94 protein-coding genes and 1 pseudogene (2 of these 95 cut by a window edge) are annotated in these 115,343 nt (G+C 34.3%); 43 read left to right on the top strand and 52 right to left on the bottom strand.

Annotated features, from left to right (window positions below; all coding sequences use genetic code 11):
* From ES674_RS08640 to ES674_RS08625, 4 genes are all read right to left on the bottom strand, one after another.
* Window positions 1-488 carry the 5' portion of a hypothetical protein gene (locus ES674_RS08640; protein ID WP_148403528.1) on the bottom strand. Its footprint begins 244 nt before the window's first position, so 488 of the gene's 732 nt are visible here — the first part of the coding sequence; the start codon lies at window positions 486-488; its stop codon lies beyond the left edge, outside the window.
* A gap of 343 nt (window positions 489-831) precedes the next feature.
* A complete protein-coding gene (locus ES674_RS08635) occupies window positions 832-1,587 on the bottom strand; it encodes an HNH endonuclease (protein ID WP_148403527.1) in 756 nt (251 codons plus the stop codon).
* 281 nt (window positions 1,588-1,868) lie between these two features.
* A complete protein-coding gene (acs, locus tag ES674_RS08630) occupies window positions 1,869-3,776 on the bottom strand; it encodes an acetate--CoA ligase (RefSeq protein WP_148403526.1) in 1,908 nt (635 codons plus the stop codon).
* An 86-nt stretch (window positions 3,777-3,862) separates the two neighbouring features.
* Window positions 3,863-5,236 carry an alanine/glycine:cation symporter family protein gene (locus ES674_RS08625; protein WP_148403525.1) on the bottom strand — a complete coding sequence of 458 codons (1,374 nt, stop codon included), beginning with the start codon at window positions 5,234-5,236 and terminating at the stop codon, window positions 3,863-3,865.
* A gap of 170 nt (window positions 5,237-5,406) precedes the next feature.
* Here ES674_RS08625 and ES674_RS08620 point away from each other — a divergent pair, with 170 nt between their 5' ends.
* A complete protein-coding gene (locus ES674_RS08620; protein ID WP_148403524.1) occupies window positions 5,407-6,231 on the top strand; it encodes a hypothetical protein in 825 nt (274 codons plus the stop codon).
* Window positions 6,232-6,542: 311 nt separating this feature from the next.
* Here ES674_RS08620 and ES674_RS08615 read toward each other — a convergent pair whose 3' ends face one another.
* From ES674_RS08615 to ES674_RS08605, 3 genes are all read right to left on the bottom strand, one after another.
* Complete coding sequence (locus ES674_RS08615) at window positions 6,543-7,490, bottom strand: phosphoribosylaminoimidazolesuccinocarboxamide synthase (protein WP_148403523.1); 948 nt, start codon at window positions 7,488-7,490, stop codon at window positions 6,543-6,545.
* Window positions 7,491-7,607: 117 nt separating this feature from the next.
* The gene (locus ES674_RS08610; RefSeq protein ID WP_148403522.1) at window positions 7,608-8,147 is read right to left on the bottom strand and encodes a porin family protein; all 540 of its coding nucleotides are present in this window, start codon (window positions 8,145-8,147) and stop codon (window positions 7,608-7,610) included.
* A gap of 208 nt (window positions 8,148-8,355) precedes the next feature.
* Complete coding sequence (locus ES674_RS08605) at window positions 8,356-9,309, bottom strand: PhoH family protein (protein WP_148403521.1); 954 nt, start codon at window positions 9,307-9,309, stop codon at window positions 8,356-8,358.
* Window positions 9,310-9,419: 110 nt separating this feature from the next.
* Between ES674_RS08605 and ES674_RS08600 the strand changes: the two genes are divergently transcribed.
* The 4 genes from ES674_RS08600 to dnaN all read left to right on the top strand — a co-directional run bounded on the left by ES674_RS08600 (window position 9,420) and on the right by dnaN (window position 14,348).
* Window positions 9,420-10,256: an SAM hydrolase/SAM-dependent halogenase family protein gene (locus ES674_RS08600; RefSeq protein WP_148403520.1), complete on the top strand. Its 837-nt coding sequence runs from the start codon at window positions 9,420-9,422 to the stop codon at window positions 10,254-10,256.
* 2 nt (window positions 10,257-10,258) lie between these two features.
* Window positions 10,259-10,555, top strand: a complete 297-nt coding sequence (locus ES674_RS08595) for a putative quinol monooxygenase (RefSeq protein ID WP_148403519.1) — start codon at window positions 10,259-10,261, stop codon at window positions 10,553-10,555.
* A 160-nt stretch (window positions 10,556-10,715) separates the two neighbouring features.
* Window positions 10,716-13,100, top strand: a complete 2,385-nt coding sequence (gldG, locus tag ES674_RS08590) for a gliding motility-associated ABC transporter substrate-binding protein GldG (RefSeq protein WP_148403518.1) — start codon at window positions 10,716-10,718, stop codon at window positions 13,098-13,100.
* A 129-nt stretch (window positions 13,101-13,229) separates the two neighbouring features.
* On the top strand, window positions 13,230-14,348 hold the full coding sequence (dnaN, locus tag ES674_RS08585; protein ID WP_148403517.1) for a DNA polymerase III subunit beta: 1,119 nt from the start codon (window positions 13,230-13,232) through the stop codon (window positions 14,346-14,348).
* 114 nt (window positions 14,349-14,462) lie between these two features.
* Here the strand turns inward: dnaN and ES674_RS08580 are convergent, their stop codons facing one another.
* Together ES674_RS08580 and ES674_RS08575 are read right to left on the bottom strand one after the other, a co-directional pair.
* A complete protein-coding gene (locus ES674_RS08580) occupies window positions 14,463-14,801 on the bottom strand; it encodes a DUF4870 domain-containing protein (RefSeq protein ID WP_148403516.1) in 339 nt (112 codons plus the stop codon).
* Between the two features lie 132 nt (window positions 14,802-14,933).
* Window positions 14,934-17,435, bottom strand: a complete 2,502-nt coding sequence (locus ES674_RS08575; RefSeq protein WP_148403515.1) for a heavy metal translocating P-type ATPase — start codon at window positions 17,433-17,435, stop codon at window positions 14,934-14,936.
* A 276-nt stretch (window positions 17,436-17,711) separates the two neighbouring features.
* Here ES674_RS08575 and ES674_RS08570 point away from each other — a divergent pair, with 276 nt between their 5' ends.
* From ES674_RS08570 to ES674_RS08500, 15 genes are all read left to right on the top strand, one after another.
* The gene (locus ES674_RS08570; protein ID WP_148403514.1) at window positions 17,712-19,970 is read left to right on the top strand and encodes an FUSC family protein; all 2,259 of its coding nucleotides are present in this window, start codon (window positions 17,712-17,714) and stop codon (window positions 19,968-19,970) included.
* Window positions 19,971-20,164: 194 nt separating this feature from the next.
* Window positions 20,165-22,192, top strand: coding sequence for a histidine kinase (locus ES674_RS08565; RefSeq protein WP_148403513.1), 2,028 nt, complete (start codon window positions 20,165-20,167; stop codon window positions 22,190-22,192).
* Window positions 22,193-22,195: 3 nt separating this feature from the next.
* On the top strand, window positions 22,196-22,954 hold the full coding sequence (locus ES674_RS08560) for a LytR/AlgR family response regulator transcription factor (protein WP_148403512.1): 759 nt from the start codon (window positions 22,196-22,198) through the stop codon (window positions 22,952-22,954).
* Window positions 22,955-23,131: 177 nt separating this feature from the next.
* Window positions 23,132-23,983, top strand: coding sequence for a hypothetical protein (locus tag ES674_RS08555; protein WP_148403511.1), 852 nt, complete (start codon window positions 23,132-23,134; stop codon window positions 23,981-23,983).
* 394 nt (window positions 23,984-24,377) lie between these two features.
* Window positions 24,378-25,613, top strand: a complete 1,236-nt coding sequence (locus tag ES674_RS08550; protein WP_246125996.1) for a hypothetical protein — start codon at window positions 24,378-24,380, stop codon at window positions 25,611-25,613.
* Between the two features lie 167 nt (window positions 25,614-25,780).
* Window positions 25,781-26,488: a fibronectin type III domain-containing protein gene (locus ES674_RS08545; protein ID WP_148403510.1), complete on the top strand. Its 708-nt coding sequence runs from the start codon at window positions 25,781-25,783 to the stop codon at window positions 26,486-26,488.
* Window positions 26,489-26,561: 73 nt separating this feature from the next.
* Window positions 26,562-27,719: a BspA family leucine-rich repeat surface protein gene (locus ES674_RS08540; RefSeq protein WP_246125995.1), complete on the top strand. Its 1,158-nt coding sequence runs from the start codon at window positions 26,562-26,564 to the stop codon at window positions 27,717-27,719.
* Between the two features lie 389 nt (window positions 27,720-28,108).
* Entirely contained in the window at window positions 28,109-28,603 is a 495-nt protein-coding gene (locus ES674_RS08535) for a BspA family leucine-rich repeat surface protein (RefSeq protein ID WP_148403508.1), read from the top strand.
* A 151-nt stretch (window positions 28,604-28,754) separates the two neighbouring features.
* Window positions 28,755-29,321: a hypothetical protein gene (locus ES674_RS15815; protein WP_246125994.1), complete on the top strand. Its 567-nt coding sequence runs from the start codon at window positions 28,755-28,757 to the stop codon at window positions 29,319-29,321.
* 372 nt (window positions 29,322-29,693) lie between these two features.
* Window positions 29,694-31,019: an IPT/TIG domain-containing protein gene (locus ES674_RS08525; protein WP_170233979.1), complete on the top strand. Its 1,326-nt coding sequence runs from the start codon at window positions 29,694-29,696 to the stop codon at window positions 31,017-31,019.
* A gap of 130 nt (window positions 31,020-31,149) precedes the next feature.
* Window positions 31,150-31,872, top strand: a complete 723-nt coding sequence (locus ES674_RS08520) for a lipocalin-like domain-containing protein (protein ID WP_148403507.1) — start codon at window positions 31,150-31,152, stop codon at window positions 31,870-31,872.
* A gap of 48 nt (window positions 31,873-31,920) precedes the next feature.
* Complete coding sequence (locus tag ES674_RS08515; protein WP_148403506.1) at window positions 31,921-32,484, top strand: hypothetical protein; 564 nt, start codon at window positions 31,921-31,923, stop codon at window positions 32,482-32,484.
* 375 nt (window positions 32,485-32,859) lie between these two features.
* Window positions 32,860-33,414, top strand: a complete 555-nt coding sequence (locus tag ES674_RS08510) for a ferritin (protein ID WP_148403505.1) — start codon at window positions 32,860-32,862, stop codon at window positions 33,412-33,414.
* Between the two features lie 212 nt (window positions 33,415-33,626).
* Entirely contained in the window at window positions 33,627-34,040 is a 414-nt protein-coding gene (locus tag ES674_RS08505) for a hypothetical protein (protein ID WP_148403504.1), read from the top strand.
* Window positions 34,041-34,046: 6 nt separating this feature from the next.
* Entirely contained in the window at window positions 34,047-35,303 is a 1,257-nt protein-coding gene (locus ES674_RS08500; protein ID WP_148403503.1) for an FAD-dependent oxidoreductase, read from the top strand.
* Window positions 35,304-35,322: 19 nt separating this feature from the next.
* Here the strand turns inward: ES674_RS08500 and ES674_RS08495 are convergent.
* Window positions 35,323-35,628, bottom strand: a pseudogene (locus tag ES674_RS08495) (DUF2237 family protein); the annotation flags it as partial.
* Window positions 35,629-36,019: 391 nt separating this feature from the next.
* Between ES674_RS08495 and ES674_RS08490 the strand changes: the two are divergent.
* On the top strand, window positions 36,020-37,228 hold the full coding sequence (locus ES674_RS08490; RefSeq protein ID WP_148403501.1) for a M24 family metallopeptidase: 1,209 nt from the start codon (window positions 36,020-36,022) through the stop codon (window positions 37,226-37,228).
* A gap of 107 nt (window positions 37,229-37,335) precedes the next feature.
* Here the strand turns inward: ES674_RS08490 and ES674_RS08485 are convergent, their stop codons facing one another.
* From ES674_RS08485 to ES674_RS08410, 16 genes are all read right to left on the bottom strand, one after another.
* Window positions 37,336-37,785, bottom strand: a complete 450-nt coding sequence (locus ES674_RS08485) for a heavy-metal-associated domain-containing protein (protein ID WP_148403500.1) — start codon at window positions 37,783-37,785, stop codon at window positions 37,336-37,338.
* A 51-nt stretch (window positions 37,786-37,836) separates the two neighbouring features.
* Entirely contained in the window at window positions 37,837-39,612 is a 1,776-nt protein-coding gene (locus ES674_RS08480; RefSeq protein WP_148403499.1) for an efflux RND transporter periplasmic adaptor subunit, read from the bottom strand.
* A complete protein-coding gene (locus tag ES674_RS08475; RefSeq protein WP_148403498.1) occupies window positions 39,612-39,962 on the bottom strand; it encodes a four helix bundle protein in 351 nt (116 codons plus the stop codon). The genes ES674_RS08480 and ES674_RS08475 overlap by 1 nt, the downstream gene beginning before the upstream one ends.
* Before the next feature lie 77 nt (window positions 39,963-40,039).
* A complete protein-coding gene (locus tag ES674_RS08470) occupies window positions 40,040-40,522 on the bottom strand; it encodes a DUF305 domain-containing protein (RefSeq protein WP_148403497.1) in 483 nt (160 codons plus the stop codon).
* 6 nt (window positions 40,523-40,528) lie between these two features.
* The gene (locus ES674_RS08465) at window positions 40,529-43,051 is read right to left on the bottom strand and encodes a heavy metal translocating P-type ATPase (RefSeq protein ID WP_148403496.1); all 2,523 of its coding nucleotides are present in this window, start codon (window positions 43,049-43,051) and stop codon (window positions 40,529-40,531) included.
* A gap of 10 nt (window positions 43,052-43,061) precedes the next feature.
* Window positions 43,062-43,520 (bottom strand): heme-binding domain-containing protein, encoded by a 459-nt coding sequence (locus tag ES674_RS08460; RefSeq protein WP_008637321.1) that lies wholly within the window; start codon window positions 43,518-43,520, stop codon window positions 43,062-43,064.
* Window positions 43,521-43,608: 88 nt separating this feature from the next.
* Complete coding sequence (locus tag ES674_RS08455; RefSeq protein ID WP_008637356.1) at window positions 43,609-44,229, bottom strand: DUF3347 domain-containing protein; 621 nt, start codon at window positions 44,227-44,229, stop codon at window positions 43,609-43,611.
* Window positions 44,230-44,274: 45 nt separating this feature from the next.
* Window positions 44,275-44,661, bottom strand: coding sequence for a DUF302 domain-containing protein (locus tag ES674_RS08450; protein ID WP_008637397.1), 387 nt, complete (start codon window positions 44,659-44,661; stop codon window positions 44,275-44,277).
* Window positions 44,662-44,667: 6 nt separating this feature from the next.
* Window positions 44,668-44,859: an SHOCT domain-containing protein gene (locus ES674_RS08445; protein WP_008637312.1), complete on the bottom strand. Its 192-nt coding sequence runs from the start codon at window positions 44,857-44,859 to the stop codon at window positions 44,668-44,670.
* A 71-nt stretch (window positions 44,860-44,930) separates the two neighbouring features.
* Window positions 44,931-45,476, bottom strand: a complete 546-nt coding sequence (locus tag ES674_RS08440) for a DUF4175 domain-containing protein (protein WP_237702583.1) — start codon at window positions 45,474-45,476, stop codon at window positions 44,931-44,933.
* 53 nt (window positions 45,477-45,529) lie between these two features.
* Window positions 45,530-46,828: an APC family permease gene (locus ES674_RS08435; protein WP_148403495.1), complete on the bottom strand. Its 1,299-nt coding sequence runs from the start codon at window positions 46,826-46,828 to the stop codon at window positions 45,530-45,532.
* A gap of 2 nt (window positions 46,829-46,830) precedes the next feature.
* On the bottom strand, window positions 46,831-49,104 hold the full coding sequence (locus ES674_RS08430; protein ID WP_148403494.1) for a multicopper oxidase domain-containing protein: 2,274 nt from the start codon (window positions 49,102-49,104) through the stop codon (window positions 46,831-46,833).
* A gap of 63 nt (window positions 49,105-49,167) precedes the next feature.
* Complete coding sequence (locus tag ES674_RS08425) at window positions 49,168-49,734, bottom strand: helix-turn-helix domain-containing protein (RefSeq protein WP_148403493.1); 567 nt, start codon at window positions 49,732-49,734, stop codon at window positions 49,168-49,170.
* Between the two features lie 2 nt (window positions 49,735-49,736).
* Window positions 49,737-50,966 carry a TolC family protein gene (locus tag ES674_RS08420; protein ID WP_148403492.1) on the bottom strand — a complete coding sequence of 410 codons (1,230 nt, stop codon included), beginning with the start codon at window positions 50,964-50,966 and terminating at the stop codon, window positions 49,737-49,739.
* The gene (locus ES674_RS08415; RefSeq protein ID WP_148403491.1) at window positions 50,963-54,670 is read right to left on the bottom strand and encodes an efflux RND transporter permease subunit; all 3,708 of its coding nucleotides are present in this window, start codon (window positions 54,668-54,670) and stop codon (window positions 50,963-50,965) included. The genes ES674_RS08420 and ES674_RS08415 overlap by 4 nt, the downstream gene beginning before the upstream one ends.
* Window positions 54,671-54,799: 129 nt before the next feature.
* On the bottom strand, window positions 54,800-55,213 hold the full coding sequence (locus tag ES674_RS08410) for an HYC_CC_PP family protein (RefSeq protein WP_148403490.1): 414 nt from the start codon (window positions 55,211-55,213) through the stop codon (window positions 54,800-54,802).
* Between the two features lie 627 nt (window positions 55,214-55,840).
* Here ES674_RS08410 and ES674_RS08405 point away from each other — a divergent pair.
* Window positions 55,841-57,214 carry a BspA family leucine-rich repeat surface protein gene (locus tag ES674_RS08405; protein WP_148403489.1) on the top strand — a complete coding sequence of 458 codons (1,374 nt, stop codon included), beginning with the start codon at window positions 55,841-55,843 and terminating at the stop codon, window positions 57,212-57,214.
* A 638-nt stretch (window positions 57,215-57,852) separates the two neighbouring features.
* The gene (locus tag ES674_RS08400; protein WP_148403488.1) at window positions 57,853-59,559 is read left to right on the top strand and encodes a potassium channel family protein; all 1,707 of its coding nucleotides are present in this window, start codon (window positions 57,853-57,855) and stop codon (window positions 59,557-59,559) included.
* A 116-nt stretch (window positions 59,560-59,675) separates the two neighbouring features.
* Here ES674_RS08400 and ES674_RS08395 read toward each other — a convergent pair whose 3' ends face one another.
* Complete coding sequence (locus ES674_RS08395; protein WP_148403487.1) at window positions 59,676-60,068, bottom strand: hypothetical protein; 393 nt, start codon at window positions 60,066-60,068, stop codon at window positions 59,676-59,678.
* A gap of 278 nt (window positions 60,069-60,346) precedes the next feature.
* On the opposite strand from ES674_RS08395, the gene cas1 reads away from it, so the two are divergent.
* Both cas1 and cas2 read left to right on the top strand, forming a co-directional pair.
* Window positions 60,347-61,231, top strand: coding sequence for a type II CRISPR-associated endonuclease Cas1 (cas1, locus tag ES674_RS08390; protein WP_148403486.1), 885 nt, complete (start codon window positions 60,347-60,349; stop codon window positions 61,229-61,231).
* Window positions 61,222-61,551, top strand: coding sequence for a CRISPR-associated endonuclease Cas2 (cas2, locus tag ES674_RS08385; protein ID WP_148403485.1), 330 nt, complete (start codon window positions 61,222-61,224; stop codon window positions 61,549-61,551). Before cas1 ends, cas2 begins: the two co-directional genes overlap by 10 nt.
* On the opposite strand, the gene ES674_RS08380 is transcribed toward cas2, so the two are convergent.
* The 5 genes from ES674_RS08380 to mnmE form a co-directional block, all read right to left on the bottom strand.
* On the bottom strand, window positions 61,548-62,090 hold the full coding sequence (locus ES674_RS08380; RefSeq protein WP_246125993.1) for a transposase: 543 nt from the start codon (window positions 62,088-62,090) through the stop codon (window positions 61,548-61,550). The genes cas2 and ES674_RS08380 overlap by 4 nt on opposite strands.
* 503 nt (window positions 62,091-62,593) lie before the next feature.
* Entirely contained in the window at window positions 62,594-66,226 is a 3,633-nt protein-coding gene (locus ES674_RS08375; RefSeq protein ID WP_148403484.1) for a YobI family P-loop NTPase, read from the bottom strand.
* 32 nt (window positions 66,227-66,258) lie between these two features.
* On the bottom strand, window positions 66,259-66,594 hold the full coding sequence (locus ES674_RS08370) for a hypothetical protein (protein ID WP_148403483.1): 336 nt from the start codon (window positions 66,592-66,594) through the stop codon (window positions 66,259-66,261).
* A 290-nt stretch (window positions 66,595-66,884) separates the two neighbouring features.
* On the bottom strand, window positions 66,885-67,637 hold the full coding sequence (locus ES674_RS08365) for a hypothetical protein (protein ID WP_148403482.1): 753 nt from the start codon (window positions 67,635-67,637) through the stop codon (window positions 66,885-66,887).
* 968 nt (window positions 67,638-68,605) lie between these two features.
* Window positions 68,606-69,997, bottom strand: a complete 1,392-nt coding sequence (mnmE, locus tag ES674_RS08360) for a tRNA uridine-5-carboxymethylaminomethyl(34) synthesis GTPase MnmE (protein WP_148403481.1) — start codon at window positions 69,995-69,997, stop codon at window positions 68,606-68,608.
* Between the two features lie 112 nt (window positions 69,998-70,109).
* On the opposite strand from mnmE, the gene ES674_RS08355 reads away from it, so the two are divergent.
* On the top strand, window positions 70,110-71,237 hold the full coding sequence (locus tag ES674_RS08355; protein ID WP_148403480.1) for a TlpA disulfide reductase family protein: 1,128 nt from the start codon (window positions 70,110-70,112) through the stop codon (window positions 71,235-71,237).
* Between the two features lie 187 nt (window positions 71,238-71,424).
* On the opposite strand, the gene ES674_RS08350 is transcribed toward ES674_RS08355, so the two are convergent.
* Window positions 71,425-72,075, bottom strand: coding sequence for a rhomboid family intramembrane serine protease (locus ES674_RS08350; protein WP_148403479.1), 651 nt, complete (start codon window positions 72,073-72,075; stop codon window positions 71,425-71,427).
* 62 nt (window positions 72,076-72,137) lie between these two features.
* Between ES674_RS08350 and ES674_RS08345 the strand changes: the two genes are divergently transcribed.
* Window positions 72,138-73,037 carry a lysophospholipid acyltransferase family protein gene (locus ES674_RS08345; protein WP_148403478.1) on the top strand — a complete coding sequence of 300 codons (900 nt, stop codon included), beginning with the start codon at window positions 72,138-72,140 and terminating at the stop codon, window positions 73,035-73,037.
* 4 nt (window positions 73,038-73,041) lie between these two features.
* Here the strand turns inward: ES674_RS08345 and ES674_RS08340 are convergent, their stop codons facing one another.
* Window positions 73,042-74,556, bottom strand: coding sequence for an aminotransferase class V-fold PLP-dependent enzyme (locus ES674_RS08340; protein ID WP_148403477.1), 1,515 nt, complete (start codon window positions 74,554-74,556; stop codon window positions 73,042-73,044).
* A 25-nt stretch (window positions 74,557-74,581) separates the two neighbouring features.
* Complete coding sequence (gene glmM, locus ES674_RS08335; RefSeq protein WP_148403476.1) at window positions 74,582-75,970, bottom strand: phosphoglucosamine mutase; 1,389 nt, start codon at window positions 75,968-75,970, stop codon at window positions 74,582-74,584.
* A gap of 73 nt (window positions 75,971-76,043) precedes the next feature.
* Here glmM and ES674_RS08330 point away from each other — a divergent pair, with 73 nt between their 5' ends.
* Genes ES674_RS08330 through ES674_RS08320 form a run of 3 tightly spaced genes read left to right on the top strand, consistent with a single transcriptional unit; the run spans window position 76,044 to window position 79,114 of the window.
* Window positions 76,044-76,643 (top strand): acyl carrier protein phosphodiesterase, encoded by a 600-nt coding sequence (locus ES674_RS08330; protein ID WP_148403475.1) that lies wholly within the window; start codon window positions 76,044-76,046, stop codon window positions 76,641-76,643.
* Between the two features lie 8 nt (window positions 76,644-76,651).
* On the top strand, window positions 76,652-78,349 hold the full coding sequence (ggt, locus tag ES674_RS08325) for a gamma-glutamyltransferase (RefSeq protein WP_148403672.1): 1,698 nt from the start codon (window positions 76,652-76,654) through the stop codon (window positions 78,347-78,349).
* 48 nt (window positions 78,350-78,397) lie between these two features.
* Window positions 78,398-79,114 (top strand): hypothetical protein, encoded by a 717-nt coding sequence (locus ES674_RS08320; RefSeq protein WP_148403474.1) that lies wholly within the window; start codon window positions 78,398-78,400, stop codon window positions 79,112-79,114.
* 121 nt (window positions 79,115-79,235) lie between these two features.
* On the opposite strand, the gene ES674_RS08315 is transcribed toward ES674_RS08320, so the two are convergent.
* Complete coding sequence (locus ES674_RS08315; protein ID WP_148403473.1) at window positions 79,236-79,760, bottom strand: hypothetical protein; 525 nt, start codon at window positions 79,758-79,760, stop codon at window positions 79,236-79,238.
* Between the two features lie 196 nt (window positions 79,761-79,956).
* Between ES674_RS08315 and ES674_RS08310 the strand changes: the two genes are divergently transcribed.
* The 8 genes from ES674_RS08310 (at window position 79,957) to ES674_RS08275 (ending at window position 93,383) form a co-directional block, all read left to right on the top strand.
* On the top strand, window positions 79,957-81,978 hold the full coding sequence (locus ES674_RS08310; protein ID WP_148403472.1) for a tetratricopeptide repeat-containing sensor histidine kinase: 2,022 nt from the start codon (window positions 79,957-79,959) through the stop codon (window positions 81,976-81,978).
* Between the two features lie 93 nt (window positions 81,979-82,071).
* Window positions 82,072-82,707, top strand: coding sequence for a response regulator transcription factor (locus ES674_RS08305; RefSeq protein ID WP_148403471.1), 636 nt, complete (start codon window positions 82,072-82,074; stop codon window positions 82,705-82,707).
* A gap of 116 nt (window positions 82,708-82,823) precedes the next feature.
* A complete protein-coding gene (gene uvrA, locus ES674_RS08300; RefSeq protein WP_148403470.1) occupies window positions 82,824-85,655 on the top strand; it encodes an excinuclease ABC subunit UvrA in 2,832 nt (943 codons plus the stop codon).
* 57 nt (window positions 85,656-85,712) lie between these two features.
* Window positions 85,713-85,883 (top strand): lmo0937 family membrane protein, encoded by a 171-nt coding sequence (locus ES674_RS08295; protein ID WP_148403469.1) that lies wholly within the window; start codon window positions 85,713-85,715, stop codon window positions 85,881-85,883.
* A 220-nt stretch (window positions 85,884-86,103) separates the two neighbouring features.
* Window positions 86,104-86,793 carry an LOG family protein gene (locus ES674_RS08290; RefSeq protein ID WP_148403468.1) on the top strand — a complete coding sequence of 230 codons (690 nt, stop codon included), beginning with the start codon at window positions 86,104-86,106 and terminating at the stop codon, window positions 86,791-86,793.
* Between the two features lie 498 nt (window positions 86,794-87,291).
* Window positions 87,292-90,060, top strand: coding sequence for a metalloprotease (locus tag ES674_RS08285; RefSeq protein ID WP_246125992.1), 2,769 nt, complete (start codon window positions 87,292-87,294; stop codon window positions 90,058-90,060).
* A gap of 186 nt (window positions 90,061-90,246) precedes the next feature.
* Entirely contained in the window at window positions 90,247-92,658 is a 2,412-nt protein-coding gene (locus ES674_RS08280) for an alpha-ketoacid dehydrogenase subunit alpha/beta (protein WP_148403467.1), read from the top strand.
* A gap of 248 nt (window positions 92,659-92,906) precedes the next feature.
* Window positions 92,907-93,383, top strand: coding sequence for a hypothetical protein (locus ES674_RS08275; protein ID WP_148403466.1), 477 nt, complete (start codon window positions 92,907-92,909; stop codon window positions 93,381-93,383).
* A gap of 53 nt (window positions 93,384-93,436) precedes the next feature.
* Here the strand turns inward: ES674_RS08275 and ES674_RS08270 are convergent, their stop codons facing one another.
* Window positions 93,437-93,997 carry a type 1 glutamine amidotransferase domain-containing protein gene (locus tag ES674_RS08270; RefSeq protein WP_148403465.1) on the bottom strand — a complete coding sequence of 187 codons (561 nt, stop codon included), beginning with the start codon at window positions 93,995-93,997 and terminating at the stop codon, window positions 93,437-93,439.
* A 143-nt stretch (window positions 93,998-94,140) separates the two neighbouring features.
* The gene (gene holA / locus ES674_RS08265; protein WP_148403464.1) at window positions 94,141-95,145 is read right to left on the bottom strand and encodes a DNA polymerase III subunit delta; all 1,005 of its coding nucleotides are present in this window, start codon (window positions 95,143-95,145) and stop codon (window positions 94,141-94,143) included.
* A 104-nt stretch (window positions 95,146-95,249) separates the two neighbouring features.
* Here holA and ES674_RS08260 point away from each other — a divergent pair, with 104 nt between their 5' ends.
* From ES674_RS08260 to ES674_RS08250, 3 genes are all read left to right on the top strand, one after another.
* On the top strand, window positions 95,250-95,696 hold the full coding sequence (locus ES674_RS08260; protein WP_148403463.1) for a type I restriction enzyme HsdR N-terminal domain-containing protein: 447 nt from the start codon (window positions 95,250-95,252) through the stop codon (window positions 95,694-95,696).
* A complete protein-coding gene (locus ES674_RS08255) occupies window positions 95,693-96,673 on the top strand; it encodes a glycosyltransferase family 2 protein (protein ID WP_148403462.1) in 981 nt (326 codons plus the stop codon). Before ES674_RS08260 ends, ES674_RS08255 begins: the two co-directional genes overlap by 4 nt.
* Before the next feature lie 191 nt (window positions 96,674-96,864).
* Window positions 96,865-97,701 (top strand): OmpA/MotB family protein, encoded by an 837-nt coding sequence (locus ES674_RS08250; protein ID WP_148403461.1) that lies wholly within the window; start codon window positions 96,865-96,867, stop codon window positions 97,699-97,701.
* Between the two features lie 475 nt (window positions 97,702-98,176).
* On the opposite strand, the gene ES674_RS08245 is transcribed toward ES674_RS08250, so the two are convergent.
* Window positions 98,177-98,797: an L-threonylcarbamoyladenylate synthase gene (locus ES674_RS08245; protein WP_148403460.1), complete on the bottom strand. Its 621-nt coding sequence runs from the start codon at window positions 98,795-98,797 to the stop codon at window positions 98,177-98,179.
* 42 nt (window positions 98,798-98,839) lie between these two features.
* Between ES674_RS08245 and ES674_RS08240 the strand changes: the two genes are divergently transcribed.
* Window positions 98,840-99,715 carry an alpha/beta hydrolase gene (locus ES674_RS08240; protein WP_317132046.1) on the top strand — a complete coding sequence of 292 codons (876 nt, stop codon included), beginning with the start codon at window positions 98,840-98,842 and terminating at the stop codon, window positions 99,713-99,715.
* A gap of 4 nt (window positions 99,716-99,719) precedes the next feature.
* Here the strand turns inward: ES674_RS08240 and ES674_RS08235 are convergent, their stop codons facing one another.
* Complete coding sequence (locus tag ES674_RS08235) at window positions 99,720-102,053, bottom strand: ATP-dependent helicase (protein ID WP_148403458.1); 2,334 nt, start codon at window positions 102,051-102,053, stop codon at window positions 99,720-99,722.
* Between the two features lie 99 nt (window positions 102,054-102,152).
* On the bottom strand, window positions 102,153-103,625 hold the full coding sequence (locus ES674_RS08230) for a hypothetical protein (protein WP_246125991.1): 1,473 nt from the start codon (window positions 103,623-103,625) through the stop codon (window positions 102,153-102,155).
* Window positions 103,626-103,774: 149 nt separating this feature from the next.
* Between ES674_RS08230 and ES674_RS08225 the strand changes: the two genes are divergently transcribed.
* Window positions 103,775-105,343: an FMN-binding glutamate synthase family protein gene (locus ES674_RS08225; RefSeq protein WP_148403456.1), complete on the top strand. Its 1,569-nt coding sequence runs from the start codon at window positions 103,775-103,777 to the stop codon at window positions 105,341-105,343.
* On the opposite strand, the gene ES674_RS08220 is transcribed toward ES674_RS08225, so the two are convergent.
* The 11 genes from ES674_RS08220 to ES674_RS08170 all read right to left on the bottom strand — a co-directional run.
* A complete protein-coding gene (locus ES674_RS08220) occupies window positions 105,314-106,066 on the bottom strand; it encodes a LytR/AlgR family response regulator transcription factor (protein ID WP_148403455.1) in 753 nt (250 codons plus the stop codon). The two genes, ES674_RS08225 and ES674_RS08220, sit on opposite strands and share 30 nt — an antisense overlap.
* Window positions 106,063-108,921, bottom strand: coding sequence for a sensor histidine kinase (locus ES674_RS08215; protein ID WP_148403454.1), 2,859 nt, complete (start codon window positions 108,919-108,921; stop codon window positions 106,063-106,065). Before ES674_RS08215 ends, ES674_RS08220 begins: the two co-directional genes overlap by 4 nt.
* Window positions 108,922-109,106: 185 nt before the next feature.
* Window positions 109,107-109,424: a hypothetical protein gene (locus ES674_RS08210; RefSeq protein WP_148403453.1), complete on the bottom strand. Its 318-nt coding sequence runs from the start codon at window positions 109,422-109,424 to the stop codon at window positions 109,107-109,109.
* Between the two features lie 10 nt (window positions 109,425-109,434).
* Window positions 109,435-109,881, bottom strand: a complete 447-nt coding sequence (locus tag ES674_RS08205) for a hypothetical protein (protein ID WP_148403452.1) — start codon at window positions 109,879-109,881, stop codon at window positions 109,435-109,437.
* A 1-nt stretch (window position 109,882) separates the two neighbouring features.
* The gene (locus ES674_RS08200) at window positions 109,883-111,325 is read right to left on the bottom strand and encodes a hypothetical protein (RefSeq protein ID WP_148403451.1); all 1,443 of its coding nucleotides are present in this window, start codon (window positions 111,323-111,325) and stop codon (window positions 109,883-109,885) included.
* A 13-nt stretch (window positions 111,326-111,338) separates the two neighbouring features.
* The gene (locus ES674_RS08195) at window positions 111,339-112,028 is read right to left on the bottom strand and encodes a hypothetical protein (protein ID WP_148403450.1); all 690 of its coding nucleotides are present in this window, start codon (window positions 112,026-112,028) and stop codon (window positions 111,339-111,341) included.
* An 8-nt stretch (window positions 112,029-112,036) separates the two neighbouring features.
* Window positions 112,037-112,477 (bottom strand): hypothetical protein, encoded by a 441-nt coding sequence (locus ES674_RS08190; protein WP_148403449.1) that lies wholly within the window; start codon window positions 112,475-112,477, stop codon window positions 112,037-112,039.
* A gap of 33 nt (window positions 112,478-112,510) precedes the next feature.
* Complete coding sequence (locus ES674_RS08185; protein ID WP_170233977.1) at window positions 112,511-113,560, bottom strand: LVIVD repeat-containing protein; 1,050 nt, start codon at window positions 113,558-113,560, stop codon at window positions 112,511-112,513.
* 245 nt (window positions 113,561-113,805) lie between these two features.
* Window positions 113,806-114,252 (bottom strand): hypothetical protein, encoded by a 447-nt coding sequence (locus ES674_RS08180; RefSeq protein ID WP_148403447.1) that lies wholly within the window; start codon window positions 114,250-114,252, stop codon window positions 113,806-113,808.
* A 109-nt stretch (window positions 114,253-114,361) separates the two neighbouring features.
* Window positions 114,362-115,057 (bottom strand): MopE-related protein, encoded by a 696-nt coding sequence (locus ES674_RS08175; protein WP_148403446.1) that lies wholly within the window; start codon window positions 115,055-115,057, stop codon window positions 114,362-114,364.
* Between the two features lie 4 nt (window positions 115,058-115,061).
* A protein-coding gene (locus ES674_RS08170) for a prolipoprotein diacylglyceryl transferase (RefSeq protein ID WP_148403445.1) crosses the window boundary here: on the bottom strand, window positions 115,062-115,343 show its 3' portion. 519 nt of this gene lie beyond the right edge of the window; the window shows 282 of its 801 coding nt (coding positions 520-801); the start codon falls outside the window, past its right edge — the gene reads right to left on this strand; it ends in the stop codon at window positions 115,062-115,064.

Below are 115,343 nucleotides of genomic sequence, written 5' to 3'. Positions count from 1 at the left end.
TCTGTTTCGTTGGGTGCGTAACTTGGTTCTGATTGTAAAACTGAAATGAGGCCTTCAAAATGCTGAATAAGCTGGTCATAGGATTGTTGGCTGGAGCTGATTGTTTTGGGTGCCGGTTGGTTTGGGTCTGTGGGTTGTTCTATTTTGGAGGCTCTTTTTCCTTGTAGTTTTCTGTTGAAACTTTTAGCGTCTTTAATTATCTCGTCTGTGGCATTGGTGGTTTCTAATGCACTTATTAATCGGGTGGAAAGGGAACGTAAATTTGCAAAGGCATCCAGGCGTTGATTAATGATGTTATTAAAGTCTGTGTTTTTAGTTAAAACGTTATTTAAACTGGTTTCTGAATTGGTATACAGTGTTTCCAGTTGTGGTAGTAGCAGACTGTTTTTTGTTGGGTTATAGGTTGGACCATAGCCGTTGACGAAGGCTATAAGGTCTTGAAAGTTTGCTACATTTTTTGCGTGTCCTACTTCTGATGTTGAAGCCATAGTGTTGATTTTTAGATGTTAATACAAATAAATGTAGTGAATTAACTTTTAAGAGTAGCTATGGGTAGGGAATTATGTATAACTAATAAGGGGACATTTTAATTAGCAATTTTCACTTTGGAAAGAAAGGAATCAAGTTCGATTTCTGAATTAAAGTGAAAGTTGCATTCAGCTTTATTTTGAAAGAAGTTGATTAAATCTAAATGGTTTTCAAACACTCTAAATGAATTTCCTTCATAATTATAGATGAAGAAAAGCTTCTTTAAATTTTCATTTGATACAAGGACAGTTTCTATTGACCTTGAAGATTTGATATAATCTGTATTTATATTTTGAAACGTATTCATTTGATAAATATATTTTGGAAATGATAATCTAAAAATTCTTTTTTAGGTAAAAATCTTTCAGGCTTTAAAATACTTTGTGTGTTATACTTTATAAAGAAATCATTTACAGATTTATCATTAGAATAATCATCAAAGTACTTTGAAACGTTTACTTTGAAATCAGGAGTTACAGTTATAAAGCCTTTATCGAACGCTTTATCATGTATTGAGTTCAAACATAATCCATTGTGAGGATTTGTTCGATTATCAATATCTTTTGACCAGGGTTTAATATGACTTGCAACTAAAAAATCTGGAATGGAAAGACCCGTAATGCAACACTTTAGATTATATGAGGATAAAATAGTACTTCTAAAAAAACTTTGATTAACCCTTGCCTTTATAGTAGTTTCTCTTTCTTTACCCTTTGGAAAATTTTCAAAACTAATTTCTTCAATTTCCTTATTTTGAAACTTGGCAATTAATTCTTCACTTTCATAAGCTAATCTTTCCCAATTTCCATTGAATTCATTCCAAACAACTTCTTCCAGTTTACTGCCGTTGATTAAACCTGTAATTCCTTTTTTCTTCAACTCTGGGTCAAGTCTTCCGAAATTACCGATTTTCATATTTAATGCCGAAGGCGATCTTCCAATAATATTGGCATATTTTATTACTGTTGGATTGGATTTACTGCTGCTTTTAAATGGGATTTTACAATACACATTAAAGGCTACAATAGTTTCTTCTCTTGTCCAGTTATTCTTTGCCATTATGCTACGTTTTGCTTTTTGGATTGAAGTGGTAATCCTTTTTGTGAGTTCCTAAAATAAAATTGAAAATCTGGTTTTTGCATAATATTTAATTCTTCGTAAAGTTCGGTTAAATTTTGGTTGCAGGTCGTTTGTAATAATGTGAAACACCATTTTTATGATTTTGATAATAGTGAGTCAAATTGTTGGTAGCTTTCTTTTCTACAACGTTTCCAAATTTATCCTCTATATCTGAATGTTTTTTAATCATATTTAATCTGTAAAGTAACTAAAATCTCACATTAAAGCGCCTCATCCATAATTTCCTTCACACATTCTGGGTTTAATAAGGTACTGATATCGCCTAAATTAGATGTATCTTTTTCGGCAATTTTCCGAAGAATTCGACGCATAATTTTACCAGATCGGGTTTTTGGTAGTCCGGCGGTGAATTGAATTTTGTCCAATTTCGCAATGGGCCCGATACGTTCTGTGATGAGTTGGTTGATTTCTTTGCGGAGGTTTTCATGAATTCGGCTTTCACCCGCATCTTTTAGCGTGACAAACGCATATAAAGCTGTTCCTTTTATATCATGTGGGAAACCTACTATGGCGGATTCTGCTACGGCTGGATGTTCGTTGATGGCATCTTCAATAGGTGCCGTTCCGAGATTGTGACCAGAAACGATGATTACATCGTCTACTCTACCCGTAATTCGGTAGTAACCAACTTCGTCCCGCAACGCACCATCACCTGTGAAATACATATTTTTATAAGTAGAAAAATAGGTTTCTTTATACCGTTTATGGTTTCGCCAAATAGTGCGCGCCATACTAGGCCATGGAAATTTAATACACAGCCTTCCTTCTACTTGATTGCCTTTTAACTCTTCACCTGCTTCATTAACAATAGCGGGTTGCACCCCAATGAATGGTAATGTGGCATAGGTGGGTTTTGTTGGCGTTACGAATGGAATAGGTGTAATCATGATAGCGCCCGTTTCTGTTTGCCACCAGGTATCAATAATAGGACTTTTCTTTTTCCCCACATTATCATTATACCAATGCCAAGCTTCCTCATTAATAGGTTCGCCAACGGAGCCTAAAACTTTAATTGACGATAAATCGAATTTCTCCACCATTTCGGAGCCCTGTTTTGCCAAAGCACGAATGGCCGTTGGAGCAGTATAAAACTGATTGACTTTATGTTTATCAATTATTTCCCAAAAACGACCAAAATCTGGATAGCTTGGTACACCTTCAAATAAAACGGTGGTGGCGCCATTTGCTAGCGGTCCGTAAATAATATAACTATGTCCCGTAATCCAGCCGATATCTGCTGTACACCAGTACACATCATTTTCACGGTACTGAAAGGCATTTTTAAAGGAATAAGCGGTGTACACCATATAACCGGCCGTAGTATGCACCATGCCTTTTGGTTGCCCCGTGGAACCGGAAGTGTAGAGAATAAACAACGGATCTTCGGCATCCATAATTTCGGCAGGACATTGTTTTGATGCCTCATCCAATAACGGTTGTAACCACATATCCCGACCTTCTTTCATGGTAATATTACCACCCGTTCGTTTTACCACTAGTACTTTTTCTATGCCTGGACAGGATTCCAAGGCTTCATCTACGATACCTTTAAGATCTATAGTTTTGGCACCACGATAAGAACCATCTGATGTAATGACCATTTTACAATCGGAATCATTGATTCGGGTTAATAAAGCCGTCGCAGAAAACCCAGCGAACACCACGGAATGAATGGCACCAATTCGCGCACAAGCTAAAATAGCAATGGCCAGTTCGGGAATCATAGGTACGTAAATACAAACCCGATCGCCTTTTTTTATGCCTTGACTTTTTAGCACATTCGCCATTTTATTAACGCGCTCAAATAATTGCTGATAGGTAATATGTTGAGCTGGCTCATCCGGATTATTGGGTTCGAAAAGGATAGCGGTTTTTTCACCGCGGGTTACCAAATGCCTGTCTATACAGTTTTCTGTGATATTTAGTTTAGCGCCTTCAAACCATTTAATTTCAGGTTTGGCAAAATCCCAACTCAATACTTTATCCCATTTTTTTCGCCATAAAAAATGTTCTTCAGCTACTTCTTCCCAAAAATTTTCGGGTTCACGAATGGACTTTCTATAAATTTGATAATATTCTTCTAGATGCTTGATGTGATAATTGCTCATGTTTACACGTTATTATACTTTTCAATTTAATACTTCTAAATGGTATTTAAAAAAAATAGGTTTAAAAAATCAAACTTGGGGCTATTTTAGTTTGGGAAGGTTCGTTTTTTATAGGCCTTAATTTCTTTGACTACCCGCGGCGCCAGCATTAGTGTGGTTAACATAGTTGGAAACGCCATTAGGGCAAAAAAGCCATCAATGAGATTAATCATTAAACTTAAAGAGGTTGTGGCTCCTAAAATAATACTGACAATATAGATATAATTATAGTAATGCTTTTTATCATCACCTATTAAAAATGATAAACATTTACTACCATAGTAAGAATATGAGAATAAGGATGAAATACTAAAAACGGCAATACAGAGTAATAATAAATACTTCCCAAAACCTGGCATAGCATTGCCAAAAGCGGATGCGGTTAAACTCACACCATTGGCATCTGACGATTGCCAAACACCTGTTACCAAAATAGCCAATGCTGTTAAGGTACAAACCACTAAAGTATCAATGGCTGGACCAAGCATGGCGACTAAACCTTCACGCACAGGTTCGGACGTTTTTGCGGCGCCATGAGCCATAGGAGCGGTACCAATTCCGGCTTCATTAGAGAATGCACCACGACGAATACCTAATAACATTAAACCACCTACAACGCCGCCTAAAAAGGTATCGCCTTTATAAAAACTAGCGCTAAAAGCATCGGTAAAAATGAGACTTAAATATTTGGGTACTTCTTGGTAATTCACCGCCAAAATAATCATAACCGAAACAAAATATAACAGCACCATGGCTGGCACCAATTTAGAAGCCGTTTTACTAATTCTATTTAAGCCGCCTAAAATGACGACAGAAGTGATGGCGACTAAAATAATTCCGATTATTAGATTTGATGAAAATCCGACTTCAACGCCGTTTGGTCTTAATAAAATATCATTAATGGCTTGTGTTAATTGATTCACATTAAAAACAGGTAACGCACCCACCAAGCCGGCTATACTGAAAAATACGGCTAATGGTTTCCATGATTTCCCAAGGCCTTCCGTTATGAAATACATAGGTCCACCTTGCAATTGGCCTGCACTATCTTTTCCGCGATACATAATAGCCAAAGTAGATGTGAAAAATTTGGTAGACATACCTATTACGGCACTCACCCACATCCAAAAAACAGCACCTGGACCTCCAATGGAAATGGCTACTGCCACGCCGGCAATATTGCCCATACCAATGGTGGAAGACAAAGCGGTTGTTAATGCTTGAAAGTGACTGATTTCTCCGGGATCATCGGGGTTATCATATTTCCCACGAAGTACTTGAATGGCATGTCTGAAAAAGCGAAAGGGTAAAAATCGTGATAATAGTAATAAGTAGAATCCGCCACCTATTAACAAAATAAGTAAGGGTAATCCCCAAGCTAGAGAGGCGAAATCGGCAATAAATTCGTTGAGTTTTTCCATACGTTGATTGTAGTCTTAAAAGTAATAAACTAATTACAACTTTAAAGTGAATGTTTAAAAGTTTAGATAACTACTAGTGTTTATCGATTACTTTCAAAATAATAAGTTTTAATTTTGGTATTCAATAGAGAACTAATTGTAATCAGAATTCATTAATCTTCTTTATTTAAATGAAAATTAAATACCTATTAATACTGCTGATAATTTTCAATAGTTGCTCAAATTTAAAACACCTAACTGCTTTCGAAGGTTATAATAACAATCCTAAAGAAGTAGAATTACAATATTTTTTAGTGACTTATAAAGACAGTATAGAAACCATTATGCCGTCCTCCAAAAGGATTTCGTATTACGATATAAAAGGAAGATTAACAAAAACACAATCGTTTAAGTCAGACGGATCAAAATCAATACACAGCAATTTTAATTTTGATATGTATGGGAATTTAGTAGTTGCTACCAACTTTAATTCTGAAAATATAATTTCTTCTAAAATTAATTATCATTATAACAAGTATGGCCAAATTATTAAAAAAGTACATGCAAGGGAAAATGAAACGACAATTACAAATCGTGTTTATGATCGTAAAAATAAAGTTTGCATCTCAAATATGATTAAAAACGATAGCATCTTCCGTGATAGTACTAAAATAAAATATGATACAAATTGGCGAGAAATTGAATTAACCACCTTTATTGCTTCAGGTGAACAAAAATCTAGAATTGAATTTTTCTATGATGAGAATAACCATCAAACTCATAGTAAATGGTATACCTCTGATAATAAACTAAAAACTTATTATGAATCAACTTATAATACTGAAGGTGATAAAATCCGTTTTCAAAAATTTAATGTAAAAGATGATGAAACCAAATTAGTTAGTGATAATAAGACAGAATTTTTATATGATGAACACGATAATTGTATTGAAAAAAGACATTATGATAATGATGAATTACAAATGATATTAAAATATAAATTTCAATATAATTAAATTCATTGCCTTATCAATAACTAATAAATGCTTGAAATTATTCGTCCTGAATAGCAATAAATTCATTGAGTTGTTCCATAAGATATTTTTGAAGTTTAAAAGAATTTACAACTATCAACTATTGTTAAAAAGTATATAGCTCAAAACAAATAAGACAGTTTAATTTTAATAATTTAATGCCGAACTTCGCTTATCATCAGATATAAAACATTTAAACGATTTCTTATCATTTCGATAAGCCAACCTCCAAAAATCCCGTAAAAAAACGACACTAAATTAGTGTCATTTTATATTTTTTAAAATATAAAATCCTATTTACTCAAATAGTTTTCCACATTAGTTTTGATCCGATTATAAATATCTGATAAATCTCCTTTCACAAAAGTTTCACCTGTTATGTTTTCGTATAATTCAATATAGCGCTCGCTTACAGATTGGATATAGTCATCACTCATTTCTGGAACCGTTTGACCTTCCAATCCTTGAAAATTATTAGCTATTAACCATTGACGCACAAACTCTTTAGATAATTGTTTTTGGTCTTCACCTTTATCTTGACGCTCTTGATAGCCGTCTGCATAAAAATAGCGTGATGAATCAGGTGTATGAATTTCATCAATTAACACAATTTTTCCATCTTGCGTTTTTCCAAATTCATATTTGGTATCTACTAAAATCAACCCTCTAGAAGCGGCAATTTCGGTTCCTCTTTTAAATAGTTTTCTTGTATAATCTTCTAAAACTAGATAATCAGCTTCTGAAACAATAGCTCTTGAAATAATATGTTCTCTTGAAATATCTTCATCATGATCACCCATTTCGGCTTTGGTAGCTGGCGTAATTATAGGATTAGGAAACTGGTCATTTTCTTTCATGCCTTCTGGCATTTCAACGCCGCAGATCAGTCGTTTACCCGCTTTATATTCTCGAGCTGCATGACCTGACAAATAGCCACGAATAACCATTTCAACCTTAAAAGGGACACATAGATGTCCAATAGCTACATTAGGATCTGGGGTGGCAATAAGCCAATTTGGAACTACATCTTCCGTAGCTTTCATCATTTTAGTAGCAATCTGATTCAGAATTTGACCTTTGTAGGGAATTCCTTTTGGCATAACCACATCAAATGCCGAAAGTCTATCAGTAGCAACCATCACCAATTGATCATTATTTAAAGTGTAAACCTCTCTAACTTTACCTTTGTAAAGACTTTTTTGACTAGGAAAATTAAAATTGGTATCGATAATCGTATTCATGAGTAGCGGCTAATTGTTTGTTTAGCAAATGTAATTTGTTTCGTAAAACCAAACAAGCGTAAATAAAAAAAGGAGAAATAAATATTTCTCCTTTCAATGTATATGTTTAATGCTTTATTAGTTGAAACGAATGTTATATGTAACACCAACACCTACGTTTGAAACGTTTAAATCGTTATCAGCAAACGTGTTTTGGTAATAAGCGTAGATATTCCAGTCTCTGTTATGGTAACCAATTTGCGGGTTAACATATAATCCACCATCATTACTTTCAACTTTACCAGTTGATGTATCGTAATAATCAACGTTAGTTAAAAATCCGTAACCTAAATCAACACCTAAAAATAAACCACTTGGTGTGAAATAATAACGAAAGAATCCAGCTAATGGCACGATACCGAAATCATCAACACCATCTTTTCCAAAGTAATTAGTGTAACCTGAAGCGATACCAACTCCTACATTTGGATTAAATAAGTATTGACCTCTAATGTCAGCACCTAATGCAAATGATGAAGCATCACTAGCATCCCCAACTGGAACCCCAGCTGTTAGACCTACTTTTAACCATGAATTATCTGGTGTAATTTCCGTATTCTCTTGTGCGAAAATTGGACTTAAACCTATTAAAGCTGCAACTAAAAATAATTTTTTCATTTTGTTTGTTATTTGATTACACCGCAAAGATGCGATACATTTTTCACATAATAGTTATACGATTTTGGGCAAAGTTTATAGAATTATAAAGGAATAAACTCTAGAAACAACCTAAAATATTGATAATCAATTAAAAAGCCTAAAATCCATAAATAACAAAGCCAGCTTTAATAAACTGGCTTTTGCTTAATACTATATAAATGTATGATTAATCTATATTCTCAATACTTCTGTAAGCTTCAATAACTTTTTTAACCAATTTATGACGTATAACATCTTTATCATCTAAAAATATCATGCCTACACCTTCCACGTTCTTTAAAATTAATAAGGCTTCTTTTAGTCCGGAGATAGTGCGTCTTGGTAAATCTATTTGACCTGGATCACCAGTCAATAAAAATTTAGCGTCCTTCCCCATACGTGTTAAAAACATCTTCATTTGAGCATGAGTAGTATTCTGACCTTCATCTAAAATAACAAAGGCATGATCTAAAGTTCGCCCTCGCATAAAAGCCAACGGTGCAATTTGAATGGTACCATTTTCAATATAATGCGCTAATTTTTCAGGCGCAATCATATCACGTAAGGCATCGTAGAGCGGTTGCATATAAGGATCTAACTTTTCCTTTAAATCGCCAGGAAGAAACCCTAAATTCTCTCCTGCTTCTACAGCAGGACGTGTTAAAATAATGCGTTTAACCTCTTTGTTTTTTAAAGCTTGTACAGCTAAAGCCACACCCATATAAGTTTTTCCTGTTCCGGCTGGACCAATAGCAAAAACCATATCGTTTTTACGCATAAGCTCTACAAGTTTACGTTGGTTAGCTGTTTGCGCTTTAATTAAACGTCCATTTACGCCGTGAACAAGCACGTCGCCACTACTTTTACTTGTGGAATAATCTTCCTTACTTTCACTGGTTAAAATACGTTCCACCACATTTTCGTCGAGCTTGTTGTATTTTGCAAAATGCTCCATAAGCATGTTAAGTCGTTTATCAAATTCTTCCAACAAATCCTCATCGCCGTAGGCCATTATTTTATTACCTCTGGCAACAATTTTTAGTTTGGGATAATACTTTTTTAGAAGTTCAATATTAGCATTTTGTGCGCCAAAAAATTCCTTTGGAGACACCTCTTCAAGTTCGATTATGATTTCGTTCAAAAGCTAGGAGATTTAATTAAATTTATCTGTTAAGTTTTATTAGTTTTGTGCTTAAACAAAAATACACAATTTTAATTCGTGTTCTGTTAAAAAAATATCAACAATTATACATGGCAATTATTACATTAACAACAGACTTTGGTGAGAGAGATCACTTTGCGGGCGCGACCAAAGGAGCAATTTATTGCGAATTGCCGGACGTGAAAATTGTTGATATCTCACATTCTATCTCGCCATTTAGTATTCCCGAAGCGGCTTATATCATTTTAAACGCTTATAGCAGTTTTCCCGAAGGCACCATCCATATTATTGGCGTGGATTCCGAGTTAAATGAGGAAAATAAGCATATAGCCGTTAAGTTAGATGGTCATTATTTTATATGTGCCAACAATGGCATTATGAGTATGATTTGTGCCGAAATTGCACCTGAAAAAATTGTCGAAATTAATATTCATGATAAGATACAAACCAGTTTCCCTGTTTTGGATGTTTTTGTGAAAGTTGCTTGCCATATTGCGCGCGGCGGAACTTTGGAAGTCGTGGGCAAAGTGATTGATTCTATAAAACCCATCCGAAATATTATTCCATTTGTTAATGATGATCAGACCCAAATTATTGGACATATCGTTTATATTGATAATTACGGTAATGTTATAACGAATATTAAACGGTCCTTTTTTGAGAAAATTCAGCGTGGTCGACCTTTTGAAATTTCAGCTCGAAATAAAACCTTTGATACCATTTATAATAAATATAGTGATATAGTCGATTTTAATATCCCTCCTGAAAAACGCAACATTGAAGGTCGCGGCATGGCCGTTTATAGCTCGGGCAGTTATATTGAAATTGCTGTTTATAAAAGTAACCCCAAAACGGTTGGCAGCGCCTCATCACTTTTAGGGTTGGATTTAATGGACACTGTAACTATTAACTTCAAAAAAGAATAAACATGCTTGTACGTATTGTAAAACTTGGTTTTGAAGACCAACACATTGAAACTTTTTTAGAGAATTTTCATAAAAACAAAAATGCCATTCGGAATTTTAAAGGTTGTGAATTTTTAGAATTATATCGTGATAAAAACAATACAAGCGTGTTTTTCACGTATAGTTATTGGCAAAGCGAAGCGGATTTAGAAAACTACAGACATTCGGAGCTCTTTAAAGGCGTATGGGCTTTTACGAAACCACTTTTTAATATGAAGCCGGAAGCCTGGAGTGTGGACAAATTAGAATCGCTTCAATAGAGAATAGAGAATAGAGAATAGAGAATAGAGAATAGAGAATAGAGAAATTTAATTTTTCCATATTAAGAATAAAAGAATCCCCTCTCTTTTCCAACTCAAACCTAATACCTAATACCTAATACCTAATACCTAATACCTAATACCTAATACCTAAAATTACATGTTTGCAATCCTGAAGAAAGAAATAAATGCCTTTTTTGCCTCATCCATTGGCTATTTGGTGATTGCCATATTCTTAATTTTAAACGGATTATTTCTCTGGTTGTTTCAAGGTGAATTCAATATTCTCGACAATGGATTTGCCGATTTATCCAGCTTCTTTTTATTAGCCCCTTGGATTTTGTTATTTCTAATTCCTGCCGTAACCATGCGCAGTTTTTCAGATGAAAAAAAACAAGGCACTTTAGAATTACTACTGACCAAACCCGTGAGTTTAATTAAAATTGTTTTAGGGAAATATTTGGGTGCTTTTATCTTAATTTTATTAGCCTTACTTCCTACCCTATTATACGTTTACACGGTTTATCAATTAGGAAATCCAATTGGCAATATCGATTTTGGAAGTACATTCGGTTCCTATTTAGGTTTGCTTTTTTTAGCGGCAGCTTACACCGCTATAGGCATTTTTGCTTCAAGTTTATCGGATAATCAGATAGTGGCTTTTATAATCGCCATTTTCTTATGTTTCTTTTTCTATATTGGTTTGGAAGGCATTGCCGATTTCACAAATAGTAATTTTATTGATCAATTAGGCATGAGTGCGCATTATAAAAGTATTAGCCGTGGTGTTTTGGATACGCGTGATGTACTTTATTTTATCAGTATTATTAGCTTTTTTCTATTTGTTACGGTTCGGTTTATCAGTACCAAAACTTTTCATAAAAAGGAATTAACTGCTTATTTAGCTCTGTCAATTGGCTTATTACTTTTAAATATTTATACCCACGGAATTTATGAGCGTTTTGATTTAACTCAAGACCAACGTTACACCTTAAGTCCCGCGTCTATTTCCATTGTGGAACCTGTAGAATCTCCAATTATCGTAGATGTTTTTTTAGACGGCACCAATTTACCTTCAGAATTCAGACGACTTCAAACGGAGACGCGTCAGTTGTTAGAAGAATTTAAGTCAGAAAATAATCAAATTCATTTCAACTTTATTAATCCTTTGGAGGATGCTGCCAAACGAGAACAAAATATCCAAAAATTAAATGATCGGGGTTTAAAACCTATGCAAGTCACGGTTCAGGAAGCCGGCAAATCCAGTCAAGAAGTTATTTTCCCTTGGGCTTTGGCCAGTTATAATGATGAAACGGTTAAAATTCCGCTGATAAAAAATAAAATTGGTGAAGATGTTCAAGCCATGGCTAGTAATTCCATTCAGCATTTGGAATATGCCTTTGCGGACGGCTTTAGCAAATTGGTAAATCCGAAGCGCAAGAAAATCGCCATTTTAAAAGGAAATAAACAGCTAAATGATGGTCAGATTTTCGATTTCGTAAAAACCATAAAAGATTATTATTTCATAGCCGCTTTCACTTTAGATAGCGTTCAAAAAAATCCACAAAAAACATTAGACGATTTAAAAACCTACGACTTAATTATTTCAGCCAAACCAACAGAAGCGTTTAATGAAGCCGAAAAATTGGTATTAGATCAATTTACCATGGCTGGCGGAAAAAGCTTATGGTTATTGGACCGCGTGGCTATTGAGCAAGACAGTTTGTTTAATGCCGAAGGGAAAAATATTGCCGTTGCGCGCGGTTTAAACCTAACGGATTTCTTCTTTAAATACGGTGTGCGTTTAAATCCCGTATTAATAAATGATTTGTACTCCGCTCCTATTACTTTGGCAACGGGTGATGGTAGCCAGTCGCAATTTCAGCAATTACCTTGGTATTATTCCCCTTTGGTAAATGCCACATCCAAGCATCCTATTGTTAATAATTTGAATTTAATAAAATTCGATTTTGCCAATCAAATTGATACCTTAAAAAACGACGTTCAAAAAATAGTTTTATTGCAAAGTTCCATGCTAACAAAAATTGATGGCACACCGCGTGAAGTCAGTTTGGACATGACCAATCAAGAACCAGATCCACAGCAATACAGTAATGGTCCACAGAATTTAGCAGTGTTGTTGGAAGGAAACTTTACATCAGCTTATAATAACCGCGTAAAACCTTTTGAAATTGCAAATTTCATAAACACGAGCAGTTCTACCAAAATGATTGTGATTGCTGATGGTGACGTCATTAAAAACGATATCGGCAGAAACGGTCCATTAGAACTCGGTTTTGATCGTTGGACAGGACAAAATTATGGGAATAAGGATTTCTTACTGAATGCCGTGAATTATCTTTTAGACGATAATGGACTTATAAACATTCGCTCCAAAGATATTTCTATTGCATTTTTAGACTACCAAAAAGTAGCCGACGAAAAAACCAAATGGCAGATTATTAATATTGTCTTACCATTAGTGTTCTTGGCTATCTTCGGGTTTTTATTCAACTTTTTTAGAAAGCGGAAATACGCGAAATAAGCACCTGTTAAGTTCAAAAGAATTCTTATTTTACTAGGAATTAATGTTAATAAGTTTGTTTCCTATTTTAAACGGTTTAGGATATATTTGTATGATTAACTTATTGAACTCATAAACGTATTTTCATAGATGAAATTTATAGTATCAAGTACCTATTTACTGAAACAACTACAAGTTCTTGGTGGTGTTATAAACAGTTCAAACACCTTACCGATTTTAGATAATTTCTTATTCGAATTAAACCAATCTGAACTTATTATATCTGCTAGTGATTTAGAAACAACTATGTCTTCTAAACTGCAGGTAGAAAGTGACAATAGTGGTAGCGTTGCAGTTCCTGCAAGACTATTATTAGATACTTTAAAGACATTTCCAGAACAACCCTTAACGTTTGTTGTTGAAGAAAATAACACGATTGAAATCAGTTCTAATCACGGTAAATATGCTTTGGCATATGCCGATGGTGCGGAATTTCCTAAACCAGTTACATTAGAAGATGCATCTGCAACGACTTTAAATGGTGATATTTTAGCAACAGCTATTAACAAAACTATTTTTGCTGCTGGAAATGACGATTTACGCCCAGTAATGAGTGGCGTATTCTTTCAGTTTTCTACAGAAGGTTTAACATTTGTAGCAACAGACGCTCATAAATTGGTAAAATATTCGCGTCAAGATGTGCAAGCATCAGAAGTTACAGAATTCATTATGCCTAAAAAACCTTTAAATTTATTGAAAGGTATTTTAGCTGCTAGTGTTGATGACGTAATTATTGAATACAACGATTCTAACGCCAAATTCACTTTTGAAAACGTGATCTTGATTTGTCGTTTAATTGATGGGAAATATCCTAACTATGAAGCGGTAATTCCAAAAGAGAATCCAAACAAATTAGTTATTAATCGTAACCAGTTTTTAAACTCGGTTCGTCGTGTGAGTATTTTTTCGAATAAAACGACGCACCAAATTCGTTTAAAAATTGCAGGTGCTGAATTAAATATTTCTGCCGAAGATATTGATTATTCAAACAAAGCAGAAGAGCGTTTAACTTGTGATTACCAAGGTGATGATATGCAAATTGGTTTCAATTCGCGTTTCTTAACAGAAATGTTAAACAATTTAACGAGTGATGATGTGCAATTAGAAATGAGTTTACCAAACCGCGCAGGGATTTTAACACCTGTTGATGGCTTGGATGAAGGCGAACAGGTAACCATGTTAGTAATGCCTGTTATGCTTAACAATTAATCCAAATTCCTTCGAATCCCGATAGCTATTGGGAGGGATCTCATTATATATAAAAAACCACAACTAAACGTTGTGGTTTTTAATTGAACTTATTTATTATTTTCTTCTAAATGTTTACTTCAAAAAAGTAATAGATAAGGGATAATTAGTCGGCTCTCCATTACTGGCTTTAATAGCATTCATAATAGGAAACACTAAAGCAATAATGGCAACAACAATTAATGCTATAAGTCCTAAACCGAAAAGAAAAATAGCTGGAACACATAAAAGGGCATAAATAAACAGACTAATTTGAAAGTTTATAATTTGCTTGCCGTGTTCATCCATTTTAAAAACCTTATCTTTTTGAGTAACCCAAATAATTAAGGGAACAATTAATCCGCCGAAACCTGTAATAGCGGTGAGCAGCTGACTTAAATGTGTTAAAACTAGGAGTTGATTATCTTCGCGCATCGTGATGGTTATTTTATTAGATTAATGTATTTATAAGACGGTTAATATCAAAATTTGTTACAATAGTAGAGCAACTAATTACATGTCCAAAAACTTAAGGTTTCTATAAACTGAATTCATTTCCCTTATAAATTATATTTTAGCACTACGTAAACGCAAGGCATTAGCAATAACTGAAACCGAACTAAAACTCATAGCCAAAGCAGCAATCATAGGAGATAATAACAATCCGAAAAACGGAAATAAAACACCTGCTGCAACGGGAACACCTAATGTGTTGTAAATTAGTGCAAAAAACAGGTTTTGTTTTATGTTTTTCATGACCGCTACACTTAAATGTCGTGCTTTTACAATGCCGTGCAAATCGCCTTTTACCAACGTAATCATGGCACTTTCAATGGCAACATCAGTTCCGGTGCCCATGGCAATACCCACATCACTTTTCGCTAAAGCTGGCGCATCATTAATTCCATCGCCAGCCATTGCCACTATTTTACCTTGCTTCTGCAAAGCTTCTACTTCTTTCAACTTATCTTCTGGTAACATACCCGCTTTAAAGTCGGCCAAATTCAATTCTTTGGCAACTGCTTGAGCTGTATCATGATTATCGCCCGTTAACATCATAACTTCAATTCCTTTGTCTTGGAGTTCTTTAATGGCTTTGGCGCTGGTTGCTTTTATTTTATCGCCAATAACGACATATCCAATAACCAGTTTATCAACAGATAAAAACGAAACTGTTTTACCTTGCTTTTGAAACGTTTGCGCTTCATCATGCATTTCAGAAGTGATTTCCGCATGAGCATGTTCCATCATTTTCGGATTACCTAAAGCTACTTGCTTATTTTCTAGTGTGGCTTCAACGCCTTTTCCGGTTACGGCATTAAATCCATCCACTTTTATAATTTCCGTTTTTTGCTCTTTACCATATTTAACAGTCGCTTCTGCTAAAGGGTGCTCACTATTAGAATTTATAGAAGCTATTAATTTTAAAACCGCTCTGTCATCATAATCGTTATTAAAACTGCCGACTTTTTCTACCGTTGGTTTTCCTTCGGTAATAGTTCCTGTTTTATCTATAATTAAAACATCTACTTTATCCATTTTCTCAAGTGCTTCGGCATTTTTTATCAAAACCCCATTTTGAGCACCACGACCAACTCCAACCATAATAGACATGGGTGTTGCCAGACCTAATGCGCAAGGACACGCAATAATTAAAACGGCAATGGCATTTACCAAGGCATACACATAAGCAGGTTCTGGACCCCATATAGACCAAGCTATAAAGGTTAGTACAGCAATAATTACGACTACTGGCACAAAATAACCAGAAACTGTATCTGCTAATTTCTGAATAGGTGCGCGACTTCGGCTGGCATTATTAACCAAATTAATGATTTGTGATAATAGGGTATCACTTCCTACCTTTTCAGCTTTCATCAAAAAGGATTGATTCCCGTTTATGGTTCCGCTGCTTACCGTATCTCCAACGGATTTACTTACAGGAATCGGTTCTCCGGTAATCATGGATTCATCTATTGTACTTTCGCCTTCGGTTATGGATCCATCAACTGGGATTTTATCGCCAGGTTTGACTTTCAAAATATCATTTACTTCAATTTTATCAATGCTCACTTCTATTTCTTCACCATCCACTACTTTAATGGCTTTATTTGGAGCCAATTTCAACAAAGATTTAATAGCTGAATTCGTCTTACTATGCGCGCGCGCTTCCAAAACTTGACCCATTAAAACCAAGGTTAAAATTACGGTTGCTGCTTCAAAATAGACATGTACAGCGCCCGCTTCGGTTTTAAATTGTGCCGGAAAAAAGTCCGGAAAAAGCAAGCCAAAAACGCTAAATAACCAAGCCACACCAGCACCAATGCCAACCAACGTAAACATATTCAAATTCCACGTTAGGATACTTTTATAGGCGCGCTCAAAAAACATCCAAGTAGCGTAAAATACCACAGGAATAGAAAGTCCAAACTGAACCCAATTCCAATATTTTTGATCCAACACATCGTATAAGGGGTTATTGGGAATCATTTCGCTCATGGCGATTATAAAAATAGGAATTGTAAATGCTAGTGCTATCCAGAATTTCTTAAGAAGTTTATTATAGGTTTTTTCTTCGGCAGATAAATCGGGTTCTAAGGGCACTAAATCCATTCCACAAATGGGGCAAGCGCCTGCCTCATCCTCCACAATTTCAGGATGCATGGGGCATGTCCACTGGTCTGATGCTAGAGCTGATAAATTTTGCTCTTCCACTAAATCCATACCACAAACAGGACAATCGCCAGGTTTATCATAGGTTTTATCGCCTTCACAATGCATAGGGCAATAAAAAGTTCCCGTGCCTTGTCCTGTTGGTTTCTTTTTCTTTTTCAATTCGGCTGGATCTGGCTCCTCTCCCGGTTTGTGAATGCTGTAACTGCCGCCATCATTTTTAAGTGCCGTTTGAAATTTTTCTATAGGAATATGAGAAGTCATTTCAATTGTAGCTTCAGACTTTTCCAGATTAACGTCTGCATGCGTTACGTTTTCAACTTTAGATAATATGTTTTCAACATGAGCGCAACAACCGCCGCAAGTCATGCCATGGATATGATAGGTATGTTTCATTTGTAGGGTATTGAAATATTACTTTATATGATAAGATTCGTATATGAACCTGAATCATAATATATGAAAATAATATGAGATTAATGGCTTACAAAGATAGACGTTTACGTTATAAAATGAGAGGTAGCATCTCAGTTATTTAGTTGAATTCTCATGAAGAAAACGAAGTTATTTTACGATAACACTTGCAACTTTACTTAAGTTTAAATTTAATTTTTCACATCTAAAAAGGATGACACTTGGATTATAGTATCTTTGCCAACTAGAATCCTTATTTTGAAAAAACAACTTAAAAATATGGAGCTCTTTTTAAAAGGCTCCAACTTTTATAAGGGCATTAAAATTACGTTCGCAGTTTTAATGCCCTTGGTCGTTTTATATTTTTTAGGCTTTACAGAGTTGGCACCACCCATTATTATGGGTGCTTTTTTAAATGCTACAGGTGATATTCCTGGAAGTTTAAAACGAAAAGTTAATGCCATTTTAATCAGCATTGGTTTAACCATGCTTATTACCACCATTATTCTCTTTTTAAAACCTTATACGCCACTTTTATTTGTTGCTATTGGTATTATAACTTTTGTGGTTTCCTTATTATCTATTTACGGTTTCCGCGCCTCACTAGTATCATTTTCTGGTTTGTTATCTATGGTTATTGCTTTTGCTATTGCTAAAGATACGGCTTCAGAAATCTTTACACATGTAGCTTTAATGGGAATTGGAGGACTTTGGTATTTATTAGTATCCTTTATATTTCAAAAAATAGCGCCTAATAAGGATGAGAACCAATTGCTTTCAGATACGCTTCAACTTATTGGCGACTATTTAAAACTTCGAGCCAGATTGCTTACCAAGAAAAATAAGCGCGAAGAACTTATTCAGCAAGCCTTTGTACTTCAAACTCAAATTAATGAGAAACATGAAACTTTAAGAGAAGTGCTGTTTACAGGTCGAAAACGCTCTGGACGTTCACATTATGATGAAAAGCATTTGCTTATTTTTATATCTACAGTCAACATTTTTGAGCTTGTTGAAGCTAAACATTTAGACTATAATGAAATAGACCGCTTGTTTTTAGGTAAAAAACGTTATTTAAAAGCAGCTAAAAAACTGAATAAAGTGATGGGCAATCACTTGATTACCTTATCAGAATTACTCATTCAAAAAGATAAATTAACCAGTAAAAACGCATTGCTCAAGGCTTTAACAAGAGCCAACAGCGCCATTACACAATATGTGGAAGATGTAAAACTTCCAAAGGCACGAGAAGGTGCGCTGGTTTTAAGAAACCTTTACGATTATCAAAAATTATTACTAGATGAAATAAGAGCCATTCGTCGTGTTATGGAGAATGTAACCGATGCATCTAAAGTATCCTTTAAACGTCAAGATGGAAGTCAGTTTTTAACGCTGCAAGAATATCGCATAAACGTTATTTTTCAAAATTTAAGTTTTAAATCCACGCTTTTCCGACATGCACTGCGCTTTACTGCGGCTATGATTTTCGGTTTTACCTTAGGAACTATTTTAGAAATTCATAATACCTACTGGATTCTTTTAAGTATTATCGTGATTATGAGGCCTAATTATGGGTTAACCAAAGAACGATCCAAAGACCGTGTTATTGGCACATTGATAGGCGCTGCAGTGGCATTTGGTATTGTTTTATTAACCCAGAATGTTATTATTTACAGTGTATTAGCGGTTATTTCTTTGACATTGGCTTTTGCCCTAATTCAGCAAAATTATAAATCAGGAGCTGCCTTAATTACACTTAACATCATTTTTGTCTATTCTATAATTAATCCAGATGCCTTTCAAGTTATTCAATACCGAATTATAGACACGGTAATTGGCGCCGCCATTGCTATTATTGCTAATTACACCTTATGGCCAAGTTGGGAAACCAACAATTTAAAGGATGTGCTTTTAAATGCGCTCAAGAAAAATAAAAATTACTTGTTGGCGACCAAGGAATTGTACCACGATAAAAATGAAAATCAGTTAAACTATAAAATTGCTAGAAAAGAAGTTTTCTTAGCTATTAGCAATTTAAACGCGGCTTTTCAACGACTTACCCAAGACCCAAAATCGAAACAGAAGGAATTTCAATTAATATATAATTTGGTCACGTTAAACCAAACCATGGTTTCGGCCATTGCTTCTATTGGTAGTTTTATTATGAATCATAATACCACGCCGGTTTCAAAAGAATTTGATGCCATGATTCTGAAAATTACTAATACCCTACAAATGTCTTGCGATTTGCTGGAAGGCCTACCTATTGAAAAGAAAACAGATCCAGAAACCATAGCAGACGCTCAAGAAAAACTCTTAAAAACCTATCATGATTTATCACTTTCTCGTGATGAAAACATTGAAAAAGGGCTCACTAAAATGAGTAAAAAAACATTACATCATTTACAAGAAGCCTATTTAATTTCAAATCAATTGGTTTGGTTAATTTCGCTTTCTGAAAATTTGAAGAAAGCAACTGGCCGTTACAGCAAGGTTTTTGTTGAAAGTAATCGCTAAATAAACATTCTTTGTTTCGTTTATAATCTTCTATATCGCATATCATTATCACATTTCAAGACATATCATAAGTTGATGCGTTTTGAAAGATGACACCAATTTTCAGGAAATTTCAAATGACCAAATACTAAATCAAAACAGCGGAATTCTAAAAACGATTAAATGTTTCGTTTAAGAATGGTATTTTAGCTATAATGATCAAAACCATCACTTTAGTTATTTGTTTTCTTTCTTTTGGGTTTACGCCACTCTTTGGGCAAGTTATGGCCGATTCTATTCCAATTAAACTGGAATTAATTAACAATAAACATGTAACGGCAATCCGCACTGACAAAAGCAGCACTTTTAAGGAAATACAAGAACAAACCATTTGGAAACCTTATGATGCAAGTTATACGGCATCTATAGAAAAATCTCTTTGGCTAAAATTTGAAATTGAAAATAGCTCCAAGGATACGATTTCAGTCTACCTGTTTAGTGACCATGCGTATACGCTTATTTATCAGCAAATAAACAAGGACTATAAAAATTTCAAAAATGGTTTGCATATACCCTTAACAGAACGTACCAATAAAAAAGAACGAGTTTTTACGGAGGTAATTGTTCCACCGTTTCAAAAATCTCAAATATATGTCCGAATGGATATTAAAAGAGTAAAAGCACATCAAACGCCGGCTATTTACTCGGAAATAGGATATTGGAAATCTGTTTCAAGTATGTATAACGACCAACAAAATTCCATTGGTTTTATTTACTTTTATATTATTGCTCTTGCCACCATCCTTGTTTTTTCTTTAGTGTTTTGGTTTCGTTTAAATAAAAAACTCTACCTGTACTATATAGGTTATTTGTTCTTTCAAATTATCTATGGTTTTTTAGTGCTTAATTATACTCTAGCACCGTTCCCTAATTTTTTTAAGTACACACCAAATCTAGCATACAACTTATTTGAACCCGTTCAGTTCATATTTATTGGCTTTTATATACTATTTATAATGCAACTTTTACAAGTAAAAAGATATGATCATTTACTGGCAAAAACCCTGCATTATCTCGGCATCATTTGTTTAGTATACGCCGTTACTAATCTAGCTTTTAGTTATTTTATACTGGGTGGTAAATACTATGTAATAATCTTTACCATTGTCAGATTCATTATACTTCCTATAAATTTCATTCTTATTTTCTGGGTAATTTATAAAGTTAAACATCCCTTGCTTAATTATTTTATAATAGGTCAAACCTGCTTTTTTGTGGGTGCGCTATTGAGCACTTACATAGCCTACAACAACTTACATTTTGTTACTGGTCATTTCTTTAACTTTAAGGAATCACCAAATATTATATTTCAAATCGGCTTGTTAGCCGAAGTATTTTGCTTCTCCTTGGCTTTAGTCAAAAATGTGCTTATACTTCAGAAAGAAAAAGCGGAAACTAACGATGCATTGATAAAACAGTTGCAAGAAAATCAAATGCTACAGCGAGCCATGAATTTAGAATTAGATGGAAAAGTTCAAAAAAAGACGGATGAGCTTATTCAATTGTATTCAGAAATAGAACGAGAACGGGAGCAAAAAATAAAGGATGATTTCACCCAAAAAATTCGGGAAACAGAAATGATAGCATTACGCTCCCAGATGAATCCGCATTTCATCTTTAATAGTATGAGCGCTATTAAAAGCTTAATAATGACCCAACGAAATGATGATGCGATTTCCTATCTCGACGATTTTTCAAGCCTGCTGCGTGGAATTTTACAAAACAGTAATCGACAAAAAATTACAGTTGAAGAAGAATTAGAAATTTTAGATTTATACCTCTCCATAGAAAAAAGTAGAATAGGCCCTAATTTTAATTACACCATTCAGGTAGAATCAAAAGAAACACTTTCACAATATGAGATTCCCCCACTTTTATTACAACCAATAGTTGAAAATGCTATTTGGCATGGTCTTCAGCCCAGCTTAAAAGCCCATAAAAAATTGGATATTATATTTGATACAACCCGAAATTTAAAAATAATTATTGAGGATAATGGCATAGGTAGAAAGGAAAGTGCTAAAAAGAAAAAGCTGCATGAATCTATGGGTACAACAATTGTACAAGACCGGTTAACATTATATAATCATTTAAATGAACATAATATCCGATTCAAAATAACAGACTTGGCAGAGGGTGACACTTCATTAGGAACACGAATTACTTTAACTTATAATAATTAAGCCATGACAAAAATTATAATCATTGACGACGAAAATCATTGCATAAATGTGCTGGAGAATTTAATACAGAAAGTTCATGCTGATTATACAATTATTGGGGTTTTCACAAATCCTTTAGAAGGTTTAGAGTTTATTAAAAGGAATCCACCAGATTTATTATTTCTGGATATTGAAATGCCCAACCTCAACGGTTTTTCTTTGTTGGACAATTTACTACCAATAGATTTTGATGTAATTTTTACAACGGCTTATGATCAATATGCTATAAAAGCATTTCAATATAGCGCCATTAATTATCTATTAAAACCGATATCCGAAAAAAACATTGTTAAAACACTATCTAACTGGGAAAAACGCCGGAATAAAACAAGTACTAAACAATGGCAGCTATTGCAAGATCATTTAAAAGATTCCAGTAAAGACTGTTTTCAAATAGCCTTACCTACGGGAGTTGGATACCAAATTGTGGAAATTCAAAATATTATGCGTTGCCAATCAGACAGCAATTACACGTATATTTTCTGTAAGGATAACAATAAGGTTTTAATCAGTCGAACCTTAAAAGAAATTGAAGAATTACTAACAAATCACGGTTTTATTCGGGTACATCAATCTCATTTAATAAATCCAAAATTTGTAAACGGTATTTTAAAACAAGATGGCGGAAGCTTAATAATGCATGACGAGGCCGAGATTCCTGTTTCCAGACAAAAATCTAAACAGATAAACGAAATACTTAAAACCATGCTACGCTTTAAATAGTTCATAATCAATTACTTCTTCAAATTCAAGTTCAAATTCAAATTCAAACTTAATTACTCCAAAAGTTTACCTAATTCTAACCCATAGCTGTCAAATACTAAATGACCATTGGATTCTTTGTGCCTGATGGCTAGGTTTGTAAATACCTAGTAATTAACGCCTTAAAACTTAAAGAGCATGAGAAAAATTTATTTATTATCAATAATAACATTCCTAATTTTCGCCTTTATGGCGCCGTTACAAGCACAACGTGGCTTTATAAAACGGAAAATAAAGAAGGATATGAAGGAGAAATATGCCGAACCACAAAAAGAGAAAGGTCGAGAAGCTTTGGAAGATATTACTTATGAAAACGATTCCCGCTACCCCATTCCAGAAAATCCAGTGCAAGCTACTATGGTTATGGAAACTCGTAATTATAAGAATAATGGTAAACTAAAGGAAACCATGACTGTTAAATTAGTTTTTGGTGAAACTGGCGAATGTATGATCATGAACGAAGGCGAAAAAAATGAAACGCGCATGCTTTTCGATTATAAAGGTGCGGCTACTTATATGATTAACACGAAGCAAAAAACAGCGACCAAAATGCCCATGATAAACTTTCAAAAAATGGCTGAAAGAATGGCAAGACATAATACAGATTTGGATGATGATGCGGGTAAATGGCAACGCACTGACGAAAAACAGGAAATACATGGGCATAAGTGTATTAAATATATATACACAAATGATAAGGAAAAAACTAAAATGCATGCCTGGGTTACACAAGATATTAGTATCGATTTAAGTGGTAATCATCTTTTTGGCGGACAGATTAGAGATTTTTCTAATCTGTCATCTGAAAAGTCCACTAAAAAGATTGATGAAAACTTCCCAAGAGGCATGATGGTAAGAGGCATTTATTTTGATAAAAATGGTGATACACCAAGCATGCAAATGGATATTACAACCTTTAAAAAATCATCAGATCCAATTTATTTTGACTTAAGTGATTATAAAGTAAGCGATATTTTAGGGCAATTGTAAAATTTTAAATCTTAGAATCTTTCAATTTAAAATGCTGATTAGATTACAGAATTCTTTGAGTCTTGAATACGCGTTGCTAGAATATTGAAAACACAATTCATCCTGTTTTTATTAACGTTGATTTCCATTTTTAAAAAATTGTTTTAATTTATGTTAACCATTCTTATTTAAAAACATAAATCTATTGGAGAATGCATTCCCACTAAAAAAACATTATTCGAAAAACTCGAATTTTGAAATAAACAGCTTAATTGAAATAGATATCAAGCTGAATTCTAATTCAAATGAATCAAATACTCTTTGATACGCTCCAAATACGGTCTATGTATTGTGTAGGAAATTACAGATGCTATTTTTGTTAAGCTATTATTAATTAAATAAATATATAATAAACATGAAAACCCTAAAGATTACATTTAAACCAGTGCTGTTACTATTATTAATGGGCTTCGCCTTTTCTAGTTGTAGTAGTGACGATGACCCCTTAACTGAAGAGCCGCCTCAAGCTAATAATCCCGCCATAGTTTTGGACTGTGATTATTTCAGTTCAGGTAATATTCATTTAGAAAACGTTCCTGGTGCTCCCATAGACTACATTATAAGTTGTGACCCAAAAATTAAAGGCGATATACTTATAGATGCTGGCGTTGTTATTGCATTCGAAAAAAATGCAGGTTTACAATTTATTGATGATGCCAATTACAAAATAGAAATGAAAGGTACATCTCAAAACCCAATTATTCTAACAGGAACAGAAAAAATTAAAGGTCATTGGAGAGGCTTATTATTATCTACTGATAATGCTTCAAATGTTATGAATCATGTAACGGTTGAATATGCCGGTCAAATACGTCCTGGTGGCTGGAATTATAAAGGCGCCGTAATTGGTGCTTGGGGAGGCGTTATGGATTTTAATAATGTTTCCATTCGAGATTGCCAAGAAATAGGCTTGCATTGGGAAGCTCGTGCTGGTAATTTAACGTTAGCAAACTCAACCTTTACTAGAAACGATGTGCCAATTGTAACCAATGCAAATCACATCAATTCTATTGATGAAAGTAGTACTTATTCGGGTAATGTAAACGATTATATTCGATTGGAACATACTGGCGCGGATAAAGACATTACATTCCATAATATTGACATACCTTTTTTCTCCAACGGTTTAAATCCTAATAATTCAGCTAAACGCACATTTACATTTAAACCAGGTGTTACAATACTAATGGATGCAGGAAGCGAAATGTATTTTCAAGGTGCATTCAGGTATCAACACGAAACGATAATGGTTGGTACCCCGAATGACAGAATTACCATTAAAGGAAAAGAAGATGTTGCTGGTTACTGGAAAGGGTTAAGTATTTTATCTGACAGCCCGCTTAATGAAGTCAGATTTTTAGATATTTCCAACGCTGGTGAAACTATTGGGGATCCAAATGGCGCTATAAAATTAGGGAAAAGCGTTTTTTTAAAGTTGCACGATGTTAATTTTATTAATTGCTTTGAATATGGTGTTAGCCTTAATTATGGCCATGGTTATAATTTTAGTTTAGATTATAGCAACTTAAGTTTGGACAATACGCCAAAACTATTTTCTGATCATAATGGAGTTGAAGTGACAAACCCTTAATGATCATCATTATAAATAAAATGGTTTATTTCTCACCTCGTGGTTAATCTAATAGAGTTTATAAACCGTTCCTAAATAAAAGCACCTTATGTACTTTCGCGAAACACACGTGTTAATAAAACACAAAGGTGCTTTTTTTTAGGATTAACAAACAAAATATTATAAAAATGAAAATATTTAAAAACAAATTTAATTTTTTACTTTTCTCATTGCTTCTAGGCTTTGTACTTAATAGTTGTAGTTCTGATGATGACGGTTCAATAGCAAACCAAGCACCAAATAACTTTAATGTCGTGGATGTGGCTAATGATGCCGATTTACAACTTCAATTATCTTGGGAAACAGCAACAGACCCAGAAGGCGATGCAATTAGCTACCAAGTTTATTTGGATACTCAAAATCCACCCCAAATGGCAATTGCTAATAACTTGAATGCAACTACTTATAGCATACAAACGGATTTACAACCAGAAACCACATATTACTGGATGGTTATAGCAAAAGATGCAAATGGAAATACAACCCAAAGTAATATCGATACGTTTACAACCAGAGAGCTCACTACTGGAGAGACCTTAATAGGAAAATGGTATTTTGAAAGTCAGGCTGGATCACCGCCGTTGTCAGAATGTAAAAAAAATGCCTTTATCAATTTCACAGAGGACCTATTCTTTCAAATAACTAACTATGACGAAGATACTGATGGAAACTGTGTGCTAATGAATAGTGCAAATGGTACCTACCAAGTAATTGATAGATTTCAGTTTGAGGTGACAGGGAATGGCACTACTGAAATTTGGAATATTCAGTCTATTTCATCAACCGAACTGGTAGTGAATTATGTTGGAACAATAATAACATTTATTAAAGCATAATTAAAAATGAGGCCGTTTCAATTATAAATTTAGGATGGCCTATTTTAATTCAACAATGAGTAATAAAATAAATATGAAACGTTTACAAAATAATTTTAAGCCTTTGCTGTTTTTAGTATTAGCTGGATTCGCTTTTACAAGTTGTAACAGCGATGATGATAATTCGCCTACAAGCCCTGAACCAACATCCTATCAGGTTTCCATAAACGCGTCCCCAAGTAATGGCGGAACCGTATCCCCACAAAGCGGTGAATTTGAAAAAGATCAAGTAATAAACATAACCGCAACACCAGTGCAAGGCTGGGAATTTAAAGAATGGCAAGGAGATGTTACAGGTATCGATAACCCTATTCAATTTGCGGTAAATGCAACTAAAAATATAACAGCCGTCTTTGAAAGAGACTTATTTTATTTAGCAGATAACGGGGTAACCATCATGGCACCAAACGCAGCTGTGGGAGGTACTGGGGTAATAAATGGCATTACATACACAAAACGCACTGTGGACCAAATAACACCCGAAAATGCTGAAACAACCTGCACCAGTGGCATCACAGATATGAGTAACTTATTTAATGCCGCCAATACCTTTAATGGAGATATCAGTCATTGGGATGTGAGTACCGTAACTAATATGAATAATATGTTTCAAAGCACCGATGTCTTCAATGCAGACTTGAGCAATTGGGATGTAAGCAGCGTAACGAATATGGGCACTTTATTTAATAATGCACTGGTTTTTAATTCCGACCTCAGTAATTGGGACGTCTCTAGCGTAACGGTCATGAATGGTGTATTTGGTGCAGCTACATCCTTTAACGCAGACTTAAGTAATTGGGACGTAAGTAATGTTACAACAATGAGATCTATGTTTAATGGAGCCAGCTCATTTAATTCAGACCTGCATAGTTGGGATATGAGCAGCGTAACAAATACCGGATGGATGTTTTTTAATGCTAGTTCCTTTAATGGCGATATTACTGATTGGAATGTGAGCAACGTCACAGCTATGGATTTTATGTTTAATGAGGCTAGTAACTTCAATAGAGATATTAGTAATTGGAATGTAGGTAATGTTACGAATATGTTACGCATGTTTGCTGATGCGACTTCCTTTAACCAAAATATCAGCGGTTGGTGTGTGACAAATCTAACATCAGAACCCAACGATTTTGCCTCGGGCAGCCCTTTAAGCAGTAGCAATAAACCAATATGGGGCACCTGTCCATAAAACGTGCATGAGCTATCAATAAGAAATTGCTAAACTAGACACTGTTTGGACTATCATAAAAAACCGATCTTATATAATTAAACAATAAGGATGAAAAAACGTCAAATCAGTTTCAAATCCCTACTTTTTTTTAATAACTCTAGGTTTCGCTTTAACCATCCATAAAAGTTATATCCATGGTTTTACTGTAAACCAAACACCTAGCAATTTTAATTTACTTGAAATAGCAAACGGCTCGCAAAATGTAGATTTAAAACCTATTTTTTAATGGAGTGCCGCTTAAACTCCAAGTGGCAATGTTGTAAGCTATGATCTATCTGTGGGCACTAACAATCCACCAACAACAAAATTTACTTCAGTTATCAATAACACAATTGTTGATGTAACAAATGTTTTATGAGGCCAGTTCATTTAATCAAAATCTCAATAACTGGAATGTAAGCCATGTAACCAATATGAGTTTTATGTTTTGGGGTACTAACCAATTTAACGGAGATCTCAATAACTGGGATGTTAGTAATGTAACTGATATGAATCATATGTTTCACCAAGCAACCATTTTTAACGGCAATATTAGCAGTTGGGATGTAAGCAACGTAACAAACATGGAGGCTTTGTTTATGGATGCCAATGCCCTTAATCAAAGTCTCAACAGTTGGAATGTTAGCAACGTAACTAATATGGATGCTATGTTTTTTAATGCGAAAATCTTTAATGGCGATATTAGCAACTGGGATGTTGGTAATGTAACTATTATGAATAGTATGTTTAGTGGTGCTCGCGCGTTTAATTCAGACATAAGTGGTTGGAATGTCAGCAATGCAATAGATATGGACTATATGTTTCAAATTGCCTACACATTTAATCAAAATCTCAACAGCTAGTGCGTTTTGAATATTCCTACTGAACCTGATGATTTTGCTTCCGGTAGCGCTTTGAGTAATGATAATAAACCAGACTGGGGCAACTGCCCATAAAAATAATAATTTCACCAGCACTAACTCTAAATATTAAACCATTATAAATATTTTAAATATGAAAATGATAACATTTAAATTCAAACCCTTACTATTTTTAATACTAATAAGCTGCGCTTTTCTAAATTGCAGTAGCGATGATGACAATCCGTCAGCTACACCACCTAATAATTCTGGAACAAATCACACCTATGATATTACCGTCAATGGTCAGCGGTATAATGGTGAAGTAGACAATGTGTTTGGAACCGAGGGCGAAAATGGTGCTATTACAGCTGTTTCCACATATGGTCATGATAATGGTAAAACCATAATCGGTATTAGTTTATACAATAACGATATATGGATAGCTGGTACTTTTGAATACCCAGACGGACAAGACAACAATATCTCTTTAGATTCCAATTCAGATTCCACATTAGAATTTGCCCCAAACAGAGATATAGGATATGCTTCCCAATCAGGAACCGCTAAAGTAATTGTCGGTCAACAACTTGGAATGCCTCCAATGTCTGAACTTGACATGGAATTTGACGGTATATTCAGTTATACTGATGACAATGGTGACCTTAAAACAACCAACGCTTCAGGAACCATATCTATTAATTTGCCACCTGGATATTAAATACTATCTTTTTAGTAATCCTATGATTCTATAAAGTAGTCATACAAGAGTTAACCTTCATCACTCTTAAAAACAAAAAAAAACACTTCCCCCAACAGAGGTCTTTTTAACTAATTTTGTTAGCCATTCTGTTTTTAAAAACATGAAAGTACCATAATACAAACTTTTATGATGATAAAAACATACATGTTTTTAAGGTATACCGTAAAAATAGTTTTTTAAACTATAATTAAAATAACAGTAATGCTGAATACTAATTAAAACGTTACAAATACTAATTAATTCGTAACAAATATTGTCTACATATTGTGCAGAAAAACAATTAAAATTAGTTTTAAAAAGCTATTGTTAATTTCTTAAATAAAAATAAACATGAAAAGTTTACAATTTAATTTCAAATCTTTATTTGTTGTGCTAGCAATAGGCTTCATCTTTAGTGCCTGTAGTAGTGATGATGATGCTGATGATGCAAAACCAACGCCTACTCCAACAGCAACCTTAAATAATATGGTGCCAGATAGCGGACCCAAAGGAACCGTTGTTACTATTAACGGAAGCCATTTTGGAACAGACATTAATAATATTACCGTATATTTTAACGATGTTGAAGCTACTGTCCAAGCAGTAACCAACACAGAAATTACTGCAGCCGTACCAGCAAGAGCTTATACTGGCTTGTTAAAAGTTATGGTTAATAGCACGGAATTAATAGGTCCAGAATTTAAGTATATTATTTCAGAATTTCAAGTAAGTACGTTTGCAGGAAGTACTAATGGTTTTGCAGATGGAACAGGTATTGATGCACAATTTGATTCTCCAAGGGGAATAACCATCGATAATGCAGGAAACTTTTATATTGCAGACACCGAAAATCATAAAATCAGGAAAATAAATCCTAATGGAACAGTAAGTACCATAGCAGGAAGTATCGAAGGTGATGCTGATGGAACAGGTACTAATGCACAATTTAATGCTCCAGAAGGAATAGCTATTGATAGTCAAGGTAACCTCTATATCGCTGATAGAGACAATAATAAAATACGAAAAATTACACCAAATGGTGCAGTCACGACTTTAGCAGGAAATACAGCTGGCTACGCTGATGGGACCGGTGCAGATGCGCAATTTTACGGCCCGACAGGAATAACTGTTGATAATCAAGACAATCTCTATGTAGCGGATAATCGTAACAATAAAATTCGCAAAGTCACCCAAAATGGGATGGTTAGTACAGTAGCAGGTAGTAATCCTGGTGATACGGATGGAACAGGAACTAACGCACAATTTTATGGTCCACAAGAAATAACCGCAGATAGCCAAGGAAATCTTTACATAGCTGATTCTGGTAATCATAAAATACGAAAAATCAACTCAAGTGGTGAAGTTACGACTATAGCTGGAAGTATCGAAGGTAATGCAGATGGAACGGGAATTGATGCACAATTTTATATTCCAATTGGAATAACTTTGGATAGTCAAGGCAACCTTTATATAGCAGACAGCTATAATCACAGAATTCGAAAAATCACGCCTAGTGGTCTTGTTAGTACCATAGCTGGTAGCTCCCCAGGTTATACAGACGGAATAGGAGCAAGTGCTCAATTTTATTTCCCTCTTAAAATAATAATAGATAACCAAGACAATCTTTATGTTTCGGATAGAAATAATAACAAAATTCGCAAAATTACCCCAGAGTAAATAGTAACTTTTATCAAAACCAATAATCTGCTTTATTAATAAAAGTAGAAATGTGACTAGTAAATTGGTTCAAGTCGGAATTAATACTGAACAAACAAAACCTCAAACTATCACTAAAAAAAACTGAAAAATGAAAGCACATCAAAATTATTTTAAAATTCTACTACTATTACTCTGCGCAGGCTTTGCCTTAAACAGTTGTAGTAGTGGTGATGACAGTCCTGCAATAAACCAAGAACCAGGTGCTTTAACGCTCATTAAAGTTGCAGATAATGATACAAACGTAGCGCTTCAACCCATATTTTCTTGGAATATCGCGCCAGATACTAATGGCGATAGCGTTAGTCATGATTTTTATTTAGACACAAATAATCCGCCAACAACAAAATTAGCAGCCAATTTATCAGAAACCAGTTTTATGCTTCAAGACAGCTTGGATTATGATACAACCTATTTTTGGAAAGTAATCGCTAAAGATAATAATGGTGGCATAACAGAAAGTAGCACCTACTCGTTTACAACACAAGCAACCGTAGATCCAAACCTAATATTGGGCAAATGGTTTATTGATAGTGCAGAAGGTGCACCACCCTTTACAAACTGCGATAAACAAGGGTATTTTGAGTTCTTAAACAATGGTACGTATACTACTAAATTTTTCCTTGAAAATGATAACGGTGATTGTCTTCCTTGGACTGAAACTAATGGAACCTACGATTTAACAGGGCAAAATGAAATAACAACTACTAGAAGCGATGGAAACATATATCAACAATATGTGCTTTCGGTTACGGACACTCAAATGGTTCTCGATACAGGTAACAGTTCTATATACACGCTTTTAAAAGAGTAACCTTTCCAACATGAATCATTTTTTTTAATAAAAATAAACCTAATTATAATGAAAACACTAGCTAAATTACCCAAAGTCACCCAACTACTACTCTTTCTTTTCTTAATAAGTGTAGCAAGCTCTTGCAAAGAGGAAGAAAAAAACAAAGGCAGTTATCTTGGCTCTAGCCAGCGTGATGATATTTCAAAGCTTATTACGGAAACGGACATCCGCACCATATTCGATTTGAATAAAGACATAGAAATAGAACATAAGGAAAAGAAAAGCGCTATTTCATCATTTGATTGGAAGATGCCCAGTGAGCATAAACTTTTTTACGGTGTTAAACTAAACTTTGCGCGTGGTGATAGACGAAGTGCTAGTGAAATTGAAAAAATCTGGGAATTTCAAAACGAAAAAGTCTATAAAAAAAATGGCTTTCAAGAGGTTTCTGGCGTGGGAGATATAGCCACATGGAGTAAAATAGGTGGCGGACAATTACGCGTTTCTAACAACGGTTATATCTTTTTTGTATCCTTTTTTGTAACGCCAAATAAGGACAACCCATTAAGTACAGATGAAATGATTGACAAAACCACGGCTTTAGCACAACAAGTTGTTAAAAAAATGTAACACGTATTTTCAATATAACAGCATTTAAACAAATTATTAAATTGTTTTCATAAACTGCCTTCAAAAAGTGAATCACTATTTGGAGGTGGTTTTATTTTTAAAATGAGGAGTATCTTATTTGCCTGCATTTTAAGAAACTATAAATTCGATTGAATTTGAGACATTTATCATTATATTTTTAAAAGTTATATTACCAAATCTAAATTATTTTTAAACACATTACAGTTTCAAAGTAATGAACAATTGAAAGAATAATGTGAAAGATTAGATTTTTTTATTAAGATGAATTCCGTATTTGAGTTAAAATTTAATTCTAAATAGTTTAAATAATTAGGTCAAAATTCGGTACTTTATAGAAATTAAAAATCACATATTATGAATACCAATCGATTATCCAAAAAAATAGAAGAAATCTTAAACTTTCAAGTTACTAAAGAAGCTGAAGCCGCACAGATATATTTATCTTACGGGTGCTGGGCAGACAGTGAAGGTTATGGCGGTATAGCCAATTTCCTATTTCGTCATTGCCAGGAAGAACGCGACCATATGATGAAGGTTATGCAATATATCATGGAACGTGGTGGAACGGTACAAATTAAAGCTATTAAAGCACCTCCAGCCAATCCAAAAAACTTGCAAGAATGTTTTGAAAAAACCTTTAAACATGAAGTGGATAATACCAATGCTATTTATGACATTGTGAATTTAGCTCATGAAGAAAAAGATTGGGCAACTTATAATTTCGCGCAATGGTTTGTGAAAGAACAAATAGAAGAGGAGAAATTAGTTATGGAATTATTGGATAAATTAAAAATTGCCGGTGGTCCAAATGCCTCTAATGAATCTTTATTGACTTTAGATACGCAATTAGGAAAAGAACCAGACTCTGCACCTCTAGCTAGAGACGCTAGCATGGAAAATCCAGAATAACAAAAAAATTATTTTATACTTTTTAAAACATAAAACCCTTAATTTATAAGGGTTTTGTTCTGTGATTTTTTAGCTTTCTATTTATCTTTATAGAATAACCTGCTATTAGAAAAATTAGAAAATAGCAATAATATGCTTAATTCTGACTAATTTTAAAAATTTTGAAATAATAGCGAGTTGACTAAACCATAGAGCAGCATTACATATAAATAATGGATATTCAAATAATTAGATTAGTATTTGATTCAGGGCTTTTGGTGCTTATATGGCTGGTGCAACTAGTAGTATATCCGAGCTTTTTATATTATGAAAAACAAAATTTACTGATATGGCACAAAAAGTATACCGCGGGAATTTCCATGATTGTTATGCCTTTAATGTTTGGACAGTTAATTATAGCTTCTATGCAATGTATACAATTAGCCACCGCTCAAAACATAATAAATCTTATATTAGTTATGGCGGTTTGGATTATAACGTTTTTGCAATTCGTACCCATTCATAATAAAATCACCCAAAATTTAGCATCAGAAAGCTTATTAAAACGGCTTGTAAAACGAAATTGGTGGCGAACCATTTTATGGACGCTTATATTTTGTTGGAGTATATTCAGTCATCTACACTAAATAAAAATGAAAAAAGAAGCATATAAAATTCACATTATAGGAGCCGGCGTAAGCGGTTTAATAGCTGCTCAAGTTTTGGAAAACAATGGCTATAGCCCGATAATTATCGAAGCAACAGATCGTGTTGGTGGCCGTGTTAAAACAGACCGTTTTGAGAATTACCAATTAGATCATGGTTTTCAAGTGCTACTTACCGCCTACCCTGCCGCACAAAAATATTTGAATTTCGAGGCTTTAAATCTGCAACATTTTATTTCTGGTGCGGCGATTTATAAAAATGGTAGTCAAAAAATTATGGGCGATCCGTTGAGAAACATCTCTTTACTGTTTCCGACCTTGTTTTCAGGCATAGGAAATATCTCCGATAAGTTTAAAATTCTGAAACTGAATACGAAGTTAAAGAAAACAACATTGGAAGCTATTTTCACAAAACCAGAAAAAACTACTTTGCAGTATTTGAAAGATTTGGGGTTTTCAGACGATATAATTTTAAGCTTTTTCAAACCTTTCTTTGCGGGAATATTTTTAGAGCCAGCGCTAGAAACGTCTAGCAGAATGTTTGAGTTTGTGTATAAAATGTTTGGTGAAGGTTTTGCAGCATTACCTAAAGCCGGTATTGAAGCCATTCCAAAACAATTAAAAGCAAATCTTAAACAGACGACGTTTCAATTTAATACAAATGTTAAATCAGTTGCAGAAAACCAAATAATTTTAGATGATGGAACGGCATTAGAAAGTCATTCTACGATTATTGCAACAGACCCAAGTCGACTTATTCCAAATCTAATAAAGAAAGAAACGGAGTGGAAATCTTGTGAAACGCTTTATTTCGAAGCGCCTAGCAGAGCCATTCAAAAACCATTTATTGGTTTAATTTCCAATGAAGACGCACTGATAAACAATATATTTTATCATACCAGTTTGGAAACCGAATCCAGTGGAAATCAAGAATTGCTATCCGTTACGGTGGTTAAAAACCATGGTTTAGATACGGAAACCTTAAAGAATCAAGTTGAAAGTGAATTACAAAAGTACTGCGGTGCGAATTCTTATAAATTTTTAAAGCAGTATAGCATTTCGAAAGCATTACCGAAACTAAATAATTTAAAATATCAACTAAAACCTTCTGAAACGCAGGCATCCAGGCATATTTTCCTGGCTGGTGATTTGCAATTAAACAGTTCTTTAAATGCTGCCATGCTTTCGGGTGAAAGTGCAGCATTAGGTGTTATTGAAGCGCTTTCAAATGCCGATTTAAAATAGGCACGAAAGAGCTTGGCTCTTAAAGTTTAGCTTCGTACTGTTTTAAAAGATCCAAAGTTGTATAATCTAAAGCCTTGGCAAGGGTGCTTTCTAATACAACAAATGGCGCTACACCTGCTTTTTCCGCTTCCAGCCATCTGGATATGCACAAACACCATTTGGATCCGGCCAGAAGTCCAGGAAATTGCCATTCTGGTTTGGGCGTACTCAAATCATTACCTCTTGTTTTGGTATATTCTAAAAATTCTGAAGTCATAATCGCACATAAAATATGGGTTCCTGAATCTTCTGCCATCGTCCTGCAAAAACCATCTCTAAAATAGCCGGTTGATGGATCTTAGCAGCAAGCTTGTAATGGACTGCCCAATACATTTAATTCATAATTTTTTCTAGTTGTTATTAATATTTCTTCTGAAAGTCACCCACTAATAATTCATACAAAAATAATCTATTTGCTATTGGTTTTCTAATTCCCAACTTAATACCTGTTCATTTAAGCCATTTGGCATCTGCATAATTATTTAAAGCTGTGCATCACTTGGATTTCCCATTTTACATCAACAAGAAAATAAAAGTTAAATCCAGCCAACATGTATTTAAAATTTAAGAACTTGTGATTATGTTTCGTATAAGTCTAACAACGCCATATTCAATTCTAGCAATGGGCTTTATTAAAAACTCAATTCACTAAAAAAATCAGCATAAATATATATCCAATGAATAGCAACAGAAAATACGGTATCGGTGGCAGTACAGCAGAAGCAGAGCTTTTAAAATTAAATGAGCCAACCATAAAACCAGCCCCTATTGATAATAAAGAGTACCAAAACAGACTTGATAAAGCCTGTGCAGCTTTAAAAACAAGCGGATTAGATGCTTTATACATCAATGCAGGCACCAATTTACAGTATTTTACCAACACACTCTGGAATCCTTCTGAACGTTTAGTTGGCGCACTTCTTTTTGCCAATGGAATACTGAAATATGTCGTACCAGAATTTGAAATTGGTACTTTCCATGATTTTATTGGAATGGATGGCGAGATTATTAAATGGGCAGAGCACGAATCGCCAGTTCAGAAAATTGCCGAAGTCGTACCTGAAGGCACACGTTTAGCAATTGATGATGCAACCAGATTTACAAATGTGTCACGTTTTCAAGAACACAAACAATTTATAATTAGCTCTGCTGAAGATTTAATTAGAGACATCAGGATTATTAAAAGTGACGCCGAAATTGCACACATTCAATACCCGATGAATTTAACCCTGCAAGTACATCAAGCAGCCGCTAGGATTTTAAAACCGGGTATCACTACTGCTGAAGTAGAAAGTTTTATTCATAAAGCGCATCAAAAACTGGGTATAGCCAGTGGCTCTTACTTTTGCATTGTATTATTTGGGAAAGATTCTAGTTTTCCACATGGTGTAAAATCACCAAAATCATTGGTAGAAAATGATATCGTTTTAGTGGATACCGGTTGTAAATATGAAGGCTATTTGTCTGATATAACCAGAACCTACATTTATGGAGATGCTACAGAAAAAGAACGAAAAATATGGAAAAACGAAAAAGCAGCGCAATTAGCCGCTTTTGATGCCGCGCAATTAGGTAAACCTTGCGGACATATTGATGATCAAGTTCGTGTGCAATTAAAGAAAGATGGACTAGGACCTGATTATGATTTACCGGGATTACCACACAGAACCGGCCATGGTATTGGACTTGAAATTCATGAACATCCGTTTATTCTTAGAGGAAATGATATTAAACTACAAGCAGGCATGGCTTTTAGTATCGAGCCCATGATTGTGGTTCCTGATGAATTCGGCGTGCGTTTGGAAGATCATATTTATATGACTGAAAATGGACCGAAATGGTTTACAGAACCTGCCCATAGTATTGAAAATCCATTTGGCGTTTAAATATAATCTGTCATACTTTTTGGTGAGACAGTCTTTTTAATTCCAAAATTATAGTTTTTGAAATCTTATCATAAAAAAAAGAGCCCTTTAAAAGGACTCTTTTTTTTTTACATGTCGCTTTCTGAATGATCATCTGCTTTTACGTCGCCAGACTGATTCATCATCATCTCGTGGTCGTATTTACAACAACCTGGTAAATTTTCATAAGCTTCTAAATTCCTAGTTGCTTTTTCAGTGTCATAACCGGATGCTGCAATGGCGTTATGGATTGCCATTTCATCTGTTTTGGTATCGTCAAAAGCGACATCGATTTTCTTTTTATCAACATCCCAATTGGCCATGGAAACACCTTCAACAGCATTAGCTGCTTTTTCGATAGTTGTTTTACACATACCGCAATTACCTCTTACACCAAAAGAAACGTCTGCCATAGCTATGTCATTGGACATCTCCGTTGGTGCTTCTGTCATTACTTCTGTTTCTTGGTTAGCATTTTCTTTACAACTTGTTAAACCCATTGCAGCTATAACAGCCACACTTAAAATTACTTTCTTCATTTTTAAAAAATTTAATTGTTAATAATTGATTTCTTACTTTACTTGTTTTACTTATTCTATGATTTGTTTTACTTCGCCACATTTTAACATTTCATCGCCAAAATACGGATTTATTACATGCTCTTCCCTACTTAACCAATACGCGCCCCTGTCATTATCTGCCATAGGACAAAACTGATGGTACACTTTTTCGTTAATTCCAAACACTTCCAAAGCATTTGCCATATAGGATGACAACGGCTTAAAATGATTTCTTTGTTTTGCTAAGTCTTGGTCGTAGGCAATTGAATTGGCATACATTTTTATTTCTTTTTCTAAAGTCATCCATTGCTTATGTGCTTTTTCTCCTGAAAGCAATTTCATATCCATTTTAGATACATGCGTTAACAGTTTTTCAGCTTCTATAGATACGGTTTTCGCATCATCCTGGACTAGAGCATCTTTCAAATTGATATAATCGTTAAAAACGACTTTTAATTGCTTTTGAAAATCGGCAGACACTTCTACGCGTTCATTGGTATTAAAAACTGGAGAATCTGTTTCTTGATGATCTGCATGATTGGTTGTTTTTGAATCTCCTTTATTATTCATCATGGATTTTTTGCCTTGTAATTGCGCCGCAGCATCCACAGTAAAGGTGCCGTTGGTAACTATTTCATCACCATTAGATAATCCAGAACTTATCTCGTAGTTATCACCAATTTTACTCCCTAATACCACTTCTTTCATTTCGAAAATAGGTTCTTTCGGATTTGTTTTAACATAAACGACTGAACGTTCTCCTGTCCATAAAACGGCTGAAGATGGAATAGTTACCTGTTCCTCTTTATTACTTGAAACGTTTTCAATAATGGCTTGTAAAAACATGCCGGGCTTAAATTCACCTTCCTTGTTATCCAAAACAACACGCAAAGTTACGGTTCGTGTTGCGCTATTTAAGGTGGGGTTTATAAAGTCCACTTTACCTGTAAATTCTTTATTGGCATAAGCATTTGTAGTGACTGTAACGTCTTGTCCTTTTTTAAATAAATCTATCTGATTTTCATACACATCAAAATTTCCCCAAACGGAACTTAAATTGGCGATTTTCAATAAAGGTTGACCTTGTTTTACATAATCGCCTTGCTCAACTAACTTTTCCGTGACGGTTCCAGAAACAGTAGCATAAATGGGCATGTTTTCTTTGACTTTACCAGATGCTTCAATTTGGTTTATCTGATTTTCAGAAAGTTTCCATAATTTCAACTTATTCCGGACTGCTTTATATAAAGCCGGTTGCGCTTCTTTTATAGAAGCCGCAGTAAGTAACTCTTGTTGTGCCGCAAACAATTCCGGAGAATAAATAGTGGCTAATAATTGACCTTTCGCTATAGTTTCACCCGTAAAATTGACATTTAAGCGCTCAATTCTTCCAGAAAAATAACTGACTTGAACCGCATTAGCTTCTTCATTTTCAACAATTTTTCCTGATAATTTTATAAAATTATCATTTTCAATACCTGAACCCACAATAGATGTTTGTATGTTGGCCAAGGCCATAGCGTTTTCGGTTAACTTAAATTCATCAGCCAACAAACCGTCTGCACTACTTTCTGCAGGAATTAAATCCATCCCGCAAATCGGGCAATCGCCAGGTTCTGGTTGCATAATTTGTGGATGCATGGAGCAGGTCCACATGTCTTGATTTTTGGATTGTTCGATATGCGAATGAGAAGATGAATCGCCCGCTTGAGAATTAGAGCTGCTGCCAGAAATAAAATTGACTATAAGACCTCCCAATACTATTCCCGCAATAACTAGAATTATATAAACTGTATATTTTTTCATTATTTTATATTTTTTGAAGTCGATATTATTTTGCCTAGTAATTTAATACTTGAACTAAGATTACTTTTTAGTATTTCTGTTGGGTTTTGATAAGAATCAGATTTCTCACAAAGAGCAATCCAATATTCTGTTTCTACCGCTTCCTTATAAGCAATTTTTAATTTATGTATAAAATCCGCTTTACTCTCGGCACCTTGCGCTTCTCTAGCGTTCGCTCCAACAGAAGTACCTGATTTCAAAAGCTGACGCGCAATCACATACTTACGACTTCCTTCAAGTATTTCACAATATATTATTACTTGAAGCGCCAACTCCATAGTAACCTCCAGTAATTCATTTCTTTTAATCATAATTCTAATCTAAATTAAAAAACTACTCATCCACACATCTACAATTCCGCAAATCCTCGCATCCGCAAATCCAAAATCTACTTCTTATTTTCTAAACGTTTTATCATCATTTTCATTTCTTCTATTTCTTTTCGTTGTGCTTCAATAATATCATTTGCCAGTTTTTTCACTTCTGGATCTTGAATATTGGCTCTTTCACTGGTTAATATAGCAATAGAATGATGCGGAATCATAGCGCGTAACCAAAGTAAATCGCCTACTATAGGTTTTTGCGCGCGAACCAAACTTAATGCACTCACAAACAGAATCAAGCTACCTGCAAGAATAGCGATGTTCTTTTTTTTATTTTGATACATTTTTCGCATAAAAAACCACATGATTACTGCCATTGCTGAAATACCCAAACAGGTCATATAAAAACGGGTTAAGCTAAAATACACATGATCTATAGCGTATGTATTTAAATACATAGTGACATACATAGCGACAAATGAACAAACCAGCATTAATAAAAATGTTTTATAACTTCCTTTACTAGAGTGATGTTTTGTGTTTTCCATAATTAATTATATTTTAATAGTTCTTAATCTTAAGGCATTTGCAATCACAGAAACCGAGCTAAAACTCATGGCAAGTGCTGCAATCATTGGGGATAATAAAATTCCAAAAATCGGAAACAATACACCTGCTGCTATAGGAACACCCAATGTGTTATAAATAAGTGCGAAAAACAGATTTTGCTTGATGTTTTTCATAACAGCATGACTTAAATGTTTTGCTTTTACAATACCGTTTAAATCGCCTTTCACCAAAGTTATCATGGCGCTTTCAATTGCTACATCTGTACCCGTGCCCATAGCAATACCGACATCACTTTTTGCTAATGCTGGCGCATCGTTTATTCCATCGCCAGCCATGGCAACTACCTTACCTTCTTTTTGTAGTTTCTCTACTTCTTTAAGTTTATCTTCTGGAAGCATACTGGCTTTAAAATCGGCTAGATTAAGTTCGGATGCTACAGCTTGCGCTGTATCATGATTATCGCCTGTCAACATGATTACTGCAATACTTTTATCTTGAAGTTCCTTAATAGCTTTAGCGCTTGTTGCTTTAATTTTATCGCCAATAACCACATAGCCAATAACGATTTTATCTATAGCTAAATACGAAACAGTTTTCCCTTGTTTTTGATAGGTTTTAGCTTCATCTTGCATTTGTGAAGTAATTTCTGCTTGTGCATATTCCATCATTTTAGGATTACCCAAGGCTACTTTTTTATTGTTGATAGTAGCTTCAACTCCTTTGCCAGTAACAGCACTAAAGGCGTCTGATTTTATAATTTCAGCTTTTTGTTCTTTACCATATTTCACGGTAGCCTCGGCTAATGGATGTTCACTATTACTATTTAGTGATACGATATATTGTAACACATCGCTTTCACTATAAACATCACTGAAAGCACCCATTTTTTCAACGGTTGGTTTTCCTTCGGTAATGGTTCCTGTTTTATCAACGATTAAAGTATCTACCTTGTCTAATTTCTCGAGAGCCTCCGCATTTTTAATCAAAACACCATTTTGAGCACCTTTCCCAACCCCAACCATAACAGACATGGGTGTTGCTAGTCCTAAAGCGCAAGGGCAAGCAATTATTAATACGGCAATAGCATTGACTAAAGCATATACATAAGCAGGTTCTGGACCCCAAATAGCCCAAACGGCAAACGTTATTAAAGATATTAAAACTACAACAGGCACAAAATAACCAGACACTTTATCCGCTAAATTTTGAATAGGCGCGCGACTTCTACTGGCAGTATTAACCATATGAATAATTTGAGACAATAAGGTATCGCTACCTACTTTTTCAGCTTTCATTAAAAAGGATTGATTACCGTTAATAGTTCCGCTGCTCACTTTATCGCCTTCTGTTTTATCAACAGGAACAGGTTCGCCTGTAATCATAGATTCATCAATCGTAGTAACGCCTTCGGTTATCACGCCATCTACAGGGATTTTATCACCCGGCTTTACTTTTAGTATATCATTTAGCTCAATATTATCAATACTGACCTCAACATCTTCGCCATTCACTACTTTTGTGGCTTTATTGGGCGCTAATTTCAGCAACTCTTTTACGGCTGAATTGGTTTTACTGTGTGCACGCGCTTCTAAAAGCTGTCCTAAAAGCACCAATGTTAATATTACGGTGGCTGCTTCAAAATACACGTGTACTGCTCCGGATTCCGATCTAAATTGGCTTGGAAATACATCGGGGAAAAACATCCCGAACACACTAAACAACCAAGCGACTCCTGCTCCGATACCAATAAGCGTAAACATATTGAGATTCCATGTTTTGATACTTTTATAAGCACGCTCGAAAAACATCCAGGTCGCATAAAAAACAACCGGAATAGAAAGCGCAAACTGAACCCAATTCCAGTTTTTCTGATCCATGATGTCATATAATGGATTATTAGTCAACATTTCGCTCATAGCCATTATAAAAATGGGCAAGGTGAATATTGATGCTATCCAGAATTTCTTCAATAACTTTTTATACGTTTTTTCTTCTGCTGAACTATCTGCTTGCATCGGTACTAAATCCATACCACAGATAGGACAAGGACCTGCTTCATCTTTTACAACTTCTGGATGCATTGGGCAGGTCCATTGTTCTGAATTTGAAGTCGATAAATTTTGTTCTTCCACTAAATCCATACCACAAACTGGACAATCACCAGGTTTGTCGTAGATTTTATCCCCTTCGCAGTGCATTGGACAATAAAAGGTATCCCCCAACCCCCGAAGGGGGCTTTTCTCACTCTTGCTCTTATCCGTTTTGTTGCTCCTCCCCTTTGGGGAGCCTGGGAGGGGATTTTTATGAATACTGTATCTACCGCCATCATTTTTAAGAGCATTTTGAAATTTTTCAATAGGAATATGGGATTCCATTTCAATGGTTGCTTCCTCTTTTTCTAAATCGACTGAAGCTTTTAAAACGTATTTCACTTTAGAAAGTATTTCTTCCACGTGACTTCGACAACCGTTGCAGGTCATTCCGTGTATGTGATATGTATGTTTCATGATATTTAAATTAATGTGATAAGCTATCTTTTAATTGCGTTATATATTGAATAAAATTCTTTTTTTCAGCATCAGAGAACACAGCTTCCCTGTGAATTAAGGTATATGAAAAAAGTGGCATTTCATCACTTTCAATCTGCTTGATAATAGACCTTAACTTACTCGCCTTTCGTCTACTTGACAAGGAGTCCCATGTGCTAAAATTTAACTCTGCTTTTCCTTCATTAATATGATCTTCCAAAAACCAAGCAGCAGGTTGTATTTTGTTATACCAAGGGTATTCTGTATTGTTACTGTGGCAATCATAGCAGGATACTTGCAATAATTTCCCAATATTTTCTGGTGTATGGTTTACCAACAAAAAATCGGCTTCTGGTACAAGATTACTTTGGTTTCGCTCTGAAGGTACAAACTGAATGCCCACAAAGATCACCAATAAAACTAATACAATGATTTTTACCATTTTCATATCGAATGTCACTTATAAAGATTAAACATAAGATCTAGGGCTAATTATTTAGCCCTAGATCTTATGTCAATCAGTCCTATAACTCTTTTTAGTTTATTTCTTTTTGTACTTTACCACAGGTCATCATTTTGCTGCCATAATAAGGGTTTTTAATATCTTTACTCATACTTAACCACGCTGATCCTTTATCATACATTGGGCAATATTGCTGATATAACGTATTGTCCGTGCCGGTAATAGCAACCATATCTATCATATCCTTACTTAATATTTTGAAATGTTCTCGTTGATGATCCATTTCGCTCTTTCCAATGTGCTCTGCGTGTTCAATAGCATCATCAATAATATCCTTTAATTCTTTTTGCTGATCAGACGTATAGTTACTGACATCAAAACCTTTTAGCGAGGTTTCAATTTTTCTCCCTGCTTTAGCTGCAGCAGCTTCATCGGTAGCCACCAAAGCACCTTTAAGAGCCATATAATCTGCTAATACTTGTTTGGCATCAGAGCTTTGTGTGTTGGAGTCCATCATATCATTGGAAGCACTCATATTGTCGTGGTTCATTCCAGAATCTGCACTATCGTGATTCATTTCTGTATAATTGTCTTGAGCTTTGCTTTGCTCTTTTTCACTGTCTTTACAAGACATTGCAGTTAGGCTTACGAAAGCCATTGCAAAAATCGCTGTTGTTATGCTTACTTTTTTCATTTTGATTTGATTTAAGTTTATGATTATACTCTTTTTTGAAGAGCTTTATAATTTTTCAATTACTTTCTCGAGCATGGCCGTTATGTCCTTGGCGATCCCGTTCAGCTTCTCATTTTCCACAGCTTGCATTGATGCCATTGGGCTTACCGCAGCGACCTCTACAACGCCGTCTTCAATTTCCTGCACGATGACATTACAAGGTAACATGGTTCCAATTTTATCTTCTGCCTGTAGGGCTTTGTATGCATAAGGTGGATTACAGGCGCCAAGGATTTTGTACTTCTTGAAATCCACATCAAGTTTCTTTTTCATCGTTTCTTTGATATCGATTTCTGTGAGTATGCCAAAACCTTCTTCTTTCAGTCCTTTGGTGACTTTATCGATAACTTCTTCAAAAGTGCCTTTGATTGTTTTATTAAAATAGTATTTCATAATTTTTTAATTTTTAGTGTTCAACGTTCGTTTTTGTTCTTCATATTCTTCTTTGGATATTTCACCCTTGGCGAATCGGTTATCCAGAATATCCATAGGATTTTCTCTCTTTACGGTATTTTGTCTATTTCTTCCATTGTATAGAAATACGCCCAACACAAGCAAAACTGGTATTAATATCCACCCCCACATCATCATAATTGTATCGTTTTAATGGTTAACTAATTATTTTTATTTATAAATACTCCACTATTTAGAGCAGGAGTTTATTATTCTTTATTTTTCATTTTTCCTTTCATCTTTTTCTTCATTTCAGGATTTTTTTTCATCATTTCTTCCTTCATTTCAGGGTTTTCATCCATCATTTGCATCATCTTTACTTTCATTTCCTTTTTCATCGTTTTGTTGTTGTGAATTGTATCCATTAGCATTTTACGACCCATTTCATTTCCCATCATTTTACCGAGCATTCTTGATTGCATCTGTTGCATCATCTCTGGTTTTTTTTCCATCATCATCTGCATATGGGACTGCATTTTTTCCATCATGTCTGGATTTTTGTGCATCATCATTTTCATGTTTCCAGATTCCATCATTTGCATATGGTTATTCATCATTACCATTTTTGCCCCTTCATCTTGTTGTGCTAGTTTTATAAATTCACTAAATTGGCTTGGATTCGTGATTATTTCTTGATATAACGCATTACGATTTTCCTGATTTTCCATTGTTTCGGAAGCATTAAAGGTCGACTTACAGCTAACCACTGTACTAATTAAAGCAATAACCATTAAGGTTTTTACTATTGTTTTCATGTTTTTCATTTTGATTTATATTTAAATTAATACTTATTGTTTATTTATAAATTCTAATTGTGCTCGTTTTTCAAAAACCATCTTTCTCCCAAAAAAATAAGAATCATAGCCACTATTGCAACAATAATAACCGTTACATCAGAGCTTGCTTTAATCCATAAAAAAGCACTTAAAACGATGACATCTAAAAGTATTGCAGTTATAATTATAGCTGAATTAGCCTTAACTTCTTTTCTTAAGTTTCGCAGTATTCCCCATTGGATGCCGATGTCCATTACTAAATAAAATATGGCACCCAAAGATGCTATACGACTTAAATCAAAAAATATAGTGAGTACAATTGCAATTACAGCAACGTACACCAACATATGTTTTTGAATATTTCCTGGCATACCAAAATGTTTATGTGGGATAAGTTTCATATCCGTTAACATGGCTGTCATTCTTGATACAGCAAAGACGCTGGCTATAATTCCAGATATGGTTGCTACTATGGCAATACCAACGGTGAACCATAACCCATATTTACCAAATGCAGGCTTGGAAGCTTCTGCCAATGAATAATCCTTGGATGCTACAATTTCTGAAATAGTTAAATTAGAGGAAACTGCAAATGCGACTAATAGATATATTACAGTACAGATTAAAAGAGAAATTATAATTGCCCGTCCCACATTCTTATTTGGGTTTACAATTTCTCCACCGCTGTTTGTGATTGTAGTAAATCCTTTATATGCCAAAATGGATAAAGCCAATGCGCCTAAATAATCTGTTGTCGCATAATCTGTCGAATTACGCAATGAAACAGCATCTTGAAAAGAAAATCCAGCAGCCCAGAGAGCTCCTACTGCAAAAATAGCGATACCTCCAACCTTAACAATAGCCATAATTAATGACGACTTTCCAATAATTTTATTACCAGAAATATTAATCAGATAGGCACCCACAATTAGGATTACACCTAGTATTGGCACCCAAACACTATTGTTGCCCACATTAAAGAGCTGTAAAGTATAAGAACCAAAAGTACGGGCGACCAGACTCTCATTAATAATCATTGAAAATGCCATTAATAGTGCACCCGATGCTGCAACTGTTCCTTTACCATAGGCTTTGACCAAATACATAGCGATACCACCCGACGATGGAAACGCATTTGACAATTTGATATAGCCATATGCACTAAACCCTGAAATTATCGCTCCAGCCATGAAGGCAAATGGAAATAAATTGCCCGATAGTTCAGCGACCTGACCCAATAAGGCAAAAATCCCAGCACCAATCATTACACCAGTACCTAATGCTACGGCTCCTATTAATGATAAACTGTCTTTTTTATATTTATTATACATATTTAAAATCTTACTGATAGTCCACCACCTGCTCCAAAACGGTTATCATAGCTCGCCATTAAGGAAAAGTCTCGTGACAAATAATATTCGACACCCGCATTCCAAGTCACTTCATTTGCGAAATCATCACCAAAAGGAAGGTTGTCAACCCAACCAAAATCTGCTTGATATTCAAAATTTCCGAAAACAGCGGTTCGTGGGAAAATGAGGATTTCACGGTTAAGACTAATTTGCGGTCGCAATTTGCTATCAACCCGGACATCTAGATTGAAAAGATAGGGTGTTAAAAACCGAATTCCAGCAATGGCAGTCGTCGAAATCTCATCCATATTATCCTCCAATTCATTTTCAATATTCACACCACCAAAAACACGAAAATAATCATGTAGGTAGCGTTCGTAGGTTACTTCAGCTTCCATATTTTGGTTCCAGCCATATTCTGCTGACACATTAAATTGGTTTCGAAGATTAGACGCCACGAAATCAAACGCTGCCATATGTGATGCGGCATCCACCAACGACCACGTATAAAATTGGTCAGCTTCTTTAAGCAAGTTTTTAACAGGATATTCTGCCATTCGTGGGTCTCGTGGCGTGTCATAACTTACCACACGAGCCATTCCACTCATCATATGATACAGAATATGGCAGTGAAAAAACCAATCGCCATATTCATCGCCATCATTCCCACTGAATTCTATCGTTACTTCTTGCATGGGTGGAACGTTAACCGTATGCTTTAATGGCGAATAGTCTCCATTTTTATTAATGACGCGAAAAAAGTGACCATGCAGATGCATCGGGTGGTGCATCATCGTTAAATTATTGAAAGTCATTCGGGTTACTTCTCCTCCTTTTATTTTGATATTATCGGCTTCACTCAACGGAACCCCATTCATACTCCAAATGTAACGTTGCATATTTCCTGTAAGATTCAATAGAATTTCCTTTACGGGAAGATTTTTATCATAGTCCGTTTTTTCAGGGGATTTTAGATAATCGTAGTTGTATTCGGAAAACATATCCATTCCTTCCATTCCTGCCTGTTCGGCAGGCAGGTGCATGTCATCCATATTTCCTTTTGAATCTTTTTTCATATCCATATTCATCTTCGAATGATCCATTTTAGAATGATCCATTTTCATCCCATATTCTTCTTTCATTTCAAAACGCTCATCTTTTTTAGGTTGAAATTTTAAGGCATGCGCGCCCATTTTCATATCCATTTTGGCCATTTGTTGCATCATCTTGATTTTATCAGGTTTAGCAATAATTTCAGCAGGAAGTGTTTCGCCTGTACCAAAATAAGCGGTGGTCGTTCCCGAACCGTCTTGCGCCATTGCCCGTAACTCAATTTTCCCATTTTGAGGTACAGTCACTATAAAATCATAAGTTTCAGCCGTGGCGATAAAGGTCTTGCTGTGCTCAACTGGAATGACATCCATTCCATCGGCAGACACTAATAAAGGTGCTTCGCCTCCAAATGTCATCCAGAATTGTGAGGACGCTGAACCGTTTATAATGCGTAAACGCAGTTTCTCTCCCGGTTTATATTCTGGGTATTCAACAGTTTCTTCGCCATTGATTAAGAATGCTGGATAATAGACATCGGCTATATCGGCACCGCCCATTCGTTGTCGCCAAAAATCGAGTTGTGCGCCAAATGCCCCACGAGCTATCACTTTATTTAAGGGCGTTGATGTACCTTTTTTCATTTGATACCATTCGTTACCACGCTTTAGATTCCGCATAACGCTGTGAGGATTTTCATTTGTCCAATCGGACAACATCAAAACCAAATCGTGGTCATAATCCAAAGTTTTCTCTTTAGGGTGAATTAATAAGGAACCAAAAACACCACTCTGCTCTTGAAGCATAGTATGCGAATGATACCAATATGTACCTGATTGTCTGATAGGAAATTCATACTTAAAAGTTGTCCCCGGTTTTATAGGTGGCGTTGTTAAATAAGGAACACCATCGTAAAAATTGGGCAATAACATACCATGCCAATGAATTGACGTCTCCACGCTCATGTCATTTTTCACATAAATAACGGCATATTCGCCTTCTGTAAATTCTAAAGTGGGCCCAGGAATAGTACCGTTAACAGTCATTCCTTTCACTTCTTTTCCTGCTTTATTAACCATGTCCTCTTTGATAGTCAAAGTGTATTCATGAACTGGTAAATCATCTAGATTTCCCTCTAATAATTGTGAAAATGCAGAATAATTACAGGTTAATACGAGAATAAATATGTAAACTGTCTTTTTCATTGATTATTTTCTATAAAATTAACATTTGTGTTTGGCTATTTGTGTCATAATATTGGTTTATAGTTATATAATTCGGTCTAAAGGTGTGCGGTTGTTTTTCTGTTCTGACTTATAATCAGTTAGGTTAATACCAGTTTCATTTTTAAACTGCCTGCTTAAATGATTAATATTGCTATAATTAAGGAGCTGACCTATTTCAGTGAAATTGTGCTCTTGATTTTCAATGAGTTCTTTTACTTTTTCAATTTTCAATTTGATAAAATATTTCTCAATGGTTATGCCTTCAGTTACAGAAAACAACTTGCTTGTTTTAGAATACTCTCTATTGAGTTTTCTTTCGAGATAAGCCGAAAGCTTCTCCTTTATATCTAAAGGTAAACGCTTCAATAACTTAATCAACTCGATTTTCACGAGCTCTACTAACTGTTTTTCTGGACTGTCAATTAATGAAAATCCATTTTTCTCCAAGATGGAAACCAAAATTTCTTTGTCTTCAGCAGCTAGAATATTCAGCTTTATTCTCCCTAATTCAATTTCGAGTAATTCGAAATTCTTTTCCTTTAATTCATCCTGTAATACTTTGATACACCGATCACATACCATATTCTTTATGTAGAAGTCTTGTACCATAGTTATTTGATTAAATAATTAATTAAAGCGGATTGCACATAATATAGTTTTGTGGTTTCAATTTGTCCCATCTGAAACTTTAACTGCAATTCCTGAATATCCAAAACATCCTTAAAATTAATGGTTCCAGTTTCATAATTTCTAATCAGAATATCTTCGGCATTTTTAGCTTGCCTTAGGTTTTTTTCTTGTGTATTGAATTTTATACGTGCCTGATTACGCTGTGAAATAGCTTTTGATAATTCCGAGGTTAGCATATTCAATCTGTCATCTTTTTGGGATTGAATTTCTAACTTTCGCAAATCGTTTTGTCTAGTTTGAGATGTATACTTTTTGCTGAAAATTGGAATAGATACTGAAACCATAGGCATAATCATATCTTTATACGAGTTGGTAATCATAGGGCTATTTTCTTGATTGATATATTCTAGTCCAAAACCAATCATCGGCCCACCTTCTTTCTGATTTAGTAATTCGGATTGTTCAACTGACTCATAAAGCTTATCATATTTTAGTAACTCTGGATTTACCGACAAAGCTTCATAACCATAAAAAGGGTCTTCTTCGGGAATCCCCATGGAATCAACTACGGTTACAACCACATCATATTGGCGATTCATCAAACTATTCAAAGCCGCTTGAACCCCCTTGTTTTGCTGAATTAAAACGTCTTTCTCCTGAATAAGTTCGTTTTGCCGAATCTGTAACCTTAAAACGTCTACTGCCGATGCTTTTCCAACTTCCAAGGAATTAAGCGCTAGCTGCTCATAAGACTCTAAAAGTGCTATGTTTTTATCAAGCACATCTTGTTTGGCGCTTGTTTCATAAAGTAGATAGTAAAATTCAGAAACAGAAAGCGCTAATTTTCGTTTGGCAATAGTGACTTCAATATACTGCGTGTCTGCCATGGATGTTGCATAGTTTTCTCTTGCTGAAATAGTACCAAACCACGGCAGCATTTGCATGACAGAGACTCGAAAACGTTCCATAGGCATGTCCATTTCCGGTGCAATAGCCATAACACCTGCATTAAATTCGGTGTTTGGTAAACTGTTGACTTCATTTACTTTTTCCGAAGCAATTTGATACTGAAAATCAAACTTTTTAATCTCTGGATTATTGGTTAATGCTTCGTCAATGAGGCTTTTCAATTCTTGGCTTTGAAGGGTAAGCACAAAGAGAAAGGAACTCAAAATTAACAGGGTTTTTATATGTGATTTTATGTGTTTCATTTTGTTGCTCTTTTAAGTTGAGATTCCGCTCTCCAGCTATATAAGACTGGCACTACAAATAAGGTAATTAATGCTATTAGCATACCTCCAAAACTAGGAATTGCCATGGGAATCATAATATCACTTCCACGTCCTGTAGAGGTTAAAATTGGTAATAATGCCAATATGGTTGTTGCTGTTGTCATTAAACAAGGTCGAATACGTTTTTCTCCTGCTTCAACAATAGAGGCTCTAATTTCCTTTTTGTTATCTGGTGTATTCCTATCGAAGGTTTGGGTTAAATAAGTTGCCATAACCACTCCGTCATCGGTTGCAATTCCGAAAAGCGCAATAAACCCAACCCAAACGGCGACACTTAAGTTAATAGGATGCATTTGAAATAGATCTCGTAAGTTTTCTCCGAAGAAATTAAAGTTTAAAAACCAGTCCTGCCCGTACAGCCAAATCATAATAAAACCACCTGCAAAGGCGACTGCTATTCCTGTAAAAACCATCAATGATGTTGCTACAGAACGGAATTGGAAATATAAAATTAGAAAGATAACTGCCAATGCCAAAGGCACCACAACCGATAAGGTTTTTTCTGCTCGTAGCTGATTTTCATACGTTCCTGTAAACTGGTAATTAATTCCTTTAGGGACAATTAATTCACCGGAAGCAATTTTATCTTTAATTAAAGCTTGTGCACCTTCAACCACATTCACTTCCGCAAAACCATCCAACTTATCAAACAATACATAACCGACTAAAAAGGTGTCTTCACTTTTAATAACTTGTGGCCCTTGTTCGTAACGAATAGTTGCTAACTCACTTAAAGGAACCGGACTTCCTTTTTCAACAGGAATATAAATTTGCTCTAAATCCGTTGGGTTGGCACGTAATTCTCTTGGATAACGAACGCGAACGCCATAACGCTCTCTACCTTCTACAGTTTGCGTTAAAACCATACCACCAATGGCGACTTGCAATACACTTTGAACGTCTTCAATGGTAATACCATATCGGGCAATTTTTTCTCTATCAATATCGATTAACAAATAGGGTTTACCTACAATACGGTCTGCAAAAACAGCTTCTTTTTTAACACCTTCGGCTTGTTTTAATATGTTTTCTAATTCTACACCAAAAGCTTCGATTTGTTTTAAATCCTGACCTTTAACCTTAATTCCCATGGGTGCACGCATGCCGGTTTGAAGCATGACCAATCGGGTTTCAATTGGCTGTAATTTAGGTGCAGATGTTACCCCAGGCAATTTGGTTACACGAACAATCTCGTTCCAAATATCGTCTGGCGATTTAATTTCTGGTCGCCAGTTGCGGTAGAATTCACCGTCAATGTCTTGGATTAGCTGCGAGTTTTTAACGTTACTCAAAGTGCCATTTTCAGTTGCATTTGGATTTCCAATAAAACGTCCATCTTTCAATTCAAATAAACCGTCATCATTCACTTTATAACGTTGTCGCTCGCCGTTTTCATTCAGCATATATTCAGATTTGTACTGAATAATATTCTCATACATAGATAAAGGCGCAGGGTCTAGAGCCGATTCTGTGCGACCAGCTTTACCCACAACGGTTTCAATTTCTGGAATACTGGCTACGGCCATATCTAACTGTTGTAAAACACGTTTATTTTCTTCTACACCAGAATGTGGCATAGATGTAGGCATGAGCAGAAAAGAACCTTCATTTAACGACGGCATAAACTCTTTTCCTGTATTTTTCATAATGAAAAAGCCAGCAATTACAATAGCAGTCGGTAAAGACAGAAACAATATTTTATTATCTAAACACCAACGTAAAATACGTGTATAGTAATTTTTAAACAGCGTAAAAACGCCTAATAATCCGAAACAAATAATACCTACAAAAATCAGATTCCAAAAAATGCTTTTATCAACACCTAATGGTCGCCAGTATTCAGCTAGTAAAAACACGATTGATAATGCCGAAATGATAATATTGATACCGTTGGCTTGCTTTTCGCTTACGGTTTCTTGAAGTTTTAATATTCCAACAACGCCAAAGCCGATTAAGATAATACCTAACCAATAACCATAAATAACAGCGATAATTCCAGCTACAATTAAAGCTATATTTATCATGTAGCTAAAACTCTTTTTAATGCTTTTTCTTCTGAATAAAAAAGCTGCAAAAGGCGGTATTAAAAATAAAGCAACAATCAAAGAGGCTGTTAAGGCAAATGTTTTAGTAAATGCTAAAGGTCTAAACAGTTTTCCTTCGGCACCAATCATAGTAAAGACAGGAATAAAACTAATAATGGTAGTCATAACTGCTGTTACAATAGCACCAGAAACTTCTTTTGTAGCATTGTAAACTACCGTGTTTATAGGTTCTTTACCATCTTCTTCATCGAGATGACGTATGATATTTTCGGAAAGTATGACTCCCACATCCACCATGGTACCAATGGCAATTGCAATTCCCGATAATGCCACAATATTCGCATCCACATCAAAAAGTTTCATAGCTATAAACACCATTAAAACGGCAACGGGTAATAATCCGGAAATTAAAATCGATGCACGAAGATTAAATACCATAACGATAATAACCAGTATAGTAATTAAAATTTCTAATGTTAAGGCTTCATTAAGTGTTTCTAATGTTTCTTGAATCAGTTCTGAACGGTCATAAAAAGGAATAATAGTAAGTTGTGAGGTTCTGCCATCCGATAATACTTTTGAAGGTAAACCAGCACTTAATTCATTGATTTGTACTTTAACATTATTAATTACTTCCATTGGATTGGCACCATAACGTGCTACTACCACACCACCAACTACCTCAGCGCCTTCTTTATCCAAAATTCCGCGTCTTGCAGCAGGTCCTAACGCCACTTTCCCAATGTCTTTAATTTTTATAGACGTAAAATCTTCAGAAGTAACAACTGCATTTTCAATATCGGAAACCGACTTAACGTATCCCAAACCGCGAACTAAATATTCAGCTTGATTAATCTCTAAAGTTTGCGCACCGATGTCTTTATTACTTTGCTTAACTGCTTTTACAACTTGGTCTAATCCAATATTGTATTGACGCATGAGTTCTGGATTCACATCAATTTGATATTCCTGAACATAGCCACCAATAGAAGCCACTTCCGAAACCCCACTTGCAGACGACAAGGCATACTTGACATAATAATCTTGGATGCTGCGCAACTCATGTAAATCCCAACCACCGGTTACGTTTCCATTTTCATCACGACCTTCTAATGTGTACCAAAATATTTGTCCCAAACCTGTGGCATCTGGTCCTAAAGCAGGGTTAACATCTTCTGGTAATAGGCCGCTAGGTAGTGAATTTAGTTTCTCTAGAATTCGACTTCGACTCCAATAAAACTCAATATCTTCTTCAAAAATGATATAAATACTCGAAAAACCAAACATAGATGAACTACGAATAGTTTTCACACCAGGAATACCAAGTAAAGAGGTTGTTAATGGATAGGTGATTTGATCTTCAATGTCTTGCGGTGAGCGGCCTTCCCATTTGGTAAAAACAATTTGTTGATTTTCACCAATATCTGGAATGGCATCTACTGCTACAGGATTGCTTGGTAAAAATCCCGTATCCCAATTAAATGGCGCATTTACGGTTCCCCATCCCACAAAAAGGACAAGCAAAAGAACTGCTACGAGTTTATTCTCTATTAAGAATTTGATGCTTTTATTTAGCATGAATGTTAAGATTTTAGTAGTAAGTACAAAATAGAAAGTACAGAAGGTTTAAAAGAAGCCAAACGGCTACCTCAAAACACAACAAGGTTCTAACACAAAACAATTTGCATGATAACCAACTACTAAAAATCAGATTAAATAGGTCTCGTCAAGCTTGAAGATTTGCTTGTAAACAAGTGGTGGTCTGTAGTCTTCAAAAGAAGAATTATTTTTATCTACACCTTCAAAAAGGGTAGCATATGAATAAATAAAAGATGCAATAAAAACCTGCTGTTCCAAAGAAATTTTATCAACATGAAGTTGTAATTGATCTTGACCATCAACTAGCAATTGTTCATCGCTACAACAACTTTTTTTAGTAACAGAGCAGCCTTCAGATAAAGGTTTTTCCATTTCCATACCGCAAGTTTTTACTTTTTGAAAAATGGCTGAATCCATCAAAATACCACCACAATAATGCATATCAACAGCAAAAGACATCGTCGAAAATAACACGACGAAAGCCATTGACAAAGACATTATTTTATGGAATACTTTTTTCATATACACGGCAAAGTTACAAAATTTTCAGCAACTCTTATTTTTTTTTAATAATTAAGCTGCTACAAACATAAAGAAGGTTTTTATTCAATAATTCAAAATCAACTCTTAAAAAAGATGAGTTAAAACCTTGAAAGCTTTGAAACTATACAAGGCGTTAAAAATCGGTGTTGTGCCTGTTAAGCTTGCGAACACAAATCATGTTTGAAATTTTAGACATCATACTTACCTTAAAAACATTTATAATAGTAGCTAAGTCACTGTCCAAACATTTATATTATCATTCTTAAAAATCCATGATTAGTTACCGAAAACAATAAATTTTAAGTGATTATCCAGAATGATTTGGACAAAAAGTCTTCAGACAAACATTTCGTTTATAGTTTCTGTTAACCATTCTCTTCTTAAATCATAAATTAAGTGAAATACTATTTTCAAACTGTATAATAAACCTAAAAATGGGATTACTAGCTTTTAAGGAATTATTATTTAAAAAACAGCTATACAATTGAATAATAAGCAATAAGAATCATTAACGCAAATATAAAACGAAATTACCGTCGGACTTTTGTTTCTGACAAATCATAATTTTTATCTGTTCATTTAGTATTAATCAATTAAAAAATAACCATGAAAACATTAAAAATAAATTTGAAACCATTAGTAATCTTATTATTAATTGGCCTTGCCTTTAGCAGCTGTAGTAATGACGATGACGTTGCCATTGCAAAAACAACCTATCAAGTAACTATAAATGCCTCACCTAGTAATGGCGGAACAGTCTCACCACAAAGCGGAGAATTTGAAAAAGACCAACAGATTAATATAACAGCTATACCAGCTAACGGTTGGACATTTAAAGAATGGCAAGGAGATGTAACCGGTACCCAAAACCCTATTCAACTTAATGTAAATGAGGCTAAAACCGTAACAGCTATCTTTATAAGAGACCTGTTTTATTTGGCAGAAAACGGCGTAACTATAAAAGCACCAGACGCTGCTGTGGGAGAATCAGGTATTGTAAATGGCATTACCTACACCAAACGTACAGCAGACCAAATTACCCCTGAAAATGCCCAGACTACCTGTACCACTGGTATAGTGAACATGTCAGACTTATTTATAAATGACACGGACTTTAACGGAGATATTAGTCATTGGGATGTAAGCGCCGTAACCAATATGTACCGTATGTTTTATAAGGCTTCCAGTTTTAACCAAGACCTTAACAATTGGGATGTGAGCAGTGTAACAAATATGAGCTTTATGTTTCGTGATGCTAGCGTTTTTAACGGAAATATAAGCAGCTGGGATGTAAGCAATGTAACGGATATGAATTATATGTTTTTATTTGCTACCGTTTTTAACGGAAACCTGAACAATTGGGATGTGAGCAGTGTAACAACTATGAATGAAATGTTTCGTAATACCGAAAACTTTAACCAAAACTTAAGCAATTGGGATGTGAGCAGTGTAACAAATATGAGTGAAATGTTTTATGATAGCATCAACTTTAATGGTGATATAAGCGGCTGGGATGTGAGCAACGTAACAGATATGAGTTATATGTTTTGGGAAGCTGACGCTTTTAACGGAAACATAGGTAACTGGGATGTTAGTAGTGTAACAAGTATGAGAGCCATGTTTCGTGGTGCCAATAGCTTTAATAATAACATTGGCAACTGGAATGTAAGTCAAGTAACGGATATGACCAGTATGTTTGTCGGTGCCACTTCCTTTAATCAGAATTTAAACAATTGGAATGTGGGCAAAGTAACAAACATGCATTCCATGTTTAGTGATGCTACTGCGTTTAACGGGAATATTAGCAACTGGGATGTAAGTCGTGTAACAATTATGGATGGCATGTTTTCTCGTGCAACCATCTTTAACCAAAACCTAACCAGCTGGTGTGTCATACATATAGCCTCAGAACCTACTAATTTTGCCGACTTAAGCGCGTTAACCAATAGTAATAAACCGGTATGGGGCTTCTGCCTGTAAAACAAAATTATTTGAATGGCAAAAGGATCCTTTCCCACATAAATGAAAGTTGTACAGAAAACATCATTTATAGATTTTACACATAAGACTTTTAAACCCTAAAAAAATAATATGAACACTCATTTATCCTCTAAGTAAATGAAATCAAATTAAACATGTACCATGGAATCCATGATGTTGGTATAACGCGACTAAAAAACAATCAAAATAGAACCTGCTCCACCTCTAGTGCGGCAGGTTTTTATTCTTTTAGGTTTTTCAGTTGGTATAATAAATTAGTCCAAAAATGTTTTCGTGTTAAGTTTCCATCAGCATAGTATATTTTGAACACCTGTAATATTATAGTGATCTGGATGGTTTCTAACAAATCACATATAAATTATATTCACCTTATTTGAAATATTAAACTGCAACTAATGATTGGCATCTGTTAAATTTCAAATAATCTAATGCCAACGCACTATTTTAATTAGAAATACGGAACTAAACCGCCTAAAACAAAAGCGTTTACTACCATAAAATTAGCTTATGTGTAGTATATTTGAGGTCCACTTCACCAAAAGAAAAACATGAAGTAAATAACATAGATTAGGAATCTAAAAAAACCATAGCCCAAACCCCATTTAAAAATTCCAGTTATGAAATTTATTGGCAGCCAGTTGGCTTATTATGTGAGCGACAGAGACTTTAAAAAAAACTATAAGGTCTTGCTTAAATATTTGGCGCTTTTAGGAGTGGTCATCATAATTTATTCTATTCTTTTCCATTTTATAATGGCGTATGAAGGTCAAAATCACTCTTGGATAACAGGTTTTTACTGGACACTTACTGTTATGAGTACGCTTGGGTTCGGAGACATCACATTTTCATCCGACCTCGGCCGTCTTTTCAGTATTGTGGTTTTACTTTCTGGCATTTTTATGTTAATGATTGTCTTACCGTTTGCCTTCATTAGACACTTTTATATCCCACTTTTAGAATCAAAAAAGAATAATAAGGTGCTTCGGCAAGTGCCTACTAGAACAAAAGATCACATCCTAATCTGTTCTTATGATATTATAGCTAGAGACCTTACCGAGCGACTCAAACAGGATAACATCCCTTATTTCGTAATAGAAAATGATCTAGAAAAAGCGCTTAAAAATCATGATGATCTTGTGTCCGTATTATTTGGGGAATTAGATGACGAGAAAACCTTTGTTGCTGCAAATATTAAGGATGCCAAAATGGTTTTGGTCAATAGAAATGATATTTTAAATACTAAAATCATACTCACTATTAGGGAAATTGCACCTAATATTCCCATAGTTGCCATAGCTACCGATATAGAATCTGTGGATGTGCAGCAATTAAGCGGCGCTGATCATGTATTGCCAGTAAAAAAATGGCTTGGTGAACAATTGGCCAATAGAGTAAACACACAGCATGCAGAATCTCATGCCATAGGACAGTATGAAGATCTACTAATCGCAGAATTACCTATTCACAATACACCTTTGGTTTCTAAAATTATTGGGGATATAGGCTTAAGACAAAAATTTGGGGTAAGTATTGTAGGTATTTGGGAGCGAGGAAGATTGCAACCTATAAAAGGGGATGAAATATTAACACACGATAGTGTTCTGGTTATCATAGGCAACAAAGAACAACTCAATAAAATTGATGAACTTTTCATTGATTATAACGTAAACCCGAATCCTGTCTTACTAATTGGAGCAGGTAAAGTAGGATTATCAGCCGCAAAATCCTTGCATAAAAATGGCGTTTTAGTGAATGTTATTGACAAGGATCCAGAGGTATGCAAAAAAGTAAGTCCTTTTTGCAATCAGGTTTTTATTGGTGACGCTGCAGATTACCAACTACTAACAAAAGCAGGGATTTTAGAAGCGCCTTCGGTATTACTGACTACCCATGACGATACCATGAATATTTATCTCGCCTCCTATTGTCGCCAATTAAACAAAGACGTAAGAATAGTAAGTCGTATATCTGAAACTCGAAATATTGATATTATGCAAAAAGCAGGAGCCGATTTTGTATTAAGTTACTCCACATTAGGTTCTGAAGCGGTATTATCTATTTCAAAAGGTCAGGAACTAACGGTACTTGGTGAAGGTTTTACCTTGTTTATTATCCCGATTCCAAAATCATTAGAAGGCAAAACACTTTCAGAATCTGGTATTGGCGCTAAAACGGGATTATCTGTTATTGCCATAAAAGAAAATTCTGAAGTTGTAACCTTACTGTCCGCAAAAACAATACTTCCACACGGTGCCGAAATTGTCATGCTGGGTAATATAGACATGAAACATAAATTCAATAAAATATATGTTAACGGTGTGTAATGATCATTTTAAAAGGCCAATAAATTTTGAAGTGATTATCTGCAAGTAATTAGTATAAGGAATAAATAATCGTATCTAAACCCATAGAAGACAACCGATGAATAGTAACATCAAAATTATTTAGAATCATTTTTAGCTTGGGTTACATCGCGAAAGGTCGGTGCCTTTTCAATGATGCTGCCTGCACCTTTCTTATTAATTTTGAAGGTCACATCTTTTGTAGTGGTAAATAAAAGCACAGTTGAAAAAGAGGTTTTTAAATGCGATTTTAAAAACTCAAAAGCGGCCTCTAAGTCAAGTTCCTGTTCCTCATCTTCAGTTTCCTTTGAAGCATAGCGTAATTTCACTAACACCTTAAAGTCATTTTCCGAATAAATTGGCCGGACAAAAATATTTTTTAAGTTAGGTTTACCAATGGTTTTTGCCATAGTTAATTTCGCAAAGCGTTCTTCATGAATACTTTCCTTGACTTGATCCCAAAAAAGGACAAACATATCTTGATACGTCATAAACTAAAATTGGAGGATACTAATTGTTAGACTTCAAAAATAACATTTATAAACCAGAATTTAATAATCAGTTTAATTTTAAATAAATACGACTCTATTCCAAATCTCCAAGCTTATTCAAACAAATCCCTTCAAAAGTAATAGATGTATTATGGTTGCTTTCTGAAATTGCTTTTTTCAAGTGAACGTTCCTATAAACCAAAATATTAGTCTTATACCTATATATTTTTTTTATTAGAATGAAATTTTATATCTAGAATCTACCAAACAGACGTAACATGCTTAAAAAAACAATTCTTATTGAGAAAAAAAGTAAAATAACATGCGAAAATTTACAATTAAAAATAAAGAGTGAATCGCGAGAAGCTTCTATTCCAATTGAAGATATAGGATTTATTGTTATTGATAATCCAGAAGTTTATATAAGCATTACCGCTTTAAATTTACTAGTTGAAAACAATAGTGCCGTTATTATCTGTGGAAAAACACACTTGCCAAATGGTTTATTTCTCAATCTGAACAGCCATCATATCCAGCAAGAAATGTTTAGAAATCAAATTCAAGCTAGCATGCCACTTAAAAAACAGCTTTGGCAGCAAACCGTCAAAGAGAAAATAAATAATCAAGGAAAACTATTAACTACAATAACGAAATCAAAAAACAATTTTGAGTTTTTAGCCAGCAAAGTAACAAGTGGAGACACAACCAATATGGAAGGTGTTGCTGCCAGTTTTTATTGGAAGTCTTTTTTTGATTCAAGCTTTAGGCGGGAACGTTTTGGCGATTATCCAAACAATTTTTTAAATTATGGGTACGCTATTTTAAGGGCAGCCACTGCACGAGCCCTATCTGGAAGTGGACTTTTAAACACATTGGGAATTCATCATAAAAGTAAATACAATGCTTTTGCTTTAGCCGATGATATTATGGAACCTTTTCGCCCTATAATAGATGAAGCCGTTCATACCATCATGCAGCACTATGATGAGCAAGAATTGAATACCGAAATTAAATCGATACTACTGCAAACACTCACACGAACAGTTTATTTCAAGGATGAAAAAAGTCCGTTAATGGTGGCAATTCAAAAAACAGCCAGTTCTTTGCAACAGTGTTATGCGGGAAAACGAAAGAAAATAAAGTATCCAAAATTATGGAACTAAACGGATATAGAATTATGTGGTTATTTGTATTTTTTGATTTACCAACAGACACCGCTAAAGACAGGCGCAATGCGGCTGGATTTAGAAAAAACTTATTAAAAGACGGCTTTAATATGATGCAGTACTCTGTTTACATGCGTCATTGTGCAAGCAGCGAAAGTGCAGATGCACACGAAAAAAGAATTAAACGCTTATTACCACCTTTGGGCAAAGTAAGCATTTTACGAATTACAGATAAGCAATTTGGAAACATTATGAACTTTTGGGGAAAAGCGGAAGTTCTCAAGGAACCTCAACCTACGCAATTGGAACTATTTTAAACTTCGGAAAATAAAGAATCCTGTTGCCACTTTTGGGGATTTAAATCTATGTAATTGGAAATATTCTGATAAGATGATTGCGTTCTAATTATATGATCGTGAAAAGAACGTTGCCAAGAAAAATCAAGAAAACCAGTCTCATGAATTAATTTAGAAGATGTGGTTTTAAAAGCTCCAACCAAACTTGATAACGATTTTATTTTAACCACTTTGTCTGAGATCTTTAAACTATCTATTTCAATAACCGCATGAACATTATTTGGCATAACCACAAAATTGTCTAAAATAACATATGGATATTGGGTTTCTAGCCACAACAATCTTTCTTTTACAATAATTCCATATTCATTTAATTGTATTCTATATTGTAATGCACCCTCACATACAGACAAATCATTACTTGTCTCACCAAAATCTAACTCCTCAATAATTTTTCCAAAACAGCAAATCCTATCCTTCACACAAATTGTAACGAAATATAAATTATCCTGAGAATAATCATATCCTTTTAATCTATTTCGCTTCCTATCCTTCATCATTAATTAAATTAATTATATGAATATAAAAAATATTCCCGTACGGACAGCTCGCGAGCTGTCCCTACAAACAATTAAATACAAACTAAAAAATGCTTCAAAATCGCTTTATCAAGGCCATAAAGAAACATTTCTCAAATTAATATTTCCCTTTCAACTAATGATTTATGTACGGAAAGCTCGCGAGCTGTCCCTTCTCAAAAATAAATAAAAACTGAAAAATGCTTCAATAGTGCTTTATCAAGGCAAAAAAGAAGCATTTTTTTAAACGATATATCATCTTATTTTACTCAATACCAGAAGGTAACAGGCCAACTAATATCGTGTTTTCTAATCTTTAATCAAACCACAACCTAATCATACCCAACAACGTTGTAAACAATAATATCGTGTTTTCTAATCTTTAATCAAACCACAACCGTATTAGCGTGTTCATTTCACGCAGCTGCAATATCGTGTTTTCTAATCTTTAATCAAACCACAACTACCAAGTGTTAGCACTCGTTTTAATGATTTGTTGTAACCCGAAATTTAGAATCATTCCAACTATCATCGTAGAAATTCTTAATGAGATTTTTTGACTTTAATTTTCTAAATAATACATCGTTATAATCAGATTTAGCATAAGTCGGCTTACCTTTTACAAATAGTTTATCATAGCCCCCAATATTCTTCAATAGAGAAATTATGTTCGAATCATTCAGATCAGTAATATATAAATTAACTATTCTAACTTTATCTCCCATTAAGTGAGCATTTTTAACCAAAGCTTCTATCGTGTTATAATCAAACTCAAGTTTTGTTGATTTTCGCAGAATGATATTACCAATTACTTTAGATAGTTCTTTGCTATCTACAATGATGTTTTGCTCTAATTGAGTGATATAAACAAACTTATTGTCGATACCAATTTTTTCAGATTTCAAAACCAACAAAACATCATCTTCATCTGTTTCAAAATCATTAATATTTTCAATAAATTTCACAAAACTCCTTTCAATCAATGTAATATGATTGTCAGGGAAATATTCTCTTAACACATTATAATTTGATTTCGATGTAGTAAGAATTTTATTAGATAATGCAATAGCTTTATCTCCATTCAAATCTTTAAATTCCAATTTGCTGTATCTAAAATATATACTATTTAATATTTTTATGTAAGTTTCATCAGTTATATCATTACACACCAAAAGGCTTCCTTCAAAAGTTTCATTCTCTTTTAATAACTTAACCTTTGATAGTTCTTCATTAACACCTTCAAACTCTAAAAATTTAATCAGACTTTCATTTATCTTATTTTCAGATACTGTATAATAATCAATTACGTTATTCCATTTTGGAGTAACTCTATCATTTATTAGCAGTTGTGTTTTGATTTCTAATTCGTTAATCTTCCTTAATTCAGATATTTTAGTTTCAACCTTTTGAATTACTTTAACTTTTGACTTACCACTTAAGACTTTGTCATTCAACAATTTAATTAAGCTATTCTCATCTGTGAATTTATTTTCTTCCAACTTTAAATACACATTCTCCACATAGGTAGTAATATTAGAATTAATGTAATCTATCAATGGCTTACACTCTGATTTCAATATTTCTGAATAATTTGATCTATTAAAATCTACTTCTACACTCTCTTTTCCAAATAGCAGAAACATTTGTAATAAATTGACCTTATTTACTTTATAATGATTGTTATTGTATACATAGTTAAACAGTTTATTTGTTTCTTCATTCGGATCATCTAACTTCTCAAATTCAACATTCAACTCTTTGAGAAGGATTGTTACCTTTTCGAAATAATCCAGATTTTCTGTATTTTTAATTAGTGACAAAAAATTTTGTTTTTCTTCAATTCCAATTTTTAATAAATTATTATTTTGATTTTTTAAAATTGTTTCAACCTTAGAAAACCTGATAATAAGTTCTAAATATTTATTTTCTCTTTCCTCACTATGATTGCTTTTTGAATAAATATATTCCCAAAATCCTTTCCAATTTTCTACTAATTTTTCAATAAAAACTCTTAATGATCCTTCTTCATTTTTAATATATTCATCTATAAACTGTATAGATTTATCTTTTTCATTACTTAACAAACTAATAATAGCATCATATTTATTGGAATGTCTGCTATAGTTATTTCCTAAATAATCTAATAAATCAAAATTTAATATTGCTTCTCTTGCAAAATACCTTTCATCTATTTTCACTATTAAATTTTCAACTTTATCACTTAGTTTATAATTAAAATCTGTGGAATATCCTGCTTTAACATTTCTTTCGAAAGTAAAATCTTCTTTTGTTATTGATACTTCGTGGAATAAAGAAATATAATCGTTATAATTTTCATTGATATATCCATTTAAAATTAAGTTTCTTAGTAAGCTATTATTTGAAAAATCGTTTAAGTATTCGTTAATATCCACTTCATTGAATATTTGCTTTAAATCCCAATTTTCAATTACTGTTTTTTTTGATTTTAATTTATCAATTTCATTTTTTAGTATATTAACTTTATTATTGCGTTTAGATTCTATCAACCCTACTCTTTCCCCATAGGTAAAAACAGGATTAACTTCATTCTCAATTTCTGAAAATTTAAACCTTAAATTGTCTTCATATAAATTATTATATTGATAGTATTTATAAGTTACACTTTGAGTTTCAACTAACTTTTCAAAATCAATTCCCCTAATAACATAGTCAATCAATGCTTTGTTAGGCAACTTTGATAATATCTTCCGAAAATAAACACTATTTAATTCCTCAAAATCAGTTATTGTATGTACTTCAATGTCTGCAATTTGAGAACTTTTAAGTATAATTTTACCATCCATTTCACTAATAATTTTTTTTATATAACTTCCCTTATTATTAATTAACTCATACAGTTTTCCTTCTTTTTTGTTAAGCTTAGTAAAATCTTTAGGGTCAATATTCTTATAAATTATCATCGCAAATAATTCATCATTTTTCTTAATGAATTCAGGCTTTAAGGTGTTTCTGTAAATTACAAATTCGTGGAAAATGTTTGTTAATAAGCGCATATCAATATCGTCGATAAACGTAATAACATCTGATATAAATTCTTTAGTAAATATACTTTCATCTAATCCAGATTCTTTAATCAATGTTCTCAACTGTTCATCCGCATTTGATGAATTAATAAAAGGGATAACAGGAATAATATATTCGAAGAATTTTACTCTTTCTTTTTTATCTTCAAATAAATCATCTCCCACAGCATAAACAAAGCTAATTTCTCTATTTATAAGTTTTGAATTATTTAAAAGAATATTGATTTCCCTAAGTTTTGTAAATATATCTGTACTATCAAACCTGTCTAGGTCTTCAATTAGTATAACATCATATTTTGTTCTTTCAAAGAAGTATAAAATTTCTTCTAAATGCTCATTAAAAACGGATTTATTCACATTATCGCCTAATTCTAACTCTCCTTTAATGTTTACTTTATTAATTTTTGAGTTACTGAATAATCTGATAATCAACTTGGAAAACAAACCCATTCCAACAAATGCTATTAAGAATATGACAAGAGCAAACCAATCAAAATTATTTTTACTATTCCAACTATTCGGATTGATTTTATCTAAGTAATCGTATTTTAATAATAATATAGCACTTGAAACCCATAGAATAAATCCAATAGAAATGCACCATACTTTCCAGTTGGGAATATTGATAATTCTTTTAAAACGTGATTCAGGGATTTCGGAAGGTTTAACATGATAAAATATTTGTTGCAAAATACTTACCTCTAACAATCTTTCTAATTCTTCCTTCAGCAACTTCTTTTCAGATGAAGATAATTTATCTTCACTTTTTTTCTTATTAAATGAAGCTAATGATATATTTAAGAATGCGTATTGTGGATTTAATTCTTTAAATGTTCCTATTATTGTACTTTTACCAGAACCGTAACCGCCAGTTAAAGCAATATTATTAATACCCTTTGTATCTATCGTTTCATTAAGTTTATCTAAATACGGTTGAATCTTTTCAACATCTTCCTTTCTTGCTAATACTTTGGGGGCAAGTGAACTAATCAAAGTATTCCTCTTAATTTCTATTTTTTTAGATTTAAACAAACTCTGAAAAGGTATCTTCATACTGTAACACTTATATTAAAATAATAAATATATTATCTATTCCTCTTAAAATTCTCTGCCTGTTCAAAAATATCTTCTTGGTTCCAAATTTTAACGAAAGTATAATCTATAGGACACATCTTATTTTTAGCAAGTTCTCGCAATAAATAACGTTTACGTAAACGTTTTCTAAAAAACTGTCGTCGTTTACCTCTGTCTTCCGTTCTACTGGCATTTTTTGAGGTTTCTCTACCTTCCCCTTCACCTAAATTAACAACTCCTTCAGGAAAAATTCGGCTTCCAATACCTAAAATTTCTTTTTTATTTCCATCTATCAATGCCCACCCAATCGAATTAGTCCCCAAATCCAAACCTAATATCCTACTCATAATATTTAAAATTTATCAGTCTTCAATATACAAATTGCTGAATATTTTGGTTACGGGAATCCGCATTGTTAAATAGAAATCTTTTTCATATATTTGAAACTGATTAAAATTTCTAATCTTTAATCTTATCACAATAAGGCTATATGCCGTAGATGAAAATCTTTAGTCCTGCTTCGGTAGGACTTTTTTGTTTTATAAATTCTGTGCCTCGGCGCTTTAGCGTGATAACCAAAAACCTTCATTAACTTACATACCCCGTCTTAATACCTAATACTAAAAGCACAGCGCTCTCAATTCTTTATTGCCAAAACCCCAATCCCAACACCATCCTGCGCATGTAATAAATACATCAGCCCATCAATTTCCTGATAATACCGAATTCCTAAAACGGCCATTTGCAATCCCAATCCACTTGGCAGACTCGTAGGTGTTAAATTCAAACTCGTCCGCGGATCATTTTTAGCCAATACCATAGGTGCTGCTAAATGCATCTTATATACTAGCGACTCAAAGTTAAAGTCCAAAACCCCAAACTGCAGGGCTATATGCGTGGCGCCCGTACTAAAACGAACATCTTGGATATCAAACCTGGGAATACTAAAAGTATGCGTTGGCCAGTCCATGTTATAGCTAAAAGGTAGCACTAAATGCGGCTGACAATCCGGTGTATAATTAAAGTTTATTAAAGCCCGCTTGCCTTTTACCGTTTCAAGCCCTTTAGCAACACGTCGCTCGCCCCGAGCATTTACAGCATCCAAATCTTTTAAACCCGTAAACAAGGTCATCAATCTGCTATGAAAAAACGTAAACTTATGGTTGTTATAAAACGGCCGTAACGCCTGCCTAAATACTTTATTCAAATGAGAACAAGTACCAAACTCACTCCCGTTTTCGCGAACACGTTGCATACTGCCCTTGGTTTTAATAGCTTTCCCATTAAAACCACCACCAGCTCTCCGCACCAATGGCTCACCATTTAAAATAAAAAAATTAAGACCACCAATCGTCCCAACTATCGGAATAATACCTTTCTGCTTTGCCATAATATCTCCTTTTAAAAGTTAATAATAACCTACCACCCAACAACCAAACAAATCAACAACAAACTCCTCGCCATCAAGCAACTACCTATTAAAGATAGTCTTTTTAAATTAAAGGGTATAGCGTGGTTATAGCATGCATATAAAATGGTTAAACCGAGGTTATAGCAACCTAGACAGATGTAATTTCGTAGTAAGTAATAGGTGAAATAAAAGAAACATAACGTCCAGAAGAAAATTTAGATTAGCTCCCTTACCTAAAAAAGCGCCAATCCCATAAGCACAATAAGCCTAACAATAGCGAGCCATGTCTGCCGAAAGGCAGATTTAAGACGCTGCAAATTCGGCCTTTATCCATTACGTCTCTGTGACTTTTCGACTTTACACAATAAATCAAATCGTATCAACCCAATCAATCTCCATGAATCTCTGTAAGGTCTCCGCAAATCTCCGTGAAATAATAGGTGGTTTTTGAAATATAGTCCTTTTGGAATTTGGAATCTGAAACTTGAAATTCATAACCTGCCTATTCCCGAAATATAAACCCCTAACACTTATTTCGCCTTTGCGCCCTTGTCTGCCGAAAGGCAGATTTAAGCCTCTGCGACTTTGCGAGACAAATTAAATCGTATCAACCCAATCAAACGCCACGAATCTCTGTAAAGTCTCCGCGTATCTCCGTGAAATAATAGGTAGTTTTTGAAATATAGTCCTTTTGAAATCTGGAATCTGAAACTTGGAATTCATAACCTGCCTATTCCCGAAATATAAACCCATAACACTTATTTCGCCTTTGCGCCCTTGTCTGCCGAAAGGCAGATTTGCGCCTCTGCGACTTTGCGAGACAAATCAAGTCGTATCAACCCAATCAACCTCCGTGAATCTCTGTAAGGTCTCCGCGAATCTCCGTGAAATAATAGGTAGTTTTTGAAATATAGTCCTTTTGAAATCTGGAACTTGGAATTTGGAATCTATTTCCCGATGCAAAAATTCGCAAAAATATTCCCCAACAACTCATCATTGGTAACATTCCCCGTTATCAATCCAAATTGGTACAAAGCCTCCCGAATATCAATGGCCATTAAATCGCTTGGCAATCCAGAATCCAACCCGTATTTAACTTTCTGAATTTCTTCTAATGCTTTTAGCAGCGCATCATAATGCCGTGTATTGGTGATAATAGTTTCGTTATTTCGAAGTGCGCCTGTATTTACCAAGCCTAATAAAGAATCGGTAAGTTGCTCAACGCCAAAGCCACTTTTAGCTGATAACAATTGGATTTCAGGGATCTCCGTTTGCATTTGCGCCAACAAAATATCATCTACTTTATCAATTTTATTGGCAATAACAAGTAAGGGTTTTAAGGGGTACTTATTTTTAATCTTTTCCAGTTCAACCTTGAACTTGGAACTTTGAACTTGGAACTGTTCCGCATCGAATAAGTAAATGACCACTTGGGCTTGTTCTATTTTCTCGAAGGTCTTTTTAATTCCAATGCTTTCTACCACATCCTGTGTTTCACGAATTCCAGCTGTATCTATAAATCGGAAACCCATACCGCCAATACTAATTTCATCTTCAATAGTATCACGCGTAGTTCCGGCTATTTCTGAAACAATGGCGCGTTCTTCATTCAACAACGCATTTAACAATGTGGATTTCCCCACATTAGGTTCCCCTACAATAGCAACCGGAATCCCGTTTTTAATGACATTTCCAACAGCAAACGAATCGATTAAACGTTTTAAAACAAATGTGATTCGTTCTACTAATTCCCGAAATTGCGTTCTATCCGCAAATTCCACATCTTCTTCAGCAAAGTCCAACTCTAATTCTATTAAGGATGCGAAGTTTAAAAGTTCTTCGCGAAGCTTGGCAATTTCACTTGAAAAACCACCACGCATTTGCTGCATGGCAATTTGGTGAGACGCTTCATTATCACTTGCAATTAAATCGGCAACGGCTTCGGCCTGACTTAAATCTAACTTCCCATTTAAAAAAGCACGCAAGGTAAATTCACCCGCATCTGCCATTCGGCAACCGTTTCTTAAGAATAATTGAATGATTTGTTGTTGAATATAATGGGAACCATGGCAAGATACCTCCACCACATCTTCACCTGTATAAGAATTAGGATTCTTAAAAACCGATACTAAAACTTCATCAATTTCACGTGTATCATCTACAATATGCCCTAAATGAATGGTATGTGTTTTCTGTTTGGATAACTTTTTAGCTTTAGAAACCGAACGAAAACAGTCTTCCGCAATAGTTATGGCATCGGTTCCTGATAAGCGAATAACCGCAATAGCACCAGCTCCTGAAGCCGTAGCAAGCGCAACAATAGTATCGTTTTGATTCATGCTACAAAAGTACTAAAAACAGCACGAAATACACCCTTTAGGATATTAGCTAATTCTTAACAGATATTTTTTAACAATCTACTATATTTGCACAAACTAAAAAACATTGAAAATGATTAAAAAACTTATGCTACTTGCTTTCGTCGTCCTTGCAGTTTCTTGTAAGAATAACGAAACTAAAGAAGGTTATGTTATAACGGGTTCTATTGATAAGGCCGTGGACGGTAAGACAGTAAGACTTCGTAATGCCGATTTAAATAATTCCTTTTTTGTCGATTCTACTGTTGTGAAAGACGGTAAATTAACATTTACAGGCGCTGTTGAATCACCAGATTTATATGTAATCACGATTGACGGTATGGTTGGCGGTACGCCAATTGTATTGGAAAATAAGGATATTACAATTGAATTTTACAAAGATAGCTTACAATCTTCTGTTGTAAAAGGAAGCCATGAAAATGATATTTTTCAAGTATTCAAGAAAATATCAGATCCTATTAGAGCTAAAAATGAAACAATGGGTCAAGCTTATATGGCAGCTAGAAATACGGGTGACACCATTCAAATGACAGCGATTCAAGATGAGTTTAAGAAAATTGTAGACGAAGGAAATGCTAAAAACCTAGAAGCAATTAAAAAGCATAATGATGTAGTAACAAGTGCTGCAATTCTTGAAAACCTAGTTCAAACAAAAGGTATTGATTTAGATAAAGCGCAAGAACTGTATGAGAATTTCACCGAGCCGGTTAAAAACAGCCGTATTGGTAAAAGTATTGCAGCTATTGTAAATGCATCTAAAGCAACATCAATGGGTAGCGTAGCGCCTAACTTTTCGGCACCTAATCCAGAAGGAAAAATGGTTGCTTTAAACGATATTAAAGGTAAAGTAACTATTATTGATTTTTGGGCTGCTTGGTGTGCACCGTGTAGAAGAGAGAATCCAAATGTTGTTAAGGTTTACGAAAAGTATCATGATAAAGGTCTTGAAATAATTGGTGTGTCTTTAGATGGAAATCCAAGACAACCTAATGCCAAAGACGAATGGATTAAAGCTATAGAACAGGATGGTTTACAATGGCACCAAGTGTCTAACCTAAATTATTTTGAAGACCCTATTGCTAAACTCTATAATATCCAAGCTATTCCAGCTACATTTATTCTAGATAGCGAAGGAAAAATTATTGCTAAAGATTTAAGAGGCGCAGATTTAGAAGCTAAAATTGCAGAGCTTTTAGATTAAGTTGCAATCAAATTATAGAAAAAAGCCTTTCCATTTGGAAAGGCTTTTTTTATTCATAGCACTTTTCTATACTAACTTTTAAATCTTTACACCTCAAACCTCTATTCTCACTTTTCACTTTTCACTTTTCACTTTTCACTTTTCACTTTTCACTTTTCACTTTTCACTTTTCACTTAAAGAAGTATATCAAATTTTCCCCAATTTCTTCAATACAAATAGTAAAATTATAGGCAAAGCTAACAATCCAATCATAAGTAGGTTTTTTTCAAACAACCAAGTCGCCAACAATAAGGTTATAACATAACCACCAATAGCGCCGCCAAAATGCGCATCATGACCAATATTGCCAAGTCTATTTTTCATGCCATAAATAGAATATAATAAATAGCCAATCCCAAAAATATAGGCTGGAATGGGTATAGGAATAAAAAACATATACAAACTCATATTAGGCTGTAGTAAAATAGCCGAATAAATAACACCCATAACCGCGCCACTGGCACCAACAGCACTGTAATGAGGCTCATCTTTATGAAAATATAACGACAGTAAATTCCCCATCACTAAACTTCCAATATAAATAACTACAAACTGAATATCTCCAAGAAAGCCAATAACGACATCCGCAAAAATGAACAGCGAAAACATATTAAAAAACAAATGAGCCATGTCCACATGTAAAAATCCAGAGCTAAACATGCGTATTTTTTCACCTCGAAGAATACTTCCAATATGGAATTTGTATTTTTCAAAAAACGGATGATCACTGAAACCTTTGAATGAAATCAAGGCATTCGCCGCAATAATTACAATAAGAACCAAACTTAAATTGCCCATAAATAGTAAACGTTTAAAAAGAATATAACATATATTTGTAGCTGCAAATCTAAAATTAATTCATGCATTTTCTTGCTTATATTCTAATTTATCCCATTTTATGGTTGGTGTCCATTTTGCCCTTCCGATTATTGTATGCGGTTTCCGATGGTTTATTCGTCTTAATCTATCACATTATAGGCTATAGAAAAAAAGTAGTTAAAGAGAATTTAAAGCTCGCCTTTCCTCATAAATCTGATGCTGAATTAAACAAAATTCGAAAGAAATTTTACCATCATTTATGTGATATGGTTTTGGAATCTATCAAATCCCTAACCATTTCGGAAGCAGATATGAAAAAACGCTTCACATTTACTAATATAGAGGTCATTCAGCAATTAGAAGATGAAAATAGAAGCATCGCGCTAATGTGTGCACATTATGGAAGTTGGGAATGGATTTTTATTCTGCAAACCTATATGAAAAATCAAGGGTACGCCATTTATAAACGTTTAGCTAATAAATATTTTGATGGTTTGGTTAAGCGTATTCGCGCTAAATATAACAGCCACCTAATTACTACCAAAGAAACCATTCCTGTACTAATGCAGTTAAAAAAGGAAGGGAAAGTTACCATTTGTGGTTTTGTTTCAGACCAGTCACCTAAAGCCGAAAGAGCATTTCATTGGAATGAATTTATGGGTATAACGGTTCCCGTGCACACGGGTGCAGAAATGTTAGCTAAAAAGCTTGATATGTCTGTGGTCTTTTTTGGAGTGAAGAAACTGAAACGCGGTTTTTATGAAACGACGTTTACAACTTTAGCATACCACCCGAATGAGTATCCAGACTATGCCATTACAGACCGTTTCCTAGATTTAGTTGAAGCGCAGATTAATGAGGCTCCAGAATATTATTTATGGACGCACAAGCGCTGGAAACATCGTGATAAAGTGCCAGCAGAATATCAAAAGAACGTTTAAGGTTTTATGATAATAGAAACCAGCTAGTAACTAGCGTTTCCATTTCATCCATTTCTTGATTTACTAGTGAGTTATGAATAAACTCATTCGTCATTTTATTGTAGTCATAATCGTTTTTCCAAGCCGCGTGATTTTCAGCTAATGCTTTAATACTATCACATACATACTGCACTTCAGCGTTGGTTGTTGTTGGATGAATAGACATACGAATCCAACCTGGCTTGCGCGTTAATTCACCTAGCGATATTTCACGAGTCAGTTCATTGGAGGTCTGTTGATCTACATGTAGTAAAAAATGACCATAAGTGCCAGCACAGCTGCAACCGCCACGTGTTTGAACACCAAACTTATCATTTAGTAGTTTTACGCCTAAATTAAAATGGAGATTGTCAATATAAAATGAAACAACACCCAACCTATCGGTATGCTGCCCAGCTAGAATTTGTAGATTTGGTACATTACCTAATTCATTAAAAACTACTTTTAATATTTCATGCTCGCGCTCCAACATATTTTTAACGCCCATTTGCTCTTTTAACTTAATGGCTAGAGCTGTTTTTATGGCTTGTAAAAAACCAGGCGTGCCACCGTCTTCACGATCTTCAATATTATCAATATATTTATGTTCTCCCCAAGGATTTGTCCAACTTACGGTGCCGCCACCTGGATTATCAGGAATCATATTTTTATATAATTTCTTGTTGAAAATTAATACACCAGAAGTTCCAGGACCGCCAATAAATTTATGAGGTGAAAAGAAAATAGCATCCAAAGCTTTGGTTTCATCTTCTGGATGCATATCAATATCCACATAAGGTGCAGAACATGCGAAATCTACAAAACAAACGCCGCCATGTTTATGCATCATTTGCGCAATATCATGATGCGGATTTTGAATACCTGTAACATTAGAACCGCCAATAACGGAAGCTATTTTAATGGGACAATCTTTATGTTCTATAAGAAGTTTCTCTAAATTCTCTAAACTGAATAAGCCGGCTTCTGAAGGCGGAATAACCACTACTTTCGCAATGGTTTCCAACCAGGTTGTTTGGTTAGAATGGTGTTCCATATGAGTAATAAAAACAACGGGGCATAAGTCTTCTGGAACAATCGTATGATTCTTTAAATTCTCTGGAACTTTTAAACCTAAAATACGTTGGAATTTATTGATAACTCCCGTCATCCCGTTTCCAGAAACAATGAGTACATCATCATCACTCGCATTCACATGTTTTTTAATAATATGCTTGGCTTTATGATACGCTTTCGTCATAGCCGTTCCTGAAACAGTAGTTTCGGTATGGGTATTTGCTACATAAGGTCCAAAAACATTAGTTATTTTCTCTTCAATTGGGCGGTATAAACGTCCAGAGGCTGTCCAATCCGTGTAAATGATTTTTTGAGTTCCATAAGGCGATTCAAAAGTCTGATCTACACCAATAATGTGCTTTCTAAATTGACCAAAATAGGTTTCTAAATCTGTTGAAACTTCTGAAGATGTTTGTGTACTAATCATGCGTATTTATTAAGTTGCCAAAGTACTAATTATTAGCCACAGCTTCTATTTCTGCCATGACTTTATTAGCCAAGGCATCTGCTTCTTCTTGTGATGGGGCTTCGGTATAAACCCGAATAATAGGCTCTGTATTAGACTTTCGTAAATGTACCCAACTGGTATTAAAATCAATTTTTACACCATCAATAGTTGTTACCCGTTCATGACTATATTTGGCTTCCATAGCTTTTAAAATAGCATCCACATCCAATTCTGGTGTTAAAGCTATTTTTTTCTTACTCATAAAATAACTTGGATAGCTGGCGCGTAAATCACTAACAGACATTCTCTTTTCAGCTAATAAGCTCAAAAATAACGCCACGCCAACTAAAGCATCACGCCCGTAATGGGATTCTGGATAAATAATGCCACCGTTTCCTTCACCACCTATAACAGCCTTGTTTTTTTTCATTAAATCTACCACGTTTACTTCACCAACGGCGCTTGCTTCATAAGTACCGCCATGTTTTTCAGTTACGTCACGCAAAGCTCTTGTAGAACTCATATTACTCACCGTATTTCCTGGCGTTTTACTCAATACGTAATCTGCACAGGCAACCAAGGTATATTCTTCGCCAAACATCTGGCCTTTTTCATCCATAAAAGCTAAACGGTCTACATCGGGGTCAACCACAATTCCCAAATCAGCACGCTCTTTTACAACGGCTTCAGATAAATCTGTTAAATGCTCTTTTAAGGGCTCTGGGTTATGAGGGAAATGTCCCGTTGGATCACAATATAATTTCACGGTATGAACCCCTAATCGTTCTAGCAATAAAGGAATAGCAATGCCACCTGTAGAATTCACACCATCAACCACCACTTTAAAATTCGCATTTTCAATAGCGTCTCTATTTACCAATTCCAAATTTAAAACCTGATCAATATGCATATCGATATAAGCATCATTCTTCGTAATTTTCCCTAAACTATCCACATCGGCAAAGCTCATGGTATCACCTTCTGCCAATGCGAGAATTTTAGCGCCTTCTTCGCCATTTAAAAATTCACCCTTATTATTTAATAATTTTAAAGCATTCCATTCTTTCGGGTTATGGCTAGCCGTTAAAATAATCCCGCCATCGGCATGTTCCATGGGCACAGCAATTTCAACGGTTGGTGTTGTAGAAAGACCTAAATCAATAACATGAATTCCTAAACCAACCAAGGTATTCATGACTAAATTCTGAATCATTTCACCAGAAATACGGGCGTCACGACCAACAACTACGCGGTAAATGTCTTTTTTATATTGCGCTTTTAGCCAAGTTCCATAAGCGGAAGCAAATTTTACAGCATCAATAGGCGTTAAATTATCGCCAACTGCGCCTCCAATAGTTCCTCTGATTCCCGATATAGATTTTATAAGTGTCATGTTTTTTCGTTTAATTTCAACAAATATAAGTTTTATATGTGTTTTCTTAAGTATGAATTTGTAAATTCGAATTATGAATTTTTTAGCGCATATTTATCTTTCGAACAACCAAAAACAGGTAACGATTGGGAATTTTATGGCCGATGGTATTCGTGGCAAGAAATATAAAGAGTTCCCAAAAAACATTCAAATCGGTATGTTATTGCATCGTGAAATAGACACCTTTACTGATGCACATCCTGTGGTTAGACAGAGCACTAAAAAGCTTCATGAAAATTATGGCCATTATAGCGGCGTGATTGTTGATATTTTTTACGATCATTTTTTAGCTAAAAACTGGACCACCTATTCAGAGGTGCCTTTAGCAGATTATGCACAGAATTTTTATGAACTTTTACAGGATAATTTTGACATACTCACGCCGCGAATACAAAATATGTTACCCTATATGATAGACGGTAATTTGTTAACAAGCTATGCTGAAATAGATGGCATCCAGTTTGTATTAGAGGGTATGAATAGACGTACCAATAACAAATCCAATATGCATAATGCCACGCATGAACTTGTAAAATACTATGATGAATTCGAATCTGAATTCAGGTTATTTTTTGAAGATTTACAGGTTTTTGCTGCCGAAAAACTAGAAACTATTACCAAAACAATAATTTAAATAGGATGATGAAGAGTATCTCACTCTTGCTAGTAATCGCTGTTTTTTATAGCTGTAAAGACAAAGCAGAATTAGCAGAAACGACCCAAAAACAAGGTTTAGTTACTCAAAAAGCGATGGTTGTTTCAGCCCGTACGGAAGCTTCCAAAATTGGTAGTGCTATTTTAGAACAAGGCGGAAACGCTTTTGATGCTATGGTTGCTACAGAATTAGCTTTAGCCGTAGCATTTCCATATGCTGGAAATATTGGTGGTGGTGGTTTTATGGTTTACCGCATGAATTCTGGTGAAATTGGCGCTTTAGATTATCGCGAAAAAGCTCCCATGGCCGCGACAAAAGACATGTATTTAGACAGTTTAGGTCAAGTTATCCCTGGTAAAAGCACTACGGGCGCTATGGCAGTTGGTGTACCTGGAACAATTGCCGGTGTATTTGCAGCACATAAAAAATTTGGTATTTTACCTATTGAAACCATTATGAAACCGATTATTGAATTGGCTGAACGTGGCGTTATTGTTACTAAAAAACAAGCGGCAAGCATTGCGTATTTTCAACCCTATATCAAAGCAGTTAATCCTAACGGAACTGTCTTTGATGGCGTTTGGAAAGAAAACGATACCGTAAAATATCCAGCTTTGGCAGCGACTCTAAAAGCGATTATGATGAACGGTCGTGATGAATTTTATAAAGGTGAAACAGCTAAAAAATTAGCAGCCTTTATTCAGGCTGAAGGCGGAATTATAACTGAAGAAGATTTAGCGCGTTACGAAGCCCAATGGCGTAAACCTGTGACTTTCACCTATGACGATTTAAAAATAATTTCTATGTCGCCACCTTCAAGCGGTGGAATTGCATTAGCACAAATGATGAAAATGATTGAACCCTACAATCTTTCGGAATTTGGACATAACAGCTTAAAAACGATTCAAATTATTACCGAAGCCGAACGCCGTGCTTATGCCGATAGAAGTTTCTATTTAGGCGATCCAGATTTTGTAAACATTCCTAGTGATTCTTTAATCAGTACACGATATTTGGCAGGAAGAATGGCCGATTTCTCTTTTGAAAAAGCTACTAAATCAGCCGATATGAAACATGGGGCTGTTCAAATTATAGAAAGTGACGAAACGACCCACTACTCTATTGTGGATCAATTTGGAAATGCCATCGCCGCAACAACAACGTTAAATAGTGGTTTCGGTTCTAAATTATATTCTAAGGAATTAGGCTTTTTCTTAAATAATGAAATGGATGATTTTAGCAGTAAACCGGGTGAACCTAATGTATATGGTTTAGTTGGTGCTGAAGCCAATAGCATTCTTCCTGAAAAACGCATGTTAAGCTCTATGACGCCAACTATTGTTGAGAAAAACGGTGAATTATATATGACGCTTGGAACACCAGGCGGATCGACCATTATAACCTCTGTGCTGCAAACCATATTAAATGTGCATGAGTTTGGTATGAGCATGCAAGAAGCCGTTGATGCTCCTAGATTTCATCACCAATGGTTACCAGATTATGTCCGTATGGAGCCCGAAGTTTTTAAAGGCAACTTAAAATCAGAATTAGAAGCCAAAGGTTATATTATTACTGAAGAAGATGCACCCGTTATTGGAAAAGTGGATGGTATTTTAATATTGGATTCTGGTAAATTACAAGGTGGAGCAGATTCCAGAGGAGATGATACAGCTGTTGGATTTTAAACCGAATTACCTTGCCATTTTAGAAAAGTCTACCTTAATTAAATCCTTATGAAAATCAAGAAAACTCTAAAAATAACTGTCGGTTTTATCATCTTTTTCACGCTTCCTAGCATGATTTTTTTAGGCTTTATATATTTTAGATACAATGAAGATTTGCCGCTTGGTGATGAAGGTGCGCCTGCAGAAGCACTTGCGCAAAGCATGCTAGAGGCTTTGGATTATCAAGCTTACGAGGAAACCAATTATATAGAATGGACTTTTAAAAACCAGCATCATTTTAAATGGCAAAAATCTGAAAACACCTGTGAAGTTCACTGGAAAAAAAACAAAGTAAATCTTAATTTAAATAACCCGAGCTTAAGCAAAGCTTACGTGAATAATTTAGAGGTACTAAATGAAAAAGCTGAAGACCTTATTGAAAATGCCTTAAGCTATTTTAATAATGATTCCTTTTGGCTAGTAGCGCCTTACAAGGTTTTTGATCCCGGAACGGAGCGTAGAATGGTGATATTAGAAAACCAAGAAAAAGCCTTGTTGGTTACCTATAAAACAGGAGGCAGCACGCCAGGCGATTCGTATTTATGGATTCTAAATCCCGATAACAAACCCGTTAAATTCAAGATGTGGGTGGATATTCTGCCAATTGGCGGATTTGAAGCCTCTTGGAATGATTGGACAACTACTGAAAGTGGCGCCATACTTCCTACTTTCCATGAAATGTTATTTATGGGGATTAAAATAAATGCTATTATTGGAAGGAAATGAGTTCTCAGTATTCAGTTTTAATAGCATAAATGGATGGTTTTTCAAGTGGTTTTAAAACACTAAAACTGTATCTATAATAACTAAAGTACTGCGATTGCGACTGCTACTGTAAACTAAACACTTATTTAGAACGCTGCCCAACAAACTGTTGTTCTTTCAATTTAAAAAGCACATTGAAAGACGTTAAACTGCCATAACTTCTAGTGATATATTGCTGCAAGTCAATTTTTTCTTGCTCTTCTAAATTGCTGGCATTAATTTTTTGTTCCATAACACGCAAGCGATCACGAACCATCGTTATTTTGTGAAAAAAGCTATCAATAGGCACCTCACTCGATTTTAAATTAGAATCGCCAGGTTCTAAAATGAGCTTCCCACCTTTCCATTTATCAGCAATATGAACTACTTCACTGGCATCACTCCAACGTTTTAAAATCTGTACCAAACTGCTTTCAACATCAGCAAAACTTACAGAATCTACATCGTCTTCAGCCGCTTCAATCACTTCAAATTCAGAATCAATATCTATGGTTTCTAAACCATTTTCAATAAAAGTTACCCAATAATGCTTAGAAGTCACATTAGTGACAACACCTTTACCAAATTCTGGATGATTTATTCGTGAGCTAATTCCTAGTATGTTCATTTTAAAAGGTTTTATAAATTTGAAGTGCAATAATAACAAATCTGTAGGTATTCGAATTAAAAATTTAAATTTTCACTTAAAGCTTTATCTATTCCTTCACAATTAACCAAAGTTCTTACACTTTTTAAACCTAAAACGAGATGAGCTATTTCATTTCAACTTTAAATGCTCTAGTTTTACGCAAACCAAAGATACCATGAGATTTTATTTCCTGTTCATAGTGCTATTAATTCCTATTTTTTTAAATGCCCAAGACGAAGATTTAAGCAAAAATAAAAGTTTATTGAATTTAAGTAATGAACGCACTTCTAAAGCCGAACGTCTCAAATTTCTAGACAGTCTTTCGGGAGAAATACGCTACGATTCCACTTTTAATGCGGACTCGATTTTTAGGGTAACTATCAGTTTTGCTCAAAAATTAGATTCTATTAATATTGCCGTAAAACACACAACCAATTTTATAAATTATCTGAATTATGGCACCAATGAATATGATGAAGCTAAAGAAATAATTAAAAGCACCATTCCTATTTTATCACAAGTTACCAAGCCGAATTTAATTGATGATTTTTATTATGAAGCAGCTTATCTTCACTATGATTCCAGACATTTTGAGGAATCCATAAAACTATTTGATAGTTCTTATGTATACGCCGAAAAATATCAGTCTGAATACATGGAATTATCCAAATTCGCCAAAGGTATGGCGCTACTCAATACAGGGGATTTTGGTGCAGCTTCTATTACACTGCAAGAAGCGTCTAAAATGTTTCAAGAGAAAAAAGACACGGTTTATTGGTTAAGTGCTAAAAATTCTATCTCTATATTATATAGTAAAAATGGCTTTTTTGAAGAGGCAAAAAAAGAGCGAGATGAACTAATAAAAATTGCTAATACAACACATTCATATCATAATTTACCTGTTGTATATTATAACAATGCGGCAGATGATCATAAACTAAACAACCAAAAAAGCCGGATTAAAAACTTAAAGTTGGCTGTAGAAGCCAATGATAGATTAGAAAAGAAAGCCTATTTTGATGTACCTCTTAAATTTGGTTTAGCGGTTGGTTTAGCAGAAAACGATAGTTTAAAACAAGCCAAAGCAATTATTGAAGATTTAGAACGTGACGAAAACAGCACTATTGGATACAACAGACCATTTTATTTAGCCGCTAAAATGCGCTATGCTTTTGCCGAAAAAAATTATACAGAAGCCATACGTTATGGAATTGAAAATTATGAATTAAAAAATGAAAGTGATCAATATGAAGAATTGCAAGAAGCTTCTTTATTTTTATCAAAAGTGTATGAGCGTATGGGTGATCCGGATAAAGCATTTTCACATTATAAAAAATACACCCAAATTAAAGATTCCATTGGCAGCAGTCAAAACACGCGAGTTTTAGCCTATTATCAAACCATATATGAAACTGAAAAGCGCGATTTAACCATTCAGAATCAAACGAGTAATATTGCTTTATTAGATACCAAAAATAAAGTAAAAAATCAATGGTTAATGTTTGGAGGTTTAGGATTACTATCAGTTTTTGGATTTGTAACGGTTGTTCGTTCTAGAAATTTCGCAAAAAACAAACAGAAATTACAAGAAGCCTTTACGCAAGATATTATTAACACCCAAGAACAAGAACGCACCCGGTTAGCTTTTGAGTTACACGATTCTGTAGGCCAACAACTCATGCTATTAACGCGGAAATTAAAAACAATAGACAACCCAGATTATGGAAATTTAGCCAATGACACGTTGGCCAATTTACGTTCCATTTCTCAAGGTTTATATCCAGCGGCACTTGAACGCCTAGGTTTTACAGCTGCTATAGAAGATTTAGTTAATGAATTAGATGAAGGCACCGACGTGTTTTTCACACTAGAAATAGAAAACACAGACAACTTAATCAATAAAGACAAAGCTTTACACCTATACAGAATTACCCAGGAAGCTTTAAATAACACCATAAAGCATGCTGAAGCTAAAGCTGTTTTTGTCAGTTTAGAAACCGAAGCCAACCATATTGTTATGACTATAAAAGATAACGGGAAGGGGTTTGACTATAACCAAGCTATTAAAACATCCAAAAGTTTAGGAATGAAATCGCTCATGGAACGTTGCAAAATAATATCAGCCAAATTGGAAGTGGAATCTGCTATTGGAAAAGGCACGAAAATAGTTATAAAACTTCCTATTGAAATAGTTTAAATGCTGCACCTTTCGATCAAAAAATAAATACAACTAACGTTAATTAGTGTATTTTTACAAATGTAATAAAACCCATTTTTTTATAAGATTCCCATGTCTAAAAAAAACATCACCATCGTTATTGCCGAAGATCACCCTATTATGCTAAAAGGTTTAAAACAGGAGCTTGAACAAGCTGGTTATACCATTATAGGTACGGCAGAAAACGGGAAAGAAGCTGTAAAAACCATCACCAATTTAAAACCAGATATTGCACTATTAGATATTGAAATGCCCTTTTTAAATGGCTTCGAAGTTATGTCGGCCTGCAAAGAATATGCGGATTTAAACACGCGATATATTGTTATGACCTATCATAAACAGAGAAATTTTGTTGCTCAAGCTAAAAAAATAGGGGTTCATGGTTATTTGTTAAAAGAAGATAGCATGACAGAAATAGAAAAATGCATCGCAACTGTGATGGAAAACGGGAATTATTACAGCAGTTCTTTTTCTGAAAATTTGGAATCTCATGTTGAAAACGAGCTTAAAAAACTCGAATTATTAACACCTTCCGAGCGTAAAATTGTAGAAATCATTGCCAGTGGGAAAACATCTACTGAAATTAGTGATATGCTCTGTGTTTCTCCAAGAACTATTCAAAAACACCGTACCAATATTATTGAAAAATTGCAGTTAGATGCCGCACCGGATTCACTTATAAAATGGGCGAAAGAATATAAAAGTTAAAAATAATAAGTAGCACTGCTTTTTTAACAAAACTCTAAATATCAACTCCTTTATTTTTAATGGCATAAACTGTACCTTTGCAAATTGGTCTGTAAAACAGACTGAATTGCTATGCTATGAGTAAATTTGAAGATACAATTGAGGTTCAAGGCGCTCGCGTTCATAACCTAAAAAATATAGATGTTACCATTCCAAGAGAAAAACTTGTTGTTATTACAGGCTTATCTGGTAGTGGAAAATCATCATTAGCCTTTGATACCATTTATGCCGAAGGTCAAAGACGTTATATTGAAACCTTTTCGGCTTACGCACGCCAATTTTTAGGTGGATTGGAACGTCCTGATGTGGATAAAATTGATGGACTTTCACCAGTTATTGCTATTGAGCAGAAAACAACCAGTAAATCACCACGGTCTACTGTTGGAACCATTACTGAAATTTACGATTTTTTACGTTTACTTTTCGCACGAGCTAGTGACGCTTACAGTTATAATACCGGCGAAAAAATGGTTAGTTATAATGACGAGCAAATTAAAGACCTGATTACCGAAACGTTTAATGGAAAACGTATTAATATTTTGGCGCCAGTTGTGCGCTCTAGAAAAGGGCATTACCGCGAATTATTTGAACAAATTGCAAAACAAGGTTTTGTAAAAGTAAGAACTGATGGTGAAATACGCGACATTACCAAAGGCATGAAATTAGATCGATACAAGAATCACGATATCGAAATTGTCATAGACCGTCTTAAAATTGATGCCTCTGCGGATAATGATAAACGCCTAACTGAAACCATAAACACCGCTATGTATCACGGCGAAGATGTGCTGATGGTTATTGATCAAGATTCGGAAGAAGCGCGCTATTTTAGTCGAAATTTAATGTGTCCAAGTTCTGGTATATCTTATCCCAATCCGGAACCCAATAATTTTTCATTTAACTCCCCAAAAGGCGCTTGCCCAACTTGTAATGGAATTGGAACTTTGTATCAAGTAAATGCTAAAAAAATAATTCCGGACGATACTTTATCCATAAAATCGGGCGCGTTAGTACCACATGGTCCACAAAAAAATTCTTGGATTTTTAAGCAGTTTGAAACGATAGCACAACGCTATAACTTTTCATTGAATGATGCCTATAAAGATATTCCTGAAGCTGCTAAACACATGATTTTATATGGTGGTAATGAGAAATTTGCTGTCGAAAACAAAAATTTAGGTGTCACCCGAGATTATAAAATTGATTTTGAAGGTGTTGCTAATTTCATTGAAAATCAATATAATACTGCTGAAACAACCTCTTTAAAGCGTTGGGCAAAAGATTATATGGATAAAGTAGTTTGCAACACCTGTGAAGGTGCGCGTTTGCGTAAAGAATCGCTTTATTTTAAAGTGAATATTCTAAACATTGCCGAATTAGCAAATAAGGATATCGTTGATTTATCATTATGGTTTAAGGATTTACCCAATCATCTTACGGAAAAACAACTTAAAATTTCCGAAGAAATCATTAAAGAAATTTCATCAAGAACGCAATTTTTATTGGATGTTGGATTAGATTATCTATCCTTAAATCGCGGTTCCAAATCGCTTTCTGGTGGTGAAGCACAGCGTATTCGTTTAGCTACACAAATTGGGTCGCAATTGGTTGGTGTTTTATATATTCTGGATGAACCAAGTATTGGTTTACACCAACGAGATAATGAAAAATTGATTAAATCCTTAATTTCACTTCGCGATATTGGGAATTCTGTTATTGTGGTAGAACATGATAAGGATATGATAGAAAATGCCGATTATGTTATTGATATTGGTCCACATGCCGGGAAACATGGTGGGGAAATAATTAGTGTTGGCACACCCGACGAAGTCAAAAAACATAATACCCTTACTGCAGATTATTTAAACGGGAAAAAAGAAATTGAAGTTCCTAAAGAGCGTCGTGAAGGCAATGGGAAAACCATTTCATTAAAAGGGTGTACAGGAAATAACTTAAAAAATGTATCCATTGATATTCCTTTAGGGAAAATGATTGGTGTAACTGGTGTTTCTGGTAGCGGAAAATCGACTTTAATTAATGAAACGCTTTATCCTATTATGAACGCCTATTATTTTAATGGCGTTAAAAAACCGATGCCTTATAAAAGCATAAAAGGTTTAGAACATATTGATAAAGTAATTGACGTGAACCAATCGCCAATTGGTAGAACGCCACGAAGTAATCCGGCGACGTATACGGGTGTTTTTAGTGAAATTCGAAGTCTATTTGCTAAAATACCGGAAGCCATGATTCGTGGTTATAAACCTGGGCGTTTTAGTTTTAATGTTAAAGGTGGACGTTGTGAAACCTGTCAAGGTGGTGGTTTACGTGTTATTGAAATGAATTTTTTACCCGATGTTTATGTAGAATGTGAAACCTGTCAAGGCAAACGTTTTAATCGTGAAACGTTGGAAATTCGTTATAAAGGAAAATCTATTAGTGATGTATTAAATATGACCATGAATGAAGCGGTTGGGTTCTTTGAGCATATTCCAAAAATTCATAAAAAGGTTAAAACCATTCAAGATGTTGGTTTAGGGTATATTACTTTAGGTCAGCAAAGCACCACGCTTTCTGGTGGTGAAGCGCAACGTATTAAATTAGCTACGGAATTAAGCAAACGCGATACAGGAAATACCTTTTATATTCTAGATGAACCTACAACAGGTTTGCACTTTGAAGATATTCGTGTATTGATGCAAGTTTTAAATAAGTTGGTAAATAAAGGAAACACCGTTTTAATTATTGAGCACAATTTAGACGTTATAAAAACCGTAGATTATATCATTGATGTAGGTTACGAAGGCGGTAAAGGTGGTGGTGAAATTGTTGCCAAAGGCACGCCCGAAGAAATTATAAAAAACAAAAAAAGCTACACAGCACAATTTCTTAAAAAAGAGTTAAGTTGATATATTTCTCATTTTAATTTAGTAGATTAGTTGTACTAACCATTAAAATTTAAAAATATGAGAAGTTTACTTTGGCTTGTAGCCGTTATTTGTATAGTCGTTTGGTTACTTGGATTTCTAGGCGTAGTTCCTGGTTTGGAAACCAGTAATTTAATTCACATTCTGCTTGTTATTGCTGTAATCGTGATATTATATAACCTTATTTCAGGCCGAGGTCCTTTGAGATAAACTATTTAAAATTAAATATATAGAAAAGACAAATCTTCATGATTTGTCTTTTTTTGTGTTTATTTAAAATCAAAAGTGTATCAAAAAAATAACAATTTTAAAATGTGAATTCCTGTAAATAAAGGATGTGATATGTATATAAATCACTTAAATTTGCTTTTGGATTATAATTTCCTCCACCCTTTAAAATACAGTATTACAGATTATAAAGATTTAAAATATGAGAAAAGAACAACATCATAAACGTTGGAATGAAATAAAAACAAACGATTCATGGGCCATTTTTAAAATTATGGGCGAATTCGTTAACGGTTACGAAAAATTAAGTAAAATTGGACCTTGCGTTTCTATTTTTGGTTCCGCACGTACAAAACCCAATCATAAAAACTATAAACTAGCAGAAGAAATTGCCAGTAAAATAGTGGAGCATGGTTATGGCGTTATTACCGGCGGTGGTCCAGGAATTATGGAAGCTGGAAATAAAGGTGCGCATATTGCTGGCGGAACGTCCGTTGGATTAAATATAGATTTGCCCTTTGAGCAACATGATAATCCCTATATCGATTCAGATAAAAGTTTAGATTTCGATTATTTCTTTGTTCGAAAAGTTATGTTTGTTAAGTATTCTCAAGGTTTTGTAGTTATGCCCGGTGGTTTCGGAACCTTAGATGAATTGTTTGAAGCTATTACTTTAATTCAAACAAATAAAATTGAAAAATTCCCTATTATTTTAGTCGGTACTGATTTTTGGTCAGGCTTATTAGATTGGATTAAAACGACCTTATTAGACGGATTTGCTAATGTTAGCGCCAAAGATTTAGATTTAATTCACTTGGTGGATACAGCCGATGAAGTAATTCCCATTTTAGATAGTTTCTATAAGGAATCTCAATTAACGCCAAACTTCTAAAAATTTTCGCCTCAACTTCCTACATGAAAAAAAAATGGCCATTTTTGATGCTTTTTGGCGTCTTAAATTTTACAACATTGTTTTCGCAAGCATCCTTTAATGTGATGTTTTACAATTTGTTAAATTTTCCGAATGAAAATTCTGTTAATAATAAATTAGCGCATTTAGAAGTTATTAGGACAAATGATAGGAACACTATTTTTAGGACCTTTGAGATTTGTAAACAAAATTTACTAACTCTAAAAACGCATACACGTGCTAACTATTATAAAATTTAGGAACCTACAATAAGTTAGGGCAACTAGTCAAAACCATTACTGTTGAAAGTTCGTATACTTATAACGTAACCTTAACAAATTTATCCGCCGGCATCTATTATATTGTTGCCGCAAATGCGTCCTTTGAACCTTTAAAATTCATTAAAATACATTGAGAATATTCTATCTATTAAGTGTCCTATTTTTTGCTTTTAGTCTAAACGTAGCTAGCCAGAATGCTATGAACCTAAAAGCAACATTTAATGTGGAGAATAATCAAATTAAAATTTCACAAGAAATTACCTATTTTAATACCAGTCAAGATACACTTCAAACTATTTATTTAAATGACTGGGGTAACAGTTTCGCCACTAAAGATACGCCGTTAGCCAAGCGTTTTTCGGAAGAATTTAAAACCGAATTTCACTTTGCAAAAAACGAGGATCGTGGGTATTCTGTTATTACGGACATTCACCAAAATGGTTCTGAATTAAAATTTGATCGGGTTAAAGATCATATAGATGTTATTAAGGTTGAATTGGATACGCCTCTACTTCCCAACAATTCCTACACTATATATTTAAATTATATTGTTCAGGTTCCTAATGATAAATTCACGCGTTATGGCGTTACGTCCACGGGCGATTACAATTTGCGTTTTTGGTACATTACACCGGCAATATATAATGGCGCATGGAAATACAGCAGCAATAAGGATTTAGACGATATGTTTGTGCCGCTAGCTGATATTGACATGGAAATTACATTTCCACTGGCCTATCAATTGGTTTCGGAGTTGGATAAGAAAGATTATTACCAAGTTAAGGGTAATCAAGTTGTGGTTTTATCTGGTAAAAACCGTGTAAACTCCAAGCTTTTCTTAAATAAAGAATCACAATATCGGGATATTGAAACGGATTTTTTCACCATCGCTTCAAATGTAGATGATGAGGATTTAAGCCCGATGAATAAAGCTTTAGTTACCGATAAAATAGCCCAGTTTTTAAGCAATAACCTAGGCGATTATCCGCATAAACGCTTACTAATTACGGATATTGATTATCGTAAGAATCCCTTATATGGCTTGAACTTACTTCCAAGTTTTATCAGACCGTTTCCTGATCATTTTCAGTATGAATTGAAAATTCTAAAAACTGGACTTCGTAGTTATTTAGAAAATATATTGCTTATCAATCCAAGAACGGATCAATGGCTTTTAGATGGTATGCAAACCTACTATTTAATGAAATATGTGGATGAATTTTATCCTAATATGAAATTGGCCGGAACACTTTCTGATATTTTTGGATTAAAATCTTTTCACGCCACACAATTAGATTTTAACGCACAATACAGTTTTCTGTATATGCATATGGCACGTCAAAATATTGACCAGCCATTAAGCATGTCTAAAGATTCACTTTTAAAATTTAATGAGAATATTGCCAATAAATACAAAGCAGGCGTTGGTTTAAAATATTTAGATGACTATCTGGGGAATTATAAAATGACGGGGACACTTTTGGATTATCTAAATACCAATCGGAACCAAGAGGCTAATACCAACAATTTTAAAGACTTTTTAGAAGCCACAGCCACTAAAGATTTGAATTGGTTTTTCACCGATTATCTTCAAACTAAAAAATACATCGACTATACCATTAGCAGAGCAGTTCGGGAAAATGATTCCATTCGCGTGACGATTAAGAACAAATCGGATGCTAACGTGCCAATCTCCTTATTCTCATTTACCGATAAAACGGTAACCTCTAAAATCTGGTTGGAAAACATTAAAGATTCGATAACGATAAGCATTCCAGACACCGAAACCACGAGGCTGGTATTAAATCATGATCAAATTGTGCCGGAATTCAATGTAAGAAATAATACGAAAACTTTAAATAAAGCGCTTTTTAATCGACCGTTACAATTGCGATTAATAAAGGATATTGAAGACCCCGATTATAATCAGGTTTTTTTAATGCCCATTGTGGAGTTTAATAATATTTATGACGGTATAGTTTTAGGTGTAAAAGCCTATAATAAAACCGTGCTTCGGAAACCATTCTATTATAAAATATCGCCGCAATATGGTTTAAAATCCGAATCGCTTACCGGATCTATATCGCTTAATTACAACCAGTATATTGATGATTCTTCACATTTATATAATATTAGTTATGGTGTTGGCGCTAGTTATTCCAGTTATGCCAAAGATTTATTTGTAACCAAATTTACGCCAGGCGTTCAGCTATCTTTCAAAGATAAAACAAACTTACGCGCCAATAAGCGCCAATATTTATCGGTAAGATATGTGGATATTAATCGGGATTCGGATCCTTCTGCTTTGTTAACTTCAGAAACAAATCAACCAAATTATGGAGTTTTCAATATGCGTTATAACCATATTGATAAGGATTTAATTAACTATTCGTCTTGGTTTGCAGATATGCAGTTTGCCGAAAAATTCGGGAAGATTGCTTTAAACTATGAATACAGAAAGCTATCCAAAAATAACCGACAATACAATTTACGTTTCTTTGCAGGTGCATTTTTCTATAACAAAACCTATAGAGATTCAGACTATTTCAGTTTTGCTTTAGACAGGCCAACCGATTATTTATTTGATTATAACTATTACGGCCGCTCGGAAAGTGCCGGTATATTTAGTCAGCAATTAATAATTGCTGAAGGTGGTTTTAAATCTCAATTAGAACCAGCTTTTGCCAACCAATGGATTACCACCTTAAATGGAAGTATGACTATTTGGAAATACATCATGGCTTACGGTGACATTGGTTTAGTTAAAAATCACGAAGAAAGCACCAAAGTTCTTTATGATACAGGTATTCGTGTCAGTTTAATGGAAGATTATTTTGAGCTTTATTTTCCTGTATACTCCAATTTAGGTTGGGAAGTATCTCAACCACAATATGCCGAAAAAATCAGGTTTATTGTGACCTTGGATTTTAAAACGTTGTTAGGGTTGTTTACTAGGCGTTGGTATTAAATCTAAATTAATAGATTTGATTACTTTTCACTAAACAATCTCTAACAGAATCGGAAAATCAGCTATTATTTTACTTAATCAGTAGTAAAACCGTCATTTACCCTATAATTATTCAAATTTATAACAGTTTTCAGCTTTGTGAATCTTACTTATAATAATTACCTTTGCAAAAATATCTAGTTACCTATGAAAGCAAATCCTGAAGTAAATAAAGACCTTTCTTTTGAAGATTTTAAAACCGAAGTTTTATCCGATTATAACCTAGCCGTAACTTCACGCGAGTGTAGTTTGTTAGGTCGTCGTGAAGTGCTGACTGGGAAAGCAAAATTCGGAATTTTTGGCGATGGTAAAGAAGTACCACAATTGGCCATGGCTAAAGCTTTTAAAAATGGCGATTTTCGTTCAGGATATTATCGCGATCAAACGTTTATGATGGCTATTGGCGCTTTAAATATTGAACAGTTTTTTGCTGGATTATATGCCAACACGGATATTAAAGAAGAACCTATGTCTGGAGGACGCCAAATGGGCGGCCATTTCGCAACACATAGTTTGGATGAAAACGGGAATTGGAATAACCTTTTAGAGCAAAAGAACTCGAGTGCTGATATTTCACCTACAGCCGGACAAATGCCACGTTTATTAGGATTAGCGCAAGCATCAAAAATATACAGACATGTAAAAGGTATTGACACCACTAATTTTTCTAACGAAGGTAACGAAGTTGCTTGGGGAACTATTGGAAATGCCAGTACTAGTGAAGGGTTGTTTTTTGAAACTATCAACGCTGCGGGTGTTTTACAAGTACCAATGGTAATGAGTGTTTGGGATGATGATTACGGAATTTCGGTTCACGCTAGACATCAAACGACTAAAGAAAACATTTCGGAAATATTAAAAGGGTTCCAACGTGATGATGAGCAAAAAGGTTATGAAATCATGCGCGTTATAGGTTGGGATTATCCAGCTTTAATTGAAACCTACCAAAAAGCATCCAAAGTAGCCCGTGAAGAACATGTGCCTGTTTTAATTCATGTTCAGGAATTAACACAACCTCAAGGTCATTCTACATCAGGTTCTCACGAACGTTATAAAAATGAAGAGCGCTTGGCTTGGGAAGCAGCATACGATTGTAATGTGAAACTGCGCGAATGGATTATTGCAAATGGTATTGCAACTGATGATGATTTAGCTGAAGTAGAAAAAACGATTAAGAAACAAGTTCGCGATGGTAAAAAAGCAGCTTGGACAGCGTTTACGCAGCCTTTAAAACAAGAGCAAAATGAACTTGTTGCCTTATTGGAAGAAGTTGCTGCAGCAAGTGACAATAAAGTATTTATTGAAAAACTTAAAAACGATTTGGCCGGTATTTCAGAGCCTATTCGTAAAGATATAGTATCTACAGCACGAAAAGTGTTACGTTATTTAGTGAATGAAACATCCGAAACTAAAACGAAATTAGCTACTTGGATTAATGATTATATTGATGTGGTTCAACCGCATTATAGTTCGCATTTATATTCGCATTCAGATAAATCGGCTTTAAAAATTAAAGAAGTTAAGCCAACTTATGATGATAGTAGCGAAGAAGTGGATGCACGTTTAGTGATTCGTGATAACTTTGATGCTATTTTTAGCAAATATCCGGAAGCCCTTATTTTTGGTGAAGATGCTGGACATATTGGTGATGTAAACCAAGGTTTGGAGGGCATGCAAGAAAAGTATGGCGAATTACGGGTTTCAGATGTTGGAATTCGTGAAGCAACCATCCTTGGTCAAGGAATTGGAATGGCTATGCGTGGTTTACGCCCCATTGCTGAAATTCAGTATTTAGATTATATTCTGTACGCTCTGCAAATTATGAGTGATGATTTAGCAACCTTACAGTACAGAACTAAAGGCAGACAAAAAGCACCACTAATTATAAGAACCCGTGGTCACAGATTGGAAGGTATTTGGCATTCCGGTTCACAAATGGGTGGCGTTATGCATTTAATTCGTGGAATTCATGTTTTAGTACCAAGAAACATGACCAAAGCAGCTGGTTTTTACAACACACTTTTAGAAAGTGATGAGCCTGCATTAATTGTAGAATGTTTAAATGGCTACCGTTTAAAAGAAATGATGCCTACTAATATTGGTGAATTCAAAACGCCTTTAGGTGTGGTAGAAACCATTCGTGAAGGTAGTGACATTACGTTAGTGTCTTACGGCTCAACGTTACGTGTGATTGAGCAAGCTGCTAAAGAATTACAAGAAGTAGGAATAAATGCTGAAATTATTGATGTGCAGTCTTTATTGCCATTTGATATAAACCACGATATTGTAAAGAGTGTTTCTAAAACCAATCGTTTAATGGTTATTGATGAGGATGTTCCTGGAGGTGCCTCGGCATTTATTTTAAACGAAATTTTAAATATTCAAAATGGGTATAAACATTTAGATAGCAAACCAGAAACCTTAACCGCTAAAGCGCACAGACCTGCTTACGGAACGGATGGAGATTATTTCTCCAAGCCTTCTGTTGAAGATGTTTTTGAAGCCGTCTACAACGTGATTCATGAAACCAATCCAACAGATTTCCCTAAATTGAGATAAGTTTTATAAAGAAGCAAGACCGTCCCGAGAAGTATCGGGACTTCTAGAATCAAGAAAAAAGACTTGAATCTTTCATTCTTGAAGTTATAAATTTTAAAGACCTAATTGTTAATTCAAACAATCAGGTCTTTTTACTTTTAGTATATTTATACAGTTAAATAGAGTTGAAGATTAAGAAACTTCCTATTTTAGAAATAAAAATAATTTTAATAACTTAAATAAGATTCCCACTTTCACGGGAATGACAGATGAAAGCCGTTTCCGTAGTTACCATAAAAAAAGAATTGCAGCACAAGTCCGATAAAGAACTTATGGAGTTGGTATTGCGTTTGTCTAAATTCAAAAAAGAAAATAAGGAACTTCTTACCTATTTATTGTTTGAATCGCATGATGAAACGGGTTATATAGAATCAGTTAAAAGTGAAATAGATTTACAATTTTCAACTATCAACACCAACAGCTATTTCTATATAAAAAAAAGTGTCCGAAAAATATTGCGACTCCTGAAAAAATACGCGCGTTATTCCTTAAAGAAAGAAACGGAAGTAGAGCTCCTACTCCATTTTTGCCATTGTTTAAAAGATATGAGACCATCTATAAAAAACAATGTCACTTTAACCAACATCTATGATAGACAGGTAATGACTATTGAAAAAATAGTAAAATCACTTCATGAGGATCTGCAATACGATTACAACTTGGTTTTAGAAGAATTGAAAGCTTAAAAAAACGCAAACTGTAAAGTTTGCGTTTTTTTATGATCAAATAAGCGTACTAATTACGCCATTTGTTCTTGATGTTTACCTTCATAAACCTCTTCTACTAATTTAGCGTTAAAGGCTGGTAAATCTTCTGGTGAACGACTTGTTACTAATCCATTGTCGACAACCACTTCTTCGTCTACCCAATTTGCTCCTGCGTTAATAATATCGGTTTTAATAGATCCATAGGATGTCACTTTTCTACCTTTTAAAACACCGGCTTCTGCCAATAACCAAGGTGCATGGCAAATAGCGCCTACTGGCTTATGATTTTCAAAAAATGATTTCACAAAACTGACTGCTTTTGTGTTTTTGCGCAGTAAATCTGGATTCATAACCCCGCCAGGTAACATTAAGGCGTGATAATCCTTTTGAGAAACGTCATCTAAAGTTTTATCCACTTTATAGGCTTCTCCCCAATTTCCGTTTGCCCATGATTTAATAGTTCCAGATCCTAGTGAAACAATATCCACATGTGCTCCTGCTTTTTCTAATGCCTTTTTTGGTTCTCTTAATTCACTTTCTTCAAAACCATTCGTAGCTAAAATGGCTACTCGTTTTTTATTTAAATTCTCCATTATAAGTTTTTTTAAGATTATTAATTCGTTTACCTTAATATACTAGAATTTAGAGTGTTAATCGAATACAAAGCATCATTTAACGAGAGTTTAATATAAAGTGTTAAAGGATTCTATGGAGATGTTAATTTACCAGTAATATGTTAATACATAATACGTACAAGCAGTTCCTTCAGTAAATCGCTTTGCGGAACCGAGTTTGCTCCCACACCTTTTCCTTTCACATCAAAAAGACGTAAATCTGCAATTATGGCACTTACTTTTTTCATGGGATAATTTCTAGCTGCTACAATATATTCTTCCGTAAAATAAGGTGAAATTTTTAAAGCCGCGGCGACACTTCTGGCCGATTTGTCATTCAAACCATGCAAATGCAAGATTCGAGAAAAATAGGTGTATAAAAATCCAACCGTTAAAACCATAGGATTATCCTTGGGGTTTTCACCAAAGTATTTAATAATCTTGTTAGCCTTTAGCACATCACGATATCCAATGGCTTTATGCAATTCAAAATTATTATAATCTTTACTTATTCCAATGTTTTCTTCAATCAGTTCCGGCGTAATTTGCGTGCCTTCAGGTAACACAATTTTAAGCTTATCGAGCTCATTACTGATTTTACTTAAATCCGTCCCTAAAAATTCCGTCAACATCTGTGCCCCTTTAGGGGTTATGCTATAATTCTGGCTCGCCAAAACTCGGTTTATCCATGTCGGAATCTGGTTATCGTACATTTTTTTACTATCATGTACAATGGCGTTTTTGTTTAATTCCTTATAAAGCGTTTTACGTTTATCAATGGTTTTATATTTATAATTGAAAACCAGAATAGTGGAAGGCTGCGGATTTTTAGCATAATGGATTAAATTCTCAATAGTCCGGGATAAATCTTGAGCTTCTTTAACAATAATGACTTGATATTCGGCCATCATAGGAAAACGCTTGGCATGACTGACAATGTCATCAATAGTCACATCACGGCCATAAAGCACCATTTGGTTAAAACCACGTTCCTCTTCCGTGAGCACATTTTCTTGAATAAAATCTGAAATTTTATCAATATAATAAGGTTCTTCACCCATTAAAAAATAAATGGGTTTAAATTTCCGATTCTTTATATCGTTAACAAGTTGTTTGACTTCGTCCAAAATGGTTGACTTTCGAAATTAAAATACCTAATCCTAAAAAAAGCTTAAGGCATTTGGTTTTTGATTATTGTACGTTAACTTTGGCAAAACCGATAGTGATTTCTATGCAAGCACTCAATTTTCCGAAGTTTTCGTTCCGTTTCAAAAATAGCGAAAATAAAGTATCTATATTCGATCCTATTCGGAAAAAATTTGTGATTTTACAACCCGAAGAATGGGTGCGCCAAAATTGCCTTCAGGTTTTAATGGTGGATAAAAATTATCCAAGGTCCCTTATAAATGTGGAAAAGCAACTACGTATTAACGATTTAATCAAACGTTATGATATTGTCGTTTATAATCCGGATGGCAGCATTCATATTATTGTTGAATGTAAAGCGCCGAGTGTTTCTATTGATCAGAAAACATTCGACCAAATCGCCCAATATAATCTAACCTTAAAGGCCACGTATTTAATGGTTACAAATGGTTTAAATCATTATTATTGTCAGATGGATTTTGAAGCGGAACGTTATAATTTTTTAAAAGACATCCCTGATTATACCTTATGAAAATAGCCATTGTTATATTAAACTGGAATGGAAAAAAATTGTTGGAACAGTTTTTACCTTCTATTGTTGCTTTTTCTGAAGAAGCGACTATTTACGTGGCTGATAACGCATCAACGGATGATTCAATTACGTTTATTAAACACAATTACCCGGCTATTAGAATTATTAAAAACTCGGAAAACGGCGGTTATGCCAAAGGCTATAATGATGCTTTAAAACACGTTAAAGAAGATATTTACTGCTTATTGAATAGTGATGTAGAAGTTACTGAAAACTGGTTAGAACCTATTATTTTAGAGTTTGAAAACCATGCTGAAACGGCAATCATTCAACCTAAAATTCTAGACTATAAAAATAAGGATTATTTTGAATATGGAGGAGCTGCTGGTGGATTTATAGATAAATATGGCTATCCATTTTGTCGCGGTCGCGTTTTTGATTCTGTTGAAAAAGACGATTTACAATATCAAGGAAAAACTTCCATATTCTGGGCGTCTGGCGCTTGTTTCTTAATTCGGAAATCCGTTTTTGAAACCTTAAATGGTTTTGATGAATCGTTTTTTGCGCATATGGAAGAAATTGATTTATGTTGGCGCGCTTTTAATATGAATTATAAAACCATTTATATAGGAACATCTACCATTTATCATGTTGGCGGTGCCACTTTAAAAAACACGAATCCTAAAAAAACCTATTTAAATTTTCGAAATAGTTTATTCACTTTAACCAAAAACGCATCTGGAAATTTATTTATTTTAATTTTTATTAGATTAGTTTTGGATGGCATTGCCAGTTTAAAGTTTATATTTGAGTTGAAATTTTCACATATTTTGGCCGTTTTTAAAGCCCATTTTAGCTTCTACAAAAACCTGCCTAAATTATTAAAAAAACGAGGGGCATTACCACAGAAACCCCAGTATTTCAAAACTAAATCTATTGTTTGGGATTACTATGTTCGGGGCAACTACCGCTTTTAAAAAATAGGCCTTCGGAATAAAGCACATTTCTTTCTCTAATAAGTTAAAATAATTGAAAATAATATTTTAAATTGCTGATTATTAATTAATTATAAATTTGTTAAAATTTCTGTTAATCCATACAAAAGGAACTAATCTTTTACATAGTTTTGGTATGTTAACAATTAACATCTAAAATCACATTAAGTATTATGAAAAAACTAATTTTATTGAGTATTTCTGCTATGTTTATTTTGGGCTCATGCGTTTCTAAAAAGGAATATGCAGCTCTAGAAGCTAAACAACAAGAAACACAAGATTTATTAAATACTGCAACGGTAAAATTAAACTCATGCTTATCTAGAGCACAAGGTTTAGAGGACCGTATTTCAGATTTAAAGAAATCTAACGACAACCTTATTACAAGTAATGAGTCTTTAACTATGCTTACATCTAAAGGTGCAAGTAACGTTGAGAAAACATTAGAAAGCTTAAAAGAAAAAGATTTAAGAATTTCTAGATTACAAGATGCAGTTAGCAAAAAAGATAGTGTTATGCTAGCGCTTGTAACAAGTTTGAAAAAAGAAGTTGGTATGAACGATCCAGACATTCAAGTAAATGTTGAAAAAGGTGTTGTATTTATTTCTATTGCAGATAAAGTATTATTCCAAAGTGGTAGCTACAGTGTAACATCTAGAGCTAAAGAAATTTTAGGAAAAGTTGCGACAGTAGTTAAGAGCAAGCCAACATTTGAATGTATGGTTGAAGCACACACTGATCCAGTTCCTTATAACAAGCCACCATTAATTGACAACTGGGATTTAAGTGTTAAACGTGCAACTTCTGTAGTTCGTGTACTTGAAGATTTAGGTGTAGCACCTAAACAACTTATTGCTGCTGGTCGTGGAGAATTCCAACCTTTAGTTGATAATGATACTGCTGATAACAGAGCTAAAAACAGACGTACTAGAATCATAGTTTTACCTAAAATTGATGAATTTTATGACATGATTGACAAAGAAATGAAATTACTAGAAGCTGGTAACTAATATCTAATTAGTCTATAAGTATAAAGCCCAATCTTTCGATTGGGCTTTTTTTATGTCCTTTTATGAAATAGTAAAGAGAATTTTAACTTTTTATTAAATGAATCAATAATTGATAGCAATCGTGTTAATGTCAACCCTATATAAGCAGTAATTTACCTATACATTAATCATAGCTACTTTTTAATAGGTAATTAACTTCAAATAAAAAGTAAATAAGGTTTCCCCAAGCCTATTGAAACAGATTAATGTAAAACTAAATTAACTATTTAAAACCTTTTTTCATTATGAACAAGTCACTACATTACCAATTTGAAAGACGATCTAAAAACCATTTAGATTGGTTGATTAACATTATTAAATCTGAAAAATATTTTCAATCGGAGTCCCGAGCGTTCACGGCTCATGGAAAAAGTTTATATGCCAGGAAGCTACATTCAGCTTAAAATTTTACATAAAAGAAAATGGTATGGATTTTTTAGAAAATTTCTAAACTACCTTTCCCTTCACGAATAACTACAGGAATTTCTTCAGATAAATCGATAACCGTAGATGCGACGTTATCGCCATATCCTGCGTCTATAACCAAATCGACAAGGTTATCCCATTTCTCAAGGATTAATTCAGGGTCTGTGGTATATTCTAAAACCGAATCATCATCACGAATAGAGGTTGAAATAATAGGATTTCCTAATTGCTTGACAATCTCTAATGCAATATTATTACTAGGCACACGAATACCAACCGTTTTTTTCTTTTTAAAAACTGAAGGTAAGGATTTTGCTCCAGGCAAAATAAACGTATAAGGCCCTGGTAAAGCGCGCTTCAAAATTTTGAATTTTGCCGTATCTATTTGCTTCACATAATCACTTAAATTACTTAAGTCATGGCAAATAAAGGAGAAATTAGATTTTTCTAATTTTACACCCTTAATTCTGGCAATCTTTTCCAAAGCTTTTACATTGGTAATATCACAGCCCAAACCATAAACCGTATCCGTTGGATAAATAATTAAACCGCCCCTTTTCAAAACCTCAACAACCCGCTTAATCTCTTTAGGATTAGGGTTCTCTTCATATATTCTTATAAACTCTGCCATACTATTCTTCAAAAAAAATCGTTAACTTAAGCAAGATACTTAATTCTACTTATTATGAAAACTATTCAATCGCTCTTCTTTTACAGCTTCGCTTTTTTATTAATTTTCTCATGTCAGTCTGATGATGATGCATTATCTCAACCCGGATTAGACGCAACTACTTACTACCAAGAACTCAATGTTTCTTATGGTCCTGACGGCGATCAAAAATACGATATTTACTTGCCTGCCAATAGAAATATGGATACGAATGTGATGATTTTAATCCATGGTGGCGGATGGTCTGCAGGCGATAAAGCAGAAATGAATGAAGTTAAAGATGCCTTACTTAATGAGTTTCCAAATATGGGAATTGTAAATATGAATTACCGTTTAGCAGATGCTGAAAATGGACCGTATCCCATGCAGCTAAATGATATTACAACAGTTATTAATAAATTAAAATCTGACCAAAATTATTACGTCATAGATAATGATTTCGGTTTTATTGGCACGAGTGCTGGTGGGCATTTAGCGCTGCTATGGAGTTATGCTTTCGATATTAGTAGCGATGTCAGTATGGTTTGTAGCATTGTAGGACCCACCAATTTGGCCGATCCCTTTTATCTTGAAAGTGATATTCCAGAAATTCAAGGGCTTATTGCTTTGTTTGTTATGGATGCTTCCGTTGCTTATCTAGAAGAAGTGAGCCCGCTTAACCGCGTGACAGCTTCTGCGCCTCCAACACTTTTATTTTATGGCGGTGTGGATCCTTTGGTTCCTGTGTCTCAAGGAACCGATTTACATAATAAACTGGACAATTTAGGTGTTACAAATGAATTCACCTTATACCCAAACGGCGGTCATGGTTGGATTGGACCTGATTTAGTGGATACAACCGTAAAGTTAAAAGCTTTTATTCAAACACACTTTAATTAAAGCTTTAGCCTATAATTTCTAGTTTCGCAAAACGTAGTAATAGTTTTTTAACACCACCGTTATTGAACTTAATTTCAGCTTTTACATCGGCACCGGCGCCTTCAATTTGCAAGACTTCGCCTTTTCCGAAACGTAAATGCTCGACCATATTTCCAACAGCCAGTTTGGCATCAAATAAATTAGTGCTTGAACTTGCTTTACTTACAGGTTTTAAATTTCGAGAGCCTGGGATTTCTTTTTTCTCAACTTGTGAAACAGGTGCGCCTTTCTTTTTAAAGGTTGGCTGAACTGGTTTTTTAAATCGAACTTTATTGGGTTCAGGATCACCAAAAATATCGGCATCCAACATCGGGTTAAATCGACGTTCCTCAAGAGGTGTAATAATATCTAAATACTGTTCGTCTATTTCTTCAATAAAACGACTAGGATCTGAATCTATCAGTTTTCCCCAACGGTATCTGGATAATGCATAGGTTAAATAGGCTTGTTTTTCAGCACGCGTCAATGCTACATAAAATAAACGTCGCTCCTCCTCCAACTCGCTTCGGGTTCCCATACTCATGGCAGACGGAAATAAATCTTCTTCCAAACCAACAATATAAACATACGGAAACTCCAAACCTTTCGCCAAATGAATCGTCATTAAAGCCACGTGATCGGCATCGCCTTTATCAGCATCTAAATCGGTGGCTAAAGCTACATCTTCTAAAAATTCAGCTAAAGACGCTGTAGCATCAACAATTTCTCGTTGACCTTCAACGAAATCTTTAATCCCGTTTAAAAGTTCTTCAATGTTTTCCAATCGCGCAACACCTTCTGGCGTGCTATCTTTATTCAATTCGCGAATTAAGCCACTTGCTTTAGCCACATGATCAGCCAACTCAAATGCATTGGCTGTTTGGTTCATGACTTGGAAACTTTCAATAAGTGTGGTAAAGTCACTTAATTTATTTCGGCCACCAGAATTGATATTAATATCTACTTTATCAATATTTTGAAGGACTTCAAAAATAGTTTTTCCATAGCCGTTAGCCGCTATAACCAATCTATCCATAGTCGTCTGGCCAATACCACGCGGTGGATAATTTATAACGCGTTTTAAAGCTTCTTCATCTGCAGGATTGATTATGAGTCGTAAATAAGATAAAACATCCTTAATTTCTTTACGCTGATAAAATGACAATCCACCATAAATACGATATGGAATATCCCGTTTTCTTAAGGCATCTTCAATGGAACGCGATTGCGCATTGGTTCTGTATAAAACCGCAAAATCACTATTCATTAATTGATTTTGCATTTTGTTTTCAGAAATAGAACTCGCTACAAAACGCCCTTCATCACCATCCGTTAAGGAACGATTGACTTTAATTTTAGCACCTTCATCATTAGCCGTCCAAACAATCTTATCTAATTTCGTTTGGTTTTTTTCGATTATAGAATTGGCAGCATTTACAATATTCTTGGTAGAACGGTAATTTTGTTCTAATCGGAAAAGCTTCACATCATCATAATCTTTCTGAAAGTTGAGAATATTGTTAATATTAGCACCACGGAACGCATAAATACTTTGCGCATCATCACCAACCACACAGATATTTTGAAATCTATCAGACAAGGCTCTAACAATTAAATACTGGGAATGGTTTGTATCTTGGTACTCATCCACCAAAATATAGCGAAATTTGTCTTGATATTTAGCCAGTACTTCAGGGAAACGCGTTAAAAGCTCATTGGTTTTCAATAACAAATCATCAAAATCCATAACGCCTGCTTTGAAACAACGCTCTACATAGTTTTTATAAATATCGCCTAATCGTGGACGTCTAGCCATTTTATCAGCTTCCATTAATTCTGGATTTTGAAGATAGGCTTTCACCGTAACTAAGTTGTTTTTGTAAGATGAAATTCGCGAGCGAATCTGTTTAGTTTTATAAATTTCCTTATCCAGATTCATTTCTTTGATAATGGCACCAATTAAACGATCCGAATCCTGGGTGTCATAAATTGTGAAGTTGCTTGGATAGCCTAATCTATCTGCCTCAATTCGTAAAATTTTAGCGAAAACCGAGTGAAAGGTTCCCATCCATAAATTTTTAGCCTCGCTGGCACCAACAATGGTAGCTATACGCTCTTTCATTTCGCGCGCTGCTTTGTTGGTAAATGTTAAGGACAAAATATTAAAGGCATCCACACCTTGACTCATTAAATAGGCAATACGATAGGTTAGCACGCGTGTTTTTCCAGAACCAGCGCCTGCAATAACAATCATCGGTCCATCTTTCTGCAACGTTGGCGCTAGTTGCGCTTCATTTAACTGGCTTAAATATTTCTCCAAACTTCAAAAATTTTTAAAGTGTAAAATTAGCCATTGTTAGCCGCTTAGGCAGTCAGAATTACGAATAATTATAAACAATTTTATGTTGATTGAGGAACCTTATTCAAAAGTCATAGCTTTTAGCAAACCGGCTCGCGTATTAATCCAGATATAATTGAAAACGGATTGATTTTTACTTCTTTCAACCCCTTCCTTTGAAACTTCTATAAACTGGGAATCGTTTTTCTTACTATCTTTTGAAACAAAAATATTAGCAATACCGGACAGGAATTTATTATCTTCTTTCCCATTCTCTTTTAAAATAATAACATCAAAAGCTTGATAACTAACTTTAAAATCAATTCGCGATAAATCATCAGTCCCGCCTATTGTCAAATAGGTTTTTTCAAGTTGACCTTCCAATCGCACATTTAAATTAGGAACCAGAAATTTATTCAAATAAGATGCTTGTAGCAAATCTATTTCTGCTTTAAATAAAAATAAATCGGTATCATCATTTACATCAAATTCCCAATAAGCTTTCAAAGGTGCATGATCCATAAACTGGGTGTTAATATCTAAAGTCGTTTTTGTAGGCACCACATAAGTATTACTAACATTTTTTATGGTGGCCTGAAATTCATTAAAATTAACCGTACCGGCTTGACGATCGACTTTAACCTTTTCCGAATAGCTAATATTGGCATCGGCAATTTTAATTTCGTCTATGGATAAGTCAAACTTTAAATCGCGTAACATTTTACTGTATAGCGGCTTAATACTTTCATCATCCGCTACCAACTTATCACGGTATATTTCAGCGTTCGGTTCGGTAAACGTAATTTTAGGACTTTTAAACTGGAAGATAGAATCCTGACGGAAACCATATTTAAAATCATTTATGTCAATTGATTTTACAACAACATTATAATGATCTCGCTCTACAGGAAGGATTTGAGATAATTTTTGTTTGGTATATTTTGTTTTCAACGTTAATTCTTGCAAACTAACATGTTGATTCTTGATTTCAGAATGGCCTAAAGTTAAATCCTCATAATCGCCCATTCTAAAAAACAAGCTTTCGAAGACCAGATTTATATCGGCATAAGCTATGGGGATTTTTTGTGCGCTTGTTTTTTCATCAAAACGAATATCTTTTAAAGAAAATTTCGTGTTTTCTACTCGCAACATTAACGAATCCGTTTCAACATTCCTAATTTGAATATTGGCACTGTTTATAAAGAAACCATCAACCTTTACCGTTTTATCATATGGCTTATTGGAAGACGATTTATAGTTTGATTTTTGAATTTTAGCATTGTGATTATAAATAATATTAGGACGCTCTAATTGAATATTAGAAACATGAATAGTATTATTAACCAAATAGCTCCAATAACTCACGTCTGAAACCTGTAATTGTTCCAATTTTGCAGTGGCTAATATGTCATTTGTTGTTTCACCAATCCGCGAAACTTCAACCTGATTTAGCGACAAACTTCCCGAAAAAATATTCAAATTTAAATCGGAATATGTCAACTGTATGGTATCTGGAAGATCATTTTTTAAGTAGTTCTCAATTTTGTTTTTCATAAACCACTGTAAAACAAATAACAACAAAATAACTCCAACAATAATACCGCCAGAAATTTTTAACCAAAATTTTAAAGATTTTCCCATTTAATAAAGATATCCAAAATTCCAAATATATTTTAAATATCTTTGCTTAAAAATTAATTGATATGAATGCTTTCCTCGATTTTCTAGGTGAAATCTCATGGTGGATGTGGATACTTATTATACTTGTTCTAGTTGCTATTCGTGATGTATTTTTCCAAAGACGTCATACAATTAGTCATAATTTCCCAATTGTAGGTCATTTTAGATATATGTTAGAAAAAATTGGCCCAGAATTGCGCCAGTATTTAGTTGCTAATAACCGTGAAGAATTACCTTTTAACCGCATAGAACGTGGCTGGATTTATGCATCTGCAAAACATGAAAATAACTACGAAGGTTTTGGTACCGATCGTGATATATACGCACATCAGCATATTTTTATTAATAATGCTATGATGCCTTTTAAACTTCCAGACAATCATCCTAATACTGCAAATCCTAACTTTTTACCTTGCGCCAAGGTTATGGGCCTTTATAATAATAGAAGGAAACCATTTAGACCCGCTTCTGTAATTAATGTGAGTGCCATGAGTTTTGGATCCTTATCAGCTAGAGCTGTGGAATCTATGAATAAAGGGGTTAAAATGTCTGACGCTTATCATAATACCGGTGAAGGTGGTTTATCTCCTTACCATTCTCATGGTGGTGATGTGATTTTCCATTTTGGAACAGGTTACTTCGGTATTCGAGGTGATGACGGTAATTTTTCTATGGAAAAACTTATTGATCTTGTTGAAAAAAACCCGTTTGTTCGTGCCATTGAAATTAAGCTTTCTCAAGGTGCTAAACCAGGAAAAGGTGGCGTCCTTCCAGCAGCTAAAATTACGCAAGAAATATCAGATATTAGACACGTACCGTTAGGACAAGACGTATTATCGCCGCCTAATCATTCCGCTTTTTCTAATGTTCCAGAAATGCTAGAGCTGATTGAACAAATAGCAGAACAAACAGGATTACCTGTAGGTATTAAAGCGGCCATTGGAAAATTAGAACAATGGGAAGAACTTGCCGATTTAATGGTGAAATCTGGAAAAGGTCCCGACTTTATCACGGTTGATGGTGGCGAAGGTGGAACTGGTGCTGCACCTCCAAGTTTTGCAGATCACGTTTCTCTGCCATGGGTTTATGGCTTTAGTGATTTGTACAAGGTATTTAAAAACAGAAACCTAACAGATCGTATTGTTTTTATTGGAAGTGGAAAATTAGGTTTCCCAGCCAAAGCGGCTATGGCATTTGCTATGGGCGCCGACTGTCTTAACGTAGCTCGTGAAGCCATGATGAGTATTGGCTGTATTCAAGCTCAAATTTGCCATACCAACCGTTGTCCAAGTGGTGTAGCTACCCAAAGTAAATGGTTGCAAAGTGGTATTGACCCGACGTTGAAATCCGTGCGATTAGCACAATATTTTAAAACGTTTAGAAAAGAATTTATCGAAATTACTCATGCGGCTGGATATGAACATCCTTGTCAATTTAAAATGAGCGATGTTTGCGTAAATGTGGACGATTCTAATTTAAATAAAGAATTGGATAGAACCTATATGTATAACAAAGCTATTGTTCCATTTACAGGGATGCAATCTTTAAAAGATTGTCAGTATTTAGGAGGTTTTAAAGGTAAACAGGTTTAGAAAGGCCGTTTTGTTTGTTTTGGATATAGGTACGCGGTATTCATTATCCAAAACAACATAGCCTTCGTTTTCAAAATGTCTTACTTTTTCTAAATTTATAATATGCGACTTATGGCATTTAAAAAATTTAGAACTCAATAACTTTTCAAATTTCCCTAAATTGTAGGAACTTATTATAGTTTCACCCGTTGTAATGTGAATTTTGGTGTACCCATCATAACCTTCTAAATGATAAACCTCATCTTGTGGTATAAATGAAATTCCTTTTTGTGTTGGGATTATTATTTTATTGTTTTTGGAAATATTCTCCTCTAAAAGACTCACCAACTTTAAATTGCTTGAACTTTCTTTCTGAAGTTTTATTATAGCTAAAGCTTTATTTACAGCAGCTACTAAATCGTCGTTATCTATAGGTTTTAAAACATAGTCAATGGCTGATTTTTTAAAAGCATCCAAGGCATATTCGCTATGAGCCGTTACAAAAATCACTTGAAAATTAACGTCCTTTAATTTTGAAAGTAATTCAAACCCATTAATTCGTGGCATTTGAATATCTAGAAACAACAAGCTAATATCCTGTTTTTCTATAGCCTCTATAGCATCTTCAGGTTTCTGGTAGGCTCCCAAAATTTGAATTTCCGGAAATAAACTTTCAATCTTTTTCTGTAAACTTTTTAAGTTTGAAACCTCATCATCTACCAAAATGGCGGTTATGTTTTTCATTTTATATTATGCTTAATTAAAAATACCGATTTATTCCCTTTATCTTCCTTGTCTGCATGTAATTCTTCGCGCTTATACCCGATTTCCCATTTTTTAGAATGATTTAAAAAATGCAATCTATCCTTTAAAACATTAGAAGATTTTACTTTTCCAGTCATGCGCTTTTTGGTATTTACAAAGCCAACGCCATCATCAATTATTTCTACCATAAAAGTTTGCGCGTCAAAATAGGTGAAGTTTATAGTTACCAAACCATTTTCCATTTTATTAAAAATACCATGATTCACCGCGTTTTCAACAATGGGTTGCAATAACATGGTTGGAATTTTGGTGTTTTTGGAATCCAAATTGGAATCTACATTAATTTCAAAATTTAGTTTTTCTTTAAAGCGTAGTTTCTCAATTTCTAGATAGTTTTGAAGTAAGCCGACTTCCTTTGCCAAGGATATTTCGTTTTCTTTTGAAAGCTCAAAAAATTGACGAATGAGTTTAGAAAATTTCACTAAATACATTTCGGAAGCTTCAAAATTATTTTCACCGATATAATATTGAATGGCCGATAAGGAATTAAACACAAAATGCGGATTCATTTGAGATCGTAAGGCTTTTAATTGCAATTCCGACAAGCGTTTATCTTCAAATATTTTCTGATTCTTCTGAAATTGTGAACGTTTTACAATATATCGAGAAATGAGTACCACAATTAAAATACCTAATAATAATACCGAAATTTGAAACCATAGCTTCTGCCACAGCAAAGGCTTTATAGTAAAACGTAATTGTTTATTTATACCACTAGCATCTATAAACAAGGTGTATTTATCTGGTTGAAGATTGTTGAAATTAAGATTGTTAGTAGTTGTCTGGCTCCATTCTTTATGAATGGGTTCTAATTTATAACTATAAGATATATCTTTCTGATTTTCAGAAAAGTTAATATTAGAAATTTTTATATGTACATTATTGCTGCTTTCATATTCAAATTCCGAATTACTAGCAAAAATATCAAGGCCATTGTAAAAAGCTTCCTCTATATAAATATCTAATAATTGCGTTGATGCTTTCTGGTTTTTAGGCAAAACAGCAATACCATTGTCAGTGCTTGCTATAAGCTTATTCCCCTTAATAATAACATCTGTTACATGATTAGATGGCAACCCATTATTAACAGTAATATACAATTGTAACTTGTATTTTTCCTTGCGCTTTTTATATTTTATAATACCGGACTCTGTTGCCAACCAAATATTATTACCTTCAATAAAAGCATTATTCACAATTAGAAAATCGGAATCTGGCAACAACTTAATAGTTTTTAAATCTGAAATATACGTACCAAAACCATCTGTATTTATTAAAATTTCAGAATTGGAAAGTTTTGTGATACTTAAAACAGGTTTATTAAACTGTTGATTATTAAAATCAAATGCATTAAATTTATCGTCTTTAAAATGCATTAATCCATTGGCTGTAGCGCCAAGAAATTGATTATTAAAAATGAATAATTGATTAATGGCACTTTGCTGATAAACCGCTTCAACTTCAAAACTAGAGGGGTTTATTCTATTAATACCAATAGAATATGCACCGTACAAAGCATTATTATAGAACACCAATTGACGCGCTTTATCATTGACAGAAAACTTTTGTTCTAAAAAACTGAAATGCTCCGCTTTATTATTTTTTAAAGCTGTAATATTTGATTCAGACAGGTAATATTCTGTTTGTAATGCTTCAATGTAGCTTGAACCGTAAACATATTCATCTTCCTTTATAAATGGTGAAAATGTGCTGGTAGAATCGTTATACTTATAGAATCCTTTATTAAAAACATTTGCAATAATTTTATTATTAACATGACTTATGCTGGTGATTTTCTCGGAAGCTAAGCAATAGGTAATATTTTGTTTTTCTATAGGTAAATAGTATATGCCATCTGTAAAAGTGGTTAACCAAATACCACCAGAGCTATCCATAAAACCAAAATGCGCATCCAAATGTTCAGGAATGTAAAATGTTTTGGACATATGGAAATTTGAGTCCAATAAACCAATAAATCCTTTTCCGGAAATTTGTAAATCGTTATTAACTAAATTAATCCGTGCATGATTAGCATCATCTAATCCTATTTCATTACTAAAATCACGTTTATATAATTGTAAGGTGTTTAAATTAAAAATTGCATATTTTTTTGCATCTACCCAAAAAAATAGGCTATCTGTAATTTGGCCTCTTTTATGAATTTTATCTAATCTATCTATAAAGTCGAAGGTTTTAACGGCCTTATTATTGATGTCTAGAACTGTTATGGAATCATATTTCGCCGTTGTTATAAAATTTGATACAGATTGATGTTTAATATAACTGTGCGGAACAGAACCTTTTATTGGATAATTTTCAAGGGTTTTCCACTTTTTATCTTTTAATATATGAAATTTTGAAGAGCTAGTTAAAAAAATTTCGTTTCCAATTTGACTTGTAAAAATGGGATTAAAAATCTCACCTTTCTGCTCACTCTCAAAAGCATAAACACTATCATTTTCAATGTATCCTAACTTAGAAGCTTTGGAGAGATACCACAATTTACCATCTGGCGTTGGATACATGTCCCAAACATCATTGGTTGCCAAACCATCTCTTGTGGTAAAAGTTTTCATGGTATTGCCATTATATTTTACCAAGCCTTTATCTGTAGCAAACCATAAAAAACCTTTAAAATCTTGAGCTACTTTATACACATGGTTACTGGGCAACCCATCTTTTGTGGTATAATTTGTGTATTGCTGCGAGAAAGAAATAGTACTTATAAAAAGAAATGCATACGAGAGATATTTCTTTTCTGTTATTTGTCCCAAATTTTTGGGGAAAATATTTAAAACAGAAAAAAAACACCCTATTAATTTGGATACTATTAAGATAGGACGTTTTTTATGTTTCAATAGATATATTGGAATTGATTTTTACAAAAGTAATGATTTTGAAACTCTATTTATTTTAGACTTTAGTACGGTTAAAATTCCGGTGATTTTAATTTAAGGTTCTATTTTCTATTAGAGTAATAAAAGCTTAATGCTTCAGAAAATTTGAAGCTAAAAAAAGCGTCTTTTCCTTCATAATGAATGACTTTTACAGAATCTGAAATATCATTTAAAAAAATAATTTTATGAAAATCCTTTTCTTCTAATTGTCTTTTGTTAATAAGATAATAAGTGACGATTTCAGTTTTTTCAGCTTCACTTAATTGCTTATTTGGAGCCATTTCCATGCTACTTTCTTGTACTTGATTATTGCTGTCATTTTTACAATTGAAAAGTAGTAATGTAACGGAAAAAACTAAATACTTTAATTTGATTTTCATACTAAATTATTTATAAAACCTCGTCTATAATTACGCAAAACTCCACTTCCACACCGCCATAAGTAACATCTAATCTTACCTCATCTCCAAAAGCTGTTCCTGCGCGTTGACATATGACATTTACTATAATTTCGTCTCCTCCGTCCAATGTAAGTCTTCCTGTTCCCGTTTCATTTAATTCTATAACGTTCGTTGTAAAAAACAAGGATGGCGAACTTGTGTATGATGCAATTTCTATTCCTGGTTCACCATACGGCCCGTTGCTTGCATTTGGAAAATACTGCGTATTCAGTTCGCTTTCCGGAATTACCGTTTGATCGTTATTTGCATTATCGAGATATGAAAAACCTTGATAGTTACATTGCGCTTCATTAGTTGCATCGTTGTTAACATCATCATCGTTGTTGCATGATGTAACTGTGCAAAGTAAAATAATTAAAAAGTATATGTTTTTCATCTTAATAGTTTAAAAGGGATATATAATTACCATATCCTTGGTTGAATGTTGATATTAAATCCAAATTTCCTGCACTAATATCATAAATGTGCAAACCGTTTCCATCGGTTACATAGGCGTAAATTCCTTTGACAACTATACCACTTGCGTTCGTTAGCACAACACTATCAATAACCTGCATGGTGCTTAAATCAATCATTTTAATACCATCAAAACCGGCATTATATGGCGCTGTTAAGGTTGGAGACATCGTTATAAATGCATAATTATTATAGATTTCTAAAGCAGATGGATGCCCGCCAATATTTAACACGCTTAATTGATTAATAGCTGAAGCATTGACTTCTAACTTTACAAGTTTTTGACCTTCCACGTTAGCTAAATAAGCATACTGCCCATCATTTTCAATTCTATCAAACCTATTTCCTACTAAAGTTGTCCAAAGAACATAAACGTTGCTTGGTAAGAAAGGAAATGTAAGATTAAAATTATAACCAATCTTATAAGCGGACGCGCCTAAACCGTCTAATAAAACTAAATAATCGTTATTCATGTTTGTAACACAAAAACCACCATGAGCGTCTCCAATTTCTTCCATCTCATTAGAAGCCGTTACAAACAATTTATTTCTAGAATGTTGGTCTGTTAACACCACTTTATTATCCAACTTAATAGCATCTGTTAAAATAGTATTGGAGGTACTTTTTGATGTTGTAGCCGCTACATAACTACTTTCAGGATTAGTTATATTTATGGTGTTTAAATAAGGTTCTGTAGCATCTGTTTGTCCTACTATAGCAACACTCTTGTTGATAACTTTAACATAATGACTTGAAGGTAAACTTACGTTTGTCGCTAAAGAAGGAGATAAAGGATTTGTAACATCTACAACTTTAAGGTTTGTACCATCTGTGATATAAACGAACTCATTATAACTAACAACCTCATCAATGGTTACACATAAATCACCAACCACCCGAAAGGCACCATCATCCCATGGGTCATAATCTCCTTCAAAATCCATTTTCACTGCGTCCCCAACTTGCGACCCGCCAATAATGGTATTTAATACTACATTATTGTTTTGAGGGTAAGGCGTTCCATCTATTGCCAAATAGCTTCCCGCAGTAACATTAAAATTCTGGTCTAAAGTAGAAGTGTCTCCTGCATTTATAGCAAAGGTATATAAGTCCATTACGGGACTAACACCCATACTGTACATATGTAAATAATCGCCATCTGGATGTCCTGTTACGTATTGAATAACCATCCTCGAATCATCAAAAAGTAAATTCGCTTCATTTATTACATCGCTTTCATTTATATGCACCCCTTGATCTCCAACCTCACAAGGGTGGTCTTTGTAGTGTCCTTCACCATTCTGATCACTGCAACCATAAAAGGTTGCAAAAAGTATAAATAAAACTATCTGTATATTTTTCATATTATATATATTATTAATCTTCAATTACGCCTAAAGTACCTTGATAATGTCCTGAAATTAATTCACCTGCAGCGTTTACAAACGTGTAATCGACATTTATCGTACTGTTTGTAGGGTTTACGGTATCTAAATTCATAGCGTTTATAGTAACAGAATGGCCCATTGAAGCTGGTTGAAATACCGTACTATTTTGCTCATTCCCTTCTCCAAATTCTATATTAGAACTGCCTACATTTAGAAATGTTTGTGGTATAGATGAATCTACTTGTAAGTCTATAACTACATTAGAATCGTTAGCAGAAGCTATATATGTATTTCCCGCCGATGGCGGAAGCCCAGTATTTAAACTAGAGTTAACGGAAACCTCAATACTAAGGGCAACAAATTGTGTTGTATTTACCGATAGTAAAACCTCATCGGTGGTACCATTTATGTTTGTATCGTTGTCATACATTCTTCCGTTTAAAAAAAAGAATGTGTAATAATCTGGAACACTTGGATAGGCATCATTGTCATCGATATCAATTTCGATGTAAGCATTGGAGGTTTCATAAAAAGTAGGGCTCGTATTGTCTTGATGATATGTAAATCCATCCTGAGTAATTGTTGGATCTACAGGATCAGGCGTAACAGCATCATCATTACTATCACAACTAAATGCTGTTACTGCCAATAGTATTAAAAGTGTTTTTATATTTTTCATGAGTTTATTTAATGGTATTCATTAATTCTAACACAAAATTCAGCTTCAAGACCGTTAGCAGTTACGTCAAAGCGCATTTCTTCATTAACAGCACTTCCTGTGCGTTGACAAGTAACGTTTACATTGTGAATGGTACCTCCAATGTTTAAACGTCCAACTCCAGACGCATTTGCTTCAACTACTTCTGTTACAAACCAGAAATCTCCAGGGTTAGCTGTATCATAAATTTCAACTTCGGGGCCATTTGATGATGTATAGAAAAAATCAGTTGTTAGTTCCGAGTCAGGAATTAAAGTTTGGGTGTTATCACCTGTATCTAAAAAAGTTAAACCTTGGAAGTTACAAACATCTTCATTAGGTGATGTAATTGGATCGCCGTCATCATTATCACAGTTAAAAAGAGCTAGTGTAAAAACTAGTAGAATTAGGGTTTTCATTGTTGTTTTCATAATATTTTTTTTTAAAATTATTGTTATTATTAATTATTGCCCAAGAGCTATAAAATTTCCGAAACCTGCAGTTAAGGTAGATTCTAAAACAAAATTGTTTCCATTTATATTGTAAATATGCAGTCCATCTGCATCTGTAACATAGGCGTAATCATTATGTAATGCTATGCCGCTGGCAAGGTTTAATGGTTTCATATCAACTAAGGACAAAGTTGCTAAATCGTACATTCTAATACCATCATAACTAGTTTGCAAAGGTGCATTTGCACTAGCTTTCATAGTTACATAAGCGTTACCATTGTAAATAGCAAAAGCCGTTGGATAGCCTTCTATTGACACTTCATTCATTAGTGTTAGTGTTGCTGCATCAAATTGTTTAATTTTTTTATCAATAGTATTAGCTACAAAAATAGATGTACCATCGTTTTCAACCCAACTATGGTATTGTCCATAAGGTGCATCACCATAAGAAGACACATCAATTTCTGTATTATTAAATATTCCTGTGGCTACCGGAGTTTCTGGAGTTGTAACGTTATATGTATGTAACCCCATGGCCTGATCTATAACAAATAGTTCGTTTTGTACTTTTGTTAAACTCATAGCGTCCCCGCCCAAATTAACTTGAGAACTAAAATTGAAATTAGCTAAATCTACTACGTGCAACCCGCGATAAACATCTGTAAGATAGCCCACATTATTTACCGTGTACATATCACTTAACAAACTAAAGGCAAGTGAATTGTCTTTAGGAATCGCTATTGAGATTGATGGTGAAGCAGCATTACTTATATCCACCAAGCTCAAGTATGGAGCGGTAGCATCATATTGCGCAACATAAGCAACACCAGGAGATACACTTACAAAATAAGATGTATTAATCGCTATGGTACTAACAAATGTTGGAGCGGTTGGTACAGCCACATCAATTATTTTTAAATCATTTCCATCTGTTATATAGGCATATTGAGGCGTTGTCGTACTTCCCGAAGGATCTGAAGAGCTATTATCACTGCATCCAAATAACAATGAAAACATTAAAGTGAGAAATATTGAGGTTTGAATTTTCTTGGATGTTTTCATAATCATTGATTTAAGTTATTTATAGTTTAGACATGATTGTCATACTTATATACAATACCTTCAAAATTGTTACCTATGAATTGGTTTTTTATTTATGATAAGATCATTTTCTATATTTCTTCATAACAGAATCGGATCTTTAATCTCCAAGACCATAGTTATCTGAATCTATATACAGCGTAATCCCAAAAAGTCCGTTACAGATTTCAAACATTTGAATTTCATTTAAGCGGTTGAATTCCATTTTAAGGATTTACATCATCAATGATTACACATAATTCAGCCTCGTATCCATTAGTTAGAAGTATATCAAACCTTAACTCATCCCCTACTGCACTTCCTGCTCTTTGACAAGTAATTACACCAGGATAATCCGTTCCATTTATTCTGATTTGTGGACTAGAATCCATAGCGCCTAAAGTAAGAGCTCTAGTTACTATAAAAGTTCCTGGGTTAATAGTGTAAAAGACCTCCACTGCTGGTTGATTAGGTCCATAATTATTGGGGAAATAATCGGTTTGTAATTCTGCTTCAGGAATTAATGTATGCGTAGTATTTATTAGAGCTGTAAGCCCTTGATAGCCACAAACGTTTTCATTAGGTGATGTAATTGGGTCGCCGTCATCATTATCGCAATTAAAAAGCACTAACGAAAAGACTGATATAATTAGAGTTTTCATTATTATTTTCATAATCATTTCTTTTTAATAAGTTAGTATTTCAAGCTGGACCAATTAGTCAACCTTATATACAATACCTTCAAAATTGTTACCTTTGAATCTTGTTTTTTAGACTGTTTTTTTAAATAATTTCATCTATTATACCATCACAATCATCATCAATACCATTTTCTACTTCCATAGCATAGGGATGAACGTTTGGATTATTATCATCACAGTCTAGGTTATTATTAACACCCGTTGCTGGTGGTGGCAGCGCACTACCTGCTCCATAACCATCGCCATCTGCGTCTTTGTAATATTCTACAATGTCTATATCTCCATCACAATTATCATCTATACCATTCCCAACAACTTCATCGGCTAACGGATTTATCATATCATTCGTATCATCACAATCCGCATCATTATAAACCATTCCGTCTGGAGCAGGATCTCCAAAATTCAATTCATACTCAGAACCCGAATTTGGGTCTCCAAAGCCATCATTATCTGAATCTTTATAGAACGTTATGCCGAATAAACCATTACAGTTTTCGTCAATTTCGTTATCTGGAACTTCTATAGCATCCGGATTGACAGCTATATTAGTATCATCACAATCTGAATAATCCCTTACGTAGTTAGCTGGTGCACCAGCTATAGAATAAAAGGTTCCATTTACGCTAGCATCACCAAAGCCATCTTGATCTATATCTGGCCAAAAATTATATTGATCGTAAATAGGATCAGGATTACCACATCCTGAACCTATTAAAAATACAGCAGTTATCAATAACATAATTGGTAAAATTGTTTTTAAAAATCGTTTTTTCATGGTGTTAAGTTTTAGTTATTTGTAAATTACTTTGATTAAAAAATCTATAATAGAAATAGGTGGCCACTAATATTAGACATAAGCCTATAAATTGGGAATGCGATAAAATATCATTGATTATAAAGCCGCGTTCGTCCCCTCTGAAAAGTTCTAAAATGCCTCTTCCAAATGCATAAAGGATTAAATAAATTAGGAATAATTGCCCTTTAAATTGTTGATGCTTTTTGATTATTAACAAAATGATCATTATACCAATTAACATCGTACTTTCATATAATTGCGTGGG

The organism is Bizionia myxarmorum, from assembly GCF_008086205.1.
In the GTDB taxonomy this organism is placed as follows: Bacteria; Bacteroidota; Bacteroidia; order Flavobacteriales; family Flavobacteriaceae; genus Algorimicrobium; species Algorimicrobium myxarmorum.
The sequence above is the reverse complement of the archived record's forward strand: the minus strand, read 5'-3'. Positions and strand labels throughout refer to the sequence as shown.

What these genes read in the sequence shown, in the direction of transcription:
- ES674_RS08515 (WP_148403506.1), top strand. Translation starts at nt 31,921, where the DNA reads ATGAAAACACTAGCTAAATTACCCAAAGTCACCCAACTACTACTCTTT.
- ES674_RS08260 (WP_148403463.1), top strand. Translation starts at nt 95,250, where the DNA reads ATGCAAGCACTCAATTTTCCGAAGTTTTCGTTCCGTTTCAAAAATAGC.
- gldG (WP_148403518.1), top strand. Translation starts at nt 10,716, where the DNA reads ATGTTTGCAATCCTGAAGAAAGAAATAAATGCCTTTTTTGCCTCATCC.
- ES674_RS08340 (WP_148403477.1), bottom strand. Translation starts at nt 74,556, where the DNA reads ATGATTAGTACACAAACATCTTCAGAAGTTTCAACAGATTTAGAAACC.
- ES674_RS08520 (WP_148403507.1), top strand. Translation starts at nt 31,150, where the DNA reads ATGAAAGCACATCAAAATTATTTTAAAATTCTACTACTATTACTCTGC.
- ES674_RS08565 (WP_148403513.1), top strand. Translation starts at nt 20,165, where the DNA reads ATGATCAAAACCATCACTTTAGTTATTTGTTTTCTTTCTTTTGGGTTT.
- ES674_RS08310 (WP_148403472.1), top strand. Translation starts at nt 79,957, where the DNA reads ATGAGATTTTATTTCCTGTTCATAGTGCTATTAATTCCTATTTTTTTA.
- ES674_RS08190 (WP_148403449.1), bottom strand. Translation starts at nt 112,477, where the DNA reads ATGAAAACAACAATGAAAACCCTAATTCTACTAGTTTTTACACTAGCT.
- ES674_RS08490 (WP_148403501.1), top strand. Translation starts at nt 36,020, where the DNA reads ATGAATAGCAACAGAAAATACGGTATCGGTGGCAGTACAGCAGAAGCA.
- cas2 (WP_148403485.1), top strand. Translation starts at nt 61,222, where the DNA reads ATGGAACTAAACGGATATAGAATTATGTGGTTATTTGTATTTTTTGAT.
- ES674_RS08580 (WP_148403516.1), bottom strand. Translation starts at nt 14,801, where the DNA reads ATGCGCGAAGATAATCAACTCCTAGTTTTAACACATTTAAGTCAGCTG.
- ES674_RS08610 (WP_148403522.1), bottom strand. Translation starts at nt 8,147, where the DNA reads ATGAAAAAATTATTTTTAGTTGCAGCTTTAATAGGTTTAAGTCCAATT.
- ES674_RS08250 (WP_148403461.1), top strand. Translation starts at nt 96,865, where the DNA reads ATGAAAAAACTAATTTTATTGAGTATTTCTGCTATGTTTATTTTGGGC.
- ES674_RS08350 (WP_148403479.1), bottom strand. Translation starts at nt 72,075, where the DNA reads ATGGGCAATTTAAGTTTGGTTCTTATTGTAATTATTGCGGCGAATGCC.
- ES674_RS08395 (WP_148403487.1), bottom strand. Translation starts at nt 60,068, where the DNA reads ATGACGTATCAAGATATGTTTGTCCTTTTTTGGGATCAAGTCAAGGAA.
- ES674_RS08430 (WP_148403494.1), bottom strand. Translation starts at nt 49,104, where the DNA reads ATGAAAAAGACAGTTTACATATTTATTCTCGTATTAACCTGTAATTAT.
- glmM (WP_148403476.1), bottom strand. Translation starts at nt 75,970, where the DNA reads ATGACACTTATAAAATCTATATCGGGAATCAGAGGAACTATTGGAGGC.
- uvrA (WP_148403470.1), top strand. Translation starts at nt 82,824, where the DNA reads ATGAGTAAATTTGAAGATACAATTGAGGTTCAAGGCGCTCGCGTTCAT.
- ES674_RS08245 (WP_148403460.1), bottom strand. Translation starts at nt 98,797, where the DNA reads ATGGCAGAGTTTATAAGAATATATGAAGAGAACCCTAATCCTAAAGAG.
- ES674_RS08540 (WP_246125995.1), top strand. Translation starts at nt 26,562, where the DNA reads ATGAAACGTTTACAAAATAATTTTAAGCCTTTGCTGTTTTTAGTATTA.
- ES674_RS08330 (WP_148403475.1), top strand. Translation starts at nt 76,044, where the DNA reads ATGAATTTTTTAGCGCATATTTATCTTTCGAACAACCAAAAACAGGTA.
- ES674_RS08485 (WP_148403500.1), bottom strand. Translation starts at nt 37,785, where the DNA reads ATGAAGAAAGTAATTTTAAGTGTGGCTGTTATAGCTGCAATGGGTTTA.
- ES674_RS08425 (WP_148403493.1), bottom strand. Translation starts at nt 49,734, where the DNA reads ATGGTACAAGACTTCTACATAAAGAATATGGTATGTGATCGGTGTATC.
- ES674_RS08280 (WP_148403467.1), top strand. Translation starts at nt 90,247, where the DNA reads ATGAAAGCAAATCCTGAAGTAAATAAAGACCTTTCTTTTGAAGATTTT.
- ES674_RS08305 (WP_148403471.1), top strand. Translation starts at nt 82,072, where the DNA reads ATGTCTAAAAAAAACATCACCATCGTTATTGCCGAAGATCACCCTATT.
- ES674_RS08295 (WP_148403469.1), top strand. Translation starts at nt 85,713, where the DNA reads ATGAGAAGTTTACTTTGGCTTGTAGCCGTTATTTGTATAGTCGTTTGG.
- cas1 (WP_148403486.1), top strand. Translation starts at nt 60,347, where the DNA reads ATGCTTAAAAAAACAATTCTTATTGAGAAAAAAAGTAAAATAACATGC.
- ES674_RS08375 (WP_148403484.1), bottom strand. Translation starts at nt 66,226, where the DNA reads ATGAAGATACCTTTTCAGAGTTTGTTTAAATCTAAAAAAATAGAAATT.
- ES674_RS08410 (WP_148403490.1), bottom strand. Translation starts at nt 55,213, where the DNA reads ATGAAAAAAGTATTCCATAAAATAATGTCTTTGTCAATGGCTTTCGTC.
- ES674_RS08230 (WP_246125991.1), bottom strand. Translation starts at nt 103,625, where the DNA reads ATGAAAAACAAAATTGAGAACTACTTAAAAAATGATCTTCCAGATACC.
- ES674_RS08220 (WP_148403455.1), bottom strand. Translation starts at nt 106,066, where the DNA reads ATGAAAAACATAACCGCCATTTTGGTAGATGATGAGGTTTCAAACTTA.
- ES674_RS08505 (WP_148403504.1), top strand. Translation starts at nt 33,627, where the DNA reads ATGGATATTCAAATAATTAGATTAGTATTTGATTCAGGGCTTTTGGTG.
- ES674_RS08185 (WP_170233977.1), bottom strand. Translation starts at nt 113,560, where the DNA reads ATGAAAACATCCAAGAAAATTCAAACCTCAATATTTCTCACTTTAATG.
- ES674_RS08625 (WP_148403525.1), bottom strand. Translation starts at nt 5,236, where the DNA reads ATGGAAAAACTCAACGAATTTATTGCCGATTTCGCCTCTCTAGCTTGG.
- ES674_RS08290 (WP_148403468.1), top strand. Translation starts at nt 86,104, where the DNA reads ATGAGAAAAGAACAACATCATAAACGTTGGAATGAAATAAAAACAAAC.
- ES674_RS08635 (WP_148403527.1), bottom strand. Translation starts at nt 1,587, where the DNA reads ATGGCAAAGAATAACTGGACAAGAGAAGAAACTATTGTAGCCTTTAAT.
- ES674_RS08365 (WP_148403482.1), bottom strand. Translation starts at nt 67,637, where the DNA reads ATGGCAAAGCAGAAAGGTATTATTCCGATAGTTGGGACGATTGGTGGT.
- ES674_RS08475 (WP_148403498.1), bottom strand. Translation starts at nt 39,962, where the DNA reads ATGATTAAAAGAAATGAATTACTGGAGGTTACTATGGAGTTGGCGCTT.
- ES674_RS08200 (WP_148403451.1), bottom strand. Translation starts at nt 111,325, where the DNA reads ATGAAAAATATACAGATAGTTTTATTTATACTTTTTGCAACCTTTTAT.
- ES674_RS08285 (WP_246125992.1), top strand. Translation starts at nt 87,292, where the DNA reads ATGAACCTAAAAGCAACATTTAATGTGGAGAATAATCAAATTAAAATT.
- ES674_RS08510 (WP_148403505.1), top strand. Translation starts at nt 32,860, where the DNA reads ATGAATACCAATCGATTATCCAAAAAAATAGAAGAAATCTTAAACTTT.
- ES674_RS08400 (WP_148403488.1), top strand. Translation starts at nt 57,853, where the DNA reads ATGAAATTTATTGGCAGCCAGTTGGCTTATTATGTGAGCGACAGAGAC.
- ES674_RS08435 (WP_148403495.1), bottom strand. Translation starts at nt 46,828, where the DNA reads ATGTATAATAAATATAAAAAAGACAGTTTATCATTAATAGGAGCCGTA.
- ES674_RS08465 (WP_148403496.1), bottom strand. Translation starts at nt 43,051, where the DNA reads ATGAAACATACATATCACATACACGGAATGACCTGCAACGGTTGTCGA.
- ES674_RS08460 (WP_008637321.1), bottom strand. Translation starts at nt 43,520, where the DNA reads ATGAAAATGGTAAAAATCATTGTATTAGTTTTATTGGTGATCTTTGTG.
- ES674_RS08480 (WP_148403499.1), bottom strand. Translation starts at nt 39,612, where the DNA reads ATGAAAAAATATACAGTTTATATAATTCTAGTTATTGCGGGAATAGTA.
- ES674_RS08450 (WP_008637397.1), bottom strand. Translation starts at nt 44,661, where the DNA reads ATGAAATACTATTTTAATAAAACAATCAAAGGCACTTTTGAAGAAGTT.
- ES674_RS08355 (WP_148403480.1), top strand. Translation starts at nt 70,110, where the DNA reads ATGATTAAAAAACTTATGCTACTTGCTTTCGTCGTCCTTGCAGTTTCT.
- ES674_RS08455 (WP_008637356.1), bottom strand. Translation starts at nt 44,229, where the DNA reads ATGAAAAAAGTAAGCATAACAACAGCGATTTTTGCAATGGCTTTCGTA.
- ES674_RS08445 (WP_008637312.1), bottom strand. Translation starts at nt 44,859, where the DNA reads ATGATGATGTGGGGGTGGATATTAATACCAGTTTTGCTTGTGTTGGGC.
- ES674_RS08600 (WP_148403520.1), top strand. Translation starts at nt 9,420, where the DNA reads ATGGCAATTATTACATTAACAACAGACTTTGGTGAGAGAGATCACTTT.
- ES674_RS08320 (WP_148403474.1), top strand. Translation starts at nt 78,398, where the DNA reads ATGAAAATCAAGAAAACTCTAAAAATAACTGTCGGTTTTATCATCTTT.
- ES674_RS08210 (WP_148403453.1), bottom strand. Translation starts at nt 109,424, where the DNA reads ATGAAAATCAAATTAAAGTATTTAGTTTTTTCCGTTACATTACTACTT.
- ES674_RS08315 (WP_148403473.1), bottom strand. Translation starts at nt 79,760, where the DNA reads ATGAACATACTAGGAATTAGCTCACGAATAAATCATCCAGAATTTGGT.
- ES674_RS08225 (WP_148403456.1), top strand. Translation starts at nt 103,775, where the DNA reads ATGAATGCTTTCCTCGATTTTCTAGGTGAAATCTCATGGTGGATGTGG.
- ES674_RS08205 (WP_148403452.1), bottom strand. Translation starts at nt 109,881, where the DNA reads ATGAAAAACATATACTTTTTAATTATTTTACTTTGCACAGTTACATCA.
- ES674_RS08500 (WP_148403503.1), top strand. Translation starts at nt 34,047, where the DNA reads ATGAAAAAAGAAGCATATAAAATTCACATTATAGGAGCCGGCGTAAGC.
- ES674_RS08535 (WP_148403508.1), top strand. Translation starts at nt 28,109, where the DNA reads ATGTTTTATGAGGCCAGTTCATTTAATCAAAATCTCAATAACTGGAAT.
- ES674_RS08595 (WP_148403519.1), top strand. Translation starts at nt 10,259, where the DNA reads ATGCTTGTACGTATTGTAAAACTTGGTTTTGAAGACCAACACATTGAA.
- ES674_RS08440 (WP_237702583.1), bottom strand. Translation starts at nt 45,476, where the DNA reads ATGAAAACAATAGTAAAAACCTTAATGGTTATTGCTTTAATTAGTACA.
- ES674_RS08525 (WP_170233979.1), top strand. Translation starts at nt 29,694, where the DNA reads ATGAAAAGTTTACAATTTAATTTCAAATCTTTATTTGTTGTGCTAGCA.
- ES674_RS08575 (WP_148403515.1), bottom strand. Translation starts at nt 17,435, where the DNA reads ATGAAACATACCTATCATATCCATGGCATGACTTGCGGCGGTTGTTGC.
- ES674_RS08470 (WP_148403497.1), bottom strand. Translation starts at nt 40,522, where the DNA reads ATGGAAAACACAAAACATCACTCTAGTAAAGGAAGTTATAAAACATTT.
- ES674_RS08370 (WP_148403483.1), bottom strand. Translation starts at nt 66,594, where the DNA reads ATGAGTAGGATATTAGGTTTGGATTTGGGGACTAATTCGATTGGGTGG.
- ES674_RS08545 (WP_148403510.1), top strand. Translation starts at nt 25,781, where the DNA reads ATGAAAATATTTAAAAACAAATTTAATTTTTTACTTTTCTCATTGCTT.
- ES674_RS08175 (WP_148403446.1), bottom strand. Translation starts at nt 115,057, where the DNA reads ATGAAAAAACGATTTTTAAAAACAATTTTACCAATTATGTTATTGATA.
- ggt (WP_148403672.1), top strand. Translation starts at nt 76,652, where the DNA reads ATGAAGAGTATCTCACTCTTGCTAGTAATCGCTGTTTTTTATAGCTGT.
- ES674_RS08420 (WP_148403492.1), bottom strand. Translation starts at nt 50,966, where the DNA reads ATGAAACACATAAAATCACATATAAAAACCCTGTTAATTTTGAGTTCC.
- ES674_RS08180 (WP_148403447.1), bottom strand. Translation starts at nt 114,252, where the DNA reads ATGAAAATAATAATGAAAACTCTAATTATATCAGTCTTTTCGTTAGTG.
- ES674_RS15815 (WP_246125994.1), top strand. Translation starts at nt 28,755, where the DNA reads ATGAAAATGATAACATTTAAATTCAAACCCTTACTATTTTTAATACTA.
- ES674_RS08345 (WP_148403478.1), top strand. Translation starts at nt 72,138, where the DNA reads ATGCATTTTCTTGCTTATATTCTAATTTATCCCATTTTATGGTTGGTG.
- ES674_RS08255 (WP_148403462.1), top strand. Translation starts at nt 95,693, where the DNA reads ATGAAAATAGCCATTGTTATATTAAACTGGAATGGAAAAAAATTGTTG.
- ES674_RS08275 (WP_148403466.1), top strand. Translation starts at nt 92,907, where the DNA reads ATGAAAGCCGTTTCCGTAGTTACCATAAAAAAAGAATTGCAGCACAAG.
- ES674_RS08550 (WP_246125996.1), top strand. Translation starts at nt 24,378, where the DNA reads ATGAAAACCCTAAAGATTACATTTAAACCAGTGCTGTTACTATTATTA.
- ES674_RS08615 (WP_148403523.1), bottom strand. Translation starts at nt 7,490, where the DNA reads ATGAATACGATTATCGATACCAATTTTAATTTTCCTAGTCAAAAAAGT.
- ES674_RS08195 (WP_148403450.1), bottom strand. Translation starts at nt 112,028, where the DNA reads ATGAAAAATATAAAAACACTTTTAATACTATTGGCAGTAACAGCATTT.
- ES674_RS08380 (WP_246125993.1), bottom strand. Translation starts at nt 62,090, where the DNA reads ATGATGAAGGATAGGAAGCGAAATAGATTAAAAGGATATGATTATTCT.
- ES674_RS08620 (WP_148403524.1), top strand. Translation starts at nt 5,407, where the DNA reads ATGAAAATTAAATACCTATTAATACTGCTGATAATTTTCAATAGTTGC.
- ES674_RS08560 (WP_148403512.1), top strand. Translation starts at nt 22,196, where the DNA reads ATGACAAAAATTATAATCATTGACGACGAAAATCATTGCATAAATGTG.
- ES674_RS08405 (WP_148403489.1), top strand. Translation starts at nt 55,841, where the DNA reads ATGAAAACATTAAAAATAAATTTGAAACCATTAGTAATCTTATTATTA.
- ES674_RS08415 (WP_148403491.1), bottom strand. Translation starts at nt 54,670, where the DNA reads ATGCTAAATAAAAGCATCAAATTCTTAATAGAGAATAAACTCGTAGCA.
- ES674_RS08270 (WP_148403465.1), bottom strand. Translation starts at nt 93,997, where the DNA reads ATGGAGAATTTAAATAAAAAACGAGTAGCCATTTTAGCTACGAATGGT.
- mnmE (WP_148403481.1), bottom strand. Translation starts at nt 69,997, where the DNA reads ATGAATCAAAACGATACTATTGTTGCGCTTGCTACGGCTTCAGGAGCT.
- ES674_RS08555 (WP_148403511.1), top strand. Translation starts at nt 23,132, where the DNA reads ATGAGAAAAATTTATTTATTATCAATAATAACATTCCTAATTTTCGCC.
- dnaN (WP_148403517.1), top strand. Translation starts at nt 13,230, where the DNA reads ATGAAATTTATAGTATCAAGTACCTATTTACTGAAACAACTACAAGTT.
- acs (WP_148403526.1), bottom strand. Translation starts at nt 3,776, where the DNA reads ATGAGCAATTATCACATCAAGCATCTAGAAGAATATTATCAAATTTAT.